Annotated in this window: 103 protein-coding genes (2 of these 103 cut by a window edge); 70 read left to right on the top strand and 33 right to left on the bottom strand. The window is 49.6% G+C overall.

Features of this window, described 5'->3' with window-relative positions; all coding sequences use genetic code 11:
- The 5 genes from HWI92_RS03225 to HWI92_RS03205 form a co-directional block, all read left to right on the top strand.
- On the top strand, nucleotide 1 holds a 1-nt sliver of the coding sequence (locus tag HWI92_RS03225; protein WP_204660761.1) for a sugar MFS transporter. 1220 nt of this gene lie to the left of the window's left edge; just 1 of its 1221 coding nucleotides falls inside the window; its start codon lies off the left edge, out of view; the stop codon is cut by the window's left edge — 1 of its three bases falls inside, at nucleotide 1.
- A 3-nt stretch (nucleotides 2–4) separates the two neighbouring features.
- Entirely contained in the window at nucleotides 5–1084 is a 1080-nt protein-coding gene (locus HWI92_RS03220) for a mevalonate kinase family protein (protein ID WP_204660760.1), read from the top strand.
- A gap of 190 nt (nucleotides 1085–1274) precedes the next feature.
- Nucleotides 1275–3269, top strand: a complete 1995-nt coding sequence (ispG, locus tag HWI92_RS03215) for a (E)-4-hydroxy-3-methylbut-2-enyl-diphosphate synthase (protein ID WP_204660759.1) — start codon at nucleotides 1275–1277, stop codon at nucleotides 3267–3269.
- Nucleotides 3270–3302: 33 nt separating this feature from the next.
- Nucleotides 3303–3482, top strand: a complete 180-nt coding sequence (locus HWI92_RS03210) for a DUF6728 family protein (protein ID WP_204660758.1) — start codon at nucleotides 3303–3305, stop codon at nucleotides 3480–3482.
- Nucleotides 3479–3841 (top strand): MmcQ/YjbR family DNA-binding protein, encoded by a 363-nt coding sequence (locus HWI92_RS03205; protein ID WP_204660757.1) that lies wholly within the window; start codon nucleotides 3479–3481, stop codon nucleotides 3839–3841. Before HWI92_RS03210 ends, HWI92_RS03205 begins: the two co-directional genes overlap by 4 nt.
- A 30-nt stretch (nucleotides 3842–3871) precedes the next feature.
- Here HWI92_RS03205 and gldC read toward each other — a convergent pair whose 3' ends face one another.
- The gene (gene gldC / locus HWI92_RS03200; RefSeq protein WP_204660756.1) at nucleotides 3872–4213 is read right to left on the bottom strand and encodes a gliding motility protein GldC; all 342 of its coding nucleotides are present in this window, start codon (nucleotides 4211–4213) and stop codon (nucleotides 3872–3874) included.
- A 48-nt stretch (nucleotides 4214–4261) separates the two neighbouring features.
- Entirely contained in the window at nucleotides 4262–4987 is a 726-nt protein-coding gene (locus HWI92_RS03195; protein ID WP_204660755.1) for a DUF4197 domain-containing protein, read from the bottom strand.
- A 103-nt stretch (nucleotides 4988–5090) separates the two neighbouring features.
- On the opposite strand from HWI92_RS03195, the gene HWI92_RS03190 reads away from it, so the two are divergent.
- The 5 genes from HWI92_RS03190 to HWI92_RS03170 are packed head-to-tail and all read left to right on the top strand — an operon-like array spanning nucleotide 5091 to nucleotide 10282.
- On the top strand, nucleotides 5091–6362 hold the full coding sequence (locus HWI92_RS03190) for a competence/damage-inducible protein A (protein WP_204660754.1): 1272 nt from the start codon (nucleotides 5091–5093) through the stop codon (nucleotides 6360–6362).
- Between the two features lie 30 nt (nucleotides 6363–6392).
- Nucleotides 6393–7694, top strand: a complete 1302-nt coding sequence (locus HWI92_RS03185) for a dihydrolipoamide acetyltransferase family protein (protein ID WP_204660753.1) — start codon at nucleotides 6393–6395, stop codon at nucleotides 7692–7694.
- Nucleotides 7694–8227, top strand: a complete 534-nt coding sequence (locus tag HWI92_RS03180) for a 5' nucleotidase, NT5C type (protein ID WP_204660752.1) — start codon at nucleotides 7694–7696, stop codon at nucleotides 8225–8227. Before HWI92_RS03185 ends, HWI92_RS03180 begins: the two co-directional genes overlap by 1 nt.
- Nucleotides 8224–8901, top strand: coding sequence for a response regulator transcription factor (locus HWI92_RS03175; protein WP_204660751.1), 678 nt, complete (start codon nucleotides 8224–8226; stop codon nucleotides 8899–8901). The genes HWI92_RS03180 and HWI92_RS03175 overlap by 4 nt, the downstream gene beginning before the upstream one ends.
- Before the next feature lies 1 nt (nucleotide 8902).
- Nucleotides 8903–10282, top strand: a complete 1380-nt coding sequence (locus tag HWI92_RS03170; protein ID WP_204660750.1) for a sensor histidine kinase — start codon at nucleotides 8903–8905, stop codon at nucleotides 10280–10282.
- 295 nt (nucleotides 10283–10577) lie between these two features.
- On the opposite strand, the gene HWI92_RS03165 is transcribed toward HWI92_RS03170, so the two are convergent.
- The 3 genes from HWI92_RS03165 to HWI92_RS03155 all read right to left on the bottom strand — a co-directional run bounded on the left by HWI92_RS03165 (nucleotide 10578) and on the right by HWI92_RS03155 (nucleotide 12923).
- Complete coding sequence (locus tag HWI92_RS03165; RefSeq protein ID WP_204660749.1) at nucleotides 10578–11324, bottom strand: acyl-CoA desaturase; 747 nt, start codon at nucleotides 11322–11324, stop codon at nucleotides 10578–10580.
- 127 nt (nucleotides 11325–11451) lie between these two features.
- Nucleotides 11452–12111, bottom strand: coding sequence for a DUF4159 domain-containing protein (locus HWI92_RS03160; protein WP_204660748.1), 660 nt, complete (start codon nucleotides 12109–12111; stop codon nucleotides 11452–11454).
- 101 nt (nucleotides 12112–12212) lie between these two features.
- Entirely contained in the window at nucleotides 12213–12923 is a 711-nt protein-coding gene (locus HWI92_RS03155) for an RsmE family RNA methyltransferase (RefSeq protein WP_204660747.1), read from the bottom strand.
- A 390-nt stretch (nucleotides 12924–13313) separates the two neighbouring features.
- On the opposite strand from HWI92_RS03155, the gene HWI92_RS03150 reads away from it, so the two are divergent.
- Nucleotides 13314–14324, top strand: a complete 1011-nt coding sequence (locus HWI92_RS03150) for a glutamine synthetase beta-grasp domain-containing protein (RefSeq protein ID WP_204660746.1) — start codon at nucleotides 13314–13316, stop codon at nucleotides 14322–14324.
- Nucleotides 14325–14399: 75 nt separating this feature from the next.
- Here the strand turns inward: HWI92_RS03150 and HWI92_RS03145 are convergent, their stop codons facing one another.
- Nucleotides 14400–14951: a hypothetical protein gene (locus HWI92_RS03145; protein ID WP_204660745.1), complete on the bottom strand. Its 552-nt coding sequence runs from the start codon at nucleotides 14949–14951 to the stop codon at nucleotides 14400–14402.
- A gap of 36 nt (nucleotides 14952–14987) precedes the next feature.
- Nucleotides 14988–17174 carry a glutamine synthetase III family protein gene (locus HWI92_RS03140; RefSeq protein ID WP_204660744.1) on the bottom strand — a complete coding sequence of 729 codons (2187 nt, stop codon included), beginning with the start codon at nucleotides 17172–17174 and terminating at the stop codon, nucleotides 14988–14990.
- 146 nt (nucleotides 17175–17320) lie between these two features.
- On the opposite strand from HWI92_RS03140, the gene HWI92_RS03135 reads away from it, so the two are divergent.
- Both HWI92_RS03135 and mtaB read left to right on the top strand, forming a co-directional pair.
- Nucleotides 17321–19156, top strand: coding sequence for an LTA synthase family protein (locus tag HWI92_RS03135; protein ID WP_204660743.1), 1836 nt, complete (start codon nucleotides 17321–17323; stop codon nucleotides 19154–19156).
- Between the two features lie 36 nt (nucleotides 19157–19192).
- On the top strand, nucleotides 19193–20518 hold the full coding sequence (mtaB, locus tag HWI92_RS03130; protein WP_204660742.1) for a tRNA (N(6)-L-threonylcarbamoyladenosine(37)-C(2))-methylthiotransferase MtaB: 1326 nt from the start codon (nucleotides 19193–19195) through the stop codon (nucleotides 20516–20518).
- 103 nt (nucleotides 20519–20621) lie between these two features.
- Here mtaB and HWI92_RS03125 read toward each other — a convergent pair whose 3' ends face one another.
- The 3 genes from HWI92_RS03125 to HWI92_RS03115 form a co-directional block, all read right to left on the bottom strand.
- Complete coding sequence (locus HWI92_RS03125) at nucleotides 20622–21941, bottom strand: ammonium transporter (RefSeq protein WP_204660741.1); 1320 nt, start codon at nucleotides 21939–21941, stop codon at nucleotides 20622–20624.
- Nucleotides 21942–21985: 44 nt separating this feature from the next.
- The gene (locus HWI92_RS03120) at nucleotides 21986–23209 is read right to left on the bottom strand and encodes a porin (RefSeq protein ID WP_374757882.1); all 1224 of its coding nucleotides are present in this window, start codon (nucleotides 23207–23209) and stop codon (nucleotides 21986–21988) included.
- Between the two features lie 346 nt (nucleotides 23210–23555).
- Complete coding sequence (locus tag HWI92_RS03115; protein WP_204660740.1) at nucleotides 23556–23903, bottom strand: 4Fe-4S binding protein; 348 nt, start codon at nucleotides 23901–23903, stop codon at nucleotides 23556–23558.
- 127 nt (nucleotides 23904–24030) lie between these two features.
- On the opposite strand from HWI92_RS03115, the gene HWI92_RS03110 reads away from it, so the two are divergent.
- Nucleotides 24031–25053, top strand: coding sequence for an acyl-CoA reductase (locus tag HWI92_RS03110; RefSeq protein ID WP_204660739.1), 1023 nt, complete (start codon nucleotides 24031–24033; stop codon nucleotides 25051–25053).
- Here the strand turns inward: HWI92_RS03110 and HWI92_RS03105 are convergent.
- Entirely contained in the window at nucleotides 25048–25851 is an 804-nt protein-coding gene (locus HWI92_RS03105) for an alpha/beta hydrolase (RefSeq protein WP_229248787.1), read from the bottom strand. The two genes, HWI92_RS03110 and HWI92_RS03105, sit on opposite strands and share 6 nt — an antisense overlap.
- A gap of 222 nt (nucleotides 25852–26073) precedes the next feature.
- On the opposite strand from HWI92_RS03105, the gene HWI92_RS03100 reads away from it, so the two are divergent.
- The 6 genes from HWI92_RS03100 to HWI92_RS03075 all read left to right on the top strand — a co-directional run bounded on the left by HWI92_RS03100 (nucleotide 26074) and on the right by HWI92_RS03075 (nucleotide 32676).
- Nucleotides 26074–27198 carry an ATP-grasp domain-containing protein gene (locus tag HWI92_RS03100; RefSeq protein WP_204660738.1) on the top strand — a complete coding sequence of 375 codons (1125 nt, stop codon included), beginning with the start codon at nucleotides 26074–26076 and terminating at the stop codon, nucleotides 27196–27198.
- Between the two features lie 25 nt (nucleotides 27199–27223).
- Entirely contained in the window at nucleotides 27224–28324 is a 1101-nt protein-coding gene (locus tag HWI92_RS03095) for a carboxylate-amine ligase (protein WP_204660737.1), read from the top strand.
- A 111-nt stretch (nucleotides 28325–28435) separates the two neighbouring features.
- Entirely contained in the window at nucleotides 28436–29296 is an 861-nt protein-coding gene (locus tag HWI92_RS03090; RefSeq protein ID WP_204660736.1) for a type 1 glutamine amidotransferase, read from the top strand.
- A 39-nt stretch (nucleotides 29297–29335) separates the two neighbouring features.
- The gene (locus tag HWI92_RS03085) at nucleotides 29336–30526 is read left to right on the top strand and encodes a hypothetical protein (protein WP_204660735.1); all 1191 of its coding nucleotides are present in this window, start codon (nucleotides 29336–29338) and stop codon (nucleotides 30524–30526) included.
- 54 nt (nucleotides 30527–30580) lie between these two features.
- Nucleotides 30581–31801, top strand: coding sequence for an aspartate aminotransferase family protein (locus HWI92_RS03080; RefSeq protein WP_204660734.1), 1221 nt, complete (start codon nucleotides 30581–30583; stop codon nucleotides 31799–31801).
- Nucleotides 31798–32676, top strand: a complete 879-nt coding sequence (locus HWI92_RS03075) for an aldose 1-epimerase family protein (protein WP_204660733.1) — start codon at nucleotides 31798–31800, stop codon at nucleotides 32674–32676. Before HWI92_RS03080 ends, HWI92_RS03075 begins: the two co-directional genes overlap by 4 nt.
- A 6-nt stretch (nucleotides 32677–32682) precedes the next feature.
- Here the strand turns inward: HWI92_RS03075 and HWI92_RS03070 are convergent, their stop codons facing one another.
- From HWI92_RS03070 to HWI92_RS03050, 5 genes are all read right to left on the bottom strand, one after another.
- Entirely contained in the window at nucleotides 32683–33078 is a 396-nt protein-coding gene (locus tag HWI92_RS03070) for a helix-turn-helix domain-containing protein (protein ID WP_204660732.1), read from the bottom strand.
- Nucleotides 33075–33269: a type II toxin-antitoxin system HicA family toxin gene (locus HWI92_RS25545; RefSeq protein WP_204660731.1), complete on the bottom strand. Its 195-nt coding sequence runs from the start codon at nucleotides 33267–33269 to the stop codon at nucleotides 33075–33077. Before HWI92_RS25545 ends, HWI92_RS03070 begins: the two co-directional genes overlap by 4 nt.
- A gap of 146 nt (nucleotides 33270–33415) precedes the next feature.
- Nucleotides 33416–33748: a thioredoxin gene (gene trxA / locus HWI92_RS03060; protein ID WP_204660730.1), complete on the bottom strand. Its 333-nt coding sequence runs from the start codon at nucleotides 33746–33748 to the stop codon at nucleotides 33416–33418.
- A gap of 85 nt (nucleotides 33749–33833) precedes the next feature.
- A complete protein-coding gene (gene dnaE / locus HWI92_RS03055) occupies nucleotides 33834–37481 on the bottom strand; it encodes a DNA polymerase III subunit alpha (RefSeq protein WP_204660729.1) in 3648 nt (1215 codons plus the stop codon).
- A 47-nt stretch (nucleotides 37482–37528) separates the two neighbouring features.
- Nucleotides 37529–38200 carry a DUF2461 domain-containing protein gene (locus HWI92_RS03050; protein ID WP_204660728.1) on the bottom strand — a complete coding sequence of 224 codons (672 nt, stop codon included), beginning with the start codon at nucleotides 38198–38200 and terminating at the stop codon, nucleotides 37529–37531.
- A 113-nt stretch (nucleotides 38201–38313) separates the two neighbouring features.
- On the opposite strand from HWI92_RS03050, the gene HWI92_RS03045 reads away from it, so the two are divergent.
- The 6 genes from HWI92_RS03045 to HWI92_RS03020 are packed head-to-tail and all read left to right on the top strand — an operon-like array spanning nucleotide 38314 to nucleotide 41988.
- On the top strand, nucleotides 38314–38541 hold the full coding sequence (locus HWI92_RS03045; protein WP_204660727.1) for a type II toxin-antitoxin system Phd/YefM family antitoxin: 228 nt from the start codon (nucleotides 38314–38316) through the stop codon (nucleotides 38539–38541).
- Complete coding sequence (locus HWI92_RS25540) at nucleotides 38538–38834, top strand: type II toxin-antitoxin system RelE/ParE family toxin (RefSeq protein ID WP_204660726.1); 297 nt, start codon at nucleotides 38538–38540, stop codon at nucleotides 38832–38834. The genes HWI92_RS03045 and HWI92_RS25540 overlap by 4 nt, the downstream gene beginning before the upstream one ends.
- A 16-nt stretch (nucleotides 38835–38850) precedes the next feature.
- Complete coding sequence (gene trpS, locus HWI92_RS03035; RefSeq protein ID WP_204660725.1) at nucleotides 38851–39828, top strand: tryptophan--tRNA ligase; 978 nt, start codon at nucleotides 38851–38853, stop codon at nucleotides 39826–39828.
- Entirely contained in the window at nucleotides 39825–40400 is a 576-nt protein-coding gene (locus HWI92_RS03030) for a phosphatase PAP2 family protein (protein WP_204660724.1), read from the top strand. Before trpS ends, HWI92_RS03030 begins: the two co-directional genes overlap by 4 nt.
- A gap of 38 nt (nucleotides 40401–40438) precedes the next feature.
- Entirely contained in the window at nucleotides 40439–41383 is a 945-nt protein-coding gene (locus tag HWI92_RS03025) for a ribose-phosphate pyrophosphokinase (protein WP_204660723.1), read from the top strand.
- A 38-nt stretch (nucleotides 41384–41421) separates the two neighbouring features.
- A complete protein-coding gene (locus HWI92_RS03020) occupies nucleotides 41422–41988 on the top strand; it encodes a 50S ribosomal protein L25/general stress protein Ctc (protein ID WP_204660722.1) in 567 nt (188 codons plus the stop codon).
- Nucleotides 41989–42076: 88 nt separating this feature from the next.
- Here HWI92_RS03020 and HWI92_RS03015 read toward each other — a convergent pair whose 3' ends face one another.
- The gene (locus tag HWI92_RS03015; protein WP_204660721.1) at nucleotides 42077–43024 is read right to left on the bottom strand and encodes a 2-hydroxyacid dehydrogenase; all 948 of its coding nucleotides are present in this window, start codon (nucleotides 43022–43024) and stop codon (nucleotides 42077–42079) included.
- Nucleotides 43025–43118: 94 nt separating this feature from the next.
- Between HWI92_RS03015 and pdxA the strand changes: the two genes are divergently transcribed.
- The 5 genes from pdxA (at nucleotide 43119) to HWI92_RS02990 (ending at nucleotide 50758) form a co-directional block, all read left to right on the top strand.
- Nucleotides 43119–44225: a 4-hydroxythreonine-4-phosphate dehydrogenase PdxA gene (gene pdxA / locus HWI92_RS03010; RefSeq protein WP_204660720.1), complete on the top strand. Its 1107-nt coding sequence runs from the start codon at nucleotides 43119–43121 to the stop codon at nucleotides 44223–44225.
- Between the two features lie 47 nt (nucleotides 44226–44272).
- A complete protein-coding gene (locus HWI92_RS03005) occupies nucleotides 44273–45160 on the top strand; it encodes a YicC/YloC family endoribonuclease (protein WP_204660719.1) in 888 nt (295 codons plus the stop codon).
- Between the two features lie 92 nt (nucleotides 45161–45252).
- A complete protein-coding gene (locus tag HWI92_RS03000; protein ID WP_229248785.1) occupies nucleotides 45253–47058 on the top strand; it encodes a tetratricopeptide repeat-containing sensor histidine kinase in 1806 nt (601 codons plus the stop codon).
- A 56-nt stretch (nucleotides 47059–47114) separates the two neighbouring features.
- Nucleotides 47115–48293: a class I SAM-dependent methyltransferase gene (locus HWI92_RS02995; RefSeq protein WP_229248783.1), complete on the top strand. Its 1179-nt coding sequence runs from the start codon at nucleotides 47115–47117 to the stop codon at nucleotides 48291–48293.
- 143 nt (nucleotides 48294–48436) lie between these two features.
- Nucleotides 48437–50758, top strand: coding sequence for an efflux RND transporter permease subunit (locus HWI92_RS02990; protein ID WP_204660717.1), 2322 nt, complete (start codon nucleotides 48437–48439; stop codon nucleotides 50756–50758).
- 38 nt (nucleotides 50759–50796) lie between these two features.
- On the opposite strand, the gene HWI92_RS02985 is transcribed toward HWI92_RS02990, so the two are convergent.
- Both HWI92_RS02985 and HWI92_RS02980 read right to left on the bottom strand, forming a co-directional pair.
- On the bottom strand, nucleotides 50797–51540 hold the full coding sequence (locus HWI92_RS02985; RefSeq protein ID WP_204660716.1) for a proteasome-type protease: 744 nt from the start codon (nucleotides 51538–51540) through the stop codon (nucleotides 50797–50799).
- A gap of 156 nt (nucleotides 51541–51696) precedes the next feature.
- On the bottom strand, nucleotides 51697–52596 hold the full coding sequence (locus HWI92_RS02980) for a diacylglycerol/lipid kinase family protein (RefSeq protein ID WP_204660715.1): 900 nt from the start codon (nucleotides 52594–52596) through the stop codon (nucleotides 51697–51699).
- 77 nt (nucleotides 52597–52673) lie between these two features.
- On the opposite strand from HWI92_RS02980, the gene surE reads away from it, so the two are divergent.
- The 4 genes from surE (at nucleotide 52674) to HWI92_RS02960 (ending at nucleotide 58433) form a co-directional block, all read left to right on the top strand.
- Nucleotides 52674–53432, top strand: coding sequence for a 5'/3'-nucleotidase SurE (gene surE, locus HWI92_RS02975; protein ID WP_204660714.1), 759 nt, complete (start codon nucleotides 52674–52676; stop codon nucleotides 53430–53432).
- A gap of 167 nt (nucleotides 53433–53599) precedes the next feature.
- Nucleotides 53600–54898, top strand: a complete 1299-nt coding sequence (locus tag HWI92_RS02970) for an MFS transporter (RefSeq protein WP_204660713.1) — start codon at nucleotides 53600–53602, stop codon at nucleotides 54896–54898.
- 69 nt (nucleotides 54899–54967) lie between these two features.
- Nucleotides 54968–57280, top strand: coding sequence for a DUF7133 domain-containing protein (locus tag HWI92_RS02965; RefSeq protein WP_204660712.1), 2313 nt, complete (start codon nucleotides 54968–54970; stop codon nucleotides 57278–57280).
- Nucleotides 57270–58433, top strand: coding sequence for a THUMP domain-containing class I SAM-dependent RNA methyltransferase (locus HWI92_RS02960; protein WP_204660711.1), 1164 nt, complete (start codon nucleotides 57270–57272; stop codon nucleotides 58431–58433). Before HWI92_RS02965 ends, HWI92_RS02960 begins: the two co-directional genes overlap by 11 nt.
- A 345-nt stretch (nucleotides 58434–58778) precedes the next feature.
- Here the strand turns inward: HWI92_RS02960 and treZ are convergent, their stop codons facing one another.
- Entirely contained in the window at nucleotides 58779–60611 is a 1833-nt protein-coding gene (treZ, locus tag HWI92_RS02955) for a malto-oligosyltrehalose trehalohydrolase (protein ID WP_204660710.1), read from the bottom strand.
- On the bottom strand, nucleotides 60608–62788 hold the full coding sequence (gene glgX / locus HWI92_RS02950) for a glycogen debranching protein GlgX (protein ID WP_204660709.1): 2181 nt from the start codon (nucleotides 62786–62788) through the stop codon (nucleotides 60608–60610). The genes treZ and glgX overlap by 4 nt, the downstream gene beginning before the upstream one ends.
- A 392-nt stretch (nucleotides 62789–63180) precedes the next feature.
- Between glgX and HWI92_RS02945 the strand changes: the two genes are divergently transcribed.
- From HWI92_RS02945 to HWI92_RS02920, 6 genes are all read left to right on the top strand, one after another.
- Nucleotides 63181–64779 (top strand): hybrid sensor histidine kinase/response regulator, encoded by a 1599-nt coding sequence (locus tag HWI92_RS02945; RefSeq protein ID WP_204660708.1) that lies wholly within the window; start codon nucleotides 63181–63183, stop codon nucleotides 64777–64779.
- A gap of 9 nt (nucleotides 64780–64788) precedes the next feature.
- Nucleotides 64789–68391: a response regulator gene (locus tag HWI92_RS02940; RefSeq protein ID WP_204660707.1), complete on the top strand. Its 3603-nt coding sequence runs from the start codon at nucleotides 64789–64791 to the stop codon at nucleotides 68389–68391.
- A 46-nt stretch (nucleotides 68392–68437) separates the two neighbouring features.
- Nucleotides 68438–68803, top strand: a complete 366-nt coding sequence (locus HWI92_RS02935; protein ID WP_204660706.1) for a response regulator — start codon at nucleotides 68438–68440, stop codon at nucleotides 68801–68803.
- 6 nt (nucleotides 68804–68809) lie between these two features.
- Entirely contained in the window at nucleotides 68810–69619 is an 810-nt protein-coding gene (locus HWI92_RS02930) for a CheR family methyltransferase (protein ID WP_204660705.1), read from the top strand.
- Nucleotides 69601–70188 carry a chemotaxis protein CheB gene (locus tag HWI92_RS02925; protein WP_204660704.1) on the top strand — a complete coding sequence of 196 codons (588 nt, stop codon included), beginning with the start codon at nucleotides 69601–69603 and terminating at the stop codon, nucleotides 70186–70188. Before HWI92_RS02930 ends, HWI92_RS02925 begins: the two co-directional genes overlap by 19 nt.
- A gap of 89 nt (nucleotides 70189–70277) precedes the next feature.
- Nucleotides 70278–70646, top strand: a complete 369-nt coding sequence (locus HWI92_RS02920) for a DUF983 domain-containing protein (protein WP_204660703.1) — start codon at nucleotides 70278–70280, stop codon at nucleotides 70644–70646.
- 24 nt (nucleotides 70647–70670) lie between these two features.
- Here the strand turns inward: HWI92_RS02920 and HWI92_RS02915 are convergent, their stop codons facing one another.
- Nucleotides 70671–72059: a glycoside hydrolase family 140 protein gene (locus HWI92_RS02915; protein WP_204660702.1), complete on the bottom strand. Its 1389-nt coding sequence runs from the start codon at nucleotides 72057–72059 to the stop codon at nucleotides 70671–70673.
- A gap of 237 nt (nucleotides 72060–72296) precedes the next feature.
- Between HWI92_RS02915 and HWI92_RS02910 the strand changes: the two genes are divergently transcribed.
- Nucleotides 72297–74318, top strand: coding sequence for a heavy metal translocating P-type ATPase (locus HWI92_RS02910; protein WP_204660701.1), 2022 nt, complete (start codon nucleotides 72297–72299; stop codon nucleotides 74316–74318).
- 67 nt (nucleotides 74319–74385) lie between these two features.
- On the opposite strand, the gene HWI92_RS02905 is transcribed toward HWI92_RS02910, so the two are convergent.
- A complete protein-coding gene (locus tag HWI92_RS02905; RefSeq protein ID WP_204660700.1) occupies nucleotides 74386–74664 on the bottom strand; it encodes a hypothetical protein in 279 nt (92 codons plus the stop codon).
- A gap of 207 nt (nucleotides 74665–74871) precedes the next feature.
- On the opposite strand from HWI92_RS02905, the gene HWI92_RS02900 reads away from it, so the two are divergent.
- The 4 genes from HWI92_RS02900 to HWI92_RS02885 all read left to right on the top strand — a co-directional run bounded on the left by HWI92_RS02900 (nucleotide 74872) and on the right by HWI92_RS02885 (nucleotide 76844).
- Nucleotides 74872–75234, top strand: a complete 363-nt coding sequence (locus HWI92_RS02900; RefSeq protein WP_204660699.1) for a helix-turn-helix domain-containing protein — start codon at nucleotides 74872–74874, stop codon at nucleotides 75232–75234.
- 98 nt (nucleotides 75235–75332) lie between these two features.
- The gene (locus HWI92_RS02895) at nucleotides 75333–75566 is read left to right on the top strand and encodes a hypothetical protein (protein WP_204660698.1); all 234 of its coding nucleotides are present in this window, start codon (nucleotides 75333–75335) and stop codon (nucleotides 75564–75566) included.
- A gap of 81 nt (nucleotides 75567–75647) precedes the next feature.
- Nucleotides 75648–76514, top strand: a complete 867-nt coding sequence (locus HWI92_RS02890) for a tetratricopeptide repeat protein (RefSeq protein WP_204660697.1) — start codon at nucleotides 75648–75650, stop codon at nucleotides 76512–76514.
- Nucleotides 76515–76577: 63 nt separating this feature from the next.
- Entirely contained in the window at nucleotides 76578–76844 is a 267-nt protein-coding gene (locus HWI92_RS02885) for a hypothetical protein (RefSeq protein ID WP_204660696.1), read from the top strand.
- Nucleotides 76845–76846: 2 nt separating this feature from the next.
- On the opposite strand, the gene HWI92_RS02880 is transcribed toward HWI92_RS02885, so the two are convergent.
- Nucleotides 76847–77125, bottom strand: a complete 279-nt coding sequence (locus tag HWI92_RS02880; RefSeq protein ID WP_204660695.1) for a hypothetical protein — start codon at nucleotides 77123–77125, stop codon at nucleotides 76847–76849.
- A 280-nt stretch (nucleotides 77126–77405) separates the two neighbouring features.
- On the opposite strand from HWI92_RS02880, the gene HWI92_RS02875 reads away from it, so the two are divergent.
- Both HWI92_RS02875 and HWI92_RS02870 read left to right on the top strand, forming a co-directional pair.
- Entirely contained in the window at nucleotides 77406–78656 is a 1251-nt protein-coding gene (locus HWI92_RS02875) for a sensor histidine kinase (protein WP_204660694.1), read from the top strand.
- On the top strand, nucleotides 78643–79056 hold the full coding sequence (locus HWI92_RS02870) for a response regulator (RefSeq protein ID WP_229248781.1): 414 nt from the start codon (nucleotides 78643–78645) through the stop codon (nucleotides 79054–79056). Before HWI92_RS02875 ends, HWI92_RS02870 begins: the two co-directional genes overlap by 14 nt.
- A gap of 133 nt (nucleotides 79057–79189) precedes the next feature.
- On the opposite strand, the gene HWI92_RS02865 is transcribed toward HWI92_RS02870, so the two are convergent.
- Both HWI92_RS02865 and HWI92_RS02860 read right to left on the bottom strand, forming a co-directional pair.
- Nucleotides 79190–80026, bottom strand: coding sequence for a sulfurtransferase (locus tag HWI92_RS02865; protein ID WP_204660693.1), 837 nt, complete (start codon nucleotides 80024–80026; stop codon nucleotides 79190–79192).
- A 119-nt stretch (nucleotides 80027–80145) separates the two neighbouring features.
- A complete protein-coding gene (locus HWI92_RS02860; RefSeq protein WP_204660692.1) occupies nucleotides 80146–80871 on the bottom strand; it encodes a TlpA family protein disulfide reductase in 726 nt (241 codons plus the stop codon).
- A gap of 164 nt (nucleotides 80872–81035) precedes the next feature.
- On the opposite strand from HWI92_RS02860, the gene HWI92_RS02855 reads away from it, so the two are divergent.
- The 3 genes from HWI92_RS02855 (at nucleotide 81036) to lspA (ending at nucleotide 83660) form a co-directional block, all read left to right on the top strand.
- Nucleotides 81036–82292 (top strand): putative DNA modification/repair radical SAM protein, encoded by a 1257-nt coding sequence (locus HWI92_RS02855; RefSeq protein ID WP_204660691.1) that lies wholly within the window; start codon nucleotides 81036–81038, stop codon nucleotides 82290–82292.
- A complete protein-coding gene (locus HWI92_RS02850) occupies nucleotides 82292–83062 on the top strand; it encodes a TIGR03915 family putative DNA repair protein (RefSeq protein WP_204660690.1) in 771 nt (256 codons plus the stop codon). Before HWI92_RS02855 ends, HWI92_RS02850 begins: the two co-directional genes overlap by 1 nt.
- Nucleotides 83063–83138: 76 nt before the next feature.
- Nucleotides 83139–83660 (top strand): signal peptidase II, encoded by a 522-nt coding sequence (lspA, locus tag HWI92_RS02845; RefSeq protein ID WP_229248779.1) that lies wholly within the window; start codon nucleotides 83139–83141, stop codon nucleotides 83658–83660.
- 98 nt (nucleotides 83661–83758) lie between these two features.
- On the opposite strand, the gene HWI92_RS02840 is transcribed toward lspA, so the two are convergent.
- Nucleotides 83759–86029, bottom strand: a complete 2271-nt coding sequence (locus tag HWI92_RS02840; RefSeq protein WP_204660689.1) for an aconitate hydratase — start codon at nucleotides 86027–86029, stop codon at nucleotides 83759–83761.
- A 320-nt stretch (nucleotides 86030–86349) separates the two neighbouring features.
- Between HWI92_RS02840 and topA the strand changes: the two genes are divergently transcribed.
- From topA to HWI92_RS02820, 4 genes are all read left to right on the top strand, one after another.
- Nucleotides 86350–88782, top strand: coding sequence for a type I DNA topoisomerase (gene topA / locus HWI92_RS02835; RefSeq protein WP_204660688.1), 2433 nt, complete (start codon nucleotides 86350–86352; stop codon nucleotides 88780–88782).
- Nucleotides 88783–88882: 100 nt separating this feature from the next.
- The gene (locus HWI92_RS02830; protein ID WP_204660687.1) at nucleotides 88883–89569 is read left to right on the top strand and encodes an SIR2 family NAD-dependent protein deacylase; all 687 of its coding nucleotides are present in this window, start codon (nucleotides 88883–88885) and stop codon (nucleotides 89567–89569) included.
- A gap of 5 nt (nucleotides 89570–89574) precedes the next feature.
- Nucleotides 89575–90456, top strand: a complete 882-nt coding sequence (locus HWI92_RS02825) for a bifunctional 5,10-methylenetetrahydrofolate dehydrogenase/5,10-methenyltetrahydrofolate cyclohydrolase (RefSeq protein WP_204660686.1) — start codon at nucleotides 89575–89577, stop codon at nucleotides 90454–90456.
- Between the two features lie 35 nt (nucleotides 90457–90491).
- On the top strand, nucleotides 90492–91523 hold the full coding sequence (locus HWI92_RS02820; RefSeq protein WP_204660685.1) for a helix-turn-helix transcriptional regulator: 1032 nt from the start codon (nucleotides 90492–90494) through the stop codon (nucleotides 91521–91523).
- Nucleotide 91524: 1 nt separating this feature from the next.
- Here HWI92_RS02820 and HWI92_RS02815 read toward each other — a convergent pair whose 3' ends face one another.
- Entirely contained in the window at nucleotides 91525–92298 is a 774-nt protein-coding gene (locus HWI92_RS02815) for a hypothetical protein (protein WP_204660684.1), read from the bottom strand.
- Nucleotides 92291–93361 (bottom strand): AMP-binding protein, encoded by a 1071-nt coding sequence (locus HWI92_RS02810; RefSeq protein ID WP_204660683.1) that lies wholly within the window; start codon nucleotides 93359–93361, stop codon nucleotides 92291–92293. The genes HWI92_RS02815 and HWI92_RS02810 overlap by 8 nt, the downstream gene beginning before the upstream one ends.
- A gap of 177 nt (nucleotides 93362–93538) precedes the next feature.
- Between HWI92_RS02810 and menB the strand changes: the two genes are divergently transcribed.
- The 13 genes from menB (at nucleotide 93539) to HWI92_RS02745 (ending at nucleotide 108096) form a co-directional block, all read left to right on the top strand.
- Nucleotides 93539–94363 carry a 1,4-dihydroxy-2-naphthoyl-CoA synthase gene (gene menB, locus HWI92_RS02805; RefSeq protein WP_204660682.1) on the top strand — a complete coding sequence of 275 codons (825 nt, stop codon included), beginning with the start codon at nucleotides 93539–93541 and terminating at the stop codon, nucleotides 94361–94363.
- Between the two features lie 29 nt (nucleotides 94364–94392).
- The gene (locus tag HWI92_RS02800; protein ID WP_204660681.1) at nucleotides 94393–94803 is read left to right on the top strand and encodes an EVE domain-containing protein; all 411 of its coding nucleotides are present in this window, start codon (nucleotides 94393–94395) and stop codon (nucleotides 94801–94803) included.
- A complete protein-coding gene (locus HWI92_RS02795; RefSeq protein ID WP_229248770.1) occupies nucleotides 94793–96370 on the top strand; it encodes a hypothetical protein in 1578 nt (525 codons plus the stop codon). Before HWI92_RS02800 ends, HWI92_RS02795 begins: the two co-directional genes overlap by 11 nt.
- Before the next feature lie 168 nt (nucleotides 96371–96538).
- Entirely contained in the window at nucleotides 96539–97435 is an 897-nt protein-coding gene (locus HWI92_RS02790) for a class I SAM-dependent methyltransferase (RefSeq protein WP_204660680.1), read from the top strand.
- Nucleotides 97436–97458: 23 nt separating this feature from the next.
- The gene (locus HWI92_RS02785) at nucleotides 97459–98664 is read left to right on the top strand and encodes a tetratricopeptide repeat protein (protein WP_229248759.1); all 1206 of its coding nucleotides are present in this window, start codon (nucleotides 97459–97461) and stop codon (nucleotides 98662–98664) included.
- Between the two features lie 91 nt (nucleotides 98665–98755).
- Nucleotides 98756–100702: a threonine--tRNA ligase gene (gene thrS, locus HWI92_RS02780; RefSeq protein WP_204660679.1), complete on the top strand. Its 1947-nt coding sequence runs from the start codon at nucleotides 98756–98758 to the stop codon at nucleotides 100700–100702.
- Nucleotides 100703–100806: 104 nt separating this feature from the next.
- Nucleotides 100807–101355, top strand: coding sequence for a translation initiation factor IF-3 (gene infC / locus HWI92_RS02775; protein WP_204660678.1), 549 nt, complete (start codon nucleotides 100807–100809; stop codon nucleotides 101353–101355).
- Nucleotides 101356–101490: 135 nt separating this feature from the next.
- Entirely contained in the window at nucleotides 101491–101685 is a 195-nt protein-coding gene (gene rpmI / locus HWI92_RS02770; protein ID WP_090376615.1) for a 50S ribosomal protein L35, read from the top strand.
- A gap of 103 nt (nucleotides 101686–101788) precedes the next feature.
- A complete protein-coding gene (gene rplT / locus HWI92_RS02765) occupies nucleotides 101789–102133 on the top strand; it encodes a 50S ribosomal protein L20 (protein ID WP_204660677.1) in 345 nt (114 codons plus the stop codon).
- Nucleotides 102134–102291: 158 nt separating this feature from the next.
- Nucleotides 102292–104844 carry a phosphocholine-specific phospholipase C gene (locus tag HWI92_RS02760; RefSeq protein WP_204660676.1) on the top strand — a complete coding sequence of 851 codons (2553 nt, stop codon included), beginning with the start codon at nucleotides 102292–102294 and terminating at the stop codon, nucleotides 104842–104844.
- 157 nt (nucleotides 104845–105001) lie between these two features.
- Nucleotides 105002–106915, top strand: a complete 1914-nt coding sequence (gene dnaK, locus HWI92_RS02755) for a molecular chaperone DnaK (RefSeq protein WP_204660675.1) — start codon at nucleotides 105002–105004, stop codon at nucleotides 106913–106915.
- Nucleotides 106916–107059: 144 nt separating this feature from the next.
- A complete protein-coding gene (locus tag HWI92_RS02750; RefSeq protein ID WP_229248751.1) occupies nucleotides 107060–107275 on the top strand; it encodes a hypothetical protein in 216 nt (71 codons plus the stop codon).
- Nucleotides 107272–108096: an SDR family oxidoreductase gene (locus HWI92_RS02745; RefSeq protein ID WP_204660674.1), complete on the top strand. Its 825-nt coding sequence runs from the start codon at nucleotides 107272–107274 to the stop codon at nucleotides 108094–108096. The genes HWI92_RS02750 and HWI92_RS02745 overlap by 4 nt, the downstream gene beginning before the upstream one ends.
- A gap of 72 nt (nucleotides 108097–108168) precedes the next feature.
- Here the strand turns inward: HWI92_RS02745 and HWI92_RS02740 are convergent, their stop codons facing one another.
- A complete protein-coding gene (locus HWI92_RS02740; protein WP_204660673.1) occupies nucleotides 108169–110628 on the bottom strand; it encodes a prolyl oligopeptidase family serine peptidase in 2460 nt (819 codons plus the stop codon).
- A gap of 111 nt (nucleotides 110629–110739) precedes the next feature.
- Here HWI92_RS02740 and HWI92_RS02735 point away from each other — a divergent pair, with 111 nt between their 5' ends.
- Nucleotides 110740–111111: a VanZ family protein gene (locus HWI92_RS02735; protein ID WP_229248749.1), complete on the top strand. Its 372-nt coding sequence runs from the start codon at nucleotides 110740–110742 to the stop codon at nucleotides 111109–111111.
- Here HWI92_RS02735 and pgi read toward each other — a convergent pair.
- From pgi to HWI92_RS02720, 3 genes are all read right to left on the bottom strand, one after another.
- Nucleotides 111090–112739, bottom strand: coding sequence for a glucose-6-phosphate isomerase (gene pgi, locus HWI92_RS02730; RefSeq protein WP_204660672.1), 1650 nt, complete (start codon nucleotides 112737–112739; stop codon nucleotides 111090–111092). The two genes, HWI92_RS02735 and pgi, sit on opposite strands and share 22 nt — an antisense overlap.
- 106 nt (nucleotides 112740–112845) lie before the next feature.
- The gene (locus HWI92_RS02725) at nucleotides 112846–113685 is read right to left on the bottom strand and encodes a sugar phosphate isomerase/epimerase family protein (protein ID WP_204660671.1); all 840 of its coding nucleotides are present in this window, start codon (nucleotides 113683–113685) and stop codon (nucleotides 112846–112848) included.
- Between the two features lie 60 nt (nucleotides 113686–113745).
- The gene (locus HWI92_RS02720) at nucleotides 113746–114948 is read right to left on the bottom strand and encodes a heparan-alpha-glucosaminide N-acetyltransferase domain-containing protein (protein WP_204660670.1); all 1203 of its coding nucleotides are present in this window, start codon (nucleotides 114946–114948) and stop codon (nucleotides 113746–113748) included.
- Nucleotides 114949–115302: 354 nt separating this feature from the next.
- On the opposite strand from HWI92_RS02720, the gene HWI92_RS02715 reads away from it, so the two are divergent.
- Nucleotides 115303–115343: the start of a M4 family metallopeptidase gene (locus HWI92_RS02715; protein ID WP_204660669.1), read on the top strand. Its footprint extends 4180 nt past the window's final position; 41 of the gene's 4221 nt are visible here — the first part of the coding sequence; the start codon lies at nucleotides 115303–115305; its stop codon lies off the right edge, out of view.

Genomic DNA, 115343 nt, shown 5'->3' with positions numbered 1-115343 from the left:
ATTCATGAAAATTTCCACCCCGGGCCGCATTTGCCTGTTCGGTGAGCACCAGGATTACCTTGGATTGCCCGTCATCGCGGCTGCCATTTCCAGAAGGATCAGCGTGGAGGGAGATTATCGCAGTGACAACCGCGTGATCCTCCGCCTCCCCGACCTCGGTGCGCAACTTGAACTTGACATTACAAATACCTTCCCCTACGTCACACAGCGGGACTACTTCCGTAGTACGATCAATGTGCTGAAAAGAAGAGGGATTACTTTTTCAAAAGGCTTCGACTGTACCATTCAGGGCAACATCCCGATCAACTCGGGTACGTCGAGCTCATCGGCACTCATCGTTTCCTGGGCCAATTTCCTGGACCGGATGAGTGATAAGCCGGCCTACTTTTCGGACAAGGAGCTGGGCGAAATCGCCAATGCTGCCGAGGTACTCGAATTCGGCGAGCCTGGCGGCATGATGGACAACTATTCCACTGCGATCGGGAATGTGATCTATCTTGAATCCACTCCTGAAATCCATGTGGAAGCACTTACTCCCACGCTGGGCACATTTGTACTGGGCGACTCGCTGGAACCCAAAGACACCCTGGGCATCCTGGCGCGTTGCCGCTATGGTATGGAGGCCGTGATTGCCAGGGTAAAAGCGCACGATTCTGCGTTTTCTATTTTTACAACACCCCTTGAAAAAATTGCAGAATACCGCAGTTACCTGAGCGAAGACGACCACAGCCTGCTGAAAGCCAACATTGAAGACCGCGATATATTGGTAGCGGGAAAAGATTTGTTGTTGAAAAATGCCGTACATGCATCCGAAGGTGATTTCCACAGCGAGTTCGGCGCATTGCTTTACAGGCATCATGAAAACCTCCGCGACCACAAACGCACGTCCACTCCCAAGATTGAGCGCATGATGGATGCAGCCCTGGCAGCAGGTGCCCTGGGCGGAAAAATCAATGGCTCGGGCGGTGGCGGCTGTATGTTTGCCTATGCTCCTGAAAATGCCGGTGCAGTAGCCGCAGCCATTGAACGGGCCGGCGGTAAAAGCTACATGATCACAGTGGATTCAGGCACGAGGGTTGAATAAAGTTTTACAATCGTTTTTACAGATATACAAGCAAACATCCCGGCGTACCTCCGTCCGGGATGTTTTACATTTTACCCTACTTTAAAAAGCACGATTGTGATTCCGATTGTGTTTTAGTTTTGTGACCTTTGCGTACCGGCGCAACCCGTACCTGCGGCATACACCGGTACGATACACCCAGAAATTTGCAATGATTCTTTCGGAACAAAAGACCCATCTTTATTGTCCCAGCCTCACCTCCTACCAGCGCAGGGAAACGATCACGATCAACATTGGCGGCATTCCGATGGGGTCCGATTATCCGATCCGTATCCAATCCATGACCACGGTGGACACGATGGATACCCAGGGCTCCATTGATGAGGTGATCAGGATGGTGGAGTCCGGTTGTGAGTATGTGCGCATCACGGCACCCAGTGTAAAAGAGGCACAAAATCTAGAAAATATCCGTAATGGACTGCGCAAGGCAGGTATACAGGTCCCGCTCATTGCCGACATTCACTTTACCCCGAATGCAGCGGAGCTGGCAGCGCGGATTGTTGAAAAAGTAAGGATCAACCCGGGCAACTATGCCGACCGCAAGCGGTTTGAGGTGATCGACTATACGGATGCCTCCTACGCTGCCGAGCTCGAACGTATCCGCGAGAAGTTTATTCCCTTGGTAAAAATCTGCAAGGAATATGGTACGGCAATGCGCATTGGTACCAACCACGGTTCGCTTTCTGACCGGATCCTGAGCCGCTATGGCGATACGCCGCTTGGTATGGTGGAGTCGGCTCTGGAATTTCTGCGAATTTGTGAAGAACTGAACTACTACAATATTGCGCTTTCCATGAAGTCCAGCAACACGCAGGTCATGGTGGAAGCCTACCGCCTGCTGGTACAGCGGCTGGATGAAGAAGGACTTAAACCTTATCCGCTGCACCTGGGCGTAACAGAAGCCGGCGAGGCCGAAGATGGCCGCATTAAATCTGCCGTGGGCATAGGCACCCTGCTTGAAGACGGCCTGGGTGATACGGTACGCGTGTCACTGACCGAGGCGCCCGAGCATGAGGCACCGGTAGCCCGCGCGCTGGTGGAACGCTATACAAACCGCCAGCCGCACGCGCCGATTCAGCCGATCAGCCATTGTCCGATCAATCCTTTTCAGTATTCCCGGCGGGATACATCCGAAGTTTACAATATCGGTCATCTGAATGTACCACGTGTCATTGCAGACTATTCTGATATTGAGATACAAAGCCTGAACGATCTGAAAAGTATCGGGCACTTTTTCCTGCCTGTTCCCGACAAGTGGGCAATGAACGACCAGGGAGCCGATTTCATTTATACCGGCCGCAGACCGGTCCCTTTTATGCTGCCCAATGGTCTGAAAGAAATTATTGATTATCCTGTCTGGGCTGATCATGTGGACCGGTCTAATAAGTTTCCGCTTTTCCAGGCAGATGAATGGCTGAATGCCGAAGCATATTCCGGAGTACTCAATTTTGTCCGCGGGAGTATCCATGATTTTGACCAGGCATTTCTGGAAAAAATAGTAGGCAATGCGCACGCGGTGCTGGTTTTATATACCGATAACCATCATGCAATGCCTGAGCTGAGACGCTTCTTTTACACGCTGGTTGAAATGGGAATCAGAATACCCGTGATTGTGGAGCGGCCTTATGCCGCTGATATGGGAGATAAACTTACACTTTACTCAGCTACTGACCTGGGCGGCCTGCTGGTGGACGGCTTTGGCGACGGAACGATGCTGATACAGCAATTTGAAGCAAATGCCGCTCATTCTGAAAGACTGAAAGCAGCGGCAAGCTTCAATAGCATTGCATTTGGTATTCTGCAGGCGGCACGTACCAGGATGTCGAAAACGGAATATATTTCCTGCCCGTCATGCGGCCGTACCCTTTTTGACCTGCAGGAAACTACTGCCATGATCCGCAAGCATACGGAGCATCTGAAAGGTATCAAAATCGGGATTATGGGCTGCATTGTCAACGGCCCGGGTGAGATGGCCGATGCCGACTACGGCTATGTAGGCATGGGCAAAGATAAAATCGCACTCTATCGCGGCCAGGAGGTCATCAAACGGTCGGTACATGCAAGTAAGGCAGTGGATGAGTTGATTGACCTGATCCGTGAGGATGGCCGGTGGATTGAGCCGGACGAGCAGGAGATTTTAGCATAAGCTTTTGAAAAACATCATCTTAGATAAGATACTATGAAAAAATACTTTCAACTCGGCGATGTGTTCTACTACTTCGTGCGGGTATTCAGAAAACCGGATCCTAATGCTCCTACCAGCTTCAACCTGCGTATGATGCACGGTATCAACAGGATATCCATCGTGATGTTCCTGATCTGTCTGGTTGTCATGATTGTAAGAGCCATCATGCGATGAATGTTGAATCATTGCGCGAGTACTGCCTGTCGCTGCCCGGCACGTCGGAAAGTCTTCCTTTCGGGCCGGACACCCTGGTGTTTAAAGTGGGCGGAAAAGTATTCCTGCTGACACCCCTGGACGAATTACGGATGCAGTTCAATGCCAAATGTGATCCCGAAAAAGCCGAGGAATTGCGCTCAACCTATGACGACGTACAGCCGGGCTACCACATGAATAAAAAACATTGGAATACGGTGTACGTAACAGGCAGCATTCCCAGTGAACTGCTTTTTCAATGGGTAAAAGACTCGTATGATCTCGTTTTTGCCTCGCTCTCCAAAAAAGAACGAGAGGCTATGGAGCAAGAAAAAGCCTGACGGTAACCGTCAGGCTTTTTCTTGTTGCAGCTATTTTGCTGCTTTCATTTCCTCGTCAAGCTTTTTGCTCAGGATCTCGCAGGTTCCCTCGATGGCCTCTGCCATCGCTTTGTCCCCGGTAGCGGTCAGCATCGTGTCCGCAATGCCGCTCATCAGCTCGATATAAAACCGTTTCATATCGAAAACCTCCATATCCTTGGTCCAGAGGTCTATTTTCAGGGTTCCTTTATGGTAATGATCCCAAACCGCGATGGCGATGGCACGGGTATCATTGATGCCTTCATTGGGGTTGTCCGTCGCATCCCAGAATATTTTTTCAGGTATACTCTGCTGGTCAAGTTCAACGGTGAAATGTATTTCCGATTTTTTCATAACAGGTGAATTTTCGGTAAAAGTAAACATTTGACCGCAGAATGGTCCCTACTTCCCTGCCTGGCTGAAAACCTTTTTGAGCGTATCGGTAACCCTGGCGACAGGATCTTCACGGATTTTTTTCTCCTCCTGAGCAATCAGCACATACAAGCCGTCGATGGTTTTCTGTGTTGCATAACTTTTAAGGTCCGGATCAACCTTCTTCACGAAAGGCAGCTGATTGTAGGTTTTTACAATATCTGCATAATACTCGGTTGCTTTGTTGAGCTTTAATGTACTGTCTACTACCGGTGAAAAGGTTTTGAACAGTTCATCATTGGTACTCTTCCGTAAATATTGCGTAGCGGCATCGTCCGAGCCTTTCAGGATGCCCAGTGCGTCGGGCACGGTCATGGAAGTAATGGCTTTCACAAAAATGGGCCTTGACTTTTTGGCCGCATCTTCGGCAGCCCGGTTGAGCGAAAGTGTAAACTTGTCGACCTGCTCGCCCAGTCCCATTTTTCTCAAGGTCTCGGCCACCTTCTGCGCTTCGGGCGGCACGGCTATTTTAATCAGTTCGTTTTTAAAGAACCCATCGACTCTGGAAGCTTCTGTGGCTCCCTTGGTAGCTCCTACATTGAGGGCTTCCTTAAGACCTTTAACAACTTCATTCTCACTCAGGCCGCGGCTCTTGCCCCCGAAAACTTCGGCTACTTTACCCAGATTGAACTGGGCCTGGGAAGGAAGTGCAAGTGTGGTAAAGACCATCAAAAAAGCGATTATTCTGGATTTCATAGGGTGTTTCATTGTATTGGATTACTAAATTTTAACGTAGCCATTAAAGATTAATTTTACTTATTTTTGGAGAAAATCGGTCCCATTCAACGCATACAAGACCATGTCAGCTACCATCAGGGCAGAAGTTTTAACGATCGGGGACGAAATCCTCTTCGGACAGATTACCGACACCAATACGCAGTGGATCGGCACCCAGCTCACTGACATTGGCATCCGACCCATCCGGAAAACATCTGTGGGTGACAACCGCCAGCACATTCTCGACGCTTTGCAAGAAGCGAGCCAGCGTGTGGATGTGGTGATAATTACCGGCGGCCTCGGCCCTACCCGCGACGATATTACCAAGCATACCTTGTGCGCGTATTTTGGGACAAGCCTGGAAATCAACCAGGATGCACTGGCACTCGTCACCTCGTTTTTTGAAAAACGCGGCCGCGCCATGACCGACCTGAATATCCAGCAAGCTGCACTGCCGCTTAATGCAACCTATGTCCCGAATCTCTGGGGTACAGCGCCGGGCATGTGGTTTGATCATGAAAATGTCGTGTATGTGTCGCTGCCGGGTGTTCCGTATGAGATGAAAAACCTCATGGAGTTTGAGATTCTGCCCAGGCTCAAAGCACGCTTTGCCACGCCGGTGATCATTCATAAATCGGTGCGAACCATCGGCATCGGAGAAAGCTTCCTGGCTGAAACGATTGCTGCATGGGAAAGTGCATTGCCGGAGCATATCAAGCTGGCCTATCTTCCGCATTTCGGCCAGGTACGCCTGCGACTCACGGGTACTTCGCCGGATGAGGTGGTTTTACGGCAGGAGTTGCAGGCACAGGTAGACCTGCTTGTACCGCAGATTGAAGAATATATTTTTGGTTATGATGGGGACGATCTTGAAACCGTCGTCGGCACACTGCTGTTACAGGCCGGTGCTACCCTGGGTACGGCAGAAAGCTGCACAGGCGGTTTTGTGGCACACCAGATCACCGCGGTGCCGGGCTCGTCGGCATACTTTGAGGGCTCCGTGGTAAGTTACAGCAACCGGATCAAGACGACGGTGCTGGGCGTATCCGCTCAGATACTGGAACAGTACGGGGCCGTGAGCGAGCAGACCGCCCGGGAAATGGCCGAAGGTGCCCGCCGGGTACTGAACACAACTTACGCGATTGCCACCACCGGCATAGCCGGCCCGACTGGCGGCACACCCGAAAAGCCCGTAGGTACCGTCTGGATTGCCTGTGCCACACCCGATGAAACATTTACCCAGCTCCTGACATTGAGAAACAACAGGAAAATCAATATAGAACTTACATCGTCCTACGCGCTCAATCTGCTGCGTAAGACCATTTTGAAAACAAACCTGGCTGTAAAAGACTGAGCAGCCTGGCTTGCGGACGTCGTACGATATATGAAAATAGTAGAAATGGTTATGCCCCCGCTCGGGGAAAGTATTCTGGAATGCACTGTGCTGCACCTGCTGAAAAGTGTGGGCGATACTGTTGCATTGGACGATTCCATTCTCGAAGTTGCCACGGACAAAGTGGATACGGAGGTGCCCTGCCCGGTATCCGGTGAAATAGCGGAGTGGCTGGTTCGTGAAAATGACATTGTTGCGATTGGCAGCGCAGTTGCCCGTATCCGTGTTGAGGATGGGGTTGAACTGCCCGAGGAAAGTCCCGCCGACGAAGGCCCGGAGCCTGAGCTTGCCGTAGCCGAATCTGTTGCCTACCTGGAAAGCGGCTTTTCCAGCGCACTCGATCACAAAACAGACCCAGTACCTGCGGAAACTCCCCGAAACCAGGGCGAAGGAAATCCGTTTTACTCACCGCTTGTGCTGAGCATTGCACGGCAGGAGCATGTCAGCACGGCAGAGCTCGCGGGCATACCAGGTACGGGCGTCGACGAGCGTGTGACGAAGAACGACATTTTAGCCTACCTCGCCGAACGAAAAAACAAAGCCAGCCTGCCGGCACCTGCTCCCGCGACATCCGTCAACGGATCCAGCGAGATCATTGAGATGGACCGCATGCGGAAAATGATTTCACAGCGCATGACCGAGTCGAGGCGCATTTCTGCCCACGTGACTTCTTTTATCGAGGCGGATATGACACCGGTTGTTAACTGGCGGGAAAGTGTTAAAGGTGATTACCGCAAAAAGACCGGGGGCAGCATTACATTTACCCCCATCCTGATTGAAGCGGTGGCGAAAGCGATCCGGGACTATCCGATGATCAACATCTCTGTTGACGGTGATAAAATCATAAGGAAAAACGATATCAACATTGGAATGGCGGTGGCACTGCCCGACGGCAACCTGATTGTGCCGGTGATTCACCGCGCCGACCAATACGACCTGCCCGGGCTGGCAGATAAAGTAAATGACCTGGCAAGGCGTGCGCGGGAAAACAAGCTGAAAGCCGACGACGTTGCAGGAGGAACTTATACGGTTTCCAATATCGGTGCATTCTCCAACCTCATGGGAACGCCCATTATTGTGCAGCCGCAGGTGGCGATCATGGCTTTTGGCGCGATCAAGAAAAAACCTGCTGTAATTGAAACGCCGCAGGGTGACCTGATCGGAATCAGGAGCATGATGTTTATCTCCCATTCTTATGACCATCGGGTTGTGGACGGCTCACTGGGCGGGCTGTTCCTGAAAAGGGTGAACGATTATCTTGAGAATTTTGACACGCAAAGAAAAATTAGCTGATGCTGAGACTTACGCTGGACATGGACGATGTGCTGGCCGATACGCATCAGAAGCTGGTACATATTATACTGAACGAGTTTTCGAATACACTCACCGAGCAGCAGCTTTATTCCAGGGCATTGCGCGAACTGCTGCATCCGAAGCAGCTTAACCGGCTCCACAAGATCATGGACTCGCCGGGTTTTTTCGCGGATATACCCGTCAAAGAGGGAGCTGTTGAAACGGTTCACAGGCTCTCACATTACTATGAAATTTTTGTAGCTACGGCGTGCATGGAATTTCCTGCTTCGTTCCGCGACAAATTTGACTGGCTGGCCCGGCATTTTTCTTTTATACCCTGGACAAACATCGTGTTTTGCGGGTACAAGAGCATTATACAGTCCGACTACCTGATCGATGACCATGTAAGAAACCTGGCGGCATTTACAGGAGAAGGTATTCTATTTTCTGCTCCGCACAATCTGAAAGACACCCAGTACCGGCGCGTATCCAGCTGGCAGGAAGTATCCGAACTTTTTTTACCCATCAAATGAAGCTGCTGCTGATCGAAGACGAGCCAAAGACCGTGCAATCCCTCAAACAGGGGCTGGAAGAAAACGGGTACGAAGTGGACATTGCATATGACGGGCTTATTGGCCGGCAGCTTTCGCGCAATAATACCTACCAGCTGATCATCAGCGACATCATCATTCCCGGACTCAATGGGATTGAGCTCTGCCGTGAAATCAGAAGCCGGGGCAACGAAACACCGATCCTGATGCTCACTGCCCTGGGAACTACGGACGATAAAGTGACGGGCCTCGATGCCGGTGCGGATGATTACCTTGTCAAACCATTTGAATTCAAGGAATTGCTGGCAAGGGTGCGTGCGCTTACCAAACGCGGTTCGGCCGTGGCACATACGGCTCAGGTGTTGAAGTTTGCCGACCTCGAAGTATCCCTGGATGCAAAAACCGTATATCGTTCGGGAAATAAAATCAATCTGACGGCTCGGGAATTTAACCTGCTGGTGTACCTGATCCGCAACCAGGGACGTGTGATTTCCAAGGTGGAAATTGCCGAGCAGGTCTGGGACATCGACTTTGATACAGGTACTAATGTGATTGAGGTGTATGTAAACTATCTCCGGAAAAAGATCGATAAGGATTATCCTGTGAAGCTCATCCATACGCAGTTTGGAATGGGCTATGTGCTAAAAGTAGAATAGTATGCAAATCCGCACCCGACTTACGGTTCAGTTTTCCCTGCTGGTAAGCGGCATTTTGCTGATCACATTCGTTGCTATCTATTTTTTTACCTACTACAATGTTACAGAAGACTTTTACGACCGGCTCAGGTCCAAAGCCAAGTCGCAGGCGGAACTGCTTCTGAACATCAATATGCCTCAGGTCAACTCAGACGTGCTCAAAGCATTGGACGAGACCAACCGGGACCTCATTTACGACGAAAACACGTTTATTTTTGACGAGAAGAACCGCCTCATTTATACCAACCGTACTTCGTCCCACAAATCCATTCACGTTTCTAACTACTGGCTTGACGAGATCCGCAAAGCCGGCCAGATCCGCTACATGGACGGGGATTACAAGGTGGTGGGGCTGTATTATAAATATCCCTACAACCGGGCGGTGGTACTGCTGGGCGCAAAAGACTTGTATGGTCAGGCCAACCTGTCTAACCTGAGCACGCTGCTGGTAGTTCTTTTCCTGATCGTGACCATTATTGTGGCGATTGCGGGATGGATCTTCTCTAAAAGGGCGCTGAGGCCAATCTCAAAAGTAATGAATGCAGTGGAGGGGATTTTACCTCAGAAACTGGATACCCGCCTGGACGTCCCTAACCAGCGGGATGAGATCGGCCGGCTCACGGTAACTTTTAACAAACTGCTCGAACGTATTGAAACTGCTTTTCAGATGCAGAAAATCTTTGTGGCAAATGTCTCGCACGAGCTCAAAAATCCATTGACCAAGATCCGTTCGCAGCTGGAAGTAAGTATGCTGAAGGAGCGGAATGCGGGGGAATACCGCATAACGATTCAGTCGGTGCTGGAAGATATTCAGGAACTGGCGCAGCTTTCCAATACGCTGCTTGAACTGGCCAAGGTAAGTGAAGACCAGCGCGATCTGCTCACAGAAACCATCCGGGTGGACGATCTGCTGCTCGACTGCCGGGTGAGCCTCGGACAGGCTAATCCAGGCTACAATATCCTGTTGAAATTTGATGAACTGCCTGAGGACGATGCCTGGCTTGAACTTACCGGAAACTCTACGCTCCTGAAAACCGCATTTCTCAACCTGATGGAAAATGCATGCAAGTTCTCGGAAGATCACACTGTAAGCGTGAGCCTGAGGGCAGCACCGGATATTATTTCTGTTGATTTTTCGGATAAGGGAAAGGGAATCCCGAAAGAAGATCAGAGCCTTGTTTTTCAGCCTTTTTACCGCAGTGATAATACGGCCAGTATCAAAGGGTACGGCATTGGCCTGTCACTGGTTGACCGAATTGTGAAGCTTCATAGCGGGAATGTTACCATCGACTCTGAGCAGCCCAAAGGGACAACATTCCACGTAAATTTCGCACGCCTCTAAGTAAATTCTAACTTTTTATTAACTCCATTCTAAGTATTGCATTCTTAATTTGTATTGTCGGACGGTAAAGAGCCGGAAGACCTTATCAGGAATTTCATTTTTTGTGGTGTTAATAAGCAAATTTGGCAGGTGTGTATTTCACGCCTGCCAATTTTTTGTTTGGGGAAAGGTGAGGGGTAGTCAGGGGTAGTCAGGTGTAGTCAGGGGTGGTCAGGTCTTGTAACAAGCGGTCCAACGGCGTACAATACTTGACAATACTTGACAATACTTGACCACACCTGACTATACCTGCCCCTTAATGCTTTTTCCTAATCTCAATAATCTTCAGCCGGCTGAGCAGGCGGATGACGGGGTAAGTTGGATCAACTTCATACCATCTGGATCCGAAATTGATAGAGTTGGGACGCTTGTGGTGGTTGTTCTGGAAGAGTTCACCCAGCATAAGGAAATCGAAGATCAGTGAGTTTTTGGACTCGTCTCTGTTGTCGAAATTCTGGTAGCCATATTTGTGACCGCTCCAGTTGACAATTGCACCGTGGATCGGTCCCATCAGAAAGTGAATAGGCAGCAGGAAGAAAAATGCCCAGTGCATATCCAGATACTTGTAGGCCAGGACGTAAAACGACAGGTAGATGATACCCCAGCCAATGCGTGAGGCCCATGAATCGCCCAGCTTTTCCACAAAATTCCACTCAGGGTAATTGCGTTCAAAACGGTTTTCGATGGCGCGCTTGCGGTGCAGTACTGCATTGTAAATATGCTTTGTCTCCCACATCATCGTAAAAACATTTTTGGTATGGTGTGGTGAGTGCGGATCTCTTTCGGTATCGCTGAATGCATGGTGCATCCGGTGGAGAATGGCGTATGCGCGCGGACTAAGGTATGAGGAGCCTTGGGATATGTACGTAAGCAGGTAAAAAAAGCGCTCCCATGGTTTGCTCATGAGGAACATTTTATGAGCAGAATAGCGGTGCAGGAAAAATGTCTGGCAGAATAGAGATAGGTACCAATGTACTGCAAAAACGATAAGGACTACGTACATGAACTAAGGAAATTTTAACGAATGAAGTTTGTACAAAAGTAAGACCGAAACATCAGAAAACCGAAGGTTCATCTACATTATTTGGAATATATCTATATAGCATTTGCCTCTTGCCTGCTTATGCCATTTACAATATCATGAAAGCGTAACTCAGCAGGTTAGCGCCCATCTGAAGTGCTTTCCGGCGCATTTCTTCGGGATCATTGTACACGCTCTGATCTTCCCACCCATTCCCGAGATCGGTTTCATAGCTGTAATAGCAAATAAGCCGTCCCTGCCAGATCAGCCCGAACCCCTGCGGCTGCTTGCCATCATGCTCATGTACTTTCGGAAGGCCTTCGGGAAAGTTATACTTGACGTGATAAATGGGATGATCATACGGCAACTCGACAAAGCTCAGTTCAGGAAAAACCTTTTTCATCTCCCGCCTGATAAACTGGTCGAGCCCATAGTTATCATCCACATGCAGGAACCCGCCCGAAAGCAGGTAATTCCGCAGATTAACTGCCTCTGCATCCGAAAAAACCACATTCCCGTGACCGGTCATATGTACAAACGGGTATGCAAAAATATCCTGGCTACCCACCTCCACGACATCTTCGGTCGGATTGATGTTCATTTTCAGCTCGGCATTGCAGAATTTGATCAGGTTGGGCAAAGAGGTTTTGTTGGCATACCAGTCGCCCCCTCCCCCATATTTTAACTTGGCGATTTTCAGTGAAGACTGCGCCTGTGTGGCAAGAGTAATGCAAAGGAGGAAAGCTGTGAGTATGTGCCGGATGTACATGATGTTGATTTGATGAATGAGCGACGAACTGATGAGGGGAATAAGCTACCTACCTGACTGACCGGATTCTTACTGTTCTTTTCTCTTGTTTTCCTTTTCTCCTACCCCAAAAACTGCGCCAGATTGATCGCGTGACAGCCGGAGACAGCGGCTGTTTCTGTCCGTAACCTTGTGGGTCCCAGAGATACGGTTTCAAAACCGTGGTCGAGAGCGAGTGATACTTCCTCCGGGGTGAAATCCCCTTCCGGACCGATCAGCAGGCTGGTATCCGAATGCTGCTTTACCTTGCTGAAAACGTGGGGTACCGTGTCATGCCCGGGAACATACGCAATCAGTCTGACCGCCTCGGTTCTGGACTTTATAAACGTATCCAGCTGGTTATTTACTGTAATTTCGGGCATATAAAATTGTTGCGACTGCTTCATGGCTGCTACCGCAATGCGCGTCAGCCTGGTCAGGTTCACGACGCGGTTCATGGTTTCCTGGTGGGTATGCTCGGTAATCAGGAAATCAATGCGGTCCACTCCCATTTCGGTCATTTTTTCAACCATCCATTCATTGCGCTCCGCCTTGCGCGTAGGTGCGATGCCCATGTTCACGCGGTATGGCCTCCTGGGCTGCACCACCTTTTCAACAATTTCATAACCTACACGCCGCCCCTGCACATTCAGAATACACCTGGCGAGCATACCCTTGCCGTCGGTTACGTAAATCACTTCACCCGAAGTCAGGCGCAGTACTTTGGTGCTGTGCCGGGCTTCTTCCTCGTCCAGTTCAAACGTGCCGGGATCCGGCTGAAAAAACAAATGCATTGATATCGAAATATTGTAATATACTAAGAAATGAAACCTCTACAAATAAGGTAAAATTTCCTTTATCTACCAGGTTCTGAAGATGAAAATACCAGTTTGTGACAGATTGAAGGAATTAATGCATTTTCTGGCATTTTGCTACTAAAATCGGTTGTACAGTAGAATTTTTAACTTCTTTAATGCAATATTCTATAAATAATCATGCATGCCGGGTGCATTTAAACATGCCCGATTTATTGAAAAAATACATCTTTTCCTGACGATTCTGCTATACACGCAATAATATTCTGTCTTGTATGAATTTTTCTTAGAGATTATTTTTTGCAAATACATTTTTGCATTAATATTGTGCCGTCTAAAATATTCGTCACCACTTTATCTAGTACTATTATGTCAAAAGCCAAGCTGGAATATATTTGGTTGGATGGCTATAAGCCGACCCAAAGTTTACGCAGCAAAACCAAAATTGAAAACGATTTTAGTGGAAAACTGGAAGATTGCGCAATGTGGTCGTTTGATGGCTCATCTACCGAGCAGGCTCCCGGCGGTTCTTCCGACTGTTTACTGAAACCTGTTTACATTATTCCTGATCCACAGCGCAAAAATGGCTACCTGGTAATGTGCGAGGTATTGAACGCTGACGGAACCGCTCACGAATCAAACGGTCGTGCAACTATCGAGGACGACGATAACGACTTCTGGTTCGGATTTGAACAAGAATATTTCCTTTGGGACAACGAGACCAACAAACCACTGGGCTTCCCTGCCAATGGCTACCCGGCTCCGCAAGGTCCATACTACTGCTCAGTAGGCGCAAAAAATGCTTACGGACGCGAAATTATCGAGGAACACCTTGACGTTTGTCTGGATGCCGGCCTGAACGTTGAAGGTATCAATGCTGAGGTGGCAGCAGGACAGTGGGAATTTCAGATCTTCGCAAAAGGCGCGAAAGAAGCTGGTGACCAGATCTGGCTGGGCCGCTACCTGCTTGAAAGAATCGGTGAAAAATACGGTGTATCCATCAACTGGCACTGCAAGCCGCTTGGCGACCTTGACTGGAATGGTTCAGGCATGCACGCCAACTTCTCAAATGGTGTTTTGAGAACTGCCGGAAGCAAAGAAACTTTCGATAAAGTTTGCGAAGCATTCCGTCCCGTAGTGAAAGAGCACATTGATGTTTACGGCGCTGATAACCACCTGCGTTTGACCGGAAAGCACGAAACTGCTTCTATCCACGATTTCAGCTACGGTGTTTCTGACCGTGGTGCTTCTATCCGTATCCCTGTCATGGTTCCTCAAAAAGGATGGAGCGGATACCTGGAAGATCGTCGCCCGAACTCGGCTGCTGATCCCTATAAAGTTGCTGCACGTATTATCAAAACCGTTAAATCTGCGGTTTAGTCAGTACAATGCATATAAATAAAAAAACCACCGTACGGTGGTTTTTTTATTTATATGCATTTCATTTCAAAAGCATTACTCTTCGTCCTGACTTCCGGCAAAAGAATACAGCGTCGCATCCAGCTCCACATTGCCCGCATTGTATGCATCAATGAAATCACTGATGATTTTGTCCGTAATTTCCGTCTTGTTCAACCCTACTTCCAGGCCTACGCCGTATTCGAAAGTAGCATCCACTTCCACGTGCTCGCGTACGGTAATCTCTTCATTTTCCTCAATTTCCTCGATATACTCGGTCAGCAGCAACTCGGCATCATCGTCTTCTTCTTCGTCTGCCACGTAATCGTCCGGCCGCTCATCGGGGGAGATGTAGTCGGGCATCTGTTTCTTAAGCCTTTCCAGCGCCTCGTCGTAAACGAGTGTCGAGTGGTGCAGGCGCAAGGTGTAGATCAGTGCGTCGTAGATGACCTCCTGCCCGTTGTAAGTTCCTACAAACTGCACATGCGCATGCTCGGTGTTTTCATTCTCATCTTCAAATTCGTCCTCAACCCGGACAAAGTTGGCTTGCTCAGCTTTGCACTCCTGTTTGAGCTGTGCAATTTCTTCTGGATCATATCCCGCGTTCATAGTATCTCTCTTGGTGAATGGAAACTTTGACTAAAACTATTCCAAAAATAGCATTTCGCGGTATTTGGCCAAAGGCCAGTCCTCATCATCAATGAGCAGCTCCAACTTGTCGACATGGTAGCGGATTTGTTCAAAGTAGCCTTTTACCTCTGAACCATAGCGTTTTGCCCTTTCATAAAGGTCTTCCACAGCATTGGCAGCCTTGCGCGCTTCGGTCATATCATGCACCAGTTTTTTAATCACAACCACGTGCGAGGATATGTCCCGGATGATTTCCCTGATCGGCGCGGCTTCTTCCAGCATTTCCAGGTCAGTAAGTGAGCGGGCGGTTTGTGCCAGCTTAAACTGGTATTTGACCACGGTAGACACGATGTGGTTCAATGAAAGATCGCCGATTACCCTGGATTCGATCTGTAACTTTTTAACATAATTTTCGAGCTCAATTTCGTACCGTGCATTCAGCTCACGGGCCGAGAGTATCCCCATTCGTTCAAAAACCTGAATGGTACTGTCGCTGGTGTAAGCATACAATGCATCATAAGTGGCACTGATGTTGCTCAGTCCGCGGCTTTCTGCCATTTTCACCCATTCCTCAGAGTAACCATTTCCTTCAAACAGGATGTCTTTTGATTCCGTAAAATATCTTTTTAAAATTCCCACAACCGCTACCTTTTTCTCCTCCCCGGCAGAGAGCCGCTCTTCCATATCGCGACGGAACTCCATCAGCTGGTTTGCGACGATCGTGTTCAGGATAATCATGGGCGAGGCACTGTTCTGCGAGCTGCCCACAGCCCGGTACTCAAATTTATTTCCGGTAAAACAAAAAGGAGAAGTCCGGTTGCGGTCGGTGTTGTCCCTTTGCAGGTTGGGAATGCGCGAAATGCCGAGTTTATAGTAAAAATTTTCCCCTTTTTCCAGGGTAATCTCTCCCTTATTAACCAGCTCTTCCAGCATCGTAGTGAGATCTTTCCCCAAAAAAACAGAAATAATGGAGGGCGGCGCTTCATTCGCACCCAGCCGGTGCTCGTTTCCAGCCGAGCATATTGAGGCACGCAGCAGGTCCGCATGGTCGTGCACAGCTTTCACTACATTAATAAGGAAAGTCAGGAAGCGCAGGTTTTCCTTGGGTTTGGAAGTTGGCTGCAGGAGGTTAATTCCGGTATTCGTATTCAGCGACCAGTTATTATGCTTTCCGCTTCCATTGATTCCTGCAAATGGTTTTTCATGAAAAAGAACCTGGAAATTATGCCGGTCGCCTACCTTCTGCATCAGGTCCATCAGCAATGCATTGTGGTCCACGGCCAGGTTTACTTCTTCAAAAGTGGGCGCACACTCGTACTGGCCGGGTGCTACCTCATTATGGCGCGTCCTGACCGGAATCCCCAGTTTCAATGCTTCAAACTCAAAATCGACCATGAATGCATTTACCCTGGGCGAGATGGACCCGAAGTAGTGATCGTCCAGCTGCTGGCCGCGTGCAGGACTATGACCGAATACCGTGCGCCCGGTCATCAGCAGGTCGGGCCGGGCGTAATACAATGCTTTATCAACCAGAAAATACTCCTGCTCAATGCCGAGGGTCGGAGTTACCTTGTCCACGTCGCGGTTAAAATACTGGCTCACGGCAGTGGCAGCCTTGTCGAGCATCACAAGCGAACGCAGCAAAGGTGCCTTGTAATCCAGCGCCTCACCTGTATAGGATATAAATACCGAAGGAATGCAGAGTGTTTTGCCGCCCGCCCCGTTGTCCATCAGGAATGCAGGCGAGCTGGGATCCCAGCCGGTATAGCCACGCGCTTCAAAGGTAGCGCGCAATCCGCCGCTCGGGAACGAAGATGCATCCGGCTCCTGTTGCACAAGTGCGCTTCCCTTGAACTTCTCCACGGCTTTTCCGTCGAGGGTAAGATCAAAAAAGGAGTCGTGCTTTTCGGCGGTAGTGCCTGTGAGTGGCTGAAACCAGTGCGTGTAGTGCGTGGCGCCTTTGGAAATCGCCCACGACTTCATGGCCGCAGCTACTTCTTCGGCCACATCCCGGTCAATGATCGAGCCCGAGCGGATTGCATTGGAGATCCGGGTATAAGCCTCTGCCGAAAGCAGGGTTTTCATGACCTGGTCACTGAATGTATTGCTGCCGTAAAGGTCGGCTACTTTCTCTGATGGAGGGGACAGAACCGGTGAGACCCGGCCCTGGGCAATTTCAAATGCCTTGGAGCGAAATGTCATTTCGTACTGATTTATATTAATTCTTCCCAAAATTATGTATTTGGGTTTTTGAATCGCAAACTACGGGTTACAATTTCCTTAGAATATATGGAGTGCGTTACCTGATGTACCAATTTTAAGAACTTTACGCTTACAACAAGACACCAATGCGTAACAGAATTGCCTTTCTTGCCCTGTACGGGCTGTGCTGGACATTATTATTTCAATTTTTCAGGATCGTATTTTTCCTGTACCATTATCAGAAAGCACTGGAGATCGCACCATCGCTTTGGGCAAGCAGTGCATTTCACGGCTTGCGGATGGATATTTCATTTGCATCCTACCTGCTGCTGATACCCACGCTGGCCATGCTGTTTACCACCCGGAGCACAAGCTGGTACCAGCGCTTTATGCTGATATACAGCGGCATCATGGCTTTTGTCATTGTACTCCTGGTTGTAACAGACCTGGAATTGTTCCGGGCCTGGGGCTTTCGCATTGACGGAACCTCCCTGCACTATCTGGAAACGCCGCGCGAAGCATTTGCATCCATGGGCGCTGCGCCGGTCGTTCCCCTGCTGCTCCTGGTGGCGGTGCTCTGGGCGCTGTCAGCCCGGCTACTGCAGATCATTGTTCGCAGGTGCACTTCCCGCTTTACGCGCATTCCTTTATACCTGAGCATTCCTGTTTTCCCGGCACTGGCAGCAATGCTGATCATCCCCATACGGGGCGGTTTGCAGCTGGCCCCGATGAATGAAAGTGCGGTGTATTTCAGTGACAAGAGCTTCGCAAACTATGCGGCGGTGAATGTAGCCTGGAACTTCATGGCGTCGGTCTTTAACAATACCTACTCCCAAAAAAACCCTTTTATCTATTTCGAAGGACAAAAAGATGCTGATATGGTAGGATCGCTCTACCCGGCTCCGGAGCAGCATGAGCAGGTGATCAGCAGGGAAAAGCCGGTGAACCTGATCATTATTATATGGGAAAGCTTTACAGCCAAAGTAGCAGGCAGCCTTGGCGGCCTCCCGGAAGTGACGCCTCAGTTCAACAGGCTCTCGTCGGAGGGACTGCTCTTTACCCAAATATATGCGAGCGGGAACCGCAGCGACAAGGGCATGGTATCCATCCTGAGCGGCTACCCGGCCCAGCCGACCCACTCCATCATTAAAATTCCTAAAAAGACACGCTCGCTGCCTTCACTGCCGGGCGCATTGCATGATCGCGGATGGTATACTTCGTTTTACTACGGCGGCGAAACCGAATTTGCCAATATGAAGTCCTACTTCCTGCAGCAGCATTTTGATAGGATCATCGACAGAAATGATTTTGATGAAAAAGATATGAACTCCAAATGGGGCGCTCACGATCATGTGGTACTCAATCGCGTGATCAATGATCTGGACAGGCAAAAACAACCGTTTTTCACCACTGTTTTCACCCTCAGCAGCCACGAGCCCTTTGAAGTGCCCGTACCCACGGCCATACCCGGTAACGATTCGGAACATTTATTCCTGAACGCCCATCATTATACCGACGAAGCAATCGGTGATTTTATAAAAACAGCCAAAACCAAACCCTGGTGGGATAATACACTCATTGTGATCCTGGCAGACCACGGCCATCCCCTGCCCGACCTGCACCGGCCCAAACCTTCGGAATTCCACATTCCCATGCTTTGGCTGGGCGGAGCGCTCACCAGGGCGCCGGGCCAAGTTACCACGCTCTCCTCACAGACAGACCTGGCGGCGACGCTTTTGGCCCAGTTTAATGTACCGGCCGGCGAATTCAGGTGGAGCAGTGATATTCTTTCCAAAAACAAGGTACCCTTCGCCTATTTCGCGTTTAACAATGGCCTGGGCTGGATGCGGCCTGATGGTTTTCTGGTCAGGGACAACATCGGGGGCAACATCACGGAGCGGCAGGGCGCATTGGGAAGTCAGGAGCCAGACCTTGCCAGGGCCTATTTGCAGGCATCTTTCAGTGATTATGTAAAGCGTTGATTCAAAAGGTGTAATTTTGCGGAATATTTGACAACAATGAAAAAAGTAGCATTCTATACACTCGGCTGCAAGCTGAACTACTCCGAAACCTCCTCCATTGCAAGAATGTTTGAGCAGAAGGGTTATGCCAAAGTGGAGTTCAATGAGTCGCCGGATATATTTATCATCAACACCTGCTCGGTTACCGAGAATGCAGATAAAAAATGCCGCAAGATCGTGCGTGAGGCACAAAAGATCAATGCGGACGGATTTGTGGCGGTGATCGGCTGCTACGCCCAGCTCAAACCCAAAGAAATATCCGAGATCCCCGGCGTGGACGCAGTATTGGGCGCTGCCGAGAAATTCAGGCTGGCAGATCTGATTGATACTTTTGAAAAAACACCCAGCAATGCCCCTGCCTGGGTAGTTGCCTCGCACATCGACAATGCAATTGAGTACCATACCTCCTACTCGCTGAACGACCGCACCCGCACCTTCCTGAAAGTGCAGGACGGCTGCGATTATCCCTGCTCGTACTGCACCATTCCGCTGGCCCGAGGCAAAAGCCGGTCCGACAGTATTGTAAATGTGGTGAATGCCGCCCGTGAAATTGCAGCACGGGACGTGAAGGAAATTGTACTGACGGGTGTTAATATCGGCGACTTTGGTATCCGGGAAGGTGAAAGAAAAGAAAGCTTCCTGCAATTGATCAAAGCGCTTGACGAAGTGGAAGGCATTGAAAGGTTCCGTATTTCATCCATTGAACCCAATCTGCTGACCGACGAGATCATTGAGTTTGTGGCACAATCCAAACGTTTTGCTCCGCACTTCCATATCCCGCTGCAATCCGGGTCCAATAAGGTGCTGGGAATGATGAAACGTCGCTATAAGCGTGAGCTTTATACCGAAAGGGTAGCCAAAATCAAATCGCTTATGCCCGATTGCTGCATTGGGGTGGATGTGATCGTGGGCCATGCGGGTGAAACCCGCGAACTTTTTGAAGAAACGTACCAGTTTTTGAATGAGCTGGATGTTTCGTACCTGCACGTATTTACCTACTCCGAGCGCGAAAACACCGCCGCACTTGCCATACGGCCCATAGTAGCCAAAAGCGAGCGGGCAGAGCGGTCCAGAATGCTGCATATTTTATCCGACAAAAAGAAAAGGTTCTTTTACGAACAACAACTGAATAAGCAGGGTAAGGTGTTGTTTGAAGACGAAGTTCAGAATGGACAAATGCTGGGCTTTACGGAGAACTATGTGCGGGTAGCTGTAAAGTATGACCCGCTGCTGATCAATGAAACCAAGGAAGTACGCTACGATCATATTAATGAAGAAGGATTGATGGAAGTGACCGAGACAGAGGCCTTCGTACTCGCCTGATTACAATATCTATGACTTATCATTATTGACATTTACCGATGATTGTAAAACAGGAAAGCCCGGCATACCGCCGGGCTTTCTGCTGTTATAACGCTGAATAATCTTATGCTTCTACAAGAAATTCGTCGTGCTGGCTGATATCCAGACCGGCTCTTTCGTCCGATTCGGAAACACGCAGCGGCAAAATCAGGTCAGTCACTTTGAGGAGCACCAGTGAGCCTACAAAAGCGAACACCGACACACCTACCAGCGCAATCACGTGGTTGATAAACAGGGTAGTTTCACCAAAAGCAAGACCTTGATCAGTCACCAGCGAGTTAACGCCGCTTGTTGCGAAGATACCCGTCATCAGCATACCTACCATACCGCCTACACCGTGGCATGGAAACACATCCAGCGTATCGTCCAGTGTTGAACGTGAACGCAGGTGAGCGATGTAGTTGGAAATAATGGCTGCGACAGTACCGATAAACAGGGACGAAGGAACCGTTACGAAACCGGCAGCAGGCGTAATGGCCACCAGACCAACTACTGCACCGATACAGAAACCAAGAGCTGAAACTTTCTTGCCTTTGGCAGCATCAAATAATACCCATGCAAGACCTGCGGCACCTGCGGCAGTGTTGGTCGTTGCAAAAGCAGACACGGCAAGCGGCGATGCTGTAAGCGCAGAACCTGCATTAAAGCCGAACCATCCGAACCAGAGCAAACCTGTTCCAAGCAGTACAAACGGAATGTTTGCAGGAGGAAGCACGTGATCGTCCATCAGGGATTTGCGTCTTTTCAGGTAAAGTGCGCCGGCAAGTGCAGCCCATCCGGCAGACATATGCACGACGGTACCGCCGGCAAAGTCAAGAACACCCATTTTGAAAAGAAGGCCGTCGGCATGCCACGTCATGTGGGCGAGCGGCGAGTAAATGAATACGCAGAACAGGATGATGAACAGTACATACGAACGGAAATTCACACGTTCTGCCATCGAGCCGGTCACAAGCGCCGGGGTGATCACGGCAAATTTCAGCTGGAACATCGCGAACAATGCAAACGGGATTGTTCCCCAGACCGGCCCGTCGAGCACGCCCCTGAACATGAAGTGGGTCATGGGATTGCCAATAAAACCACCAATATCTTCACCAAAAGCGAGGCTGAATCCAACCACAACCCAGGCAACACTGATTACCCCCATGGCGATAAAGCTCTGGAGCATTGTGGAAATCACATTTTTGTTGTTCACCATTCCACCGTAAAAGTAGGCAAGGCCTGGTGTCATCAGAAGCACCAGCGCAGACGATACAAGCATCCAGGCCGTATCACCCCCGTTCACACCTTCGGTGACAATCTGGGTTGGGACGTTGGGTACCAGGGCGCCAAGGATGCTGACTATCAACAGGATAATCAGTGGGACAAAAGAGCGTTTTTCCATTGTAGTAATTGTTATTAATAGTAGTAGATTAAGAAGGTATATAATTAGAATTTGTAAATGAATGCTAGTCCGAATGTTGTCTGGCTGCTTTTGGTCCAGTTGCCGTCTGAATCCTCAAATTGTTGCTCTTCGTTGGTTCCGTTCACTTTGGGATAGGCGTCAAGACGAAACTCAGGTTTAACCAGAATGTGTCCGTCAGCAAGTGAAATGTTGCCTGTAAGCGTCACAGAATTCACGCTGGTACCTGCGCCGGATGCCGTAAGCAAGCCGCGAACACCATTGTCATTATTGAAATATTCATATCTGGCACCAATACCGAAATTGTCGGTGATAGCTGTATTTGCATATACTGCGAACCCGCCCCAGGTTTGCGCATCCAGCGGTCCGCCGAATCCCTGGTAGTCTCCTTTTTGCGAACCATAGGCTGCATTGAAGCCCAGGAGGAATTTTTCGGTGATCTGATAACTTGTCGTCAGATCAAAAAGGGTGTAATGTCCGGCAGGCTGTTTGCCGAGGCTGTCCGGATTTGCTTCGTTGCTGTTTATAAAGTTAAGATAAACATTCCAATTGCTGACCGGAGAAAAGTAAAATTGTCCAATCAGTCCTTTTTTTCTGTTGTTATCTCCTAGTCCGTCAACATTGTTCACCACACCGAGCATCAGCGATGCTTTTTCAGAGAAGGAATAGGTTGCTTTGAGGCCTGCATGGTAAAACGGACCATTATTGAACAAGTTCGAGAGCGAGTAGTTGAAGTTAGCAGGAGCATCAATCACTTCATAGCCGATGTGCGTACCGAACTGGCCGGCGGTCATCGAAAACTTGTCAGTGAACTTATAGGTAAAGTAGGCCTGCTTGATGGCGAGTGCCGTGCTGGTACTTGCACCATCGAGCGGGCTGAGCAAGTTGCCATAGTTACCATAGTCTGCATTGGGTCCGAATGTAAGGTCCACCACTGCCTCTGACTTTGCATTGGTGTAAGCCACCTTCGCCTGAACAAGGCCGAGGGAGAACTGCCCGGCTTTCCGGTCGAACACCCGGGCCGTACCGGCAGCACCCAGGTTGGAGCGTGAGGCAGGTTTGTTGAAATTAGCCATGTAGTAGGAGTCCAGGTATCCTGAAAACGCAAATGCTCCTTTTGCTTCCTCTTCATCCTTTACTTCCGTTATCACTGTGGAATCCGTTTTCACGGCTTTTTTGTCCTCCTCACCCATTGCAGAGGTCAAAAACGGCACCATCAAAGATAATACTGTACAATAGACTTTTTTCATAATTATATTCTGTTTAAGTTAATATTACGCTCCGGCAGGATTAGTAGGTCAAATATTGAACTTAAATTATATTAATCAAATATCAGCATAGTAATTTATAGTGAAAAAGGTCAAAATCATAAAAATTTGCTGTTTTTTATAGCTAAATAAACATAAAAGTGAACTTTATACGAAATAATACACACAGATTTAAATTTTGCCTACACAGCTGTATGCAGAATATTATAAACTGACAAATGCTTGGGATCGTTGTGAATTTCACGGCTGCAAACGCATGCTGAAATCCGGCGGGCACAAAAAAAGGCCCGCTGGTCAGCGGGCCTTTCATAATATCTTACAGGTAAACCTATTCTCCGTGCATCCAGGCTTTTTTAGCCAGCAGGGTGTCTTCTTCCTCTTCGTTGTCGGGATCCGGTACGCAGCAATCTACCGGGCAGACAGCAGCGCACTGCGGTTCTTCATGGAAGCCCACGCACTCGGTACATTTATCGGATACTATATAGTAAAATTCGTCAGAAACAGGTGCCTGTTTTTCCTTGCCGCTTACCACAGTACCATCGCCGAAATCGACCTCGTCCAAACTCGTTCCATCGCCCCACGTCCATTCAACACCACCCTCATAAATTGCTGTATTCGGGCACTCTGGCTCACACGCCCCACAATTTATGCATTCATCGGTTATCATTATAGCCATAGTCGCCGGATTGTTTATATTTGTTGCTATTTCCTCTGTTTAAGGTAACAAATATAACTATTTATAGTTTCCCGACAATCAGAAAAATAAAATCCCAGCAGACCATTCAACCATTGATAATCCAATAATGCTTAACCGCCCCCGGCGCATTGCCGCGTTCATCAACTTAGGAAAATTCATCACAGACGCTCAGAACCAGCACATCATTCAGGAATGGGCCACTGCCGCCCACAGGCGCAATAACTGGTTCACTCCGGAAAGTACAATTTCAGCCCTGCATGCAATTGCTGCACGTTTTCTTTCCGAAGGCCCTCTTACCGCTTGGGCAGCAAGCTATCCTGAACCTGTTTCAAGCCGGAAAATAGGGCTCGTAATGGCAGGAAACATTCCGGCAGTAGGTTTTCACGACGCACTTTGCGTGCTGATCAGCGGGCACATCCTGCTTGCAAAGCCCAGCACCGATGATCAGGTACTTATTCTTACCCTGCTCGAAAAGCTTGTTGAACTCGAACCTGCGTTTCAGGAGTACATCCGGTTTGTGGAAAGGCTTAACGATGCTGATGCCTACATTGCCACCGGCAGCAACAATACCGCACGTTACTTTCATTATTACTTTTCGAAGAAACCGAACATTATTAGGCGCAACCGTACATCGGTGGCTGTATTGACCGGCGACGAAACCGACGATGCACTGCTTGCACTTGGCCAGGACGCACTTCAGTACTTCGGGCTGGGTTGCCGCAATGTTTCAAAGGTTTTTGTACCGGAAGGATATGATTTTACCCGGTTTTACGAAAACATAGAGGTGCTGGCCGGCAAATACTTGAACCACCACAAGTATTTCAACAATTATGAATATAACAAGTCCGTGATGCTGGTGAACCGTACCCCGCATCAGGACAACGGCTTTTTGCTGATTACCCAAAGTCCAGCTTTGGTGTCGCCAATCAGTGTACTGCATTTCGAGCACTATACCAGTATGGACAAGCTGAAAGTGACCCTGGCCGATGCCTCAGAGCAGATCCAGTGTATTGCGGGAAGTAATGCCACAGGTATTCCGGGTGCAGTACCATTTGGTTCGACGCAGGAGCCGGAACTGACGGACTATGCCGATGCCGTGGATACGATGGCTTTTCTGGCTGGCTTATAAAGCCGCAGTTACCCAGCGCAGGAAGTCTGGCATCACCTGTGACCAGGTCAAAGGCGCATGAATGCCTCCGGCAACTTCACGATAAATAATGTCACTGCCCCAGGTATATCCTTTTCGTTCCAGCTCCGAAATGCATTCGAGCGTGTCCTGAATGGAGTCGATCACGCCATCCTGATCCCGGTCGTCCGCCTCATCCATCGTGCCGCATTGAAACCAGAATTTCAGGTCTGGGCGCTCCGGGGAGTTCCTGATCTGGGCATGCATAATGCGGTCGCGATCGCTGTATCCTTCGTGCAGCGCACGTTCCCGCCACCATAGCGAGCCCGAGAAAACCCCCACGCGCCGGAAGGTTCCGGGATGGTTCCACGCCATATCCAGCGCCATTAATCCGCCCAGTGAAAATCCGGCGTAGCTCACATCACGAACATTTACCGGAAACTGACTGACCAGGTACGGCAAAAGTTCATGCAGTACAAAGTCCGTGGTGGCTCCTGCCCTGCTTCCCCGCCCTGCATAGTCAGTCTTTGCAGCGACACCATATTCGGCCAGGCGGTCTTTGCCTGCGTGTATCCCTGCTACTACTACCGGCGGAATGTACCCGGCACGATATTGCTGTTCCAAAGTTTCCATGAGCTGCAATGCACTGAAATCCTGACCATCGTTGAAAAGGACAAGAGGCAACTTTTCAGAACCCGTGGCATGCGAAGGGTAAATCATTGAAACAGATACTGCCCGCCTGAGGAAGGAAGATGTGAGCGTAAGCCCGGAGGTCTGGAAGTATGCCGAGAGCGCACTCAATGTGTTTGGATCGGATGGTAGAAGGTATGCAATTTATGGTAAAACTTTCGTACCGGAAGAAACGCCCCGGCTAACCCGGCAAAAGAAGCCAATGGAAGGGTTATTTGCTTGGGTAGATTTGTTTTGTATATTTCAATAACCGGAAACCACAGGTAAAATACCAGCCCGCTGCTTTTCCGGAGCTGCCTTTTTGTTTACCCCAACTTTGACCAAAGCATAATTATGAAAAAGATAGGAATTCTGTATGGCATGGAAAATACATTTCCGAATGCTTTCATTGAGCGCGTCAACAGCAAGAATCCGGAAGGCATCAGGGCGGAGGCCGTCACGATTGATAAGGTAGTACAGGCCGACCCGACCGAATATGCCGTAATCATCGACCGCATTTCACAGGATGTTCCTTTTTACAGATCATACCTCAAAAACGCTGCACTTTCGGGCACGGCTGTGATCAATAATCCTTTCTGGTGGAGTGCTGACGAAAAGTTTTTTAACAATGCACTGGCAGAGCGGATCGGTGTGCCGGTACCCAAAACCGTGCTGCTGCCCTCCAAAGAACGTCCTGCCGATACATCCGAAACCTCATTCCGAAACCTTGCATTCCCGATGGCGTGGGAAGAAATCTTTCAGTATGTAGGATTTCCGGCATACATGAAGCCCCACGATGGCGGCGGCTGGAAGAGCGTGTACAGGGTAGTAAATCCGCAGGACATGTGGCACAAACATCAGGAAACGGGTCAGCTGGTGATGATGCTGCAGGAAGAAATTGTTTTCGACGATTATTTCCGCTGCTACTGCATTGGCCGGAAAGATGTACTGATTATGCCCTATGAACCGCGCAACCCGCATCATCTCAGATATGCAGCCGATATCAAAGCGACCGGCGAGGCCCGTGAAAAGTTACTGGCAACAGTTAAAGAATACACGCTGAAATTGAATGATGCATTGGGTTATGACTTCAATACCGTTGAGTTTGCCGTGCGCGACGGGATCCCCTATGCGATCGACTTCTGCAATCCGGCACCCGATGCGGACATATACTCGGTAGGTCCCGATAATTTTGAATGGGTAGTGGAAACCGCTGCCAACATGGCCATTGAACGTGCCAGGCAGCATGTGCCGGGCCAGACGAACCTTACCTGGGGTACTTTTGTCCGGGAGTCGGTTGTTATAAAACAGCCAGATCTTCCCTCATCGACGGAAGTAGTGGTAAAAACTTCGGTACCGAAAAAAGCAACCAAAGCTGCGGCTAAAGAACCTGCAATCACCGAGCCTGAACCAAAAATACCTACGCAGAAAGCTGCGGCAACCAAAGCTCCTGCCAAAAACTCGAAGCTGAAAAAATAGTTTAACCGATACCAGGCACATTGTTATGGCAAATTTCACCCTCGGCATTGAAGAAGAGTTCCAGACCATTGACCCTGTCACCCGAAACCTGCGGTCACACATGTCCAAGCTGGTGGAGGACGGAAAAATTACCCTGAAAGAGAGGGTAAAAGCCGAAATGCACCAGGCGGTTGTGGAGGTGGGTACCAATATTTGTCATAACATTCAGGAAGCACGGGAGGAAGTAATGTACTTGCGCCAGATGATCCTGGACCTGGCCGATAAGCAGGACCTGCAGGTGGCTGCGGCAGGTACCCACCCCTTTGCCGACTGGGTCGACCAGCTGATCACGCCCGATCCGCGCTATGATGAAATCATTGATGAAATGCGCGACGTGGCGAGGGGGAATCTTATTTTCGGGCTGCATGTACACATTGGCATTGAAGACAGGAATGAGGGCATTCAGATTATGAATGCGGTGCGCTACTTCCTGCCCCACATCCATGCATTGTCGACCAACTCCCCTTTCTGGTGCGGACGAAATACAGGGTTTAAGTCGTACCGCTCCAAAGTTTTTGACAAATTTCCGCGCACGGGCATTCCTGATTATTTTACCAGCGCAGCCGAGTACGATGAGTACGTGAAGCTCCTGATCAAAACCAAGTGCATTGACAATGGAAAGAAGATCTGGTGGGACATCCGGGTCCACCCGTTTTTCAATACCATCGAGTTCCGCATGTGCGATGTACCAATGCGCACCGACGAAACCATATGCCTTGCCGCGATTATGCAGGCATTGGTGGTGAAAATCCACAAATTACACCGCATGAACCTGAATTTCAGGATCTATGACCGCATGCTGATCAATGAAAACAAATGGCGGGCGGCCCGCTACGGCATTCACGGCAAGCTGATCGACTTTGGAAAGCAGGAAGAAGTAGAGTACCGGCTGCTGGTGGCTGAGCTGCTGGAATTCATCGACGATGTGGTGGACGAACTGGGCAGTCGCAACGAGATCAACTACATTCATCAGATCATGGAAATGGGTACCGGCGCCGACCGGCAGCTGGCGGTTTTTGAACAAACCAACAGTCTGAATGCCGTGGTGGACTATATCGTTGCTGAAACCAGGGTCGGGCTCAGCTAGCAGGCAGGTTTTTGTGATACCAGCCGAACTATCGCGAAGACCATGCATGTTAACTTATTTACCAAAATGAATTTTTAAGAAATAGTCCGGAAAACATACCGGCTGATACGAATGGCAGAAGAACAAAAACATTTCCGGATCGCGATCCTGGATATGTACAGCGGAGTTGAAAATGAAGGAATGCGCTGCATCAAAAAGATCATTGCAGCGTTCGGGGAGCAGGAAAAGGCTTCGGTGAGTTATACTGTCTTTGACGTACGCCAGCAACTGGACATACCCGGAATGGACTTTGACGCTTATATTTCAACAGGCGGGCCCGGTAATCCTTCGCCGGTGGGTGAGCCGTGGGAAAAGCGCTTTTTCAAGTTCCTGGATCAGGTACTAACTTATAATACCAACCGCCACAATCGTGTTAAAAAGCACCTTTTCCTGATTTGCCACTCTTTTCAGATGGCCTGCATTCACTGGCAGTTGGCGGCTGTGAGCAAAAGGCGGAAAACCTCTTTCGGAACGTTTCCGGTCCATCCGACATCGGCAGGCCGCAAGGATGCAGCACTGGCCGGGCTTGATGACCCTTTCTGGATTGTCGACTCACGCGATTTCCAGGTTACACAGCCCAACAAGGCCGCATTTGATGATTTTGGTGCAAAATTGCTTTGTCTTGAAAAAATACGTCCCCACGTACCACTGGAACGTGCGATTATGGCAATCCGGTTTTCAAATGAGATTGTAGGTACGCAGTTCCACCCAGAGGCCGATGCTGAGGGTATGCTCCGGTACTTTTTGCGGGAGGATAAAAAACAGGCGATTACCACGAATTACGGCGAAGCCAAGTACAACGATATGATCCGCCACCTGAACGATCCCGACAAGATCATGCTGACAGAGGCGACCATCCTCCCCGCATTCCTGCGTCATGCATATCATAAAAGGTTTGGCAATGTAGCCGCGGCGGATATGGTGAAAGCTTGATATATTACCGCTACCGGATCATCAAAAAACGGGCACATTATGCACAAGGAAGCGAGGCAGGCATTCAATGAATCTTTTACAGATGCCAGATACAAGGCTTTTACCGGTGGTATGGACGCTGACTTTCCAGGTCAGCTTGATTTCAGGGTGGCTGAGACGCCGGTGTTCATTCCTGCGGGGCTAAAAGAAAAAATGCTGGATGCCTCAGACGGCATTATCGATGCAATACTTTCGCCTGATTTCAGGGAGAAAACCGACCGTGCAGTGCCCAAAGACCAATATGTTCCTGGCGAAAGCGCACATACCTCGTTTCTGGCAATCGACTTCGCGATCTGCAGGGATGCAAATGGCGAGCTTGTTCCTCAGCTTATTGAGTTGCAGGGATTTCCGTCCCTTTTTGGCTACCAGGCATACCTGGCCGAATCTTTCAAAAAACATTTTCCGATCCCGGCAGACTTCAACTATGCTTTCGGGCTGAGCTATGAATCTTATATTGAAAAACTGAAAACACTAATCCTCGGAAACGAAGATCCTGAGCAGGTTATACTGCTGGATATTTTTCCTGAAAAGCAGAAAACACGTATTGATTTCGTGGTTACCGAGCAGATGCTGGGCATTAAAGCCGTTTGCTATACCCGCCTGCAACGTGACGGCAGGAAGCTTTACTATGAGAAAAACGGGCGCAGGGTTCAGGTAAAAAGGATTTACAACAGACTGATCTTTGACGAACTTCAGTGCTATCCGGACCTGGAAACCAGCTACCGGTTTACTGATGAGGTAGACGTAACCTGGGTCGGACATCCAAACTGGTTTTTCAGGATCAGTAAGTTCAGTATGCCGTTTTTAAAAGGCAGCTACATTCCTGACACACGATTCGTCAGTGACTATGAGGGAAATTACCCTGCCGATCTTGAAAATTATGTATTAAAACCTCTCTTTTCATTTGCAGGAAGCGGGGTACAGTTGCACGTTGACGCCGCCATGCTGGCTGCCCTGTCCGATCCGGAAAACTATATTCTGCAAAGAAAAGTCACCTATGAACCTGTGATTCAGGCGCCTGACGGACTGGTTAAATGCGAGATCCGGCTGATGTATGGGTGGCCTGATCAGGCAGAAAGACCTGAGCTCATGATGGGTCTCAGCCGTCTCAGCCGGGGCGAGATGATCGGTGTACGATTTAACAAAGACTTTACCTGGGTGGGAGGCAGTGCATGCTTCTTCGAACCCTGATCACCATAGAATACTTTTGTTAATACAAAAAGTATTTACAGTACCTGATTCAATATGCATATTTCTCATCGCCAGCACTTCTTTGATCACGTTGCTCAAACATCCGACTACCCTCTTGCCCTCGAAATCGATAGCGCCGAGGGGGTGTACATGTACGGAGCCGACGGCAAACGGTATCTGGATCTGATCTCGGGCATTGCAGTCAGCAATGTTGGTCACCGGCATCCGGCTGTGGTAAGTGCAATTAAAGACCAGGTCGACAGGCACATGCATTTGCTGGTGTACGGTGAATTTGTGCAGAGTACACAGGTCAAGCTGGCTGCTGCACTGACCGGCACGCTGGACCTGCCAACTACGGATGCTTCCCCTTTCGGGCTGATCGACAATGTATATTTTACCAATTCCGGGACCGAGGCTACCGAGGGAGCGATGAAGCTTGCCAAGCGGTTTACCGGCCGGAGTGAATTTATTTCCTGCTTTAATGCCTATCATGGTGCTACCCAGGGAGCGCTCAGCTTGTCGGGAGCGGAGTTTTTCAAGAATAATTTTCGTCCGCTGCTGCCCGGGATCACGCATATTCGTCATGGGTATTTACCTGATATAGAAAAGATTACTAAGAAAACCGCAGCAGTGGTGATTGAGATCATCGGCGGAGAATCAGGCGTGCGCATACCCGCTGACGATTACTTCCCGGCCCTGCGCCGGCGCTGTACCGAAACAGGTGCATTGCTCGTAGTGGACGAGATACAAACAGGCTATGGACGTACCGGGACTTTCTGGGCGTTTGAGCAGGCGGGCATTTATCCCGACATTTTGCTGAGTGCCAAGGGAATGGGCGGCGGAATGCCAATTGGCGCATTTATGGCATCGCAAAAAGTCATGAGCGTGCTTAAAAACAATCCCATACTCGGGCATATAACGACTTTCGGGGGACATCCGGTAAGCTGTGCAGCATCGCTGGCGGCTCTGAAAGTGACCGTCAGCGAGCAGCTTGCCCAGTCTGCAATATCCAAAGGTGCACTTTTCAAGCATCTGCTCCGGCATGATAAGATCAGTGAAGTACGGGGAAGAGGTCTTATGCTGGCGGCTGAAATGGAGTCTTTTGACATACTGAAAAAAACAATCGACCGATGCATTCAAAAAGGTGTCGTCACGGACTGGTTTTTGTTTTGTGACAATGCTATGCGCATCGCGCCGCCCCTTACCATAACTGACGAGCAGATTAAAGAGAGTTGTGCTATTATTCTTGAAGTCCTGAACGAGCCGGAAATATGAATTTTACAATTGAAAATGACGAATTAAGCATTGCTGTGCAGCAAACCGGAGCTGAGCTCCGCAGCATCCGGTCGGTGAAGACCGGCAAGGAGTTCATGTGGAATGCGGATCCGGCTGTGTGGGCAAGTTCCGCGCCGGTACTTTTTCCCGTGATCGGAGCCATCAAGAATGGTTTTGTAAAATATAAGGGGAATGAATATGCAGTACCCCGCCATGGAATTGTACGCAACAATGCAAAGGTTTCCCTCCTGGCCCAGATTGCTGATAGCCTGACCTTTGGCTTACAGGCTGATGGTGATACGCTTAAAATTTATCCTTTTCAGTTTGAATTCAGGATTACCTACCGGCTCGATGGCTCCCGGATCATTGTTGAGCATGAAATCAAAAATCACGGAGATGAAGAAATGCTGTTCTCACTTGGCGGGCATCCTGCATTCAGGTGTCCGATGAATGAGGGTGAAGTATATGAAGACTACTACCTCGAATTTGAAAGAGAGGAAAATGAATCAACCTGGCTGCTTGAAGACAATGGATTGGTAAGCAGCCGTACCCGTCCGGTTTTGGAGCATACTAATATTCTGCCCCTGCATGCTCATTTGTTTGACAATGATGCATTGATTTTTAAAAACCTGAAATCGAGGAAGGTGACGCTGAAAAGCACAAAGTCTGGTCAGACAGTATCCCTGTATTATGACGAGTTTCCCTACTTGGGTATATGGGCCAAGCCAGGTGGACACTTTGTTTGCATAGAACCCTGGCTGGGCATTGCCGATAGCGCAGATTCCGACCAGCAGTTCGAGCAAAAAGAAGGTATTCTGAAGCTGGCCGCAGGACAGACCTTCAAAGCCAGCTTCACGATAGAAATTCACGGGTAACAAACCTCACAGCTCGACGGCAAGAAGTTCCGTTCCGAGCTTGTGCAATGCATTTTCGATCTTCTTTGCCTGAGCGGGCCTGGGTTTCTTCAGGCCTGAGGCATAGTGATTCAGCTGTTTTTCATTGATGCCGGTTAATCTTGCAATACCTGTCTGGCTGAAAATTCCTTTGTAGTATTGCAGGAAGCTTTCCACATCAAACTTCCAGATTATCTGGTACTCTCCCTTTAATGCGGCAGGTATATTCTTATCATCAAATGTCTGAAGGAGTTCAATGGTTTCCAGTACAGATTGTTTAACCTCCTCCACGGTCGCACCTGCACCATTGATCTTCTCAACATTCTCTGCATAAGCTCCGTAATGATCCTCGCTACGTCCGATGATGATCCTGATCTTTTTCATAAATTATCAAGTTGATTCAATCCCATTTCTTTTGCTATCCGCTTACGCAGAGGCTCGTACATTTCCTTAGCTCCATGAAATGGTACGATATAGCTTATACCATTTTTCTGGTACATGTAGTGACTGCCCCGCGTTCGGATGTGTACCCAACCATTGCGCCGTATGATACGGTGAAACTCTGAATATTTCATTTTAGTGTGAGTAAGTGTTGCTTCAAAGGTATACAATGATCTACCTTTTTTGCAATACTACCCATAAAAATACCCCCAAGAAGTAGCTGACTTCCTGGGGGCAGTGCATTTTCTGCGCTTTTCCTCTAACTAGGTAAAGGATCTATTTATACGGTTGCTGTTACCTGTGCGTTCAGCTTGTCTTCCAGAACGGTTTTAGGTACAACGCCCACTACTTTATCAACCAGCTGACCGCCTTTGAAGATCATCAGCGTAGGAATGCTGCGGATACCAAATTTTGCAGGAACAGAAGAATTCATATCAACGTCCATTTTACCGATCACGGCTTTGCCTTCATATTCGCCGGCCAGCTGCTCTACAACAGGTCCGATCATTTTACAAGGCCCACACCATTCAGCCCAAAAATCCACCAATACCGGCTTCTCTCCCTGGATCAATTCTTCGAATGTGCTATCGGTAATTTCAAGTGCTTTTCCCATGTTAAAAATTGTCTAAAATGATTATTAATAAGCTGACTCAATAAGGAATTCTGTACCGTAAAAGTTCCGCATTTATCAGCGCAGATCAATTCAAAGAAAATTTCACGCCGTGAAAACCCGTGAGTACTTTGAACAGCTCGTTGGTAGGCGCCACGCGGTATCCGCGCGACTGCATTTCCACTTCCAGGTGAGTCTCGGGATCGGTCACGGTCATGTTGACAATGCATGCACCGGGATGGCAGCTGAATGTCTCATTGAGGACATGGATAAACTGAGCATCAATCTGATCCAGGGCCAGGTTGATCTTGATTTTACGGCATAACTTTTCCCTGATTTCAGGTAAAAGCTGTATTTGCGAAATCTTAAACTCAAACTGATCCTCCTGCTTCCACCGGTTCTGCACTTTTCCCTTGATGTACAAAAACTGCCCTACCTGCAGGTAGTTTTTAAACCGGATGTAATCTTCTCCGCCCAGCAGCATTTCCAGCGAACCCTGGTAGTCTTCTACCTTGAAGATCATGAAGTTGCTTCCATTGCGCGACATGCGTTCCTGGGCACTGGTCACAATACCCGCCACCGTAATGTCTTTGCCAAAATACCTGGGCATTCGCTCACCGTCGGGCACTTCCATGACTTTGCCAAGGGTACAGTTACAAAAATTATCAAGCTCGATGCGGAAAGTATCCAGCGGGTGTCCTGAAATGTAAAATCCTACCACTTCCTGCTCATAGCGGAGCTTAGCCAGGTCGTCCCAGGGCTGGATATCGGCTGCCCGGGGTTTCGCTAGCGTAGAGCCGCCATCCAGCATGCCAAAAAGGGATGCCTGTGCAGAAGATTTCTCTGCGTGATGGTTGTTGGCATATTTGATCAGCTTCTCGATCAATGTATTGCTTTCCCCGGGTTCTGAGGCGAAGTACTGTGCCCGGTGAAAGTCAGGGAAGCAATCGAAGCTTCCTGCATAGGCCAGACTTTCGATCGTCTTTTTATTGACAGTCCTCAAATTGACCCGGGTCATAAAATCGTAAATATCCTTGAATGCCCCGCCGGAGTTACGTTCTTCAATGATGGCTTCCACAGCCGCATCGCCGCTTCCTTTCACACCCGCAAGTCCAAAACGCACCTCTCCTTTTTTGTTGACGCTGAACTGGCGGTCAGACTCATTGATATCAGGACCAAGTACCGGCAGTCCGAGGTTTTTACACTCCTCCATGAAGAAGGTGATCTTTTCAATGTTTCCCAGCGAGCTCGTCAGTACTGCCGCCATATATTCGGCAGGATAATGTGCTTTCAGGTAGGCAGTCTGATAAGCCACGAAAGCATAGCACGTGGAGTGGGATTTGTTGAATGCATAGGAGGCAAATGCTTCCCAGTCGGTCCATATCTTTTCAAGCTTTTTGGCATCCAGCCCACGCTCGGTACCGCCTTTCATGAAGTCGCCTTTCAGCTTGTTCAGGGTTTCGATTTGCTTCTTACCCATCGCTTTACGCAGGGTATCCGCCTGACCTTTGGTAAAGCCAGCCAGTTTCTGGGATAAAAGCATCACCTGCTCCTGGTAAACTGTAATACCATAAGTATCAGCCAGGTACTCTTCCAGCTCGGGCAGGTCGTAGGTAACTTCCTCATGCCCGTTTTTCCGGCGGATAAAGTTCGGGATGTATGCGATCGGACCAGGCCGGTACAATGCATTCATGGCGATAAGGTGCTCAAATCGATCCGGAATGAGGTCGCGCATGTACTTCTTCATTCCGTCGGATTCGAACTGAAATATCGCATTGGTATCGCCCCGCTGAAATAATTCAAACACCTTCGGATCATCCAGCGGAATGTCGTCTATCACGATTTCGTGCCCATGATTTTGCTTGATCATGCGCAGGGCTTCTTTAATGATCGTAAGGTTTCGCAGGCCTAGAAAGTCCATTTTGATGACGCCGGCATCCTCAATGATTTTACCCTGGTATTGGGTAATCAGGAAGTCGGAATCCTTTGACGTGCTGACCGGAATGATTTCGGTCAGGTCACTGGGTGCAATGATAATGCCCGCTGCGTGAATACCGGTATTCCTGACTGTACCTTCCAGTCTTCTCGCCTCTTGTAAGACGCTCGCCTGCAGATCATTGCCCATGGCAATCGCGCGCATCTTCTTCACATTATCGAGCTCATCCGGTGCAATGCCTTCCTTTTTTGTGAGGCTGCCTTCCCCTTCCAGCGGCGCTGTGAAGATCCGGTTGAGGGTCATGTTGTAAGTAGGCTTGTCAGGCACGAGCTTGGCAAGTGCATTGGCATCCACCAGCGGAAGATCCATTACCCTTGCCACGTCCTTGATCGCGGATTTGGCAGCCATCGTACCATAGGTCACAATTTGTGCAACCTGATTGTAGCCATACTTTTTAACTACATAATCAATCACTTTCTGGCGTCCTTCGTCATCAAAGTCTGTATCAATATCAGGCAGTGAAATCCGGTCAGGATTAAGGAAACGCTCAAAAAGCAGGTCGTACTTGATCGGATCGATATTCGTGATCCCGGTGCAGTAAGCCACTACCGATCCGGCTGCCGATCCACGCCCCGGACCGATAAATACGCCCATTTTACGCCCGGCATCTATAAAGTCGGCAACAATAAGGAAGTATCCCGGGAAGCCCATGTTCCTGATCGTCTGCAGCTCAAAATTAAGACGCTCCTCAATTTCCGGGGTAATCGTTTCGTACTTCTGCCTGGCGCCCTCAAAAGTAAGATGGCGCAGGTACTCCCACTGGTTCAGTACGTCGGCGGTGAGCTCTTTTTTACCCACCATTTCCGACAGAGTATGGGTCTTAAATTCGTCGGGGATCGGAAAGTTGGGCAGCAGGATATCCTTCCGCAAGTCCAGTGTCTTGATCTTTCCGACTATTTCATTCGTATTATCCAGCGACTCCGGCAGGTCATTGAACAGGGAGAGCATTTCGCTCGTTTTTTTAAAATAAAACTGATCATTGTAAAAGGCGAACCTCGAACCTTTCGGGATTCCCTTCTCATCATCAAAGTCCTTGGCCGAGGGTGTACTCTGTTTGTCGCCGGTGTTGATGCAAAGCAAAATATCATGCGCATTCCAGTCATCCCGGTCTACATAGTGGGAATCATTCGAGCAGATAATTTTGACATTATATTTGCGCGCAAACCTTACAAGTACCTCATTTACAATGTACTGATCACGTATTTCGTGACGCTGCAGCTCAACGTAAAAGTCTTCCCCGAAAAGGTCCAGCCACCATTTAAACTCGCGCTCGGCGGCTTCCTCACCTTGTCTTAATATGGTTTTGGGAATAATAGCCCCGATGCAGCAGGTAGTCGCAATCAACCCCTGATGGTATTTCAGGATTACGCTTTTATCAATGCGGGGATACTTACCGTACATGCCCTCAATGAAGCCGAGCGAGCACATTTTCACCAGATTTTTGTAGCCGATTTCGTCTTTGGCCAGCAGCAGCTGATGGTGACGCACATCCTTTTTTTCTTTTGTAAACTGCTGCACAGTCCGGTCTTCCACGACATAAAACTCGCAACCGACAATGGGCTTGATCCCCTGCTTGTTACCTTCTGCTACAAACTCAAAAACACCGAACATATTACCATGATCGGTGATGGCCACAGCGGGCATATTGTCCTCTTTGGCTTTTTTGAAAAGCTTTTTAATATCGGCGGCACCATCAAGCAGCGAAAACTGCGTGTGGCAGTGCAGGTGTGAGAATTGCATACGTAAGTTGGTATTGAAAAATCAGGAATCGGCGAAGTCAGCGAGGATTACTGCTCGGCAGGCTGCTCATATAGTACATAATTCATATAATCGGCAAAAGGTTTGAGCAGTTCGATATGCTTCACAACCATTTTCCCGAAGTCGCTGGAAGTCACCTCTTTGTCTGAGTACTGGTGCATAAAAAAAAGCTGCTTCCGTTTTAGCAGGTCTATTTCCGGATGATCCTTGGCATAACCTTTCGGCGTTGTTTTCAGCAGTTCTCCATGTATTTCAGGAAAGTGTTTGTGAAATTCCTTATCGCCGATAATGCTTTTCAGTTCGCCGGCATTGTAATCAATTTCCTGACGAAACCTGGCAAGCTGTTCCGGCGTAGTCTCCCACATGCCGCCGCCGATGAATGTCTGGTTGCCCGGCTGCACCTGAAGGTAGTAGTCGATCTTACCCGAACTCTTGCCTCCCGGACCAATTCCTGCCGCCAGGTTTTTCTTGTAGGGATCTTTGTTTTTGGAAAAACGGACATCCCGGTAAATACGCAGCATACAATCCTTCACTTCCAGACTACCCAGGTCCTGAAACTTGCCGACCTCTTTGATAAGATAAGCCACAAGCTGTTCCATATCTGACTTGGCAACCTCATAGCGCTTCTTATTTTCCTGAAACCAATCCCTGTTGTTGTTTTCTGCTAATTCGCTGAGAAAGTGAAGTGTCTGCTGATTCATGTACTTTTGACAAAGGTATAAATATCAAATTTACTACGTTTTCTGGTTCAATTTAACGAATTTTGGGGATAAGAGCTGGAACAAATCCTGGGAACTGTAACGGAAAATTGGTCATGAGAGTGCAATATCTGTCAAATGAAAAAGGAAAGAAAACCGCGGCTGTTGTTCCTATAAAAGAGTGGGAAGCCATTCAGGAAGAACTTAAAACAAGGCATCCTGATTTCTGGAACGAACTTCCCGATTTTGTGCGGCGCAGCATTGAGGCCGGGCAAGAACAGGCTGCATCAGGTGAGACTAAATCTCATACAGAGGTGATGGAGACTTATAAAAAGTATCTATGACGTTCGAGATACGATGGACCTCTGAGGCCGAAACCAGTTTTCGTGAGATTGTAGCGTATCTGGAAGCCGAGTGGACCGAGAAAGAAGCTCGGAAGTTTATCAGGCGAGCCCGCACATTATTCAGTCAAATAGCCAAATTCCCATTCATGTGTGAAGCCTCAAACACCAATAAAAAGGTCAGAAGAGGTTTTGTTACAAAACAATGCTCTCTGTTTTATGAGATAAATGACGATGTAATTGTCCTGCTTTACTTCTGGGACAATCGAGCAAATCCCGATCAAAGAGCACATTAAGAGCGAACGTATTACAATGGCCAGAGTCCTTACAGGCATACAAAGCAGCGGCAGGCCCCATTTGGGTAACATCCTCGGAGCAATCATCCCTGCCATCGAATTATCCAGAAATCCACAAAATGAGTCCTTCTTCTTCATCGCAGACCTGCATTCGCTTACTACCCTGAAAGACGGGGCCGAGCGGCAGAACTTCGTGCAGGCCATTGCTGCAACGTGGCTGGCATTCGGGTTTGATTATGAACAAAATACCTTCTGGCGCCAGTCACGCATTCAGGAGCATACCGAGCTGGCGTGGTACCTCAACTGCTTTACACCTTTCCCGATGCTCGCCAATGCGACTTCATTCAAGGAAAAATCCGAAAAACTCTCGGACGTGAATGCAGGACTGTTTACCTACCCGGTGCTGCAGGCAGCTGACATTCTCCTGTACAATGCGCATATTATTCCTGTAGGCAAAGACCAGAAACAGCACCTGGAAATGACCAAGGACATTGGTTCGCGATTCAATCAGCTGGCGGGAAGTGACCTCTTTGTATTGCCCGAACCACAGATTGACGATCGCATCATGACCATTCCCGGCATCGACGGGCAGAAAATGAGCAAGTCCTATCATAATTATATTGATATTTTTCAGCCTGAAAACGAACTTAAAAAAATCACTAAAAAGATTGTTTCAGACTCTACCCCGCTCGACGAACCCAAAGATCCTGACAGTGACATTACATTCAAACTGTTCAGTTTGCTGGCATCGGAAAGTGATGTGGCAACCATGCGCGAAAATTACCTGAAAGGGGGCTATGGATATGGTCATGCCAAGCAGGCATTGTTTGAATGCATGCTGGAAAAGTTTGCCGAGCCCCGGCGCATTTTCAACTACTATATGGAAAATACCGCGGAACTCGAGCACATCCTTACCCAGGGTGAAATTAAGGCCAGAGCCATCGCGCAGCAAACCATCAGTAAAGTAAGGCAGGTCCTCGGGTTCGGTTCATGACAGGCCTGGTGGAAGATATTATCCGTGGCGACCAGGACCTTTTCCTGTGGCTCAATGGTCAGCATACACCCTGGGTCGACAGTCTGATGTACTGGATCACCTTCAAGTACACCTGGATTCCGCTCTACCTGCTCCTGATTACCATTACTTTCATGAAGGAAAACAGGCGGGGCTTCGGAATTATGCTGACGGTACTCGCGGCCGTCATTATCGCCGATCAGATTACTTCGGGTTTTATGAAGCCGTATTTTATTCGCTTCCGGCCCTGCCACGATCCGGCACTCCGAAGCATGGTACACACTGTGGCCGGTTGCGGTGGACTTTATGGCTTTGCCTCATCCCATGCTTCCACCAGTTTTGCAGTGGCTTCGTCGTGGTTTTTCCTCCTGCGGAAGAGGGTGCCTTACCTTTGGCTGTTGTTCGTCTGGGCTGGATTTTATTCCTACAGCCGTATTTATGTAGGTGTACATTATCCGGCCGATGTGCTGATCGGGGCACTCATCGGCATGCTGGCAGGCGGGTGCTGTTCTGCCCTATACGCTACTTTTTTATCGAAGTACACGCGTAATTGATTGAGTTTAGTTAATTTTGCGCAAATTTTAAGTTGGCCATGGGCTCATTTAACACAGTAAAAATATTTTCGGGAAGTCAGTCCGAGTATTTGGCCAAAGATATTGCCAGGTATTATGGTAAGGAATTAGGTGGGTATAATCTTCGTAAATTCAGCGACGGAGAGCTTTCTCCCAGCTTCGAGGAATCCATTCGCGGCTGTGATGTGTTCATCATCCAGTCTACGTTCCCGCCTGCCGACAACCTGCTTGAGCTGCTGCTCATGGTTGATGCAGCCCGCCGCGCTTCGGCCCATTATGTGACTGTGGTCATTCCGTACTTCGGATATGCCCGTCAGGACAGAAAGGATAAGCCGAGGGTTGCTATTGCGGCCAAAGTCATTGCCAACCTGCTGACCTCCGTCGGTGTGGACAGGCTGATGACGATTGATCTCCATGCCGGCCAGATCCAGGGTTTTTTCGACTTTCCGGTGGATCACCTGGAAGGCGCATCCATTTTTGTCCCCTATGTAAAATCGCTGGGCCTGAAAAATCTGCTTGTTGCCTCTCCGGATGTGGGTGGTGCTGCAAGGGCGCGCAACTTTGCCAAGTTTCTGAACGTGGATATGATCCTTTGTGACAAACACCGGAAACGTGCCAATGAAATCGCCAGCATGCAGGTAATCGGTGATGTGGAAGGCATGGACGTTGTGCTTGTGGATGACCTGATTGACACCGGTGGAACCCTTTGCAAGGCTGCCGAGTTAATTATGGAAAAAGGAGCTTCATCCGTGCGTGCCATCAGTACACATGCTATCATGTCGGGCAAGGCACATGAAAATATTGCAAACTCGGTTCTCGAGGAACTGATCGTCACAGACACGATTCCCTTGAAGCAACAGAATGCAAAAATACGCGTGTTGTCGGTAGCGGAGATTTTCGCCAAGGCAATCGGACGTATCCGCGATCATGAATCTATTAGTTCATTGTTTATAAATTATCAGTAAATTTCAATTCTATTTAACTTTCTTATTTTAATATTCTTATGAAAAAGCATGAGATTGTAGGGTTTAAAAGAGCGAATCTCGGCAAGTCGGAAGCTCAGGAGCTGCGTGCTCAGGGTTATGTTCCGTCTGTGCTGTACGGAGGTAGTGAACAAGTGCATTTCTATGCACCGGCCATGTTGTTCCGTGAATTGCTTTTCACACCGGATATTTATAATGTAACTTTGAATATCGAGGGTACACTGTATAATGCTATCTTGCAGGACAAACAGTATCACCCGGTTAACGACGCATTAATCCACGCTGACTTTCTTGAAATTCAGGATGGCCGCGAAATAAAGGTGGAAGTACCTGTCAGACTGACCGGAACCTCAACCGGCGTTATGAAAGGTGGTAAAATGAATCAAAAATTGCGTAAATTGCGCGTTCAGGGATATGCTCAGAACATTCCCGACTATATTGATGTAGATATAACCGACCTTGATCTTGGAAAATCTGTCAAGGTGGGAGCTATTCAGGCTGAAAATTTTGTTATATTGACAGCCCCTAGCAACCCGGTTGCTTCTGTTGAGATCCCACGTGCACTTCGTGGTACAGTGGGTAAATAAGTATTTTATTTTTCATGGCTAATAGATGCAAACGTGCCGACCATTGGTCGGCATTTTTGTTTAACCCCATTTAACTTTCAAAAAAGGTTTATGACTGGCGCAGAAAGGAGTTCAGCCAGTTTGCAATCTGGTCAACCAGCACTTCATTAATGCGCACGTAACTTTCGTGTGTCCAGCCGGCAATATGCGGCGTCAAAACAACCCGGTCGGAGCTGCGGAGGTAATCGAATGCATCCTGCTGGGCCGGACTCAGCTTTGTGATTTTTTCATTTTCAAGCACATCAAGACATGCGCCCAGCAGCTTACCCGATTTAAGCCCATTTACAACTGCTTCCAAGCTCACGATCTCTCCCCTCGACTGGTTTAAAAGATAAAAAGGCTTCTGAACAGCGGCAATGAACGCATCATCGATCAGGTAGCGCGTCTCATCCGTCAGCGGAATATGCAGGCTGAGCACATCGGCCTTTTGCATAATCTCCTCCATCGTACAGGCTGACGCAAAAGCATCCCCATAGTGATCGCGGTACTTGTCGTAAGCCAGAACGGTGCACCCGAAACCGCTGAGCCTGCGGGCTGTGGCACTGCCGTTATTTCCATAGCCGATAATACCAACCGTTTTGTTCATCACTTCCACACCGCGGTTACCTTCGCGATCCCAAATACCGCTGCGTACTTCCCGGTCGGCTTTTATGATGTTGTTAAAAAGGGTCAGCAACATGCCCACGGTATGCTCAGCGACCGCATCGCGGTTGCCCGCACCGGCATGAAAAACCGCTATGTTGCTGGCTGCCGCAAAATCCAGGTCAATCAGGTCCAGGCCCGCCCCTGCCCGGGCGATAAAGCGCAGCCGGTCTGCCTGCATGAGCATTTCCTTATCCAGGAAAGTTTTACTTCTGATGATCAGTCCGTCATAGGCGGGCAACGCAGCCCGGATATCATCCCGCCGGTATTGTGGCTGATAGTCGAATGCCCAGCCTTTTGCATGCAGCATGTCAAAAAGAGAAGAATGCATGGTGTCTGCAATGAGGATTTTCATGGTAGCACAGGAATTTTTGTAACTTGCCGGACAAACGTTGCGCAAAAGTAATATAGTTTCAGAACGCACAACAGCCATCCTTGCATTTTACCCAATGAGCGATCAACCCATCGATAAACCCATCATAGGCATTACAATCGGCGATTATAACGGGATTGGCCCGGAGGTAATCCTTAAAGCCTTAGAAGGAAATCAGTTATCAAAAATATGTACTCCCATCATTTACGGTTCACTGAAAGTGCTTAACCAGTACCGTAATATGCTGGATATGAAAGAGTGGAACCTGCACGGCATACAGCGTGCCGACCAGGCCAATCTGAAGCTGACCAACGTCATTACCTGCTGGCAAGACCAGCAAACGGAGGTTGCACCCGGAAAAGTCACGCCGGAAGCGGGCCAGGGCTCCTATGCATCACTGAAACGCGCAGTGGAAGACCTGAAAGAGGGAAAAATACATGCGATGGTGACAGGACCGATTAATAAGGACAACATTCAGAATGATAATTTCAAATTTCCCGGACATACCGAGTTTCTCGCGGAAGCATTTGAAAAGCAGGATGCATTGATGTTTATGGTGGCAGGCGACCTTCGCGTGGGCGTGCTGACAGGGCACATTCCTCTCCTAAAAGTAGCATCCCAGGTGACCGCCGAAAAGCTTTCCGCCAAGCTCGACCAGATCATTCAGTCACTGAAAGGCGACTTCGGGATCAAAAAGCCGAAAGTTGCCGTACTGGGCCTGAATCCGCATGCCGGTGAAAATGGCTTGCTCGGCAATGAGGAGATCGAGGTTATACAGCCGGTGATTAAGGCTTATAAAGAAAAAGGTCACCTGGTGGTAGGCCCGTTTCCGGCAGACGGTTTTTTTGCAGCAGGCACCTACAAGCAGTACGATGCAGTACTGGCCATGTACCACGACCAGGGATTGATCCCGTTCAAAACGCTTGCTTTCAATGAAGGTGTGAACTTTACGGCAGGATTGCCGGCCGTGCGTACGTCGCCTGATCATGGTACTGCGTATAATATAGCAGGTAAAAATCAGGCCGAGCCGGGTTCCATTTTGCAGGCGATCTACCTGGCTTGTGACGTATCAAAGCTGCGGATCTTTAATCAGAGCATTGAAAAGAATGCGCTTATCTCAAAACCACAACAATCTGAAAGTCAGCATCCTGCAAAGGCGGGAGGTAAGCAGCGTTTTGCATAGCTGCCACAACACTGGTCTTTTGATCCATATTTAACAAAAAAACAAAGATGCTCAGATCTATGACCGGATACGGTGTATCCAACATCGAATCCGATTCAATAAATGTTACTGTCGAGATCAAAACACTGAACTCCAAATTCCTTGACATCTACTGCCGGATCCCCAGGAACTATTCAGAACGTGAAATCGAGATCAGAAACCTGATTACCCAGGCACTCGAACGCGGAAAAGTAGAATTTACCCTGACCGTACAGCCCGTAGGCAAGGCGGTGGCTTCTACGTCCGTTAACCGCGCACTGGTGCAGACTTATTTCAGCGACCTTTCGGCCACAGCGGCTGAGCTGGGCTTTGAGCCTGACCTTACCGAGCTGATGCGCATAGCCTTGCAAATGCCCAATTCGTACAATAATGAAACCATTGAGGAGCACGGGAAGGATAATGACTGGACGCAGATCAGGGTTGCCGTCATGGATGCATTGCGTAAATGTTCCGTTTTCAGGGAACAGGAAGGTAAGATGACGGAGGATAAGCTTATGCAGTATATCCACACGATACAATCCCTGCTGGACCAGGTTAAGGAGCAGGATGTACTCCGGATACCGGCAGTTCGGGAACGTTTGGAAAAACAAATGCGCGAACTGCTGTCCGATGACAATTTTGATGCAAACCGTTTTGAGCAGGAACTGATCTATTACATTGAAAAGTTTGACATTTCAGAAGAAAAAATACGTCTTGCCAATCACCTCTCCTATTTTACCGAAACCATTCATGCACCGGAAAGCAATGGCAAGAAGCTGAATTTTATTGCGCAGGAAATCGGCCGGGAGATCAATACCATTGGTTCAAAAGCCAATGATGCCATTATTCAGCACCTGGTGGTACAAATGAAAGATGAGCTCGAAAAAATCAAGGAGCAGACTATGAACATCATCTGATTGTATATATTTGAATAAAGACCAGCTCAGCCCCTCTACGTATACCATGGCTAATCCCTTATTGATCCGGTTCGGCTTACAATCCTGCGGCCATGGTATACGATAGGGCCAGGTATATCGCCCGTGCGCTTCTGCTGGTTGTTGTCGCGATGGCGACTTTGAAATGCAGTTCGCCCTCTGAAAAAAAATCCGGCGCATTCACTGACACGCTGGTGCTTGCAGTTCCTCAGGAAGGCTTTGCGGAAGACACCGTACTGATTAACCAGTACCACCAATTTGCCTCCTCCTACCTGTTTATGGACGCAGAAAAGGCGATGTTTTACGCCAAATTTGTGCTGCGCCTTTCTCAAAAACACCAGTGGGCCAAAGGTAAAGTATTGGCTTACAACCTGCTGAGCACGTACTATCTGCTCGATGGCAGCTATGATATACTCCGCGGATTGTCCAACGAGACCATCATGCTCTCGCGGCAGCTGCATATGCCCTTTTATACCGCACATGCCCAGCGCTTTCTGGCGGAAAGCTATGGGGAGTACCGGCAGTGGGACTCGGCCCGGGTGAACTATAACCGGGCCATAAGCACTTTCAAAGCACTCGGTGCGGACAGCTCACAGGCGATGTGTCTGGAAAACCTGGCCAACAGCTTCCGCGAAAAAAAGCTCTATGATGAGAGTATGCCCTACTACGACGAGGCATATGCCTTGTTTGATAAGATCGAGTCGGATTGGGGACGTGCTACGGTGCTGCAAAGCAAAGGGTACCTGCATGTGCTGCAAAAGCAATATGCGCCTGCCGAAAAATACTTTGACCAGTCGCTGGCGCTTTTTACCAGGATCCAAAACCGGTATGGGCAAGTCAATGTCCTGAACGATATTGCCAATAATTACTGTCTCCAAGGTCAGTTTGACAAAGGCATAGCCACTTCCACTGCCGCACTCGATTCCTCTGTCCTTTACCATTCCGTGCAGCAAACCAACTGGGCGCTGCTGTCGCTTTCCAGGGCCTATAAGGGCAAAGGAATGCACGACAAGGCGCTGGACTATATGGAAAAGGTCATTTTCAACCGGCGCATGGTGCATACAGACAATGTACAGCGTGAGTACACCATGTACCAGCTTACCTATGAAAATGAGCGCAAAGATTCCGAAATACAGGAAAAAGCCATTGAGACACAGCGCCTGCAGACATCCATTTTCGCCACAGTTTCCATTCTGGTTCTGATACTTGCCATCATTCTCTGGCTGAACAATAAAAAGCTTCGCAGGAAAAATGCCGAGATCCACGAGGCCATGATCCAGGGGCAGACCATCGAGCGTAAAAGGGTTGCGGCCGAGCTGCACGACAACCTGGGCGGAACGCTCGCGTCACTCAACTGGTACCTGTATGGCATTGACAAGTCGCTTTTACCGCCTGAGGAGCAGAAAATTTACCAGAGCGTTCATCAGATGGTTGGCGCTGCTTACCGCGAGTTACGCAGCCTTTCCCACAACCTCATGCCGCAGGAACTGGAAGAGCACGGACTTGTCATTGCGCTTGAAAGGCTTGTGAGTCAGATGAATGAGAACAAGAACATCGAGTTTGTTTTCAATTCCAGGCTGCATAACCGGGTGCAAAGCCGCATTGAAGTTGAACTTTACAGCATCATTCTTGAGTTAACTACGAACATTATCAAGCATTCAGGCTCTACGAAGGCATCCATCAGCCTTTATGAAAGCATGAAGAACATTTATGTGATTGTGAGTGACAACGGGTCCGGAGTTGTAGAACCGATGCGGCAGGGAATGGGCCTGAAAAATATCAAAAACCGCGTTTCGGGCCTGCGTGGCCGGCTCACGATCCATAGTGAAGCGCAGACAGGCATTAAAGTTGAAATTGAAATTCCAAAACCTGCGGCCTGAACCAGGCTGTTGAATCCGGCGGACCAAGCCGGGCAGTATGTACCAAAATCATGATTATGGAAGACAGGATACAGGAGTTTGTCAATGAGGTTCACACAAGTCTTTCTGCAAATTCCTTTATCAAACTCTCGCTGGGCAACTATCAGGGCACGGACGAGGGACTGAAGAATATCTACATCCGCAGGGCGGTTATTAAAAAAGAAGATAAGCTAAGCTTCACGTACCGCTACAAAACCCGGGATATTGTCCGGAACTACAATCCCGCCGAGGGAGTAGCGACTTTACAACAGCTGCTTCCTGCCGATTTCCATATTGCCACTTTGCAGACAACCCAGGGCAGCATTCAATTTGAAGTGCTGAAAAACGGGCGCATAGTTGTGAGAAAAACAGAAACCGAAGCACGTCCTGCGCCGGCACCAACCCATGATAAAGCCAAGCACCGGCTGATTACCTCCCAGGACAAGCCTTACCTGCAGGCATTGAAAATTACCGACCAACATGGAACTGTTTTCAACAATGCGCAGGATAAGTACAGGCAGATTAACCATTATGTAGATATTCTCAGTACGCTGATCCGCGATATTCCCGGCGAGGGAACGATCCGGATCGCGGATATGGGATCCGGAAAAGGCTACCTGACATTTGCATTGTATGACTACCTCACGAATGTACTTCAGCGGAATGCGGCGGTAACGGGTGTGGAGTTCAGGCAAGACCTGGTAGAGCTTTGCAATCAGATAGCCGCAGAAACGGGCTTTGAAGGACTACATTTCAGCCAGGGTACCATCGAAGGGTTTGAAACCGAAAAACTAGACATGCTTATCGCACTGCATGCCTGTGATACGGCTACGGACGATGCGATTGCCAAAGGGATTCGTGCAGAGGCAGAACTGATCGTGGTGGCACCATGCTGCCACAAGCAGATCCGCCGGGAAATGGAAAAATCAAAGGTGGAAAACGACGTGCGATTCCTGACCCGCCACGGCATCTTTCTGGAACGCCAGGCCGAGATGGTTACGGATGGTATCCGGGCGCTGATCCTGGAATACTTTGGATACCGGACGAAAGTTTTTGAATTTATATCAGATGCGCATACGCCCAAAAACGTGATGATCGTTGGTATGAAAGACCATCACCTTACTGTACCCAAGCAGGAAATCCTGGACAAAATAAAAGCGACCCGGGAATACTTTGGCATTGATTACCACCATCTTGAGAAAATAACAGGAATCTGACAGGTTGCCCGTTATCATCTTCAAAACCCCGCCACAACAACATTTTTATCACGCTACACACCCCAACATTCACCGGGAAAAGACTGCTATTCCCGGGGTGGGTGCTTATATTTGCAACTTTTGTATAACCCTGATCGCCCTATATGTGGAATAAAATAGCGACTTACATCATTCGTTTCAGGCTGATGTGGGTGGCCCTGGTGCTCGTCTCAACTGTCTTCATGGCCTATGAAGCCAGCAAAATTGAACTCTCCTATCAGTTTGCCAGGATACTCCCTTCAAACGACCCCGTGGAAAAGGAGTACCAGGATTTTAGGAAGCTCTTTGGTGAGGACGGCAGCGTTATGGTGATTGGCTGGCAGGACCCGCAAATGTTCCAGCTCGCCAAATTTCAGGATTGGTGCAAACTCTCCCAGCGCATCAGGCAGACGGAAGGCATCAAAAACGTGCTTTCCCTGGCCAATGTATACAAGGTCGTACGGAATGACAGTCTTAAGAAATTCGACTTTGCCCCCGTCATCCGGCAGATCCCGACTACCCAGCCCGAGGTAGACAGCCTTAAAAAAGAAATTGCGAACCTTCCGATTTACGAGGGTCTGGTACTTAACTCCAAGACCAATGCCACGCTGATTGTGGTCACTTTCAACGATAAAGAACTGAATTCCAAGCGCAGGCTTACCATTGTCAGCGATATAGAAGCCATGGCTGAGGAGTTCTCTGCCAAATACCACACTGACCTGCATTACTCCGGCATGCCCTACATCCGGACAGTAAATATGAAGAAGATCTCCGGTGAAATGGAGCTTTTTATGGGCCTGGCCGTGCTCGTCACGCTGTTTATCCTCTGGGCTTTTTTCAGGTCACTGCGGCTTACCCTGCTCTCCATCATCGTCGTACTGATCGGGGTGATTTTTTCGGTGGGCTTACTGCATTTGTTCGGGTACAAAATCACGGCACTCACCGGACTTATTCCGCCCCTGCTGATCGTCATAGGGGTTCCAAATTGTGTTTTTCTGATCAATAAGTACCAGGCTGAACTTAAAGCCGGGCAGTCCAAGGATGACGCCCTGCGCACCATGATCATCCAGATCGGGTTGTCCACATTCCTGGCCAATATCACTACTGCGATCGGTTTCGGTGTGTTTTACTTTACAAACAGTATCCTGCTGGTGGAATTTGGCGTAGTGGCCGCCATCAGCGTGATGATCACTTATGTACTCTGCCTGATCCTGCTGCCGATTACGCTGCATTATATGGATGAACCCAAAGCCCGCCACCTGAAACACCTTGACGGAAAATGGGCGGCTGGCTTCCTGACCAAAGTCAATTTTCTGGTGCATAACAAGCGGAGGGAAATTTACATTGCGATGGTGCTGCTCATCATTATCTCAGGTTATGGTATGACCAAGATCCAGACGATCGGATATGTGGTGGACGACCTGCCCAAAAAGGACATTGTGTATACCGACCTTCGGTTTTTCGAAAAAAACTTCAATGGGGTGCTGCCATTTGAGGTGATGATCGATACCAAACAACCGAATGGTGTTTTTGCCGACCAGGCCAGAACATTGTACAAGATCAAGGCGCTGCAAAATGAAATGGCCAAATTCCCTGAATTTTCGAAGCCAATTTCTGTCGTGGAAGCTTCACGGTTTCTGTACCAGGCCTACCGTGGAGGCGATGCGCGTTACTTTGCCCTGCCCGGCGTGCTTGAACTTAACAAGCTCACTGCCTACGTACAGGGTAATACCGGCGCGGCCAGCCAGCTGAATAATTTCCTGAACAAAGACAAGAGCGTGACCCGCGTCAGCTTTCAGATGGCTGATGTGGGATCGGAAAGGATCAAAGCATTAATGGAGCAGATCCGCCCGAAAGTGGATTCGATTTTCAGTCCGCAGCAATATAAGGTTAGCCTCACCGGGCACAGCCTTGTTTTCCTTAAAAGCAATGACTACCTGCTCAGCAACCTGTATGAAAGCCTGCTGATTGCCATCGTACTCATTGCAATTGTGGGCATGGTACTCTTCCGCTCCATTCCGATTATCCTGCTCTCCAAGCTCCCCTGCCTTATTCCGCTGGCCCTTACCGCCGGGATTATGGGTTATTTTGACATTTACTTCAAGCCCACAACGATCCTGATTTTCAGCATTACATTCGGGATTGCTTCTGATGGTACTGTCTACTTCCTGACGCGCTACCGGCAGGAGCTTTATAAAAACGGGCTTACGCCTTCGCAAGCTGTAACCCGCTCCATTTTTGGTACGGGATTAAGCATGATCTACACGGCGATCATCCTCTTCTGCGGCTTCTCGATCTTTTCGGCATCGAGCTTCGGAGGTACTGCAGCGATGGGTGTGATGGTATCCATTACGCTCCTTGTAGCCATGTGCACCAACCTGATCCTGCTGCCTGCCCTGCTGCTTTCCATTGCCAAGCGTCAGGGTAAAAACGTAAAGCCCAGCTGACATCAGCCGGGCTTTACATTCTTGTACTTAAAAAAACATTAATGGTTGTCCTGCGAAGACTCCTCGTCTTTGGCAAACGCATCATTAATCCAGTCCTCGGGCATATCATCCAGTGCTTCCTGAAGTTTCAACGCCCAGGCTTCGGCTATCCGCGCCAGATCCTTTTGCTCATACCGGTGTTCATTGATAGCGAAGCTGTTCTTTTTGTACGTTATGACATCAATCGGGAAATCAACGTCATTGTTGCTGACCCGGGTTGAGTCAAATGACAGAAAGCCCGCTTTTAACGCTTGCTTCATGGTTGAGGTAGGGTTGAGTACCCGGTTGAGTATGGCCTTTCCCTGCCCGGAGTTGCCGATGATCACATAAGGTGAACCCTCATCCAGCTCCACCCAGTTTCCTTCTGAATACAGCAGAAAAAGCTTGTGCTCCTTGTCATCTTTAAGCTGCCCGCCCACAATCGAATTAAGGTTAAACTTGAAACCCGACCGTTCCAGATTGGCACGGTCTTCCTCGGCTACGCGCTTGATCTGCTCACCGAATGCATTCACGGCCTTGTACAGCTTGTTGTAAACCACCCCTTCGGCAATTGCCTCTTCAAAGTAATGTACGGCTTTGTCACGCACCGACCGCAGTCCGCTCGTCATGATAAACAGCGAATACTGATCACTCTGCGTGACGTACATCTTTCTTTTAACCGTCGTGTTGGTACCTGCGGTAATCCGCGTGTCGGCCAGTGCGATCAGTCCTTCCTTTACTTTAATTCCTAAGCAATAAGTCATTTTCCTGAATTTAAAGGCCTTTTGGTGCTGGATAAACCTTTTTCCAAAGCATATATTCACGAGCCCTGGCGGCCAATTTACCAAAAGCCCTGTTTTTATTTTTAATAAAAGTGGTAAAAATCCGGGTTTATGCGTGTACGCTCCTGACAGGGAGGTTTACTGTTTTACCAGAAATTCCAGCATACCAGGCTGTACCTTGATCTGTATTTCGTGTGACTTCTGCATTTTGAGCAGCTCATCATCTGCATGAACATCCTTGCCTTCCCAGTAAACCGCAATGTTCTTGCCCCTGATTGTAGTGAAATGAAAGGTATCCGCCACCCCATTGATCTGGTTGAGCAAAAATGTTTCGAATTTTGAACGTTGTGAGGCTGCCACCGTAACAATTTCCAGCTCGCCGTCACCCGGATCAGCCCAGGGAGCAAGTGCCAGGTTAGGGCCGATAGAAGAAATATTCATGATTTCTACCATCACATACTTGCCCGAATGTTCAGCCCCATCCGCTACAATGCGACATTCCGAGGCTTCATAGTTCAGCAGTACATCGTACAGCATGGCTCTTGCCGCCCTGATTTTTTCCTCCGCACTGTCGCCGATTTCTTCATGGATCTTCTCCATCACCTTCATCAGCCGCGGAAATATGCCGAAGCCGAAACTTTCGAGGAAAAACAGGTCTTTATCCAACCCGTACACTTTCCCGATGTCAAATAGTTTGAGGCGGTCATGGTGCCAGCTGCGCACAATATCCCTGACGGAACCTTCCACCTGCAGAGCACCGGCAATGTTGTTGGCAGTGCCATGTGGCAGCAATGCAAGCGGAAACTGCTTGTCGAGCCGCTTCCGGTTCATCAATGCTTTGGAGACCCGGCGTACCGTACCGTCGCCCCCGGCTATGATCAGGAAATCCGTATCTTCTTCAAAGTCGTCCCACTTTTCATCCCTCACAGAAGCATACGTACAATCAAAACCTTCTTTCCCGATCAGCCTGACGAGTTCTTCTTTCGTGAAATCGTTGTCCCCGGCAGTGGGGTTATGCAAGAGCCGTACTTTTTTCATAAAAGGATTTTACAACTGCATCATAAAAAATATACCAGGCATAATTTTATTAGCTGAGGCGGAAAACAACTTTGCTTATGAAAATTCTGGTAACAAACGACGACGGAATTTACAGTCCCGGTATCGCTGCACTCGCCAAAATTGCAGCCCGCTTCGGGGAAGTTAAGATTGTGGCGCCGGATGTGGAGCAGTCATCCATGGGTCACGCCATCACAGCGTCCCGTCCGCTATCCTATAAAAAATCACCCGTCGACTTTGGAGGCATTGAGGCCTACCGGGTCAATGGTACCCCCGCTGACTGCGTGGCTTTGGGCCAGCACCTCTGGGATAAACCCGACGTAGTGTTGTCGGGCATTAATATGGGCCCTAACCTCGGTAATGCCATGTGGCACTCCGGGACGCTGGCAGCAGCCAAACAGGCCGTGTTGTTCGGGCTTAAAGGTATTGCGCTGAGCACACCTACCGACGTGGAACCCGACTTTCCGTCACTGGATCCTTTTGTTGAACAAACACTGGATCTGCTTTTCAAGAATCCGCACCTGAACCTGGTCAATGTCAACTTCCCGCATCACCCCAAAGGCGTGCGCTGGACAAGGCAGTCGGTAAGATTGTATGACAATAAGATTGTTCCGGGCCTCGACCCGATGGGGCGGAAGCATTACTGGTTTACGGTAGTGCCACTGGAACCCGCCGAGGAAGGTACCGACCGCTGGGCCATTGAGAACCAGTTCGTATCCATTACGCCGCTACGCCTTGATCTCACCAATGAGGCAGAGCTCGTGAAAGCCCAGCTTGCCTACCCGATTTCCGAGTCGGCTGGGCAGCAGACAGAGTGATTCAGACCGGTTTTAATGCTACAAATGGACATCCTGCACAGCTTGTGCAGGATTTTTTGTTACTGCCTTTATCATGGTTTTAAGGGGTAGAAAGGGAAAAACGCAGTCTTACATCCTGACAAACGCGTTGATCATTCCCTATACGCAGTATTTCTGTAATCCCGATTATGAAACAAACCACAACCGGCAGCTATCGTTGGACAATTTGTGCTTTACTATTTTTTGCTACCACAATCAATTACATCGACCGGCAGATCCTGGGATTGCTCAAACCCACACTTGAAACAGAATTCAACTGGACCGAGACCGATTACGCCAATATTGTCATGATTTTTGCCGGGTGCTATGCATTCGGATATGTGATTTTCGGGAATTTCATTGACCGGATCGGCTCCAAGCTGGGCTACGCAGTGTCGATTATCATATGGAGTGTAGCCGCAATCCTGCATGCATTTGTAACAAGTACCTTTGGATTTGGCGCGGTACGTGCCTTATTGGGATTGGGCGAGTCGGGCAACTTCCCGGCGGCCGTGAAAGCGACGGCCGAATGGTTTCCCAAGCAGGAACGCGCACTGGCAACTGGCATTTTCAACTCCGGCACGAGTATCGGGGCCGTGGCAGCGCCCATTCTTGTACCCTGGCTGCTGGGCGCATATGGCTGGCAGGAAGCGTTCCTGATTACGGGCGCACTGGGATTTATATGGCTGGTATTCTGGTGGCTTTTCTACGAAATTCCCTCCCGGCACAAAAAAGTATCGGCAGATGAGTTCGAGTTTATTCATCAGGATAATGAGCATCTGGCAAACCCTGCCGAGAAGCCCATCAAATGGAGAAAGTTGCTGCAGCTGCCGCAATCCTGGGTTTTCATTATCGGAAAATTCCTGACGGACCCTGTCTGGTGGTTTTTCCTGTTCTGGCTACCGTCCTATTTTGCCAATACATTCGCGCTGGATCTCAAAAAGCCAAGCCTGCATTTGGCCATCGTGTATACCGCTACCACGTTCGGCAGCATCGGCGGAGGTTACCTGTCTTCTTACCTGATCAAAAAAGGCTGGGCTCCGCTGAGAGCGCGCAAGACCACCCTGCTGGTCGTGGCATTTGCAGTGATGCCCATTATTCTCGCGCAGTTTGCGACAGACATCTGGGTGGCGGTAGGCATTATCAGTGTGGCCACGGCGGCGCACCAGGCATGGAGTGCCAATATTTTCACCATTGTTTCCGACATTTTTCCCAAGCGTGCCGTGAGCTCGGTAGTAGGTATCGGGGGTATGGCCGGGTCGATCGGCTCTACCCTTTTTCCCCTGGTAGTAGGCTCTCTGCTGGATTTTTACAAAGCTTCCGGTAACATCAATGCAGGTTACAATATCCTGTTTATCATCTGCGGACTGGCTTACCTGGTAGCCTGGCTTATCATCCATTTTCTGACAACCCGAATGAAACCGGTGGAAGAATCGTTAAAGGACTAGTACATTGCAATATTTTTGGTAAACAGTTTAACAAAGACCTGCTAAGTTCCTGACCTGCAATCTTCTTCAATGAAAAAATTACAATCCTATTTTCTTTTTCTCGGCATTTCGCTCTCACTGGTTTATTGTAAAACGAACCGGCAGCCTGTCGTAAACCAGGCTGTTACAAAAAACGAGACCGTTGCTGATGCCGCTCCCAAACCTGCCGGACTGTCGCCTTTCCTCGTACCGGAAGCGACCATTGCCAAAATGCAGATCGAGGAAGGTTTTGAGATCAAGCTGGTGGCTGCCGAGCCGCTGGTAAGTGCACCTGTGGCCATGCAGTTTGATGACCAGGGCCGCATGTGGGTGGTGGAGATGACCGGGTACATGCCCGACACAATCGGTACCGGCGAGGATATTCCGAATGGCAACATCGTTATCCTGGCCGATAAAAATCAGGATGGTACCTACGACGAGCGTACCGTTGTGATCGACTCCCTGGTACTTCCGCGGGCTATTTGCCTGATCGAAGACGGGATCCTGGTGGCAGAGCCTACCAACCTCTGGTTTTACGAGATTAAAAATGGAAAAGCGGGCAACCGTACGCTCGTAGATCCCAAATACACCGAAGGAGGCAACGTAGAGCACCAGCCCAATGGTTTGCTGCGGGCCATGGACAACTGGATTTACAATGCCAAATCCGACAAGCGGTACCGCCGGAAAGGCGATAAATGGCTGATTGAGCATACCCATTTCCGCGGGCAGTGGGGCATTTGCCAGGATAACTATGGCCGTTTGTATTACAACAACAACTCACAAAACCTGCTGGGCGACTTTTTTCCTGCCGGACTGGGTGCCTGGAACAAAAACCAGCGGACCGTGGCAGGGTATAATGAAAAGTCTGTCGCCAACAACAAGGTGTACCCCATTCACCCTACCCCCGGCGTGAACCGAGGCTATATGCAGAACATCCTCGACGACAGCCTGCGCCTCAATGACTTTACTGCCGCAGCGGGGCCGGTGATCTACAGGGGTGATCTTTTTGGAAAAAATTACGAGTTCAATGCATTTGTCCCTGAGCCCTCAGCCAACCTGATCAAACGTAATATCCTGAATGAAAAAGGGTACGTAGTAAAAGGAGAACAGGCTTATAAAGGCCGTGAGTTTCTGGCAAGTACCGACGAGCGGTTCAGGCCGGTAAGTCTATACAATGCACCCGACGGGGCCATGTACATCCTTGATATGTACCGCGGGATCATTCAGCACAAAACCTACCTGACCCCCTACCTGAAAGAGCAGATCGGGAAACGCAGCCTTACACAGCCCCTGTCCAGCGGCCGCATTTACAAAGTGGTACCAAAAGGCGCAGCACCTAAACCGGTGATTATTCCCGACGATGCCCAGGAGCTGGTCAGGCTGCTTGGTCACCCGAACGGATGGGTACGCGACAGGGCCCAGCAAAAACTCATTGATTTTAAATACAACCAAACCTTGCCTGCACTGCGGGCTGCGCTTGTGCAAACGGCCAATCCGCTGTTGGCAATCCATGCATTATGGACGCTGGAAGGGCTGAATTCGCTGAAAACCGAGGAAGTACTCGCCTGGCTCAACCGGCCGGAGTGGACCTACCGCATGCAGGGCTTGTATGCAGCATCGGGTGTTATGACACCTAAATCCTACCCGCAGTATGTAAGCGCGCTGAGCACCATGCTCGACAACAATGATACGCTTGCTGCTCCCTATGTAGCATTTTTATGTAAAAATATTGCCGGCTTTGATGAACCGGCAGCGAGGGGCCTGCTTGCCCGGCTTTCGTCCCGCTACGCAAACAACCGCTACGTAGCCGATGCGATTATCAGCAACCTGGAAGGAAGAGAAGAACTCGCACTCGCCGACACAACCCTGATCGCTGGCACAGGCTCGCTCCTGGGTAAACAGCTTGAAAAGGTAGTAACCTCCGTAAAAAATGCGCAGGGTAACCGCAACCCGGAAACATTGAAAAAGGAATTTCCCAAAGGCGCAGCCCTTTTCACCTCCATCTGCCAGACATGCCACGGCCCTGACGGTGCCGGCGTGAAGTCCCTGGCACCTCCGCTCAACCAGTCGGAATGGGTGACGGGGAATAAGGACAAACTGATCTCGATCGTACTTTTCGGACTGACTGGCCCGGTGCGTGTCAATGGCCACGTTTACCAGACCCCGGAAGTAAGCGGCGATATGCCGGGCATTGGCTATGATAAAGACATGCCCAGTGAAGACATTGCGCAACTATTAAGCTACATTCGCAAGTCATGGCGGAACAATGCCGACGCGATAAGTACAGAAGAAGTTGCCAGGACGCGTCAGAAACTGACAGGTCGTGAAAAAGCATTTACAGAAACAGAATTGAATGGCATTTGATATCCGGGGAACCTCCCCTATTACGATTACCTGTTACCGCCGGCTTGCGCCTTTTCTTGAAGCGGAAGTAAAGTCGCTGGGTTATACACCAGAGAGTACCTTCGCCACCGGCCTCCGCCTTCGGGGTACCATCCAGGACTGCGTGCGGCTTAACCTGCATTTATACACTGCAAGCCAGGTACTGTTTAGCCTCGGCGCTTTCACAGCGAGGCATGCCGACGATGTTTACCGCTACCTCATGCAGTTGGAATGGGAGAAGATCCTGCCCGCGGATGGCTATTTTTCAGTCACCAGCACGGTGCAGACGCCCTCGGTCAACAATAATATGTTTGTCAATGTGCGGGTAAAAGATGCCGTTGCCGACCGTTTTCGTGAAAAAACGGGTGCCCGCCCGTCTTCCGGAGCTGCACTGACGGGCGCGGTGATACACCTGCATTGGAAAAATGAAGATGCTGAGGTTTTTCTGGACACTTCCGGTGAAACGCTGGCCCGCCATGGCTACCGCAAAATTCCCGGTCAGGCACCCATGCTGGAAGCCCTCGCTTCCGCCACGATCCTGGCAAGCAAATGGAACAAGGCTTCCGCTTTCATTAATCCGATGTGCGGTTCGGGAACGCTGGCGATTGAGGCCGCACTGATGGCGAGCAATGCAAAACCCGGGCTATTCCGTACCAATTACGGGTTCATGCACCTGCTCGGCTATGATGAAGATTTTTACTTTGCCCAGCAGGATAAACTGGAAGAGCAGATGATAGAGCCGACGATCCGAATTATCGCATCGGACAACAATGCGAATGCGATCGAGAATGCGCGACGAAATGCGAAGGCAGCCGGTGTGCTCGAAAGCATTGACTTTGAAACGTGTGATTTCAGCGAAACGACTATACCGGCAGAGCACAAGGGAGCAATTTTCCTGAATCCGGAGTATGGTGAGCGCCTGGGGGAAGTTCAGGAGCTGGAAGAAACTTACAGCCGCATTGGCGACTTTATGAAGCAAAAGTGTGGAGGATATTATGGGTACGTTTTCACCGGTAACCTTGATCTTGCCAAAAAAATAGGTTTGAAAGCAAGCCGGCGGACGGAGTTTTACAATGGTACAATCGATTGCAGGTTACTGGAATACGAACTGTACGAAGGTTCCAGGAGAATTTGAGACAATCATTCAACGAAATTTGCTCCACAAGAATAAGGTCTGGCACAATTATTATATTTTACATGACATAACCAATTGTTAACTGTTATGAGACAGTCACAAAATTCGGGAGGTATGCAACAAAACCAGGTTTCCCGAAACAGGCCCGAAAACAAGGATAACCTTGATAACCGGCACAGACAAGAGGAAATGGTGAAAGGTAATCACATTACCAACAACGAGAAATCGCACCATAGACTTGGAAAACAGCAAAGGCAAGACCAGCACTAGCGTTTTCCCTCACATACCAGTAGGTTAAGTATAAGCCGGACAAGCAAAGTTTGTCCGGCTTTGTTTTTATTTAAACTACGCAGAATAGCTGAACAGGGTGAAAGATTCGGGTGACACGCGGATTTTGTCCGGCGTGGACTGCTCGTCCCCATTCAATGGTCCCCGCCATTTTTCATCTGCCGACCCAATCAGCTTCACCATTTCCTTAATATTATCCGGACCAGCTACTTCCTGCTGCTGATCTGAGAAATTTAGGATCGCCAACACATTTTGCCCGTTTGCAGACCGCGTAAGCCAGATCAGCTGCCGTGCTTCGTCTGCATATACGCGCACCAGGGAGCGGTCTGGCGTGTGCAGGGCAGGATTACTTTTCCTGAGCGCAATCAACTCCTTGTAGTATTCAAACATGGATTTGTGCGGCTCCTGGTTCACCAGCTCCCATTGCAGCCTCGACCCATTGAACGTATCTTCCGACATCGGATCAGGCGCTTCTCCTTCCAGGTGAAAAGCGGCAAATTCCTTTTTACGACCCGTGCGCACAGCCTCAGCGAGCTCAGGATCTGTGTGGCTCACAAAATACTGGAACGGATGAGGCTCGCTCCACTCTTCACCCATAAACAGCATGGGTAGGAACGGACTTACCATTACTGCTCCGGCAAGAAGCTTCTGCATTTCCCAGCTCAGCAACTCGCTGGTACGTTCGCCCAGCATGCGGTTTCCTACCTGATCATGGTTTTGCGAAAACACGATAAAACTGCTGCCTGGAAAACCTTCGGCTTTGATCCCGAACTTCCTTTTTCTGTGATCCGAGTACTGTCCGTCGAATACGTAGGCATCCTGATACGACTTTGCCAGCGAGGTAATAGGCTCAAAGTCGGAGTAATACCCCGTTTTAGACTGACCCGAAGCGACGCGTAATGCATGGTGAAACTCATCGATCCACTGAGCATCCATCCCATATCCGCCTTTTTCTATCGGGCTGATGAAGCGTGTGTCGTTCAGGTCCATTTCTGTAATCAGGTAATGCACGCTGCCCGTCTCGGCGGCAAGTGCATCAACCCGCTCCTTCATTTCGGCCAGTAAATGCTTCGGACTGAAATCCTTGATGGCATGTACCGCATCCAGGCGCAATGCATCAATATGGAACTCGCGGAACCACATGAGCGCATTCTGGATAAAGTACTCCCGCACCCCGTCGGACCATTCGTCATCCACATTTACTGCATTCCCCCAGGGCGTGTGGTATTTATCGGTAAAATAAGGACCGTACTCACCCAGCACATTCCCTTCGGGCCCGATGTGGTTGTACACCACGTCGAGGATCACTGCTATTCCCTTTTGGTGACAAGCATCCACCAGGTGCTGCAAACCTTCCGGACCGCCGTAGGTATCGTGTACGGCATACGGAAAAACGCCGTCATAGCCCCAGTTGCGCCCACCCGCAAACTGCGATACGGGCATGATCTCGATGGCATTGATGCCGAGCTCAACAAGGTAATCGAGTTTCTGCTCGATACCCGCGAAAGTACCTTCGGGGGTGAATGTGCCCGTATGCAGCTCGTAAATGATATAATCCTGCAATACGACGTTCTTCCATCCTGCATCGCTCCATTGAAAACGATTGAGATCCAGTGCCTGTGACGGGCCATGTACCCCTTCCGGCTGCGATACCGAGGCCGGGTCCGGAGAAAGCTTTCCATCCAGCCTGAAACGGTACAAGTCGCCGGAGCGAATTCCGTCTGTCACCACCGACCAGCATCCCGGTTCGGCAGGGCTCAGCTCCCAGCTTTTTCCATTTTCCAGACAAACCTCAACTTTCTTTTTTTCGGGTGCCCAAACATGTACCGTCACCTCGCCGGAACCGTTAAATCTGATCCCGGGTACCGCGGGCTGTATCTCTGTTGTCATATTTTCTGTTTTTCCAATGCATGTTTAAAAACTACTACCGACCGGCTGTCCACGGCCACAGATGATCCCGGCCCAAACACTTCCCCATTTTCATCCACAATATCCCTGCTTGTGTCAATCACCATCCGCCAGCTGGTACCGTACTTTTCCGGAGGCATCGTATAGTTCACGGGTTCGTAATGTGCGTTGAAAATGATGTAAAAGCTGTCATCATAAATCGGCTCTCCCTTCGGGTTCATGTGCCTGATCCCTTTTCCATTCAGGAAAATACCCAGTGATTTGGCAAAATCGTGATTCCAGCTTTCCTCAGGCATCTCAATGCCCTCCGGCAGAAACCAGGCAATATCTTCCAGCCCCACACCCTTGATCGGCGTACCGCGGAACCATTGCTTTCTCCGGAAAGAAGGATGTGCCTTACAAAATGCAATGAGCTTTTGGGTAAAATTCAGGAGGTTCTCGTCAACCTTATCCCAGTTGAGCCATGATATCTCATTGTCCTGGCAATATGCATTGTTGTTGCCCTGCTGCGTCCTGCCCCACTCATCACCGGCTACCAGCATGGGTACACCCTGCGACAAAAAGAGGGTTGTCAGGAAATTGCGTTTCTGCTTGTTCCTCAGCTCAATTACCTCCCCGTTTTCTGTATCTCCTTCCTCACCACAGTTCCAGGAGCGGTTGTGCGATTCGCCGTCACGGCTTTCTTCACCATTGGCCTCATTATGCTTTTCATTATACGATACCAGGTCGTTCAGGGTAAAGCCATCATGAGCGGTAATGAAGTTGATGCTGGCAGTTGGCAGCCGGTACTCGGTTTTATACAGGTCGGAGCTACCGGTAAAGCGCTCTGCAAACTCGGCAAGCATACTGTCGGCCCCGCGCCAATAGTCACGCATACAGTCGCGGTACCGTCCGTTCCACTCTGCCCATCCGATCGGGAACTTCCCTACCTGGTAGCCGTCATGTCCGATGTCCCAGGGTTCGGCAATGAGCTTGACCTGCGAAATAATGGGGTCCTGGTGAATGATATCGAAAAATGCGCTCAGCCTGTCCACCTCATGCAGCTCCCGTGCCAGTGTAGAAGCCAGGTCGAACCGGAAACCATCTACATGCATTTCCGTGATCCAGTACCGGAGACTGTCCATAATCAAACGCAGCGCACTCGGCAGCCGTGCATTCAGCGTATTGCCGGTACCCGTATAATCCATATAGTACCTGCCGTCGGTGAGGCGGTAATAGGAAAGATTGTCGATGCCGCGGAAGGAAAGCGTAGGACCCATCTGGTTACCTTCGCCGGTATGGTTGTACACGACATCAAGGATTACCTCTATGCCCGCTTTGTGCATTTCCTTCACCATGTTCTTAAATTCGATTACCTGCTGACCGGTTGTACCCGTACTGCTGTAACGCACGTCGGGAGCAAAAAAGCCGATGGAGTTATATCCCCAATAGTTGGTCAGCCCGCGTTCTTTCAGGTGCCTGTCGGCAATGAAGTGGTGAATCGGCATGAGCTCAATGGCATTCACGCCGAGCTTCTTCAGATAGCTGATACTTGCCGGATGCGCCAGGCCGGCGTAGGTTCCGCGGATATCTTCGGGAATGTCCGGATGCAGGCAGGTAAATCCTTTTACATGGGCTTCGTAAATGATCGTATCGTGATAGGGAATTTCGGGAGGGGTTACGCCTTCCCAATCAAATAAATGATTTACCACGACCGATTTTGGAATGTAGGGAGCACTGTCCAGCTCGCTGAAACTAAGGTCTTCCTCAGGGTCTCCGATCTTGTAGCCAAACAAGGCATCATGCCAGTTGATCGTTCCCGAAATTGCTTTTGCATAGGGATCTATCAGGAGTTTGTTGTGGTTAAAACGCAGCCCGAGCATGGGCTCATAGGGCCCGTGAACACGATAGCCATAAAGCTGGCCCGGCTTTAACCCTGGTACATATACGTGCCATACATGGTGCGTTACTTCCTTGATGGCAACACGGACATCCTCCGTCTCGCTTTCAGGTGAATCAAAAAGGCAAAGTTCAACACTTGTCGCATTTTCAGAGTACACCGCGAAGTTCACCCCTTTACCGTCCCAGGTAGCACCCAGCGGATAGGGTTCGCCCGGCAAAACGGTTGTGGTCTTTTGTTCAGATTTGTCTACAATTTTGGTATTGGCAATTTTTCTCATGTGACTCCATTTTCGTTTAGAAAGCTTTTTACCAGCGAATTACATCGCGGTCGTGCTACCGGTGTTTTTTACATTTAGTCTAAAAACACCGTTTTGCACCGCATTGAAACCAAAATTGTGCCACGTTCCCCCGGGATGCGCTTTTCAAGTTCTCACCCAGGGGGTGTTCAGGAGCTTACGGGGTATGATTTTTTTGCGACTTTAATTGTCTGCCCGACACCCTTGCGCCAGGTGCCGGAGACATGCTGACGAACCTTTTATTTCAAGAAAAAATGTGCGCTGAATGAGGCATTCCGTATTTTCGCGTCAGCTACCCCTTCCTGAGGGATTTTCATCTGCAAACTTTCTGTTAAACTGGTAAGGAAATTTGCATTGATAATTATTATAGTATTATGATCCTGATTGTCGATGACAGGCCCGAAAATATCCTCCCGCTAAAAAGAATCCTCGAACTGCATCAATTCAAAACTGATAGTGCTGAATCGGGCGAAGAAGCTTTAAAAAAGATCCTGAAAAATAGCTACTCGGTGATCATCATGGATGTTCAGATGCCGGGTATGGATGGATTTGAAGTAGCAGAGGCAATCTCGGGGTACAAGAAAGCCAAAGACATTCCCATCATCTTCCTTTCCGCTGTCAATACTGAAAAGAAGTTCATTACCAGGGGATATTCGTCAGGTGGCATCGACTACCTGACCAAGCCGGTGGACCCGGACATTCTGCTTCTTAAAGTTAAAACGTTCTACAAGCTCTTCGAGCAGCAGCAGGAACTGAAGAATTACCAGCAGTCACTGCAGAATGAAATCGAAATCCGTAAGCAGGCACAGGCTGACCTGGCAGCCCGCATCGGCGAGCTGCGGTTTATTATGGAATCCCTGCCGCAAATCGCCTTTTCCATTGGTACCGACGGCAACATCGAGTTTGTGAACGAGCACTGGTTCCGCTATACTACCGACCCCACCGTTTTCCCCGAGACCCACCCTGACACGCAGGTGTGCGAACGCTGGAAGGAACATTTCAGAGAGGGGCAGGAGTTTACCAGCGAAACCATGCTCCGGGATCTTGAAACGGGCACCTACCGTCACTTTCTCCTGAAAATAATACCGGTAGTACGGCAGGGAGAGATCATGCGCTGGGTAGGAACATTTACCGACATACACCAGCAAAAACTCGCCAGTGAGCTGCTGGAACAAAAAGTAGAGCAGCGAACCAGGGAACTCCTGTCCAAAAATGTGGAGCTGGAAACGTCCAATCACGAACTGCAGCAATTTGCCTGGGTCGTATCCCACGATCTTAAGGAACCGCTCCGGAAAATCCAGACTTTCAGTCACCTGGTGCGTGATAAATATCTTACGGGTAATGAAGAAGCAATATCTTACCTGAACCGGTCCATTGCTTCCTCCGCCCGGATGTCGCGGCTGATCAGCGATCTGCTCGATTATTCGAGGCTTTCTGTGAATGCCACCTTCCAGCCTACCGACCTTAATCTGGTGATTGAAGAGCTGATCTCCGACTTTGACGAGAGCATTCAGCGAAAAGGTGCGCACATTAAAGTGGGCCCGCTGCCAATCATTGCTACCATTCCAAGCCAGATCAGGCAGGTTTTTCAGAATCTGATCAGCAATGCGCTTAAATTTGCACGCGACAATGCGGCGCCGGTGGTAGAGATTACCGGCGAGCTGATCGGCAGCAAGGACGTGGATGCACCTGCATCTCCCGAGGGCCATTACTGCCGGATTACCATTACCGATAATGGGATCGGCTTCGATGAGAAGTTTCTGGACAGGATTTTCATTATTTTTCAAAGGCTCAATAACCTGAAAAACTATGAAGGTACGGGCATCGGACTTGCGATTGCCAAAAAGATCATCGACAAGCACGACGGGCTGATCTCGGCTCAGAGTACGATGAATCAGGGTGCAAAGTTCATCATTGTACTGCCGGTAAAACAGGAAGAACCATTTATTACAACAACATCAGAACACCAGTAACCCTAACCCATGAAGAAAGTCTCCAACACGGTCATTCAGCAACTGCGGATTGTTTTTTCATTCTCTATTCTTCTTCTGATTTTCAGCTTGCTGGCTTCGTATTACAGTACCCAGAAACTGATCAATAATTCGGAGCTCGTTAACCATACCAACCAGGTTCTGATCGAGGCCGAAGGCATCATGTCCCATATGAAAGATGCTGAAACCGGCCAGCGGGGCTACCTGCTCACACTGGATACAGACTTTCTGGACCCTTATAATGGTGCCTATGAAAAAACGACCACCAGCTATAACAACCTGCTCGAACTGACAGCCGATAACCCGATTCAGCAGAAAAACCTGCGTGAGGTAAAGGCATTGTATGAGGCCAAATTCGGCCAGATGCAAAATATCATCGATATGGCCCGGCGAAACCGCAACTTTGTGGAAGATCCGGCATCGAGGCTGAAAGAAATGACGCGCGGCAAGAAGATCATGGACGACCTCAGGCTTATTGTCGACCGCATCAAGACAGAAGAATCGTCCATTCTCGGAAGCCGCATTGAACAGCAGCAGATTTATATCCAGTATACCCCTATCCTGCTGATCATTGCAGCACTTATTTCCGTAGCCATAACCATATCCGCCTATTTCCGGATCAAGAATGATATGGACAAGCGCATTGCGGTTCAGGAAAGGGAAATGGCCAAATTCGCCGAGACGGAGCGGCGGATCGGGTATATCGAAGAAATTACCCAGGAAGTGGCGAAGGGGAACTATGCCGCCCGCAGCAACGATGAGCAGGATGACGACATCGGGCGTATATCCGTGGCGTTAAACACCATGGCCAGCTCGCTTGAGCACACATTTACCGACCTCAATAACCGCAACTGGCTGCAGGCCGGGATGCTGCAGATCGTGGAGGCGATGCGGGGCGAGCGCATGATCCGCAAGCTGTCGCATAACCTGCTGAGTACGGTCACCAACTACGTGTCGGCGCAGGTAGGTACCATGTATGTGCAGGACAAAGACTGGAATTTCAAGCTGACAGCAAATTTCGCTGCACAGCATGCACCGGAGTTTGTGCAGCTGGGACAGGGATTGGCCGGGCAGGTTCTTGAAAATAAAAAACCAATGATCATCAGACAGGTACCGGACGACTACCTGCGCATATCGTCAACGCTGGGCGAAGCCAGGCCTGCCACCCTGGTCATCCTGCCGCTGATCTACTCCTACGAATGTGTGGGAATTATAGAGCTGGGCTTTCTGAATGCTCCCGGCCCGCTGCAGATGCAATACCTGGAAAGCAACCTGGAAACCATTTCAATTGGTATCAACTCTGCCCTGGATTACCTGAAACTTCAGAATTTCCTGGAAGAGACCCAGGCGCAGTCGGAGGAGCTCCAAACCCAGCACAGCGAGCTGGAAAACCTCAATGCAGAGCTGGAAGCACAGTCGCAGAAACTGCAGGCTTCGGAAGAAGAGCTTCGTGTGCAGCAGGAAGAGTTACAGCAAACCAACGGCGAGCTCGAAGAGCGCAGCGCGCTGCTGGAAGAAAAGAACCTGGAAATCCAGAAAAAGGCCGAAGAGCTGGAACTCACCACCCGCTACAAATCCGAGTTCCTGGCCAATATGTCGCATGAGCTACGCACCCCCCTCAACTCGATCCTGCTGCTGAGCAGGCTCCTGGCAGAAAACAACGAGCAGAATCTTTCCGGGGATCAGATCGAGTATGCTACGGTCATCCAGTCGTCGGGCAACGGGTTGCTGGGATTGATTGATGAGATCCTGGACCTTTCGAAAATAGAGGCCGGAAAAATGGAACTGGAATATATTCCGGTAGACATCCGGGAGCTCGGCGAGGACATGAAGGGACTATTTGCACCGGTAGCCCGTGAAAAAGGCATTGATTTCAGCGTGAGGGTTCATGAGGGTGTACCCAAAGTCATCCAGACTGACAAAATGCGCCTCGAACAAATCATTAAAAACTTGGTATCCAATGCATTGAAGTTCACTTCGGTGGGTTCTGTCAATGTTGATATCAGGTTGCAGGACGACAATGAGAAGGGGCTGTGCTTCATTGTAAAAGACACCGGCATTGGCATTGCACCTGAAAAACAGGAGCACATTTTTGAAGCATTTCAGCAGGCCGATGGTTCAACCAAACGTAAATACGGCGGTACAGGGCTGGGATTGTCGATCAGCCGGGAGCTGGTGAAGCTGCTCGGCGGGGAAATAACACTTTCGAGCGTGGTCAACACAGGCAGTGAGTTCAAAGTGTACCTCCCGGTCAATCCGTCCGAAGTGGCGCCGCCTGCTCCGCGGCCTAATCTTTTCAAACCTTTGCATGAGGAAAACAAGCCGGTATATGCGGCAAAGCCCGATGTGCGCTATGTCAGCAGTGTGATTCCGGAGGCAATTCCGGACGACCGTGCCGACATTCTTGAATCGGATAAAACCATCCTTATTATTGAAGACGATACCTTGTTCGCCAAATCGCTGCTCGATTATACCCGCAAGCAGGGCTACAAGGGCATTGTGAGTGTCCGTGGCGACCAGGGGCTGCCGCTCGCCCGCACCTTCAAGCCGACGGGCATCCTCCTGGACATCCAGCTCCCGATTATGAGCGGGTGGGAAGTGATGGATCAGCTGAAATCCGATCCCGAAACCCGGCACATTCCGGTACACATCATGTCCTCTCACCGCATGAAAAACGAGAGCTTGTCCAAGGGAGCCGTGGACTTCATCGACAAGCCGATGGCTTTTGAGCGCATGGACGAAATTTTCAAGAAGATCGAGCATGTCATCAGTAAAAAGTCCAAGAAGGTGCTGATCGTGGAAGACAACTCCATGCACGCCAAAGCGCTCGCCTATTTCCTGGGGACCTTCAACATCAATTCAGAACTGAAACGTGATATTTCGGAAGGAATTCAGGCACTAACCCAGAATGAGGCCGACTGCGTGATCCTGGATATGGGCGTGCCGGATAAGAAAGCGTACGACATGCTCGAAGAAGCCAAGAAGAATCCGGGATTTGACAACATACCCATTATTATTTTTACAGGTAAAAGCTTGTCCATGACTGAGGAGCTGCGCATTAAACAATATGCCGACTCGATTATTGTCAAAACAGCGCACTCGTACCAGCGCATGCTGGATGAAGTTTCCTTGTTCCTGCATGTGGTAGAGGAAAACAAGAAGAATGCATTGCGCCAGAACGAGCGCCGGAAGCTGGGCGGCCTGGAAGAAATCCTCAATGAGAAAACCGTGCTCATTGCCGATGATGATGTGAGGAATATTTTCTCGCTCACCAAGTCTCTCGAAAATTACAAGATGAACGTCATCACGGCCCTGGATGGGAAGGAAGCACTGCAGAAACTTGCCGAAAACCCTGCCATTGACGTGGTACTGCTGGATATGATGATGCCTCAGCTCGACGGGTATGAGACAGCCCGGAGAATCCGGGAAAATCCGAAATGGCGGAACCTGCCTGTGATTGCAGTGACTGCCAAGGCCATGACCGGCGATCGTGAAAAGTGTATCAATGCGGGTGCATCCGATTACATTACCAAGCCGGTTGATACCGACCAGCTGCTCTCGCTCCTGCGGGTGTGGCTTTATGAGCAATTCTGATCCAGCTACTCTTCCACATAATTAAACTGAACGCTTCCATTTCCCTATGGAAAAAAAAACAATATTGATCGTTGATGACGATGCACGTAACATTTTCGCCCTGAAAGCTACCCTGCAGGCAAAATCCTTTTACTGTGTGGCATGTCCCGGTGCCGCTGAGGCATTGGAATTGCTAAAGACAGATAAGGAAATCGATGCCGTCCTGATGGACATGATGATGCCGGATATGGACGGGTACGAAGCTATCCCGATTATTAAAAGTTTGGAAAACCGCAGGAATTTGCTGGTTGTGGCCGTAACAGCCCAGGCAATGGTCGGCGATCGTGAGAAATGCCTCGAAGCTGGCGCAGATGAATACATTTCCAAACCCATAGACGTGGATAAGCTGGTAAAGCTACTGAAGGAAATTTGAAGGAAAATGATTGATGATGAAGACGTTGACCTCCTGCTGACTGATCTTCTTGACATTTACGGGTATGATTTTACCAGTTATTCAAGGGCCTCACTGAAAAGGCGGATTGTTAGATTGTGTACGCTGGACAAGTTTCCCAGCTTCGCTGAGCTGCGGTACAAGGTGCGGTCGGACCCGGGTTATTTGAAAAGGTTTGTGGAAGAAGTGACAGTGAATGTCACCGAGATGTTCCGGGACCCGCCATTTTACCGGTCACTCCGGGACGATGTGCTGCCCGTGCTGGCTACAAAGCCTTTTATCCGCATCTGGCACGCGGGATGCTCCACCGGCGAAGAGGTTTTTTCAATGGCGATTCTGCTTAAAGAGGCTAATTTATTGCGTAAATCACTACTGTACGCCACAGACCTTAATCCCGGCGTACTGGATAAGGTGCGGAAAGGTATTTTTGCGCTTAACTATATGAAACAGTACTCCGAAAGTTACATTGCCTCGGGTGGCACGCATGATTTTTCACAGTATTACACGGCCAACTACGGGCAGGCGAAGTTCGATCATGAGCTTTCCGAAAAAATTATTATTTCCACACACAACCTCGTCAGTGACAGCTCTTTTAATGAATTTGACCTGATTCTTTGCCGGAATGTACTGATCTATTTTGACAAGGATTTGCAGGATCGGGTCCTCAAACTCTTTGATGAAAGCCTCTCACCCTTGGGCTACCTTGCCCTGGGCACCAAGGAGACCCTCAAATTTTCCGCTGTGCAGCACAAATTCCAGCAGCTCAACCGTGAGAAGATATGGAAGAAAATAGTGTGAGAAAGACCGTCGACCTGTTCCTGATCGGCGGATCGGCGGGCAGCCTGCAGGTGTTGTTTTCACTGGTTCCGCAGCTGAGTGCATCACTCTCATTCGCGATGGTGATCGTGCTCCACCGCGGCAATTTTTCAGACTCATCCCTCTCCGACCTCCTGTCCAGCAAAACGCCCCTGCCCGTGCGTGAGGTCGAGGACAAAGATCCTGTGCAGCCCGGCAACATTTACCTCGCACCTGCGGACTACCACCTGCTGATTGAGCGTGAACGTACCTTTTCCCTTGATTATTCTGAAAAGATCAATTTCAGCCGGCCGAGCATTGATGTAACTTTTGAGTCGGCTGCGGAAATTTACAAATCCTCGCTTGCGGGCCTGCTGCTCTCGGGGGCCAATGATGATGGTACCAAAGGGCTGGGGAAAATCAAGAGTGCGGGCGGTATTACAATTGTTCAGGACCCCGAAACAGCCCAGATGCCCTTCATGCCGCACCACGCCATCCACCATACCCTGGTTGATCATGTGCTCAATGTGCGGGAAATGGCCGGGTTTATCAATGCGCTGCATGGGGGTTAGGCATTGTCTTTGCTGCAAAAGCCACACAATTGACATTTGGGCCTGATCTGAGGCTTATTTTGCAGATATTATATTTAATTCCGGTGATTATGACAAAGAGCAACAAGCTTTACAGCATATTTTTCAACAAATGTCCCAGGTGCGGCGTAGGTGATTTTTTTGTTACAAAAAGCGCCTATAATCTTAAAGCATTTGATAAAATGCACAAACAATGTTCACACTGCGGCCTCAATCTCGTGCCTGAACCTGGCTTTTACCAGGGTGCATTGTATGTCAGCTACTCGTTTTATGTTGCCTTTACGGTCATTTACTTTTTGCTTTATGTCAACTTTTTCCGTGACTACCTGGACTACTTTTTGGTGAGCCTCATACCCATGCTGATCATCCTCACACCCTACTTTTACAGGCTTGCAAGACGTGCCTGGCTGGCCTTGTTTATCAAGCCGGAGTCTGTATAAACGTGCAGCATGGCTGCTTTCAGGTTAAAACTTGTATCCTTTCGAGGCATCGTCGATCACCAGTACCCAATCCTTTCCATAACCCGAAGTCGGCGGCTTGAATTCGTGCCGGCCTGTATTGGCAACTTTCCCGATGGATTGTGCCTCACCTTTCCGGGGATCATACCAGGACGCATTCACTTCCGTCCCGCTGATCTTGCCCATTTGCATCGTAAACGGCTTTCCAGAGGCGGAATAAACCATCGCATAATCTTTCCCGCGCGTGGCCTGCACACGCTCCGCAGGTCCGTTTGAAGCTACCTCAATCAGGGATTGGTCGGGAACGCGGTCCAGCATTGGCCGGGATTCCATAAGCTTGCGCACAAACGACATCTGACGTGCACCCGGCAGGTCCATGGCCTGCTTCCAGGTAACAGCCGCACCATTCACCGCTTCCCGGCCGGTATCATACATCTGCCAGATATCGTGACATCCGTAGGTATGCCCGAAAGCACCTGCAAACAGATCGAGGTAGGCATATTTGCGCACATCATAGGCATTGGATAGTCCCAGGTCACCCGCATTGAAGCACACCGGATGGTCTTCATAAATCGGTTCCGCGTCCATGACCGGCTTGGCGGGCTTGCGGTTGTACACAAATGCAATCTTGTCATACGTGATTTCGTCCCGGCAGTGCCCGTTTTGCAGCATATTGAAATCGAGCCAGGCATCCTGGTGAAACCAGTGCGACGAGCCGCCCATATCCAGGGCATTGGGCTGTGGGTGAAAGCTCATGAGTGCATTGGCAGCGCCGCCCGTGCCTTTTTGAATACCTTCGGCCATCATACGCCATACTTTTACATCATCCGTGTCTTTGCGGGGCGTACGGTCACCGCCCAGCACCCACACTACATTTTGTCTTCCTGCATACCTTTTGCCCATCCACTCGCCGAAAGCAGCCGCATTGGCTGTGTTAAAAATCTCCGGTCCTTTACCCCACGATGATTTGTTAAGCTTGTCGCCCCAGGTAGGCAGCAGCGCAATCACCAGTCCATATTCGGCCGCTTTTGCAATAATATAATCTACATGCTGGAAGTAGGCTTCGTTCGGTTTGGCAGGATCATTGTTGACCAGCGGACGCTCGCCCAGTGCATTCGGGTCGTTCAGTCCGTCGAGCTCTGCCAGGGCTACTGCCTGGATAACCGTAAAACCTTGCTCTGCTCTGTGTTTCAGGTAAAAGTCTGCCTGCTCGCGGTTGAGTCGGTGAAAAAGCTCCCATGCCGTATCGCCCAGCCAGAAAAACGGTGTACCATCCTGATGTACCAGGTAGCGCTGGTTGTCGGAGACGCGCAGGCGGCCATGGGCAAATGGTACCTGGGCGTAAGAATAAAGTTGCAAAAAGCTGAAAACTGACAGGAAAAGGAGTTTTTTCACACCGTGTAAATTTGATTTTACTACCAAAGAACACTCTTTCCGTGATTTACCAGTTTACTGCTGGTTATCTGCATTTTAAAATGAAAAGTAGCTTTTGAAAAAAACTGCAACACCATTGCAATGAGCTGATTTTCAGCATTTGTTACCCTGTTGCACGGGCAATGCGCCTATATTTGCCTGCACAGTGAAGCCTGGTCGCAGGCTTTGCTTCCAATCCATTGACCCAGATTATTATTCATGAAGTTAAGTGAAAATATACCGGCTGCCAGCCACGACCATTGCTGCGGCCATGACCAGGACGATAAAAAAACTCCGACCGTCGCGGGAGCCCAAAGCCATGATCACGGTGGCCACAGTCACGACGGGCATGCTCATGATGAGCACGATCATAGTCATGGCAGTAACGAAGGAGGCTTTTTCCGCTCCCACTGGATGCTGTCGCTCAGCCTGCTGATATTTACGACTACCCTTATTTTGCAATTCGGGTTCGATATCCGCGCACCCCGCGCAATCGAAATTGTGCTGATGCTCACAGCGTACCTGCTCGCCGGGCACAAAACCGTGAGACTAGCTGTCAGAAGGGTTTTGAGGGGTGACTTTTTCAATGAATTCACGCTCATGACCATCGCTACCTGGGGCGCATTTTACATTGGCGAGTTCAGCGAGGGCGTGGCAGTAATGATTTTCTACGAGCTGGGGGAATTGTTTCAGGACCTGGCAGTAAGCCGTTCCAAGCGGTCCATCAAAGCATTACTCGACATCAGGCCTGAGTCTGTGACCGTGATCCGCAACGGAAAAAACATAGCTGTGCCGCCGGATACGGTGCAGATTGGTGAATTAATGCTGATCAAGGCCGGAGAAAAAGCCGGACTGGACGGAATACTGAAATCTCCCTCGGGAACATTCAACACCGCTGCCCTCACCGGCGAATCGCGGCCGGAAGACAAAATTGCAGGTGCACCCGTACTTGCCGGGATGATCAACCTGTCTAAAACCATTGAGGTGGAGGTCAGTACATTGTTCAAGGATTCCCGCCTTTCGCGCATTTTGGAACTGGTACAGGATGCCACCGCCCGCAAAGCACCTACTCAGCTGCTCATCAGCCGCCTTGCCAAAATATATACCCCGGTCGTCTTTGCACTTGCCATGCTCATCGTGCTGGTACCTTATCTGTTTGATCCTGCATACAGCTTCGATCAGTGGCTCTACCGGGGAATGGTATTTCTGGTCATTGCCTGTCCCTGCGCGCTCACGATCTCCATCCCGCTCGGGTACTTTGGTGGCATCGGACTGGCATCCCGGAACGGAATCCTGGTGAAAGGAGCCAATTTCCTGGACGTTATCACACGCATTGATACCGTAGTTTCGGATAAAACAGGCACATTGACCAAAGGGGTGTTTAAGGTGCGCGAAATGGAGACGAGCATGGAAAAGGATAATTTCCTGATTCGTGCGGCATCTTTGGAAAGCTACTCCACACATCCTGTGGCGAAGGCCATTGTCAATCACGCATCAAATGCCCGGCTAGTTACGCCTGAGCAGGTTGAAGAATTTGCCGGGCAGGGCCTGGCGGGCGTGGTAGCCGGCGACCGGGTACTTGCTGGTAACCTTAAACTGCTCGACCGATTTTCGGTAACCTACCCTTCCCATCTACCCGGTATTCCGGATACGATCGTGGCAGTAGCGGTGAACGGAACCTATGCGGGATACATTACCATTGCCGATGAGATCAAGGAGGACGCTGCACAAACTGTGCGTGAGCTAAGCAGCATGGGCATTGAAACCGTCATGTTGTCGGGTGATAAACAGGAGGTGGTAACCAGGGTGGCTACGGAGCTGGGAATAGCTGCCGGTCATGGAGGCCTGCTGCCCGAAGACAAAGTTGCCTTGTTGGAAAAACTTAAAACCGAGGGCCGGAAAGTCGCATTTGTGGGCGATGGTGTCAATGATGCCCCGGTGATCGCCCGGGCTGATGTGGGCATTGCTATGGGTGCATTGGGCTCGGATGCCGCTATTGAAACTGCCGACATTGTAATCCAGAATGACCAGCCATCGCGCATCGTATCCGCGATCCGGGCAGGCAGGATTACCCGGTCCATTGTTTACCAGAACATCGCGTTGGCGATGGTGGTGAAGGTGGCCGTGATGATCATGGGTGCCGGCGGGATCGCTACCCTGTGGGAAGCAGTTTTTGCGGATGTGGGAGTGGCCATGCTGGCGATACTCAATGCATTCCGCATTCAGGGAAGGAAGATCTGATCCGCAAATGTATTTTAAACAAAAAAACAGGCTCCTTTCGGCAGCCTGTTTTTTTTTGTACCCGCTTTCAGACAACCGGTACGGACTTGATTCCGGCAACTTTTTCAAGGGCGATGGTGACGCGCTCAATGCGGTCAACATTACCGCGTGTGCTGTCCGACACAGCCTGCGCGACGGATGTCAGGTAATCGCCCCCTACTTTGGTGTTGAAAAACGGGTCTTTGTCAGCTAGTACGCGACGCCAGTTTTTACCGACAATGTCCCTTGATCTGACAAAGCGGATCAGCAGCCTCTCCTTAATGGAAGGCCCGCCATGCTCTGCTACTCTGGTCTGTTCTTTTCTCATGTGAATAGACAGGTGTGTGTAAGTTAAACCCACTGATTTTCAAATACGTGAGTGTACTAAACGTGGCCTGGGGCAGCGGATTTGCGGCGCTTCTGTTTGCTCCTGACCTAATGTTTTGTAATTTGCGTATTACGAAAATCATTATGTACAAAAGTATTTATTTTTTGTATTCATGTCAAGTATTATACCACTATAAGTTCAAAATAAATGACGACGGTAGGCAAAAGAATTAAGAAATGCCGTGAAAACCTCAATATGAGCCAGGAGCAGCTGGCCGCAATCATGGATAAGGCGGGCAGGGCTACCATATCCAACTGGGAGACAGGCAAGAACGAACCGACCCTGACTGAATTCAAGAAACTGGCTGAAATTCTTAAAACAACGGTATCGCACCTGATCGGAGAAGCGCCGATGTTTGAAGAGCCGAGGGAAAACTACGTTCTCGTGAAAAAGGACGATCTGATAGAATTGCAGCGCAAGGCACTGGAACGTGAAGAGGAACGCAACCGTGACCTGCAGGAACAGCTCGAAAAGGTAAAGAAACAGGACGAACAAACCGGCGAATCGTAGCGGCTTTACAATTTTTGGATACACTTCATGCAACCTGCGGCTCGCCTTACGCATCTTTCACACGATTGTACCCCTGACTCACATCAAATCCGCATACCATGACAGGCAAGGAAATATTTGACCGCTACCAACTGGCTGCACTGAAAAACGGCCTGGGTTCGCAGGAGTTTTTATATGGAAATGTCCTGTACCAGGCATTGCACCTCGAAGGCGAAGAGCGGATATTCCACCTTCTGGAACTGGCCGAGCAGACAGGCAAACGTGTGGGATTGGGTTTTTCTGTCAGCGTACCCGACGAACTTGGCGAGCCGGATATGGCCATACTGGTCTGATTACTGCCGAAAATATGCACCTTTTACAAACCTTTCCGCTGGCGGAAAGGTTTTTTATTGGCATCTGTAAAAAGCCCTGTCATGGAGTTCCTGGTTGTAATTGCCGTTTTTGCCTACATTTTTTACCTGAAAAACTATGCAGACCTCCGCTCGAAGTCCGAGAAGGAGGAAGCCGGCCTGAAAGAAGGTATTGCGCTTTATACTTCTGGCCACACGGAAGCTGCTTTTGCATATTTTGAAGCACAAATTAACGCCAGTCCCAAGTCGTCTGTCGCCTATCTTTACCGCGGGCTGTGCTATAAAGCAATGGGAAATCGGGCGGCAGCAGCCCGGGATTACCAGGCGGGCCTGAGCTTCGATGATCAGGTTTACCAGCTGCACCTCGAATCAGGAAAGCTGCTTCTGGAACAAAACGAAATACATCAGGCCCTTACATCTTTGAACAGTGCAATCCGGTTTGCGAGTGAGCGCGATCCCGAACCTTATCGCCAGCGTGCCCGGGCTCATGCATTGCTGGATAACCAGGAAGCCGCAGCAAAAGACTTCGACCACGCAGCGGCACTTGCAGCCACCCTCAGCAAAATGCCTCCGACCGGGCCAGGAAAGACGCCCCTGCTTGACCGCCGCCTGCTCATCAACCTGATCATGGTTACAGGTACGAGTGCAATCCTGGTAGTCGTGGTGAAAAATGCCGAGAGCATCCATCTCCCCTACCTGGTAGCTGTACTTTCCGCGATTTCGATCGGTTTTGCCGAGCCGCACCGGGGCTGGCTCCTGGCCATTTTCCAGTGTATGCTGCTGCTTGCGGGTTATTTTTTGTTTACAAAATTACCTGAGTCGGGCAGCAAACAGGAGCTGGAAAACTTTTGCCTTTACGGTTCTATGATCCTCACACTCGCTGCGAGCTTCCTCGGTGCATTTTTAAAGAGAGCCCTCAACATGAACTGAAACACGGTAACAGGGTGCTGGTTTGATTTTTTGAAGGGATAAAAAAACGGTACAACGCATCCCATGGAGCAGAACAACGAACAGGTACGCCAGCTGAGAGAAAAAATCCTCGCCAAGCGACAGCAAATCGAGTTTGAAGAAAATGAACTTGAATTTGAAGAAATGGAAAGCCCAGAAAACCGGGAAAATCCGGATACGCTGGAAGAAACCAAAAACTTCAATGATGGTCCTGAAACCGTAGCCGATCCGCAGCTGCTCAGATCGCTGAGTAAGTCAAGACAAGATTTGGATGAGCTATTAAAGCAGCTTTCTGAACTGACGGAAAAATAGCCTCAGAAAATCCGGAGCTTGTCTTCCAGTGTCGCCTTCATCCGTGAGAGCTTAATGATCACGTCCTCCCACTTGGCCGCGTGGCTATTAAAAGGGTCATAGTTTACATAAAGCCGGCCCACGACATCGAAGAGGTCATTCGATTTTTTACTCACAGACGATACCAGGCCGAGTACGTTAAATACGCCGCGGATTTTATGAGCAGTCGGATACGGGTAGCTGCTCGTCGTGATGAAAATCAGCGATCCGTCTTTATAGTAGCATTTAACAGACTTTTTCATAGTACCCGGAACGGTTCATCTTCGCTGGGATCAAAATCCATACCAATTACCTCTATATAGTACCCGGCGGGTACAAAGCTTTACTTTCCTGCTGAAAGCTGTGGATTGTGGCACTTTCTCGAAAACCAGGATAGGATTAAATTCTTCACATCGTAGAAACTGGTAAGCAGTTGCGCAGAATTTATTGTAAATCTCCTGCCTGTGTTTATTTTGCATACGAATACCCCTCCACTTCAATTGCCTGGTCATTGAATGGATCCTCTATAACGTTATAAGAAGTATGAGCCCGGTTGAATTGCATTGCACCGTCCGTGGGGATAGTATCCGCATGTGCCGCACGGGAATTTATGCCAACACTACCCAAAAGGCTGGTTTTTCGGACCAGCTGACCGGATTTTTCGGTGGGATTTTTGACACAAAAGACTGGCCCGCCCGCTGGCATTGCGGCGAATGGTCGGACTTTCACGGGTGGCTTTACATTGCATCCGATCTGCTGATCTGGGCGTCGTACTTCCTGATCCCGTTTTTTCTGATGCGGGTGGCGATGCAGCGGCGCGACTTTCCCTTTCCAAAAACCATCTGGCTCTTCATTGCCTTTATTATTCTCTGCGGGACTTCGCACCTGCTGGATGCCATTATGTTCTGGGTACCCATGTACAGGCTCAGCGCACTGGTGCGGCTTGGTACCGCCATCGTTTCGCTTGGGGCGGTGTACTACCTGTCGCGTATCGTACCCAATATCTTGCTTATCCGGTCGGTAGCCGACTTACAGAAGGAAATTGATGAGCGGAACATCGTGGAAGAAAAACTTCAGGAAACGCAGCGGAGCCTGATCCGGTCCATGGACCAGCTGGAACGCCAGCACGCGCAGCTCAAAAACTTTACGCATATCCTCTCCCATAACCTGCGCAACCATTCCAGCAACATTTCCCAGCTGACGAACTTTATAGACGAAGAAAACCTGGACGCAAATAACAGCGAGATTTTTCAGAAAATCCAGGGGGTGTCGCGGCTCCTCAACAACACGCTCGACGACCTTTCGCAGGTAATCCGCATCCGTGAAAACAAGCTTGAAAACGAAGGGCTGGATATACAGGAAGTGACACGCGAGGTGCTCACCGTCATGAGCGAGGGTCTGAAAGAAAGTGAGACTGATGTGAATACCGAGTTCAGTGAGCGAAAGGTATCATTCCCGAAAATTTACCTGGAAAGCATCCTTATGAATTTGATTTCCAACGGAATAAAATACAGAAAGGATAATGAGCCTGCGCAGATTGCATTGAAAATGTATGTAAATGAAGAGGGCGTAAAAGAGCTGGAATACATGGATAATGGAAAAGGGATTAACCTGGACCTTCATGCGGACAAGATCTTTGGCCTGTACAAAACCTTTCATAAGCACAAGGAAGCAAATGGCGTGGGATTGTTCCTCATCAAAAACCAGATAGAGGCACAGGGGGGCCGGATTCAGGTCTCAAGCAAGGTTAACCAGGGTACTACTTTCAAAATTACGTTCAATGAATATGCTTGACACGCTCTGTGTGATCGATGATGACCCCGTGTTTACGTTTCTGCTGAAGAAAATGATCGAAAAAGCGCAGGTGACGCGGCAAACCCTGTACTTTGAAAATGGGCAGGAAGCGATTGACTTCCTGGAAGCAAACCGGGAACAGCCGGGGACACTTCCGCAACTGATCCTGCTGGATATCAATATGCCGATCCTGGACGGGTGGCAGTTTCTTGATGAATATGCAGTTCTGCATCGTGAACTGGCCAGGAATATCCCTATTTTCATGACCAGCTCCTCCACCGATCCCGAGGACTACAAACGTGCACTGGCCTCGGAATTTATCATTGATTATGTGCGTAAACCTATTTATGTAAAGGAAATCCAAAGCATTGTAGGTCAGGCATCTGTTTTACCCCAATAGTCCCGCCAATTTTTCCGGCAGCTCCTTTTTTGTATTTTAAAAGCACAGGACTGATGCCTGTGCTTTCTTACAAGTGAAAACAGGTCTGAGTGCAAAGACTTTGCGCAAGGATTGATGCCGTGAAAATGCCGGCTTATTCGCCTTTCGCCATCGGCAGACTGTTACGCGACCATTCGCTCCATGATCCTACATAAAGACTTGCTCCTTCCAGGCCAGCCTCTGCCAGTGCCAGTAAAGTATGGCAGGCAGTTACGCCCGAGCCACAATGCACGATCACACGGGAAACATCGATATCGCCGAAAGCAAGCTTGTACTTGGCAGCCAGCGCTGCTGCAGGCAGGAATACGCCTTCCTCGTCCAGATTGGACATGTACGGTATGTTGATGGCTCCCGGAATATGCCCTGCAACCAGATCGATCGGTTCCCCCTCTCCCTGATATCGGTAGTTCTCCCGTACATCGATCACCAGGTATTCCGGCTTTTCGGAAACATCTTTAACGACTTCCAGCGGCACGGTCGGGAGTGTCCAGTTTTCAATCGGATAGTTTTCAGCAGGTTTGACATCCGAGACGGCAGCGGTTACCGGAAGCCCGGCAGCCTTGATTGCCTGCAAGCCGCCACTTACCACATATACTTTCTCGTGACCCGCCGCTTTCAGCATCCACCAGAAGCGCGCAGCTGCATTTGCACCATTTTTATCATCATACACCACCACGGTCGACGCCGGACGAATGCCCAGGGTACCCAGGAACTTGCCAAAATCGTCGGGCTGCGGGAGCGGGTGACGGCCGCCACTGGCAGGGTCCGCTGCTTTGTCCGACAATTCTGTTTCCAGGTCGACAAACTGGGCATTTTCCAGGTGTTCCTGGTTGTAGCGTTCCAATGCATCTGCTCCGCCCCGGGCATCGATAATCACGGGATGGTCTGTGGCCAGCATGGAGGCAAGCTCGCGGCTTTTGATAATGTTCATTGCGGATTTTTGTTGTGACCTTCCGGCCGGTGGCTCGTCTGAGTGATACCGGCAAAAAAACCAATTTCCATCCTCATTTCCTCATGCTGCTGCCTGGAATCTCGCTGCACGGGTGGAATTTATTTCAGGATCAATTCACTGATTTTTGAGAACTCGGTATGCGGCGCCATGGCTTTGACGATTCCATTGCGGTCGAGCAGGATGAAGTAAGGTGTTTCGCTGATCTGATAGCGATGGTTGAAGCCGTAAGATTCCGGTACGGGCACAAACCCGCAATTTCGTTTCGGGATTGCCCGGAGGCATTCCTCCTCGGTGTTCAGCGTGGTACCTAAGGAAACGATTTCAATGCCCTTCCGCCGGTTTTCTTCCAGAAATGCTGAAATCACGCGGGTACTTGCCAGGGTATAAAGCGGCTTCTCATACCGCACCCAGAATCCCAGTAGTACGTATTTGCCGCGCAGCTTTTCCGAGTCATACTGTTTGCCATCCAGACCGGTCATGACAAATGGCGCAAGCGGTTCTCCTACTTCCGGCATCAGGTCGGGATTGTGCATGACTGCACCATTGCTTTGCACATACACCTGGCTCCTGCGAATGACCTCAAACGACGATGCCTGTCCATATTTATCAATGAGCGGCTGGGTCAGGTATTGCCCGGGATTGCGTTTGAGGAGCTGATCGTAGGCATCATAGGGCATGCGCCTCCCGGTTGCATGATCCACAATCGGGGTATTTCTGTTGATGGCGTACTGCTGGCTTACTTTTCCATTGTACCGCGACACCTTCGGCCCGTCCGACTGGGCAGCACATTGAAAGCTGAAAGCTATAATCAGGCAGCACGCCATGACCCACAGGAAGTAAAATCCCCTACCCCTTATTTTCCCCGGATTTGATTGTATTAGTACCAAAAAAATGATATTTTTAGAAACTGAACGCATTCGGATAACGTTCTTATAACTGCCATGCCTGCCACAATATTTCAAGGCTAAACGACTTTAAAGAAATTAGGATGTACGAGCGGATCAGAGAAAAGCTGGGAATTTTGGCCGATGCGGCCAAGTACGATGTATCCTGCTCTTCGAGCGGCAGTAACCGGAAAAATGAGAACAAAGGCTTGGGCGATGCTACCGGAATGGGCATTTGCCACAGCTACACGGAGGACGGCAGGTGCGTGTCGCTGCTGAAAATATTACTGACCAACCACTGCATATACGATTGTGCCTTTTGTGTCTCCCGCCGCAGCAACGACGTAAAGCGCGCAGCTTTTACCGTGGAGGAGGTCGTGGAGCTTACCATTAATTTTTACCGTAGAAATTACATCGAAGGGCTTTTTCTGAGTTCGGGCATTTTCAAAAATGCGGATTACACGATGGAAAGGCTCGTGAGGATTGTCAAAAAACTGCGGACAGAAGAAAATTTCAATGGCTACATTCACCTCAAAACCATTCCCGGTGCAAGTGAGGAGTTGCTGAAAGAAGCCGGCTTGTACGCCGACAGAATGAGCATTAACCTCGAAATGCCCACAGAAAATGGTTTAAAGCTGCTGGCCCCCGAGAAATCACATGAAGATGTAAAAAAGCCGCTCCATTTCATTCAGCAGAATATTACTCAGTTTTCCAGTGAAAAGGCGCTGATCAAAAGTACTCCCAAGTTTGTTCCGGCCGGCCAAAGTACCCAGATGGTCATAGGCGCCACGCCCGAATCAGACCAGGAGATCCTGCATACGGCAAGTGCCTTTTACAAGGATTATTCACTGAAAAGGGTTTACTACTCGGGCTATGTACCCATCAGCAATGACAAGCGGCTGCCGGGCATTGGCAGTCAGGTTTCGATGGTGCGTGAAAACCGGTTGTACCAGGCCGACTGGCTGATGCGCTTTTACGGTTTTGATGTTCAGGAAATACTGGATGACGCAAACCCGCATCTGGACATTGAGGTAGATCCAAAGCTTGGCTGGGCATTGCGCAATCTCGAACAATTTCCGGTAGATGTAAATACGGCCGATTACCGGATGATCCTTCGTGTACCCGGAATCGGGGTTTCCTCGGCAAAAAAGATCGTGCAGGCACGCAAGTTCGGCAGGCTGCACCGTGATCAGCTGGTCAAAATCGGGATCTCCTTTAACAAGGCAAAGCATTTCATCCGCTTTGCCGACAGTCCTTTTCAGCTGCGGGATTATGAATCATCGCATATCCGCAATATCATTTTATCCGAAAGTAAGAGCAAGTACCTGCGCACTGCACACAACCAGCTTTCTCTTTTTTAATGGAACTATATGTTTTTGACGGTACCTTTGAAGGTTTGCTCTCAGCTGTGTTCGAGATGTACCAAAAGAAGGCTGGCGCTGTGAAGCTGGTGAGCCGCGCACACTTTTACCCGGATGCTTTCCAGGAAGTATTTGAGGTGATCAGCGAGGACGAAAAAGCCAGGCGGGTGTGGGCCGGCTTGTCTAAAAAATGCGGTAAGGAATGGATGATGCATTTCTACAAAGCATTTTTGTCCGAGCAGGGCGCTACTTTCCAGGATTTGCTTGATTTTGCACGCTACATTTTCGATCAGCCAGAGGGGGCTGTCGAAAACTATGGGAACCCGCACGTACTTGCCGTCTCGCAAATGGCTCGGAAAGTACACCGTGAAAAACACCGGATGGAGGCATTTATCCGCTTTCAGCAAACGAGCGACGGGATTTACTATGCGCACATTGAACCTGACTTCAATGTGCTGCCCCTGCTGATCCGCCATTTCAGAGACCGGTATGCTGACCAGAAATGGATTATTTATGATTTGAAGCGGAAGTATGGCTTATTTTATGATCTTGAAAAAGTAGAGGAAATTACCTTTGAATTTTCCCAGGAAATGTCGCCGGCACTGAATGCGCTGTCGCAGCAGCTGCTGGATCCAAAGGAGGAACTTTATACTTTACTTTGGAAAGACTACTTCCGCAGTGTAAACATTCCTTCCAGGAAAAATATGAAGCTGCATATCCGCCACGTCCCCAGGCGGTACTGGAAGTACCTTTCTGAAAAACAGGCCTAGTTTCGATGCTTTTTTAGGGTAAGCAAAACGAAAGTCCGGTTGTTTTTTGTTGATTGATGAAAGTAATATTCTCAGTATGATTGAAAAAGCAACCGGCCGGCTGGCCAGGAATGTGGTCATTACGCTTATCCTCATCACCAATATCGGCTGCGACCAGATTTCGAAGAACATCGTGCGGCAAAAAGTAGGCTTCTACGAGCGCATTGATATAATCAAAGATCATCTTACGGTTACCTATGTTGAAAATCCGGGTGCATTCCTGAGCATCGGGAGTTCACTGCCGCCTGCATTACGCCTTACTATTCTGTCAGTGATCCCGCTGATCACTCTTCTTTTCGGTATTTTCTACCTGCTGACTCAAAGAAGCCTCACCCGGATGAGTACCCTCGCCCTGAGCTTTGCAATTGGCGGAGGTATCGGCAACATTTATGACCGAATGATCCACGGCTCTGTGACAGACTTTCTCCATGTCAAATTCGGGATTGTACAAACCGGCATTTTCAACATGGCAGACGTGTCCATTGTTACCGGCATGCTCATTTTCTTTGTCCAGGCCTACTCACGGCAAGCCCGGCGCCTGCTGAGGTACACCAAATAAGTATCCAGCTCTTATTTCAATCCGGATTTAAAATAGCATATACATGAAAAAAGCTCCTTTCGGAGCTTTCTTCATGTATATCAATCAGTATGCGCTGATCAGGATGCTGCAACGGACCTGCGGATGATATTCAATGCTGATCCAGCCCTGAACCACTCTATCTGCTGTTCGTTGTAGGTATGGTTTACCGGGAACTCGTCGATGGTACCATCATTGTGATGCAGCACGATTGTCAGCGGCTGTCCTTCTGAAAAGGTTTGCAGTCCGAGGATGTCAATCGTATCGTCTTCCTGAATCTTGTCGTAATCTGCATTGTTAGAAAATGTCAATGCAAGCATACCCTGCTTTTTCAGGTTGGTTTCGTGGATACGGGCAAACGACTTGGTCAGGATTGCACGTACACCCAGGAAGCGCGGCTCCATAGCTGCATGTTCACGGGAAGAACCTTCGCCGTAGTTTTCATCTCCCACAACAATCGTAGCAATGCCGTGCGCCTTGTAGTCACGTTGTACGGCAGGTACTTCGCTGTACTGGTTTGTCAGCTGGTTTTTAACGGTGTTGGTTTTCTCGTTATAATAGTTAACCGCACCAATCAGCATGTTATTGGAAATGTTATCCAGGTGACCGCGGTATTTCAACCACGGACCTGCCATTGAAATATGGTCAGTCGTACATTTTCCTTTGGCCTTGATCAGCAGTTTCAAACCTTTCAGGTCGGTACCTTCCCATGCAGGGAATGGAGCCAACAGTTGAAGACGGTCAGAATCAGGACGAACAAGTACCTGTACCTGGCTTCCGTCTTCGGCAGGTGCCTGGTAACCCGCATCTTCCACAGCATAACCATGTGTAGGAAGTTCAAGACCGCTCGGTTCATCAAGCATTACTTCCTGGCCTTCCACATTCACCAGCTTGTCCGTACGGGGATCGAAGGTCAGGCGGCCGGCAATAGCCATGGCTGTAACAATTTCCGGAGAGGCTACAAACGAGTGCGTGTTAGGATTACCATCTGCACGTTTGGAGAAGTTACGGTTAAACGATGTGATGATGGAGTTTCTTTCTCCTTTTTCAGCACCATGGCGTGCCCACTGTCCGATACAAGGTCCGCAGGCATTGGCCAGCACTACCCCGCCGATCTCGGCAAAAGTATCCAGGTAGCCATCGCGTTCAACAGTATAACGCACCAGCTCGGAGCCGGGCGTAATGGTATATTCTGAACTTACGGTCAGTTTTTTGTCAACAGCCTGACGTGCCAGTGAGGCAGCGCGGCTTACATCTTCGTAGGAAGAGTTGGTACAAGATCCGATCAGACCTACTGAAAGTTCTTCAGGCCAGCCATTTTCACGCACTGCAGTTGCAAACTTGGACAGCGGCCACGCCAGATCCGGCGTGAATGGTCCGTTGATATGCGGTTCCAGTGTCGAAAGGTCAAGCTCGATCAGCTGATCATAGTAAGTAGCAGGATCTGCATACACCTCATCGTCGGAGCGCAGGTTGGCTGCCACCGCATCCGCTGCGTCAGCGATCTCGGCACGCTCGGTGGCACGCAGGTAAGCTGCACTTCTGCGGTCATAGGCAAAAATCGAAGTAGTTGCCCCGATTTCAGCACCCATGTTACAGATCGTCGCTTTACCGGTTGCAGAAATGCTTTCAGCACCGTCGCCGAAATATTCAACCACATACCCTGTACCACCTTTTACAGTCAGCTGACCCGCAACCCAAAGAATCACATCTTTGGCAGCTGTCCAGCCGCTCAGCTTGCCGGTAAGTTTCACACCGATCAGCCTTGGCATCTTAAGCTCCCAAGCAAGTCCTGACATCACATCGCTGGCATCAGCGCCACCCACACCAATCGCGATCATTCCCAGACCACCGGCATTGGGCGTATGGGAGTCTGTACCGATCATCATACCGCCCGGGAATGCATAATTTTCAAGCACTACCTGGTGAATGATACCGGCACCAGCGCGCCAGAAACCCAAACCATATTTATTGGAAACGGACGAGAGGAAATCGTAAACTTCTTTATTTTTATCAACGGCATTCTGTAAATCAGGGGTTGCTCCCACTTCCGCCTGGATCAGGTGATCACAGTGTACGGTGGAAGGTACCGCTACCTGCGGACGTCCTGCCTGCATAAACTGCAGAAGCGCCATTTGCGCAGTAGCATCCTGCATAGCCACGCGGTCCGGAGCAAAATCTACATATGACTTACCACGTTCGTATACCTGGGTAGGAGTTCCTTCCCATAAGTGAGAGTATAAAATCTTCTCTGCCAAGGTCAAAGGCCGCCCTGCTATATTCCGAGCAGCTTCCACTCTTTCCTGCATGCGGGCATACACGCCCTTAATCATGTCTAAGTCAAAAGCCATAGTAAATAACTATTATTGAGATTATCGGTTGTCAATAAACACGCGAAAGTACTAAATTACAAAACATAACAGGGCATGGAGATCCTTTTTCCACCCTATTTAGCATGATTATGAACTAGTCTTCTCCATTGATAACCGAACCCCAAATCAAATTGTTCTGGAGTGCGGTACATTTCAAAAATTATTTGAAATAAAATCCTGCAAAGGGTTGGGGCACACGGCACATATTTATGCGACAAGGCAGCAACTTTGATTTTTTGTCCCATTCTACCCTATATTTGGACAATCAAACTGCTACCAGATCCCTTAAATCAAAAGATATGTCAAAGAATCTGGTGATCGTAGAGTCACCGGCGAAGGCCAAAACCATTGAGAACTATCTAGGACAGGATTTCACCGTAAAATCGAGCTTCGGGCACGTTCGTGACCTTCCGGAGCATGATATGGGGGTGGATGTGGAACATGGTTTTCAGCCCTCGTACGAGATCTCTTCCGATAAAGTTAAGGTGATATCCGAGCTTAAAAAGCTCGCCAAAGATGCCGAAGTGTGGCTGGCGACGGATGATGACCGCGAGGGCGAAGCCATCTCGTGGCACCTGAAAGAAGCATTGGGACTACCCGATGATACCAAGCGGATTGTGTTCAGGGAAATCACCAAATCAGCGCTGCAGAATGCCATAGCCAGGCCCCGGACCATTGATGCCGACCTGGTGGATGCACAGCAGGCGCGCCGGATTCTGGACCGCCTGGTAGGATACGAACTTTCGCCCGTCCTCTGGAAGAAAATCCGGATTGGAAAACAAAACCTTTCTGCCGGCCGTGTACAATCTGTAGCAGTACGGATTATTGTAGAAAGAGAGCGTGAGATCGATGCTTTCAAAAGCAAAAGCAGCTACAAGATCACAGCACGGTTTGACCTGGGAAATGGCAAGATCCTGAATGCCGAGCTTCCGCGTAATTTCACGACCGAAGACGAGGCTGTCAAATTCCTGGAAAGGTGCGTGGGTGCTCAGTTTTCTATCAAAAACCTGGAAGTAAAACCTGCTAAAAAAACCCCTGCACCCCCTTTTACGACTTCTACCCTGCAACAGGAAGCATCCCGTAAGCTGAGCTTTTCGGTGGCACAGACCATGAGCGTAGCCCAGCGGCTGTACGAAGCCGGTAAGATCTCCTATATGCGTACCGACTCTACAAACCTGTCGGAAGAGGCACTCGATAAGGCCAAGCAGCAGATCACCCGCGAGTATGGCCAGGATTTCCACCACCGCCGGATTTTCAAGACCAAGTCAGAATCCGCGCAGGAAGCGCACGAAGCCATCAGGCCTACCGACTTTTCGACCCTGCAGGGCAGCAGCGACCGCAACGAGCAGCGTCTGTATGAGCTGATCTGGAAGCGCGCGATCGCCTCGCAGATGTCTGATGCACAGCTCGAACGCACGACGGCGACGATCGGCATTTCGACCACGAACGAGGAGCTTGTGGCGCAAGGCGAGGTGATCAAGTTTGAGGGCTTTCTGAAAGTGTACATGGAGTCAAGTGATGAGGAGGGGGATGAGGAACAAAAAGGAATGCTGCCTCCGCTGAACATCAGCCAGATACTCAACCTGGCAGATATGAAAGCTACGGAACGTTTTACGCGTAACCCGCCGCGCTATACGGAAGCGAGTCTGGTCAAGAAACTGGAAGAAATGGGGATCGGACGTCCGTCCACCTATGCACCCACGATTTCCACGATCCTGAAAAGGGAGTATATTGTTAAGGAAGACAGGCCGGGTACAGAAAGGGAATTTAAAGAATTCACCCTGGCATCTGATCAGATCAAGAGCAAGGTCAACAAGGAAATATACGGTTCTGAGAAATCGAAGCTTTTCCCGACAAGTGCGGGAATGGTGGTGAATGATTTTCTGGTAAGCCACTTTAATGATATCATTGATTACTCCTTTACGGCCAATGTCGAAAAAGACTTTGACCATATAGCAGAAGGTAGCCTGGCGTGGCGTCAGATGATCAAAAACTTTTATACTCCGTTTCAGAAAAAAATAGCGGAGGTAAAAGAAGAAGCATTTGACAAAAGCCTGACCTCCCGAGACCTGGGCGAAGATCCCGCCACTGGCAAAAAAGTGTCTGTGCGAATCGGAAAGTATGGTCCTTATGTGCAGATCGGTGATGTGGAAGACGAAGAAAAGCCACGATTCGCCAGCCTGCAGAAAGGTCAGCTCATGGAATCCATCACCCTGGATGAGGCATTTGAGCTTTTCAAGCTGCCTCGGCAGGTGGGCTTTTATGAGGATAAAGATCTGGTTGTCAATGTGGGTAAGTTCGGACCTTACGTAAAGCACGACGGAAAGTATTATTCCCTGGCGCGTACCGACGATCCGATGGCGGTTACGGAAGAGCGGCTTATCCAGATCATCACTGAAAAGCGGGTAGCGGAACTCAGCCGCACTATCAAGGAATTCAGTGAAGATGCTGATGTAAAGGTACTTAATGGAAAATACGGTCCTTATATCGCATTTGGTAAAAAGAATGTAAAAATCCCGAAAGGTACCGAGCCGGGAGCCCTCACCTATGAGGAGGTGGTGAAGCTCGCCGCCGAAACACCCGATAAGCCGGCAGGTCGTGGCGCTGCCCGCAAGCCGGCTGCAAAGGCTGCCCCGAAAGAGCCTGCTGCAAAATCTCCGGCTGCCAAAACTGCCGCAAAATCCGCTGCTGCCAAGAAGCCGGCAGCGAAGAAAGCCGCAGGCAAAAGCTGATGTATCTGCCACGGATGCACGGATTTTCACGAATGCAATGCGCTGTCCTTAATTCGTGTACATTCGTGCATTCGTGGCTTTAAAGTAAATATCCAGGTCAATGAAAAAACTTGTAGTTCTGTCGGGAGCGGGAGTGAGTGCGGAAAGTGGCATCAGCACTTTCCGGGACAATAATGGACTTTGGGACAATTACCGCATTGAAGATGTAGCTACGCCCGAAGCCTGGGAGAAAAACCAGGAGCTGGTGCTCGACTTTTATAATCAGCGCCGCAAGCAGGCCTTTACAGTAAAACCCAATGCCGCCCACTATGGGCTGGCAGCATTGGAAAAGCACTTTGACGTAACCATTATCACGCAAAATGTCGATAACCTGCATGAAATTGCCGGCTCGACCAACGTGATACACCTGCACGGCGAACTGTTTAAATCCAGAAGCACCAAAAACCCTGACCTGGTGTACCAGATGGAATCCTGGGAGCTGAACCCAGGTGACCTTTGCGAACTCGGCAGCCAGCTTCGCCCGCATATTGTGTGGTTTGGTGAGGAAGTACCCATGATGGAAGTGGCCGTGGAAGTAGCCGAGCAGGCCGACATTTTTGTCATCATCGGCACTTCGCTTGCAGTGTATCCTGCCGCCGGTCTGGTCCATTACATAGGAGCTTCCAAACCCATTTACATCATTGATCCTGCTAAACCCGACATTCATCTGAAACCGAACATGACCTTCATTAAGGAAAAAGCGACTGTCGGAATGGAAATCCTTGTTAATAACCTGATTGCTGAATAATACCCATGCAACTACTTGACGGGAAGGCTATATCTTCCCAAATCAAAGCCGAAATCAAAGAAGAAGTTGAAAAGTGGATTGCCGGTGGCGGCAAAAAGCCGCATCTGGCGGCGATCCTCGTAGGCAATAACGGAGCCAGTGAAACCTACGTTGCTTCCAAGATCCGGAGCTGCGAGGAAATCGGCTTCACCTCTACCCTGCTCCGCTTTGAGCCTGATGTTACCGAGGAAGAGCTGCTCAATGCCGTAGCCACGCTCAATAATGATCCGGATGTAGACGGCTTCATTGTACAACTTCCGCTGCCGGGCCATATTTCTGAAAATACGGTTATGGAGGCTGTCAATCCCGCGAAGGATGTAGACGGGTTTCATCCTGTGAATGTGGGTAAAATGTGCAAAGGACTGCCTGCTTACATTTCAGCTACACCTTTCGGTATTCTGGAAATGCTGATCCGGGCAGGCATTGAAACCAGCGGAAAACATTGCGTGGTCATCGGAAGAAGCCAGATCGTGGGCCTGCCCATGAGCATTCTGATGCAGCGTAATGCCTATCCCGGCAACTGTACTGTAACCATCACGCACAGCAAAACGCAGAACCTCAAAGAAATCTGCCAGACTGCAGACATCCTGATCGTTGCATTGGGGCGACCTGAGTTTGTAAAGGCCGATTACGTGAAGGAAGGCGCAGTGGTGATCGACGTAGGAATATCCCGCGTAGCCGACGCTACCCGCAAAAGCGGCTTTGCAATTAAAGGCGATGTGGACTTCAATGATGTTGCGCCCAAAACGAGCTACATTACCCCGGTACCCGGCGGTGTAGGACTGATGACCATCTGCGGACTGCTGACAAACACATTCAAAGCGGCCAAAAAAGAGATTTACCAGTAAGTATAAATGTATATATTGCAGCAAATGCCATTTTTATGAGTATTGTCAGCAATAATATCAAGTATCTGAGAAGGCTGAACGGGCTGACGCAGGAGCAGTTCGCCAGGAAAATCGCTATCAAAAGGTCGCTGCTTGGCGCCTATGAGGAAGCACGCGCCAATCCCAACCTGACCAACCTGAAGAACATGGCGGCAGCGTTCGGGATCACGGTGGATAACCTGCTCAAAAACGACCTGAGAAAGCTGCGCGAGACGCCCGATTTGTCTTTGCCGCTGAATGGTGCCCGGCCCATGACCGTATCACACTCCGGTACTACTTCCCCGGGCAATGCACGTCTGCAGGTTTTCTCGGATCCGCAGCCTTTGTCCAAAATACTGGAACAATACCCGGCGCCGGAGGCTGAGATCCGCACGGTTTCAAGGCAGGTAAACCTGAAACCGGTAAGTGGAGAACCAGTACCGCCAGCTGCTTCACGCTCCAAAGAGGCTGTTGCTGCGCCGGTAATCCAGCCTGCGGCACCTCAGCCGCAGTTTCCGGTTTTTAACAATCAGTATACCACTGCCGGCATCACGGCTCCTGCTACGGACACTTTTGCAACCATACAGTGGGTGGCCCGAAGCCGTGAAAGTGAGTACCTCGCCAATTTTCAGAATCCCGCATATCTCTCTCAATTACCTGTTTTCCAACTTCCTAATCTCTCCGCAGGCTACTATCGTGCATTTGAAGGCGGACAGGATTTCCCATTTGCCGGCTCCCTGCTGATCGGGACATTTGTGCGGAACTGGTATGAAATACAGGATGGCATGCAATACGTTTTTGTGCTGCGCAATGCCGGAGTTGTGTACAGGAAGGCATTTAACCAGGTAAAAACAACAGGTAACCTGCTGCTGCTTTCGGACCTTCGGGATATAGGGGAAATGCAGGTACCCTTGCAGGACGTGTACGAAGTGTGGGAGATCAGAGCATTTGTAAGTGCCCAGCTCCCTCCGCCACAGCCGTCGCTCGACAAGATTGCCGCGCTGGCAGACGAACTGCAGAAGGAGCTGGATCAGTACCGGGCGGGCTGACCTACTTTCGCAATGCGACGAAAAGGGCGTCGATTTTGGGAAGATCCTTGCTTTTCGGAGCTGATTCTACAATCGATACGCCAAGCTGATACCATAATCCATCACCCGCTGTAATGTACTTACCAGGCTTGTTCGGGCGGGACCGCGCGGCCATGTCTGCCAGAAAATCGGCACGGTACACGGTATCCATAATCTTCTGAAGCTTTGGCCAGTCCAGTTGCTGTGGTTTCTCGCCAAGCTTGGATAATGTGAGCATTTTTGTTGCAAATGACGCTTTCAGATCCAGCGTAAACGGCTGACCATCGCCTATTTCCAGGTAAGTCATCTCAAAAGGCTTTTCCTTTCCACTGGCTTCGAAGATCGCCTGCATAAATTCCTGAAGGAAATAGGTCCACCGCTCTTTATCCACAGGATAAATCGTCACATTCTTGTTATTTTCTTCAAGCTCGATCTCAATAAAATCCTCATATTCCACTTCCTCGCGCTTCCTGATCATTTTGGATGACCCGAAGATCTCACCAAATTCATTGATCCACACGGGCGGTACTTTGCCGCTCCAATGGTAATCGTCATTGGCAGTGAACCCTTCGTCGATCAGATCTTCCTCGCTCATTTCGTCCCGCTCGGTGTAGGTAATGCCAAAATCAACCCAGAGCTCTATGGCAGAACGAACATCCAGCCGCAAGGTATAGAAGTGCGAAAATGGCGCCGGGGTAATGGGTGCGGTCTGGAAACGGATGGTGTATTCGGCAGGTATTTGAAGGTCTTTATCCATGTAATGCTTTCAGTATCTGATTAATCGTAGCACGTTTATCGACTTTATCCGTCGGTGTTTTGCTGAATCGGGGCGTAAAGTAAGTATGTTTTGGGACTTCATAAGCATGCAGTTTGTCCGCAGCCGCCCTGTAAACTGCAGTTTCCAGCGCTGCATCGCTTTGTCCCTCAATGACCAGCACGAGTTTCTGACCCAGTTTTTCATCTTCCACATACCACGAAAAAAAAGGGCCGTGGAAAGCCAGCGCTTCCAGGATCTGCGCAAGCGTATTGTCAATATGGTCCAGCACAATTTTGACACCGCCCGAATTGATTACCTGATCCGCACGTCCCGTCCACCGGAAGGTATTGCCGCTGATTTCTACCAGATCGTTGGTTTGTACCCGTTCATTATTTGTAACGTCACCTTCCACAAACAGGCAGCCGCGCTCATCCGTACCGAAGCGGATGCCGGGAAGAAAGGTGTAACTATCCTCGGCTTCCGCCCCGTTCAGCCTGCGCAGGGCCACATGCGAGACCGTCTCCGTCATCCCATAACTCTGATATACGGGTACTGACAGGGTTCTCACACGGCTTTGCAATGCAATACTGACGGGCGCTCCGCCAAGCAGGATTTTGCCGGTACGTTGGATATGATCCTGCAAAAGGGAATTGTCCAGGCAGGTACTGAGCTGCATGGGCACCATGGCAATGAAGTCAAATGAGCTACTGTCGGGTACCTGCTCAAACGGATTACCAGCCGGCTCCACGATCATCAGCTCCCACCCCAGTTCCATACCCCTCACCAGCATCATCAATCCGGCAATGTACCCGGTATTCAAACACACCAATGCTTTCGTACCCTTCCCGAGACCGAGTGCGGTACCCGTCATCGCAGCACTGGCGACCAGCTGACTGCGCCGGATGATGATTTTTTTGGGCAAACCGGTGGAACCCGAAGTTTGCAGCTCAAAACGCTGCTGTCCCGAACGCCACTTTTGCATAAAGTCATAGGCCTGCGCAAAGTAAGGATGCGCAGGCCTGGGCTGTTCTCCAATCACATGAATACTCGTCGTCCAATTCATTCTGCTGCTTTTTTAAAGCTTCCGGCCCATCGTGCAGGTGCCGGGGGTATGGGGAAAGTTATGCATTTGTTTTTGAAGGAAATCTAAACAATCTGTAATTTCGCACATCACGGCAGGCGGCTGAAATGCATTGCAAATGCCGCTTCCGCATTCATCTTCATTTATTTTCCGAAAAATATGTCAAGTACCGCCCGGTGGGAAACCATCAAACAATATGAGGACATCCTCTTTACACTGCACGAAGGAATTGCAAAAATCAGCATAAACCGGCCGCACAAGCACAATGCCTTTACCCCGCAGACCGTCACAGAAATGATTGACGCCATGCACATCTGCCGCGAAGATCCGCGGATTGATGTCATCATCCTTACCGGCGAGGGTGGCAAGGCATTCTGCTCCGGCGGCGACCAGTCGGTGCGCGGCCATGGCGGATATGTAGGCGACGACCACGTGCCGCGCCTCAATGTACTTGACCTTCAGCGTATGATCCGCACGATCCCCAAAGCCGTCATCGCGATGGTAGCGGGCTGGGCGATCGGTGGCGGGCACGTTCTGCATGTGATCTGCGACATTACGATCGCAGCCGACAATGCGCGCTTCGGACAAACCGGTCCAAAGGTAGGAAGCTTTGACGGCGGCTTTGGGGCCTCCTATCTGGCACGCATCGTAGGTCAGAAAAAAGCGCGGGAAATATGGTTCCTGTGCGACCAGTACGATGCCCAGGAAGCATTGGACATGGGGCTCGTGAACAAGGTAGTACCTTTGGACAACCTGGAAGCTACTACCCTTGAATGGGCTAAAAAGATCCAGGAAAAAAGCCCGCTGGCCATACGCATGCTGAAAAGCGCATTCAATGCCGAGCTGGACGGTCAGGCTGGTATCCAGGAGCTGGCAGGCAATGCCACACTTTTATACTACCTGAGCGAAGAAGCCAAGGAAGGGCAGCAGTCATTCCTGGAAAAAAGAAAACCTGATTTCAGCAAGTACCCTAAATTTCCCTGATTCATCAGGCACCGGCAAGCAGCACTACAATGAATTACTGGCTAGTTAAATCTGAACCATTCAAGTACTCCTGGGACCATCTGGTAAAGGATAAAGAGGGCATGTGGGATGGCGTGCGCAACTATGCGGCCCGCAATAACCTCATGGCTATGAAAAAGGAAGACCTGGTACTGTTTTACCACAGCAATGAAGGCAAGGAAGTGGTAGGGCTGGCAAAGGTATCCAAAGAGCATTACCCCGATCCTACCACGGATGATCCGGCCTGGGTAGTGGTGAATGTTGAACCGGTGGAAAAGTTTCCGAAAACGGTAACGCTGGCGCAGATCAAGGCTGACGAGCGCCTGAAAGATATGGCACTGGTCAAATTGTCCAGACTGTCCGTAGTACCGGTGAAACGCGAAGAATTTGACATCATTATCGGTCTTGCGCATGAATCCTAGCCCGGGACGACTTCTGTATGGGCTGATGTGCACGGCGCTGGTCTGCCTTTGGGCGATGGTGTCCGTGGCGCAGGGCGTCAGGCGGGTGGAGCTGCCGCTTGCCGGCAACACGGCTTACCAGTGTGTTCCATTGGGAAAGCAGGGAGTGCTGCTGGTATCCAAGCCGGACAAGAGTACTTTCAACGTACAAAAATTTGATACGGAGCTGAACCGCATCTGGTCCATCGACGGGCCCATTGAATCCAATCTGGATTACATTGCCTCATCTTACGATGGACAGGCTGTTTTCCTGCTTTTCAGCAAATACAGAAGTTCACTTTACCAGATCGTGAAGGTAAATGTAGGGCCGGGTTTTGTGGAAACATTTACGATCAATACCCTGGACCGCTTTGAGATTACTGATTTCAAAACACTGGGATACTCCGTGTTTATGGCTGGTATGGTCCGCAATGAGCCGGTACTCGTTTTTACCCAGCTTACCACCTCGCAGACAAAAGTATTGCCATCGGCCATCAAGGGTTCCAATGCCATCCAAACCGTGGAGGTGGACACCACCCACCGCCTCGTGAATGTTTGTTTTGCGGTTAAAAAAGGCAGGCAAACGCGCATTGTGGCGCGCTCCTATGAAGAAACCGGAGAGCTTTATACGCAGGTTTCCGTGGAGCCGGAAGATGATTTTTCATTGCTCAGCGGAAGGTTGCAGGTACTCAGCGACTCGGTCAGGATCGTAATCGGAACGTATGGCTACCGCAATATGCAAAGCAGCTCGGTTGCCGCGTCCCAGGGATTGTATATCAGTAAAATTGTGAATGACACGCCCGTTTTTACGCGTTACCACAGCTTTACAGATTTTCGTAATTTCTTTAACTTCATGAATGAGCGGCAGCAGGAAAAAATGGAGCGCCGCATCCGCAAGAAAAAAGAGAGCGGGGACGATGTTAAGCTGAATTACCGCCTGCTGGTGCATGATATTGTTCCAAGAAATAATGATTTTCTGCTTGTTGCAGAAGTATTTTACCCCGAATACCGATACCAGAGCCCCGGTATGATGGGCATGGGCTACGGCGGATTCATGGGCTATCCCTTCGGGATGGGACTTTACAATCCTTACCTGTGGAATCCCATGTACGGAGGGAGAGGCGGCTACAATCAGCAGGTGTTCGACGGATTTACCTATACCCATGCAGTGGTCGCCGACATTGACCAGAACGGACGGCTGATCTGGGATAACAGCCTCAGCTTTGACCGTGTAAAAAGCATGGAGCTGAAAGAAAAGATTAAGGTACAGACCTTGCAAAATGGCAGCTCGAAACTGGTGTACAGCCACAATGGCGCCATCCGCAGCAAGCTGATCCAGGGCGACCGCGTACTTGACGGCGACCAGGCCATTCCCATTGAAACCAGCATGGAAGGAGATAAAGTACGCCGCACCAGCACAGATGACATTGATTACTGGTACGACAACTTTTATATTACCTGGGGCGAGCAGCGCATTGTCAATCCGGCAGGTGATGCACAAACGAGAGGACGCAGGAACGTGTTTTATCTGAACAAAATCGCATACTAGCTATTCGGCGGTCGGCGGTCGGCGGTCGGCGGTCGGCGGTCGGCGGTCAGGAACTCACTCTGTTATTACCAGGTTCCCAATAAAATAATTAGTCACGCAAAAAAGCCGAAAGCTGACAGCCGAAAGCCAACAGCCTACAGCCACCAGCCATTCAAAACAACCATCCCATTGATCACCATTTCCCCAACACACCATACCGACTACCAGCTGATCGACAGCGGTGGTTTTGAGAAGCTGGAAAAATTTGGCCCATACGTACTTTCAAGGCCCGAGCCACAGGCTATCTGGGATAAGTCGCTGTCAGAAGCAGAGTGGGAACAACGTTCCAATGCGGTTTTTAAAAAGGATAAGAACTCACAGGAAAAAGGTCAGTGGATCCAAAAAGGGGAAATGCCCGAAAGGTGGATATTCCAGTACCGTCACAAAAACCTGCATTTACGTTCAAAACTGGCCCTTTCCGCTTTCAAACACGTAGGCGTATTTCCCGAGCAGGCCACCAACTGGGATTACATTGCGGACAGCCTTACCGGGCTTGCGGCTGAAAAACCTTCGGTGCTTAACCTTTTTGCCTATACAGGCATTGCATCACTGGCTGCCCGCGCCGGAGGTGCCGATGTGACCCACGTAGATTCCGTAAAGCAGGTGATCAGCTGGTCGCGGGAAAATATGGAGCTGAGCGGACTCAATAATATTCGCTGGGTGGTGGAAGATGCATTGAAATTTGTTCAGCGCGAAGTCCGCCGCGGTAACCAGTACAACGGGATCATACTCGACCCGCCGGCTTACGGCCGCGGTCCCGACGGAGAAAAATGGCTGCTGGAAGAAAGTCTGAACGAGATACTCCGCCTGTGTGCGCAGTTGCTCAAAAAGGAAAATTACTTTTTTATCATCAACCTGTATTCACTTGGTTTTTCAGCATTAATTGTGGAAAACCTGATGAAGGCACACTTTGGTGACCGGGTTACTCCTGAGTTCGGAGAGCTCTTTATACCCGATTCTTTTGGTAAAAAGCTGCCGCTGGGCGTGTTTGCACGCTTCTCCGACCGGAACACCGGAACAGAATAAATTGTCTCAAAAATCAGAGCGCATTGAATTTGAATCATATGGCCCGGCTTTCCTGTCTGCTGCTCAGCGCCTTGCTGTGGACGATCCTGCTATCGTCCTGCCAGAGCGATGCGCGAAATGCCACGCGGATTCCGCCGGTCGTCAAGAAAACCCGCGCACAGTGGCAGGATGATGCGATGGCCTCCCTGACCGATCTGATCGGCCGCGGTATTGATACGGATATTAATTATTTCAAAAGGGCAAGGATTTACTTTGAGCGGGAGCAGTACACCAAAGCGCTGGACGATATCAATAAATCCATTTATGAACAAAACAATTCCAGCGAGTACTTTTTGCTGAGAGGGAAAGTGTACCGCGAAATGGGCCGCATGGGCAATGCGCTTGAAGATGCCCAGCGCGCGGAAGCTTTGCAGCAGCGCAGTCCCGACCTGTATGTTTTGCTGGCAGACATATACCAGGCTCAGGGACACTTCGGAGAAGCCGCAGGCTACCTCAGCCAGGCTCTGAAAATGGCTCCCTATGATGGCGGTGCCTACTATGTAAAAGGCATACTGCAGGCACGGCAGGGAGATACACTGGCAAGTTTGTCGAGCTTTGACTATGCGACCAGTGTGAACCCAAGATTGCTGCGGGCATATGAACAAAGCATTGCGATTCTGCTTAAACTGAACGATCCCGGCAAAGCACTGGAAGTTAATTCGCGTGCCATCAGGCGGTTTCCCAAAAGTGCGACCCTGCATTTTGAGCGTGGGCAGATATTTCAGTCGATGGCGCTGCCCGATACCGCATTGTACAGCTATGAAATGGCAGTGTCCATTCGCCCGAACTATGAGGAAGCACTCATTCGCGTGGCAGATCTCGGGATACAGCTTCGCCGGTTTCCGCGGGCACTGGCGGCTATTCACCCGCTGCTCCGCATGAAGCCAGCATCCAAGGAAGTGAATAACATGGCGGGATTTTGTTATGAAAAAACCGGCGAGTACGAGCAGGCAAAGGAATACTATACGACGGCGCTCGGCCTGAGCCCGGGTGACCAGGATGCCCGCTACGGACTCTTCCGCATCCGGCAGCGACAGAATGAAGCGATGGATGCGGCTTATGGAACCGTGGACGATGGCGATGATCGCTTCAAACTCCTGGACACCGCCCGCGTGAAGATCACGACGATACAGCCCAGGGGTACTACAAATATCCGCATCGACTCCTCACGAAAGGCTAAAATTGAATAGCTTTGCAAATAAGGGTACTTACCCCGGCATTTTTGCCGTAGCAGCGGAAGATACCAAGCCGTTCTTAGAATCTTTTTTGAAATAAACCTGAATGAAAGACGAGTCTCAAGTAAAAATTACCCTGCCCGACGGTAGTGAACGCTACTACCCGAAAGGAGTTACCGCGCTCGACATCGCGCTCAGCATCAGCGAAGGCCTGGCGCGCAATGTAATTGCTGCCAAAGTGAACACCGAAGTATGGGATCCCACACGTGCGATCACGCAGGATTCTACGGTGAAGCTGCTGACGTGGAATGATGAAGATGGTAAATCCACTTTCTGGCACTCTTCCGCCCACTTGCTGGCGGAGGCACTTGAGGCATTGTATCCCGGTGTTAAATTCGGAACGGGACCGTCCATTGAAAGGGGATTTTATTACGACGTGGACCTGAACGGCCAGTCTTTATCCCAGGAGGATTTCCCGAAAATAGAGGCCAAAATGCTCGAACTGGCTCGTCAGAAAAACGAGTATGTCCGCAAGCCCATCAGCAAGGCTGATGCTATTGAACTGTTTACCAAAAAAGGTGACGAATACAAGCTGGAACTCATTGACGGACTCGCAGATGGTTCGATTACATTGTACGAGCAGGGCGGGTTTACCGACCTTTGCCGCGGTCCTCATATTCCTAACACCGGCTTTATCAAAGCTGCCAAGCTTACGAACGTGGCTGGCGCTTACTGGCGCAACAACCAGGCGAATAAAATGCTTACGCGCATTTACGGGATTACTTTTCCAAAACAAAAAGAACTGGACGAGTACCTGACGCTGATGGAAGAAGCCAAAAAACGGGATCACCGGAAGCTGGGCCGCGAGCTCGAACTCTTTGCATTTTCTGATAAAGTTGGCCAGGGATTGCCGCTTTGGCTGCCCAAAGGTGCGATGCTGCGCGAACGTCTGCAGGCATTTTTGAGCAAGGCACAGTCGAGGGCGGGCTATACCCCCGTGGTTACGCCGCACATCGGCAGCAAGGATCTATATGTTACTTCCGGCCACTGGGATAAGTACGGGAAGGATTCGTTTCAGCCGATCAAAACACCCAACCCGGGTGAGGAATACTTGCTGAAACCCATGAACTGCCCGCATCATTGCGAAATTTATAAAACTTCTCCCCGCTCCTACCGCGACCTGCCGCTGCGCTTTTCGGAGTTTGGTACGGTGTATCGGTACGAGCAGAGCGGCGAGCTGCACGGCCTTACCCGCGTGCGCGGCTTTACACAGGATGATGCACACATCTTCTGCCGGCCCGACCAGGTGAAAGAAGAGTTTATTCGAGTAATCGACCTCGTTTTATATGTGTTCAAATCGTTGGGCTTCAATGATTATAGTGCACAGATATCACTTCGTGACCCGAATGACCGGCAAAAATATATTGGCAAGGATGAAGATTGGGAACGTGCCGAAAATGCGATTATTGAAGCGGCGGCTGAGCGTGGCCTGAATACCGTGACAGAGCTTGGTGAGGCTGCATTTTACGGTCCCAAGCTTGATTTTATGGTGAAAGATGCACTGGGACGTAAATGGCAGCTGGGTACCATTCAGGTAGACTATCAGCTTCCGCAGCGTTTTGAGCTGGAATATACGGGCTCGGACAATCAGAAGCACCGGCCGGTGATGATTCACCGTGCACCATTCGGATCTATGGAGCGGTTTATCGCGATCCTGATCGAGAACAGCGCCGGACAGTTTCCGCTGTGGCTTGCTCCCGACCAGATCTCTATCCTGCCTATTTCCGAAAAGTTTGCGGATTATGCCGAGGAAGTATTTTTCAGATTGCAGGACGAGGATATCCGTGGTTTTGTGGATCACCGTGACGAGAAGATCGGCCGCAAAATCCGCGATTCGGAAGTTTCCAAAGTACCTTTCATGCTGATCCTGGGTGAAAAAGAGGCGGCAGAGGGAAAATTGTCTGTCAGGAGAAAAGGGGAAGGTGACCTGGGCAGTATGACAGTGGACGAATTTGTCAGTTTTTTCAAGAAAGAAGCTGCCGTGATTTCATGATTTCCTGAGAAATTGTTAATATTCGGCAGCAAGGCACTATTTTTGTGACCCTACTGTTGACTGGTTTATTTCCACCAAACAAAAACAACACCAAACAATACTATATGGCATTAAGACCCCCTAGTGGACGGTTAAGAGTTCCGGAAGAACCTTATAAAATAAACGAAAGAATTACAGCGAAAGAAGTACGTCTGGTTGGAGAGAACATTGAGCCGGGTATAATGGATATCAATGCAGCCCGAGCCATCGCAAAGGCACAAGGACTTGACCTGGTTGAAATTGCGCCTACTGCAGTTCCCCCTGTTTGTAAAGTAACGGATTACTCCAAATTCAAGTACGAGCAAAAGAAAAAGCAGAAGGAGATCAAGGCGAAGGCTCAGAAAGTGGTTATCAAGGAAATTCGTTTCGGTCCTAATACCGATGATCACGATTTCGAGTTCAAGCTGAAACATGCGACGAACTTTTTGAAAGAAGGATCCAAAGTAAAGGCTTACGTGCACTTTGTAGGTCGTACTATTGTGTTTAAAGAAAGAGGGCTCAACCTGCTCAACAAGTTTTCGGAGTCATTGACCGAATTTGGCAAGCTGGAAATGGAGCCTAAGCTGGAAGGAAAAAGGATGACGATCATTCTTACGCCTAACATCAAGAAATAGCAAAACTGCCTGGCAACAGGTTGATTATACAGCATCGTGTTTTGGGGTAAAACCCGGGACACGATTTTATTTTATCAACATTTTGGCTAATTTTGCGGGCTGTTTTATATTTTATCAATTATCGTTTTTTGAATCATGCCTAAAATGAAAACCAACTCTGGCGCCAAAAAGCGTTTTGCGCTGACCGGCACCGGGAAAATCAAAAGAAAGCACGCTTTTCACAGCCACATTCTTACCAAAAAATCAAACAAACGCAAGCGTGGTTTGGTGAAAACCGGTTTGATCGATGTATCCAATGAGAAGCAGGTACTGGCAATGCTCCGGAAGTAATTCCTTTTTCGAGCCGGTAGAAAACACCATCTGGTTTTTTGTTCAACCCGATAAAAGGCATTTAAGTCTCAGCAGAGCGCCGATTATCAAAAACAGTTAAATTATGCCACGTTCAGTAAATCACGTCGCCTCACGGGCGAGACGTAAAAAAGTAATGAAACTTGCGAAAGGCTATTTTGGCCGTCGCAAAAATGTGTGGACCGTAGCCAAGAATGCCGTAGAACGCGGTTTGGCATACGCTTACACAGGTCGTAAGCAGAAAAAGCGTAATTTCCGTGCATTGTGGATCCAGCGTATCAACGCAGGTGCCCGCGTCCACGGCATCTCCTACTCTGCATTGATCGGCAAATTGAATGACAAAGGCATTGAGCTGAACCGTAAAGTACTCGCAGACCTTGCGATGAACCATCCGGAAGCTTTCAAAGCGATCGTTGATCAGGTAAAATAAAACAGCATCCCGCCCTTACCGGCGGGATTTTTTTTGCCTCTATTTCTACTCCAATCCCGTTATTCACGATAAATTAACGCTTCTTAGTCACCAAACCGTGGTACATTAGTGAAATGAACAGGTAATTACATCAGTAGTCAACCCATTTCCTTTCATTCATGGAATCAAGAAGAGAATTTATCCGGAAAGCCTCCATGCTCACCGGCGCGGCAGGACTTTTCAGTACTTTGCCTGCCTCCATCCAGAAAGCACTCGCGATAGATCCACAAAAAGGCAGTACCTATCTGGACGCAGAGCATGTCGTGATCCTCATGCAGGAGAACCGCTCCTTCGACCATTGCTATGGCGCACTACGGGGTGTCCGCGGTTTCAACGATCCCCGCGCTATTTCACTGCCCAATAAAAATAAGGTTTGGTTGCAGACAAATGCATTTGGCGAAACATATGCACCCTTCCGGCTGAACATGAAAGAATCCAGGGCGACCTGGATGGGATCACTGCCGCATTCATGGACCAATCAGGTAGATGCCCGCAACAATGGAAAGTACGACCAGTGGCTGATCGCCAAGCAGCCGGGGCATAAGGAATATGCCAGAATGCCGCTCACTCAAGGTTTTTACAACCGTGAGGATATACCCTTTTACTATGCGATGGCAGATGCATTTACGGTCTGCGACCAGAACTTCTGCTCATCGCTGACCGGTACTACGCCGAACCGGCTGTATCTCTGGACCGGCACCCTCCGCGAAACGCCCGATCCTGAAAAGAGCTACGCCAACGTGCGGAATGAAAATGTCACGGACGATGCCGAAGCTTCGTGGAAGACTTTTCCCGAGCGGCTGGAAGAAAATGATATTTCTTGGCGCATTTACCAGAACGAACTCAGCATTAATACCGGGTTGACGGGCGAGCAGGATTCCTGGCTGGCAAACTTTACCGACAACCCCATTGAATGGTTCAGCCAGTACCAGATCCGCTTTCATACTGGTTACCAGCATTATCTGAAAAAGCGGGTACAGGAAATCCCGGCGGAGATCGAAGCGCTTGAGAAAAAATTACCCACACTTTCTACTGACAGCAAAGAAGCCGTCGACACTCAGAAGCTGATCAAAAACAAGCAGCTGTCACTCCGGCAATCCCAGGAAGAGCTGGTAAAATGGAGCCCTGAAAACTTTGCAAAGCTCTCGCAGAAACAGAAGAACATTCACGAGAAAGCCTATACAACCAATAAAAAAGATCCCGATTACCGCAAGGTAGCCACCATAAAGTACATGGACGGCGACATTGAGCACGAGGCCAAAGCACCTCAGGGTGACATCCTGCACCAGTTCCGCGCGGATGTAAAGGGTGGAAAGCTGCCGACAGTTTCCTGGCTGGTCGCACCCGAAAACTTCTCCGACCACCCTACCTCGCCCTGGTATGGTGCCTGGTATGTATCCGAAGTTCTCGATATCCTGACGGACGATCCGGAAGTATGGAAGAAGACCATTTTTATCCTTTGCTATGATGAAAATGACGGCTACTTCGACCATGTTCCGCCATTTGTAGTCCCTGATCCCTATGATGCGGACAGTGGTGCAGTTTCCTCCGGTATTGACTGTAAAACGGAATTTGTGACGCTCAAACAGGACATGCAGAAGAAACCCGAAAAAGAGAGCCGTCACAGTCCGATCGGATTGGGATTCCGGGTGCCGCTGATCGTGGCTTCACCCTGGAACCGGGGCGGGAATGTATGCTCGGAGGTATTTGACCATACTTCCATTTTGCAGTTTCTTGAAAAATTTGTGAGCCACAAATCAGGTAAAGAGGTAAAAGAGACGAATATCAGTACGTGGAGGCGGACCATCTGCGGCGACCTTACTTCCACATTTACACCCTACGACGGACAAAAGATTGACCTGCCCACATTCCTGGACCGGGATGAGTTTATGGAGGGGATTTACAATGCACAGTTCCGGAAATTGCCGAATGCCTTTAAAGCACTCACAGCGGAGGAAATCAGCGAAATCAACAAGAACCCGCTGCTGGCACCACTGATGCCCAAGCAGGAGCGCGGTACACGGGTATCCTGCGCCATCCCGTACGAGCTGCATGCAAACGGCAGTTACAATCCTGACAAAAATGCATTTCAGATCAGTCTGAAAGCAGGAAATGACATATTCCGCGACAAGGCTGCCGGTGCTCCCTTTGCCATTTATGCGCCTGGAAAATACAAGGGAGAAATAGTGAAAGTATGGAATTACGCTGTAAAACCGGGTGATACCCTGCAATGGGCCTGGAACCTGAGTGACTTTGAGGAGGATCGTTACCACCTGCGCGTTTATGGTCCTAATGGTTTTTTCAGGGAATTTGCGGGCGACAAAACCAACACATTTGTGGAGGCTGTACCTGTTCTTGAACTTGATAAAAGCAAGAAGCCTACGGGCAATATCCAGCTCGAACTAACCAATCGGCATCCATCGATGGATTACAGAATTACCGTGCGGGATAATACTTACGGAGCTGAAAATCAGACGGCAACTTTACCTAAAAAGACTACGGGCAAACCCAATACAAAAAAACTGGTACTCAATCTGGGCAAAAGCTTCAACTGGTACGACTTCTCTGTGGAAGTTGAAAGTGAGCCCAACCTCATCCTGCGCTTTGCGGGTCATGTTGAAACGGGTGCTGCAAGCCAGAGTGACCCGCTGATGGGCCAGATGATCAGCTGATATCCCTGACCAGGCCGGGGCTACCTCCCGGCCTGACACTTTGTCATTCCCATTCGTTTTAGTTTTGCTGGTACGGGGTTTTTAACAAACAAGCGTAATGATCGCCAGAGCGGTCGGCAAAACTGAATCATATATTACTTAACTTCAATATAGAACAATGGGAAAAATTATTGGCATAGACTTAGGAACAACGAACTCCTGCGTGGCTGTCATGGAGGGTAACGAGCCGGTTGTGATTGCAAACAGCGAAGGCGCGCGCACCACTCCTTCCGTGGTTGCATTCATGGACAATGGTGAACGCAAAATCGGAGCACCGGCCAAACGTCAGGCGATCACTAATCCCAAGCATACTATCAGCTCCATAAAAAGATTTATGGGCAAAAAGTACGATGATACGACCGGCGAAATGAAAACTGTTGCGTACAGCGTTGAAAAAGGACCGAACAACACGCCGCGTATACCCATAGGCGACAGACTATATACACCTCAGGAAGTTTCCGCTTTCATTCTTCAGAAAATGCGTCAGACGGCTGAGGACTACCTGGGCCAGGAAGTGACCGAAGCGGTTATTACTGTACCTGCATACTTCAACGATGCGGAGCGTCAGGCTACTAAAGAAGCCGGTCAGATTGCCGGTCTGGATGTAAAACGTATTATCAATGAGCCTACTGCTGCTGCCCTGGCCTATGGTCTTGACAAACAGCACAAGGATATGAAAATTGCCGTTTTTGACCTTGGCGGCGGTACTTTTGACGTATCGATCCTGGAACTGGGCGACGGTGTATTTGAAGTAAAATCCACAGATGGTGATACCCACCTGGGTGGTGACGACTTTGACCAGGTGATTATCAACTGGCTGGCAGACGAGTTCCAGAAAGATGAGGCGGTAGACCTGCGGAAAGATCCGATGGCGCTGCAACGTCTGAAAGAAGCTGCTGAAAAAGCGAAGGTAGAACTTTCAAGCTCTACACAAACCGAGATCAACCTGCCTTACATTTTCCCGGTAGACGGCATTCCGAAACACCTTGTCCGGACGCTGACCCGTGCGAAATTCGAGCAGCTGGCCGATACATTGTTCCAGAGAATGATGGAGCCATGCAAAAGGGCAATGAAAAATGCGAGCTACACCAACAATGATATCGATGAGGTCATTCTGGTAGGTGGCTCAACCCGTATCCCAAGGGTACAGGAAGAAGTAGAGAAGTTTTTTGGTAAAAAACCTTCTAAAAACGTAAACCCCGACGAAGCAGTGGCCGTAGGTGCTGCCATTCAGGGCGGAGTTTTGACGGGTGAAGTAAAAGACGTACTGCTGCTTGACGTTATTCCTTTGTCACTGGGTATTGAAACGCTGGGCGGTGTGTTCACCAAATTGATTGAAGCGAACACGACCATTCCATCCAAAAAGACTGAAACGTTCTCGACAGCTGCTGACAACCAGCCTTCGGTTGAGATCCACGTACTGCAAGGTGAAAGGCCGATGGCCACTCAGAACCGTACGCTGGGACGTTTCCACTTGTCGGATATTCCACCGGCACAACGTGGCATACCTCAGATCGAAGTGACTTTTGACGTGGATGCAAATGGTATCCTGCATGTATCTGCCAAAGATAAAGGTACCGGCAAAGAGCAAAAGATCCGTATCGAAGCTTCAAGCGGCCTGACCGATGCAGAAATCAACAGGATGCGCGAAGAAGCCAAAGCGAACGAAGCTGCGGATAAAGCCGAGCGTGAAAGGATTGAGAAAGTCAATGCAGCAGACAGCCTGATTTTCTCTACTGAAAAGCAGCTGAAAGAATACGGAGATAAGCTTTCCGCCGGAAACAAATCTGCCATTGAAGCAGCACTTGCCGAGTTGAAAACCGCACATCAGGGACAGGATCTGTCCGGAATTGATACAGCGATGGAAAAACTCAATGCAGCATGGCAGGCATCCGCTCAGGAAATGTATGCACAGGGTGGCGAAGGACAGCCGGGCGCTGGTCAGGGTGCGCAGACCGACCCTGGTGCAGGTGCTGGCAACAGCGGGGCTACCGACGATGTAACGGACGTTAACTTCGAGGAAGTCAAATAATTAAAACGAAATTAGAAAATCCCCGTCCTTGAAAAGATGGGGATTTTTTTTGCCCCAAATACCACTTCTGGCATCAATTTTTAAAGTATGGGCTAAATCATCACAAGCTGGAAAGCCTTTTTGCACCTAATCATTTTTCAAGAAATGGATACTACTATTGCGTTATCAGAATTGATGTACCTATCCCCGACGACCCGGGAAAAAGCGGTCACCATTGCTCAGGAACTTCTTCGGGCCGACAATATTTCCCCTCGCGAAGCAGTGTCCAAAGCGATCCTGATCGCCAAGAACTGGGCAGTGACAAAAGTCAACAGAAGGGTTTGGAAAAAGTTGAAAGCTAATGATGGGGAAGCGATATGACATTACAGAATCCATTGTTTCAAGATAAGGTAATTATTGTTACCGGTGCCAGCTCAGGCATTGGCCGTGCGTGTGCCATTCACCTGGCACACCAGGGTGCAAAAGTTGTTGTCAACTACGCATCAGATGAAGAAGGAGGCCAGAGTGCGCTCGACGAAATCCTGTCCAATGGCGGAGCCGGTATCCTGATCAAAGCCGATGTGAGCAAGGAGCATGATGTGAATGCAATGTTTGAAGAGACGATCCAGACTTACGGACGCCTGGATGTACTGGTAAGCAATGCCGGTTTGCAAAAGGACGCACCCTTTCTGGAAATGTCTCTGGAACAGTGGCAGAAAGTCATCGACGTTAACCTTACAGGGCAATTCCTGTGCTGTCGCGCCGCAGCAAGGCAGTTTGTTCAGCAGGTTGAAAATGGCAGTACCAATGCACACAGTGAGCTTTCTGTGGGTAAAATCATTCTGATGAGCTCTGTGCATGACATCATTCCCTGGGCCGGCCACGTGAACTATGCAGCTTCCAAAGGCGGCATTATGATGTTTATGAAGTCCATTTCCCAGGAGCTTGCACCTTATAAGATAAGGGTGAATTCGGTCAGTCCGGGTGCGATCAAAACGCCGATCAACCAGGAAGTGTGGTCTGATCCCGATAAATACAAAAGCCTGATGAACCTGATTCCCTATAAAAGGATCGGTACACCTCAGGATGTAGCAAAGGCAGTAGCATGGCTGGCGTCGGATGATTCGGACTATGTAAATGGAGAAACCCTTTACATTGATGGCGGGATGACGCTTTATCCTGAATTTGCTGATAATGGTTAAGCAGCAATATTTTTTAAATAAAAAAGGTGGCATGAACGTTACGGTTCATGCCACCTTTTTTCGTATCCTATATTAGTTATTGACAAATTCCCCTTTTTCCACTGACCAGTCATTTCCGAAAAAACCGGCCATTTTCACCTCTTTAATGCCTGACTTCAGCATCTCTGCTGAAAATACCATCAGGTCAGGAAAACCGCTTCCGCCGCTGAAATACTGATTGGCATTTGCAGCCTGAAACCCTTTTTTACCCGTACCCGTAATAACCGATACAGATGCTGTTTCACTGCCGGCGCGTGGATAAACAAAATAGGCGGCCAGATTATCACCAGTAAGTGTTTTGCCTCCAATAACCATTTTGTTGTTCGTAACCGAGATCGGGCAGTTTTTCAACAATTTACCCCACGCTGAATTGGTCGATTCATTTCCATACAGGATCACTCCGCGGTCTTTGAAGTTTTCGGGGTTGAAATCCTTGTCTGCCACAAGGTCTATGCTTCCGTTGCCACGGTAGTACCAGGTTTCAGCATCGTATCTGGCTTTCTCCAATGCCCACCGGGACTCTTCCTGGCCTCCGCCCGTACCATATACAAATACCATCCTGTTTTTGAACGCATCCTTGAAGGTACCATTCCGCAACGGGTTTTTCTGACCTGCGGGAGCTGCCGCGCCCCACGACCATTGCTGGTCTTTTTTCAGGTAAACAGTTTCATTGGCTGACTTCACTTTGTATTCCATCGCAGCAAGACTATCCAGCGTTATTTTTACCGTAGTACCGGTCGCAAATGCATTCAGATTAAGAGAAAGCAGCGCAACGTTCTCAGTTTTACCGGAAATCGTATTTGCTTTTTTATCCAACGAAAGTTGTATACGGCTGTAATTCAATGCGCTTTGCTGCTGATGAATGCCCGCCCACCGCATGGTGGAGGAAATCCCGGGATTGGCCGTCTTGAAGTCTATCGCAGCTACGGCTGTATCCTGCGGGATGGTGTGCCAGCTGAAAAAGTTGAAAATCGGTGGCCAGTCTACGCTGATATCACCATACCAGTGCTCACCACCTATGTGCTCATAGTAGCTGAAATCGCGATGAAATTTGCTCAGAATGTCCCGCATCTGGCGCGCGTAGTTGACAGATACCGTTTTGTCAGCATCACCATGCGCAATGTACACACCCAGACTTTTGTAATTGGAAGTCAGTGCCAGAACGTTACTTGGATTGCTGGCCCGCAGCATGATCGATTCCACAGGTGAGCCCGCACTGTCGGGGATCATTCCGTCATGCGATCCATAGGATGCAAGTGTAGGGTACCCTGCGGAAGGCGCGATGGCCGCCCACTTTTCGGGATAAGTAGCGCCCAGGAACCAGGTACCATGCCCACCCATAGAGTGGCCGGTCAGGTAAATACGCTCAGGATCGGGCTGGTATTCCCTTTTCGCAATGCCCAGTACTTCCAGCGCATCCATTCTGCCCCAGTCCTCCCAGTTGAATCCCCGCGGACGGCGGTTGGTAGGCGCTACTACAACACCCCAGTCTTTCGGCTTATAAGCCCTTGCCTGACTGATCGCCTGTACCTCTGCCCCATGCACCGAGAAAAATAATGCCGGTTTGACCTTGGGATCGGGCTTGATCCAGGGGGATACTGCATAATACTGTACACTGCCGTCGAGGTCGCTGATGAATGTGCGGCGGTATTGTTTGCCTGTTTCAGTAGCTTCAATGCTGACTGTTGCCTCATCCACGCTCTTTCCGCCCATGATCAGCCGGACCGAAGCATCATTTTTCCCGGCCTGTGTAATGTGCGCACCCGTCAGCAGGGCACCTACTTTTCTGCTGGCCATCGCAGGAATTACAGGCACTGCCACCGTGGTCTCTTTCCCGGCAATCGTCGTTTTCAGTTGTAATCCTGAAATGGGTTTCGCAGTTGTATTGATAACCACCAACCCTACCCAGAGCGAATCATTCCGCAAGCCCGGAACAACGTCCGGCACGGTCAGGTCCTCTGTATGGAGCATCACCGGCTTTTCAGGGAAAGTCAGATTTGCCGTAATGCCACCGTACCGGCCGAATCTGGCAACACGTGCATAAATTTCATTCGTACCTTTTTTCAGAGTCACAGGCAGGTGCATCCATCCATACCGGTACATGTCGCCGCCGCGGGGTACCCCGTTTACATACGCCATATCATGGCCGGTCAGGGTCAGCAGGACAGTTTGTGCTTTGGGAGAATCATAGGTCAGGTAAACGTAGCCATTTGAAAATGCATCTCCTCTGAACCGGTGGGTGGAGTCGGCCTTTACTTTTTTCCATTGAATGTCCTCGCCTTTTGCCCCTTTTACGAGTGTAGTACCCTCTTTGGGTTTGGCGAGTGTGCCCTGATAAAGCTGGTAAGCAAGCTGGTCGGTATAGAGTGCCTCCCGCCCGTATTGGTGACAGGGACCTACACCCAGGCCATCCTCAAAATGATAAACTTTCTGGGAGAAAGCAGAATAAAGTACGTGGGTTAGCAGAATAAGAGTGAAAAAAATTCTTTTCATTGCGAATTATGACGAATGTTTATCCGCTAAACTTAGTAAAAAATCTTAAAAAAGGCGGGACAATTATTTAGGAATCTAACTATTATCTTGCACGTTCTTACTTCTGATATTTTGAAAAAGCTACTCCGATTTTTTGACAGGAACCCGTGGCCGGGCATTTTCTGGACAGCATTGATACTGGTAGCCTGCACGTGGCCGGGAAAAGACATTCCCGCAGCACCGGTCGTGGGATTTGACAAGGTGGTACATGCAGGTCTGTTTACCGCATGGATCATCCTCTGGACGCTCGCCTATCCCGGTATGGGCAGGAAGCTGGTCCTGATTGGAATGGCGTATGGACTCGGGCTTGAATTTTACCAGCAGCTTCTGCCCTTTGACCGCACCTTTGACTGGTGGGACGCCGTGGCAGATGCTGCTGGTGTATTGCTGGGATTTGGAATTGTTTCAGTAATCCTGAAAACTTACCGCCAGCGTTTGTATTGATTGATCAGACCGTTGGTAGAGCTGTCGTGGTTGGACACCGGCCAGTCATTTTGCAGTTCAGGGTAAATCTTGTTGGCAAGCTGCTTGCCAAGCTCCACACCCCATTGATCAAAGCTGAAAATGTTCCAGATAATGCCTTGTACAAAGATTTTGTGCTCGTACATGGCGATGAGGCTGCCCAATACTTTCGGAGTGATTTTCCTGACCAGGATCGAGTTCGTGGGACGGTTACCTGAAAACGTTTTGAAGGGGGTGAGGAAATCGGTTTCTTCTTTGCTCTTGCCGGAACCTTCCAGTTCAGCCCGCACCTCTTCTTCCGTCTTTCCGTTCATCAATGCCTCGGTTTGTGCAAAGAAGTTGGAAAGCAGCATTTTGTGATGGTCACCCAGCGGGTTCAGACTGACTGCCGGAGCAATGAAGTCACAAGGAATCAGCTTTGTACCCTGGTGAATGAGCTGGTAAAATGCATGCTGACCGTTGGTTCCCGGTTCTCCCCAGATGATCGGGCCCGTTTGATGCGCCACTGGCTTGCCATCACGACCCGTACTTTTTCCATTGCTTTCCATATCTCCCTGCTGGAAGTAGGCTGCAAAACGGTGCAGGTACTGGTCATAGGGCAAAATAGCCTGGGTTTGAGCACCAAAAAAGTTGTTGTACCAAATGCCCAGCAAACCCAAAAGCACCGGAATATTGCGGTCGAGCTTGGTAGTTCTGAAATGCTTGTCCATTTCATGTGCACCGGTAAGCAGCTGCTCAAAATTCTGGAAGCCCACAAAGCAGGCGATAGACAGCCCGATCGCCGACCATAAGGAGTACCTTCCTCCTACCCAGTCCCAGAACCCAAACATATTTTCGGGATCAATCCCGAACTTCTCCACTTCCTTCCGGTTTGTGGAAATCGCTACAAAATGCTTTTTCACGTGCGCTTCGTCAGCAGCCTTTTCCAGGAACCAGTCACGTGCGCTATGCGCATTGGCCATGGTCTCCTGGGTCGTAAAGGTTTTGGACGCGATCATGAACAACGTAGTTTCCGGATTGAGCGTTTTCACCGTTTCGGCAATGTGCGTACCGTCCACGTTGGATACAAAATGAACGTTGAGCCCCGGCTTGCCGTAAGCTTTAAGTGCCTCTGTCACCATCACAGGTCCCAGGTCACTGCCGCCGATTCCGATATTTACGATATCGGTGATTTCTTTGCTGGTATAACCTTTCCACGCTCCCGAGCGCACGCGGCCTGAAAAGTCTTTCATCTTGGCGAGTACCTCGTTCACTTCGGGCATCACATCCTTACCATCGGAGAGGATGGGCTCATTGGAGCGGTTGCGCAGGGCAACATGCAGCACGGAGCGGCCCTCGGTGGCATTGATCTTATCGCCCGTAAACATCTTCTCAATCGCTTCGGACAAACCCGCTTCCTGCGCCAGCTGGATCAGGTACGAGCGCGTGCGTGAATTGATACGGTTTTTGGAATAATCGAGCAGAATGTCGCCAAAGCGGATCGAAAACTTTTTATGGCGGTCGGGATCCTCGGCAAAAAGCTCCCTCAGGTGTTTCTGGGCAATGGTCTTGTGGTGCGTTTTCAGCTTTTTATAAGCCGGCAACTGTTCAAATGGAACTGTCTGAAGCATTGCGTTTAGCTTTATGTTTAAAATAATAACAACCCCGGCCACGATGGCGGATATGGGTTATGCTGCAAAATTAGGACTTATAAGCACTTTCACGCACTTTCCGGCCCTACCCTGCGTCGCAAACACCCTTGAAATACCCCACAGACTCTGCAATCCCTGCCAGCGGGTCCTTCATATCCTTCTCATATTCAAGACTGCATGAGCCGCTGTACTTCACTTTCCGCAGCATTGCCACAAATGCAGGAATATCAATCACGCCGCGCCCAAGCTCGCAGGTAGTGCCCTCTTTCTCGGCCGCAGTTACGTTTTTCAGGTGTATATCAAAAATACGTTTGGCATATTTACCCAGGTCAGCCACAGAATCCTGCTTGTCGCGCTTGTTGTGGCCCATATCAAAACAGAGTCCTACACGCGGATCCAGGTTTTTGATGTGATTGTAAACGACCGTGGCATTGGGATAAAGCTTGTCTTCGGGACCATGGTTGTGAATAGCGTACCGGATGTTGGTTTCCTTTACCTTCTGATCCACGTAGGTGAGGTCTTCATGATTAGGTATGCCCACGATCAGGTCCACGCCTACCCTTTTTGCATAATCAAATGCATTGTCAATGTCTTTCCGGGATTTGGTATAAATAGGTCCTACTGCGTAGCCTGTCACTCCTGCCTGCTTCAATTTTTCATGGAAAGCGGCAATCTGCTCCGCCGAGCTGTCGTACGGCAGGTGGAAATCCTTGATGCACAGATAATGAACATCTGTTTTCTTCATCATGTCCAGCGCCTCGTCCAGTTTGAAATGCACGAAGCTGTACCCGGCAATGGCAAGCTTGAAAGTATCCGGCTTTCTGGCTTCGGGAGCGGCAGCCCGGGCCGTATTTTGTTGAACCATCATATTTCCGGCGAGTATTCCTGCAAGACTCTTTTTGACAAATGCTCTTCTGTTGTTCATTTTTTTATTGGTTAAAATACCCTTTGTAAAAAGACGAAGGGAAACGATTTTACCACCCAACTATATTTTCAGCTGCACTCCGATCCTGTTGAGTAAACCTGTTACCGTAATCACCGCGAGCGAAAAGACGGCCGACTTTATCAGTCCCACCACGCCTGTCCGCAGGAACTCCGGCAAGCTGATACCCAGCAAAGTAACCACGGCATACCATACATACGGCACCAGGTAACAGGTGAGTGTAGCTACGCCTGCCGGCCGGAAAATGGCCGCCCAGTCTTTCTTTTTTTGTAAATCTACCAGCCAGAAAAAAAAGGCAAATGCGACAAAGCTGATTCCACTGCATATGCCTACCCAGGCCGGCGTGGCCCGGATCTTCGAAATGCCCCAGAAAGGCCGGGTACCAAAGCCATATAGAAAGCAAAGGATCCCCAGTACGCATAGAATCAGCAGAAATGAACGGCTGATACCATCTTTTACATACTTCCTGTAAATCACGGATGCCACTACGCCGCCCATTGTCATGGCGGGCATGGAGCCGCTGCCGACAATCCATACATGCTCCCGGATACCATCCAGAAAACTGAGCAGCTCGGCAAAACTTGCCAGATTGAAAAGCACAAAAAACAGCCAGCCTGCCACATTCAGCAGGATACTTTCGCCGGCCACCAGGTGCACCATTGCGCAAAGCAGGTACGACCAACCGATCAGTCCGAGGATCCCGTACCAGTGCGTCCCCATCCAGGAGAGCGACGCTGCATCGCCACCCTTATAAATGGCTGCCAGCCCGATGAGCAGCACCACACCCCCTATTTTAAGCCCCGTGTACAATGCTTTACGCTCCGGGTTTTGCGGGTAAACGTTCCAGATCAGCAGAAAGGCTATCACCATCAGTATCTCCCATACATACTTGCTGATCACCATAGCATCCCCATTGATGTTTTCAAAATTGACAAGAAAAATTCCCATCAGCAGGAGCGCAAAGCTACGCTCGGCGATATGCAGTGTAATGGTACGGGGCGTATCCCCTTTGCGGCGGCGGTTGGAAATGGCGAATGGAATGGAAAGACCGACAATGAAAAGAAAGGCCGGGAATACAGCGTCGGACAAGCCCATGGCATCGTCCGCTGCTTTGGTATGCTCCATCCACTGCGGTACACCTTCCAGCGTCCAGAAATCATTCACAAAAATCATCAGGAACATTGTGAGCGCGCGAAAAACGTCGATCGAGTCCAGGCGGAAGGACGCCGGCTTGGCAGGTTGCATGGGGGTTCAGGCTGTGAAAAGGTTTGGATGGTCAATGTAAGCAAAAATCCGTCAGGAAGTTCGCTACCCGCGATTTACAACATGTAACCCTATACCCTGCTGTGACAACCTGCCGGAAGTCGGGGAGGAAGAGGCTTGTTCACCACCAGCATTTCAGGGAAGCACAGCAGCAAACTTTTTGTGACTGCGCTGGCACAAATTTTATTGCCGTTAAATCCGGTTATTTCTAACCATATAGCAAACGTATATGAGTACGTCATAAACTACATCTACATTGAGCCTGATACAATTGGCTTAGGTTACAGCATAATTTTTCTATCTTGTCAGCAGGTCAACTTAACTAACCAACATAGTATGAAACATTCTTTACTTATTGCCTGTATGTACCTCGCAGG

This window comes from Dyadobacter sandarakinus, assembly GCF_016894445.1.
Classification (GTDB): domain Bacteria; phylum Bacteroidota; class Bacteroidia; order Cytophagales; family Spirosomataceae; genus Dyadobacter; species Dyadobacter sandarakinus.
The sequence above is the reverse complement of the archived record's forward strand: the minus strand, read 5'-3'. Positions and strand labels throughout refer to the sequence as shown.

Excerpts from the sequence above, each read along its gene's own strand:
- HWI92_RS03075 (WP_204660733.1), top strand. The coding sequence starts at position 31,798 with ATGAATTTTACAATTGAAAATGACGAATTAAGCATTGCTGTGCAGCAA.
- HWI92_RS02900 (WP_204660699.1), top strand. The coding sequence starts at position 74,872 with ATGACGACGGTAGGCAAAAGAATTAAGAAATGCCGTGAAAACCTCAAT.
- HWI92_RS03185 (WP_204660753.1), top strand. The coding sequence starts at position 6,393 with ATGAAAATAGTAGAAATGGTTATGCCCCCGCTCGGGGAAAGTATTCTG.
- HWI92_RS03020 (WP_204660722.1), top strand. The coding sequence starts at position 41,422 with ATGAAAAAGCATGAGATTGTAGGGTTTAAAAGAGCGAATCTCGGCAAG.
- HWI92_RS02890 (WP_204660697.1), top strand. The coding sequence starts at position 75,648 with ATGGAGTTCCTGGTTGTAATTGCCGTTTTTGCCTACATTTTTTACCTG.
- rplT (WP_204660677.1), top strand. The coding sequence starts at position 101,789 with ATGCCACGTTCAGTAAATCACGTCGCCTCACGGGCGAGACGTAAAAAA.
- HWI92_RS03015 (WP_204660721.1), bottom strand. The coding sequence starts at position 43,024 with ATGAAAATCCTCATTGCAGACACCATGCATTCTTCTCTTTTTGACATG.
- HWI92_RS03085 (WP_204660735.1), top strand. The coding sequence starts at position 29,336 with ATGCACAAGGAAGCGAGGCAGGCATTCAATGAATCTTTTACAGATGCC.
- HWI92_RS02945 (WP_204660708.1), top strand. The coding sequence starts at position 63,181 with ATGATCCTGATTGTCGATGACAGGCCCGAAAATATCCTCCCGCTAAAA.
- HWI92_RS02875 (WP_204660694.1), top strand. The coding sequence starts at position 77,406 with ATGAGCCCGGTTGAATTGCATTGCACCGTCCGTGGGGATAGTATCCGC.
- ispG (WP_204660759.1), top strand. The coding sequence starts at position 1,275 with ATGATTCTTTCGGAACAAAAGACCCATCTTTATTGTCCCAGCCTCACC.
- HWI92_RS03030 (WP_204660724.1), top strand. The coding sequence starts at position 39,825 with ATGACAGGCCTGGTGGAAGATATTATCCGTGGCGACCAGGACCTTTTC.
- infC (WP_204660678.1), top strand. The coding sequence starts at position 100,807 with ATGGCATTAAGACCCCCTAGTGGACGGTTAAGAGTTCCGGAAGAACCT.
- HWI92_RS03190 (WP_204660754.1), top strand. The coding sequence starts at position 5,091 with ATGTCAGCTACCATCAGGGCAGAAGTTTTAACGATCGGGGACGAAATC.
- HWI92_RS03195 (WP_204660755.1), bottom strand. The coding sequence starts at position 4,987 with ATGAAATCCAGAATAATCGCTTTTTTGATGGTCTTTACCACACTTGCA.
- HWI92_RS03005 (WP_204660719.1), top strand. The coding sequence starts at position 44,273 with ATGCTCAGATCTATGACCGGATACGGTGTATCCAACATCGAATCCGAT.
- pgi (WP_204660672.1), bottom strand. The coding sequence starts at position 112,739 with ATGCTTCAGACAGTTCCATTTGAACAGTTGCCGGCTTATAAAAAGCTG.
- HWI92_RS02905 (WP_204660700.1), bottom strand. The coding sequence starts at position 74,664 with ATGAGAAAAGAACAGACCAGAGTAGCAGAGCATGGCGGGCCTTCCATT.
- HWI92_RS03145 (WP_204660745.1), bottom strand. The coding sequence starts at position 14,951 with ATGAACGCGGGATATGATCCAGAAGAAATTGCACAGCTCAAACAGGAG.
- topA (WP_204660688.1), top strand. The coding sequence starts at position 86,350 with ATGTCAAAGAATCTGGTGATCGTAGAGTCACCGGCGAAGGCCAAAACC.
- pdxA (WP_204660720.1), top strand. The coding sequence starts at position 43,119 with ATGAGCGATCAACCCATCGATAAACCCATCATAGGCATTACAATCGGC.
- HWI92_RS02840 (WP_204660689.1), bottom strand. The coding sequence starts at position 86,029 with ATGGCTTTTGACTTAGACATGATTAAGGGCGTGTATGCCCGCATGCAG.
- HWI92_RS02720 (WP_204660670.1), bottom strand. The coding sequence starts at position 114,948 with ATGCAACCTGCCAAGCCGGCGTCCTTCCGCCTGGACTCGATCGACGTT.
- HWI92_RS02825 (WP_204660686.1), top strand. The coding sequence starts at position 89,575 with ATGCAACTACTTGACGGGAAGGCTATATCTTCCCAAATCAAAGCCGAA.
- thrS (WP_204660679.1), top strand. The coding sequence starts at position 98,756 with ATGAAAGACGAGTCTCAAGTAAAAATTACCCTGCCCGACGGTAGTGAA.
- HWI92_RS02930 (WP_204660705.1), top strand. The coding sequence starts at position 68,810 with ATGATTGATGATGAAGACGTTGACCTCCTGCTGACTGATCTTCTTGAC.
- HWI92_RS02960 (WP_204660711.1), top strand. The coding sequence starts at position 57,270 with ATGGCATTTGATATCCGGGGAACCTCCCCTATTACGATTACCTGTTAC.
- HWI92_RS03160 (WP_204660748.1), bottom strand. The coding sequence starts at position 12,111 with ATGTACATCCGGCACATACTCACAGCTTTCCTCCTTTGCATTACTCTT.
- HWI92_RS03120 (WP_374757882.1), bottom strand. The coding sequence starts at position 23,209 with ATGAAAAAAGTCTATTGTACAGTATTATCTTTGATGGTGCCGTTTTTG.
- HWI92_RS02860 (WP_204660692.1), bottom strand. The coding sequence starts at position 80,871 with ATGGCGTGCTGCCTGATTATAGCTTTCAGCTTTCAATGTGCTGCCCAG.
- trpS (WP_204660725.1), top strand. The coding sequence starts at position 38,851 with ATGGCCAGAGTCCTTACAGGCATACAAAGCAGCGGCAGGCCCCATTTG.
- HWI92_RS02800 (WP_204660681.1), top strand. The coding sequence starts at position 94,393 with ATGAATTACTGGCTAGTTAAATCTGAACCATTCAAGTACTCCTGGGAC.
- HWI92_RS02820 (WP_204660685.1), top strand. The coding sequence starts at position 90,492 with ATGAGTATTGTCAGCAATAATATCAAGTATCTGAGAAGGCTGAACGGG.
- mtaB (WP_204660742.1), top strand. The coding sequence starts at position 19,193 with ATGAAAAAAGTAGCATTCTATACACTCGGCTGCAAGCTGAACTACTCC.
- HWI92_RS03025 (WP_204660723.1), top strand. The coding sequence starts at position 40,439 with ATGGGCTCATTTAACACAGTAAAAATATTTTCGGGAAGTCAGTCCGAG.
- HWI92_RS03165 (WP_204660749.1), bottom strand. The coding sequence starts at position 11,324 with ATGTACGTAGTCCTTATCGTTTTTGCAGTACATTGGTACCTATCTCTA.
- HWI92_RS03140 (WP_204660744.1), bottom strand. The coding sequence starts at position 17,174 with ATGACATTTCGCTCCAAGGCATTTGAAATTGCCCAGGGCCGGGTCTCA.
- HWI92_RS02885 (WP_204660696.1), top strand. The coding sequence starts at position 76,578 with ATGGAGCAGAACAACGAACAGGTACGCCAGCTGAGAGAAAAAATCCTC.
- HWI92_RS03170 (WP_204660750.1), top strand. The coding sequence starts at position 8,903 with ATGCAAATCCGCACCCGACTTACGGTTCAGTTTTCCCTGCTGGTAAGC.
- HWI92_RS03095 (WP_204660737.1), top strand. The coding sequence starts at position 27,224 with ATGGCAAATTTCACCCTCGGCATTGAAGAAGAGTTCCAGACCATTGAC.
- HWI92_RS02920 (WP_204660703.1), top strand. The coding sequence starts at position 70,278 with ATGACAAAGAGCAACAAGCTTTACAGCATATTTTTCAACAAATGTCCC.
- HWI92_RS02870 (WP_229248781.1), top strand. The coding sequence starts at position 78,643 with ATGAATATGCTTGACACGCTCTGTGTGATCGATGATGACCCCGTGTTT.
- HWI92_RS02910 (WP_204660701.1), top strand. The coding sequence starts at position 72,297 with ATGAAGTTAAGTGAAAATATACCGGCTGCCAGCCACGACCATTGCTGC.
- HWI92_RS25545 (WP_204660731.1), bottom strand. The coding sequence starts at position 33,269 with ATGAAATATTCAGAGTTTCACCGTATCATACGGCGCAATGGTTGGGTA.
- HWI92_RS03205 (WP_204660757.1), top strand. The coding sequence starts at position 3,479 with ATGAATGTTGAATCATTGCGCGAGTACTGCCTGTCGCTGCCCGGCACG.
- HWI92_RS03220 (WP_204660760.1), top strand. The coding sequence starts at position 5 with ATGAAAATTTCCACCCCGGGCCGCATTTGCCTGTTCGGTGAGCACCAG.
- HWI92_RS02865 (WP_204660693.1), bottom strand. The coding sequence starts at position 80,026 with ATGAACATTATCAAAAGCCGCGAGCTTGCCTCCATGCTGGCCACAGAC.
- HWI92_RS02940 (WP_204660707.1), top strand. The coding sequence starts at position 64,789 with ATGAAGAAAGTCTCCAACACGGTCATTCAGCAACTGCGGATTGTTTTT.
- HWI92_RS03000 (WP_229248785.1), top strand. The coding sequence starts at position 45,253 with ATGGTATACGATAGGGCCAGGTATATCGCCCGTGCGCTTCTGCTGGTT.
- HWI92_RS02815 (WP_204660684.1), bottom strand. The coding sequence starts at position 92,298 with ATGGATAAAGACCTTCAAATACCTGCCGAATACACCATCCGTTTCCAG.
- HWI92_RS03090 (WP_204660736.1), top strand. The coding sequence starts at position 28,436 with ATGGCAGAAGAACAAAAACATTTCCGGATCGCGATCCTGGATATGTAC.
- HWI92_RS02985 (WP_204660716.1), bottom strand. The coding sequence starts at position 51,540 with ATGACTTATTGCTTAGGAATTAAAGTAAAGGAAGGACTGATCGCACTG.
- HWI92_RS03050 (WP_204660728.1), bottom strand. The coding sequence starts at position 38,200 with ATGAATCAGCAGACACTTCACTTTCTCAGCGAATTAGCAGAAAACAAC.
- glgX (WP_204660709.1), bottom strand. The coding sequence starts at position 62,788 with ATGAGAAAAATTGCCAATACCAAAATTGTAGACAAATCTGAACAAAAG.
- HWI92_RS03070 (WP_204660732.1), bottom strand. The coding sequence starts at position 33,078 with ATGAAAAAGATCAGGATCATCATCGGACGTAGCGAGGATCATTACGGA.
- HWI92_RS03080 (WP_204660734.1), top strand. The coding sequence starts at position 30,581 with ATGCATATTTCTCATCGCCAGCACTTCTTTGATCACGTTGCTCAAACA.
- HWI92_RS03155 (WP_204660747.1), bottom strand. The coding sequence starts at position 12,923 with ATGCATTTGTTTTTTCAGCCGGATCCCGGCACGTTTGAACTGGACGAG.
- HWI92_RS02970 (WP_204660713.1), top strand. The coding sequence starts at position 53,600 with ATGAAACAAACCACAACCGGCAGCTATCGTTGGACAATTTGTGCTTTA.
- HWI92_RS03135 (WP_204660743.1), top strand. The coding sequence starts at position 17,321 with ATGCGTAACAGAATTGCCTTTCTTGCCCTGTACGGGCTGTGCTGGACA.
- HWI92_RS02760 (WP_204660676.1), top strand. The coding sequence starts at position 102,292 with ATGGAATCAAGAAGAGAATTTATCCGGAAAGCCTCCATGCTCACCGGC.
- dnaK (WP_204660675.1), top strand. The coding sequence starts at position 105,002 with ATGGGAAAAATTATTGGCATAGACTTAGGAACAACGAACTCCTGCGTG.
- HWI92_RS03150 (WP_204660746.1), top strand. The coding sequence starts at position 13,314 with ATGTCAAAAGCCAAGCTGGAATATATTTGGTTGGATGGCTATAAGCCG.
- HWI92_RS02740 (WP_204660673.1), bottom strand. The coding sequence starts at position 110,628 with ATGAAAAGAATTTTTTTCACTCTTATTCTGCTAACCCACGTACTTTAT.
- menB (WP_204660682.1), top strand. The coding sequence starts at position 93,539 with ATGTCAAGTACCGCCCGGTGGGAAACCATCAAACAATATGAGGACATC.
- dnaE (WP_204660729.1), bottom strand. The coding sequence starts at position 37,481 with ATGCAATTCTCACACCTGCACTGCCACACGCAGTTTTCGCTGCTTGAT.
- HWI92_RS02925 (WP_204660704.1), top strand. The coding sequence starts at position 69,601 with ATGGAAGAAAATAGTGTGAGAAAGACCGTCGACCTGTTCCTGATCGGC.
- HWI92_RS02895 (WP_204660698.1), top strand. The coding sequence starts at position 75,333 with ATGACAGGCAAGGAAATATTTGACCGCTACCAACTGGCTGCACTGAAA.
- HWI92_RS02855 (WP_204660691.1), top strand. The coding sequence starts at position 81,036 with ATGTACGAGCGGATCAGAGAAAAGCTGGGAATTTTGGCCGATGCGGCC.
- HWI92_RS02880 (WP_204660695.1), bottom strand. The coding sequence starts at position 77,125 with ATGAAAAAGTCTGTTAAATGCTACTATAAAGACGGATCGCTGATTTTC.
- HWI92_RS02990 (WP_204660717.1), top strand. The coding sequence starts at position 48,437 with ATGTGGAATAAAATAGCGACTTACATCATTCGTTTCAGGCTGATGTGG.
- HWI92_RS02995 (WP_229248783.1), top strand. The coding sequence starts at position 47,115 with ATGGAAGACAGGATACAGGAGTTTGTCAATGAGGTTCACACAAGTCTT.
- HWI92_RS03100 (WP_204660738.1), top strand. The coding sequence starts at position 26,074 with ATGAAAAAGATAGGAATTCTGTATGGCATGGAAAATACATTTCCGAAT.
- HWI92_RS02850 (WP_204660690.1), top strand. The coding sequence starts at position 82,292 with ATGGAACTATATGTTTTTGACGGTACCTTTGAAGGTTTGCTCTCAGCT.
- treZ (WP_204660710.1), bottom strand. The coding sequence starts at position 60,611 with ATGACAACAGAGATACAGCCCGCGGTACCCGGGATCAGATTTAACGGT.
- lspA (WP_229248779.1), top strand. The coding sequence starts at position 83,139 with ATGATTGAAAAAGCAACCGGCCGGCTGGCCAGGAATGTGGTCATTACG.
- HWI92_RS03125 (WP_204660741.1), bottom strand. The coding sequence starts at position 21,941 with ATGGAAAAACGCTCTTTTGTCCCACTGATTATCCTGTTGATAGTCAGC.
- HWI92_RS02725 (WP_204660671.1), bottom strand. The coding sequence starts at position 113,685 with ATGAACAACAGAAGAGCATTTGTCAAAAAGAGTCTTGCAGGAATACTC.
- HWI92_RS02830 (WP_204660687.1), top strand. The coding sequence starts at position 88,883 with ATGAAAAAACTTGTAGTTCTGTCGGGAGCGGGAGTGAGTGCGGAAAGT.
- HWI92_RS02965 (WP_204660712.1), top strand. The coding sequence starts at position 54,968 with ATGAAAAAATTACAATCCTATTTTCTTTTTCTCGGCATTTCGCTCTCA.
- HWI92_RS03045 (WP_204660727.1), top strand. The coding sequence starts at position 38,314 with ATGAGAGTGCAATATCTGTCAAATGAAAAAGGAAAGAAAACCGCGGCT.
- HWI92_RS03115 (WP_204660740.1), bottom strand. The coding sequence starts at position 23,903 with ATGGCTATAATGATAACCGATGAATGCATAAATTGTGGGGCGTGTGAG.
- HWI92_RS02795 (WP_229248770.1), top strand. The coding sequence starts at position 94,793 with ATGAATCCTAGCCCGGGACGACTTCTGTATGGGCTGATGTGCACGGCG.
- HWI92_RS03180 (WP_204660752.1), top strand. The coding sequence starts at position 7,694 with ATGCTGAGACTTACGCTGGACATGGACGATGTGCTGGCCGATACGCAT.
- HWI92_RS03210 (WP_204660758.1), top strand. The coding sequence starts at position 3,303 with ATGAAAAAATACTTTCAACTCGGCGATGTGTTCTACTACTTCGTGCGG.
- HWI92_RS03110 (WP_204660739.1), top strand. The coding sequence starts at position 24,031 with ATGCTTAACCGCCCCCGGCGCATTGCCGCGTTCATCAACTTAGGAAAA.
- surE (WP_204660714.1), top strand. The coding sequence starts at position 52,674 with ATGAAAATTCTGGTAACAAACGACGACGGAATTTACAGTCCCGGTATC.
- HWI92_RS25540 (WP_204660726.1), top strand. The coding sequence starts at position 38,538 with ATGACGTTCGAGATACGATGGACCTCTGAGGCCGAAACCAGTTTTCGT.
- HWI92_RS02750 (WP_229248751.1), top strand. The coding sequence starts at position 107,060 with ATGGATACTACTATTGCGTTATCAGAATTGATGTACCTATCCCCGACG.
- HWI92_RS02745 (WP_204660674.1), top strand. The coding sequence starts at position 107,272 with ATGACATTACAGAATCCATTGTTTCAAGATAAGGTAATTATTGTTACC.
- HWI92_RS02935 (WP_204660706.1), top strand. The coding sequence starts at position 68,438 with ATGGAAAAAAAAACAATATTGATCGTTGATGACGATGCACGTAACATT.
- rpmI (WP_090376615.1), top strand. The coding sequence starts at position 101,491 with ATGCCTAAAATGAAAACCAACTCTGGCGCCAAAAAGCGTTTTGCGCTG.
- trxA (WP_204660730.1), bottom strand. The coding sequence starts at position 33,748 with ATGGGAAAAGCACTTGAAATTACCGATAGCACATTCGAAGAATTGATC.
- gldC (WP_204660756.1), bottom strand. The coding sequence starts at position 4,213 with ATGAAAAAATCGGAAATACATTTCACCGTTGAACTTGACCAGCAGAGT.
- HWI92_RS03175 (WP_204660751.1), top strand. The coding sequence starts at position 8,224 with ATGAAGCTGCTGCTGATCGAAGACGAGCCAAAGACCGTGCAATCCCTC.
- HWI92_RS02980 (WP_204660715.1), bottom strand. The coding sequence starts at position 52,596 with ATGAAAAAAGTACGGCTCTTGCATAACCCCACTGCCGGGGACAACGAT.
- HWI92_RS02810 (WP_204660683.1), bottom strand. The coding sequence starts at position 93,361 with ATGAATTGGACGACGAGTATTCATGTGATTGGAGAACAGCCCAGGCCT.